General features: G+C 39.6%; 101 protein-coding genes and 1 tRNA gene (1 of these 102 running past the window's edge). 52 read left to right on the forward strand and 50 right to left on the reverse strand.

What is annotated here, in order from left to right:
* Positions 1–222 precede the first annotated feature (222 nt).
* From HWV58_RS14785 to HWV58_RS14810, 6 genes are all read right to left on the reverse strand, one after another.
* The gene (locus HWV58_RS14785) at positions 223–2,598 is read right to left on the reverse strand and encodes an outer membrane beta-barrel family protein (RefSeq protein WP_175634844.1); all 2,376 of its coding nucleotides are present in this window, start codon (positions 2,596–2,598) and stop codon (positions 223–225) included.
* On the reverse strand, positions 2,599–5,043 hold the full coding sequence (locus HWV58_RS14790; RefSeq protein ID WP_175634845.1) for an N-acetylmuramoyl-L-alanine amidase: 2,445 nt from the start codon (positions 5,041–5,043) through the stop codon (positions 2,599–2,601).
* 9 nt (positions 5,044–5,052) lie between these two features.
* On the reverse strand, positions 5,053–6,615 hold the full coding sequence (locus HWV58_RS14795; RefSeq protein WP_175634846.1) for a M56/M15 family metallopeptidase: 1,563 nt from the start codon (positions 6,613–6,615) through the stop codon (positions 5,053–5,055).
* Positions 6,612–6,980, reverse strand: a complete 369-nt coding sequence (locus tag HWV58_RS14800; RefSeq protein WP_175634847.1) for a BlaI/MecI/CopY family transcriptional regulator — start codon at positions 6,978–6,980, stop codon at positions 6,612–6,614. The genes HWV58_RS14795 and HWV58_RS14800 overlap by 4 nt, the downstream gene beginning before the upstream one ends.
* A gap of 261 nt (positions 6,981–7,241) precedes the next feature.
* Positions 7,242–7,916, reverse strand: coding sequence for a DUF1345 domain-containing protein (locus HWV58_RS14805; RefSeq protein WP_175634848.1), 675 nt, complete (start codon positions 7,914–7,916; stop codon positions 7,242–7,244).
* A gap of 4 nt (positions 7,917–7,920) precedes the next feature.
* A complete protein-coding gene (locus tag HWV58_RS14810; protein WP_175634849.1) occupies positions 7,921–8,703 on the reverse strand; it encodes an O-methyltransferase in 783 nt (260 codons plus the stop codon).
* Positions 8,704–8,747: 44 nt separating this feature from the next.
* Between HWV58_RS14810 and HWV58_RS14815 the strand changes: the two genes are divergently transcribed.
* Complete coding sequence (locus tag HWV58_RS14815; protein WP_175634850.1) at positions 8,748–9,611, forward strand: transglutaminase-like domain-containing protein; 864 nt, start codon at positions 8,748–8,750, stop codon at positions 9,609–9,611.
* A 61-nt stretch (positions 9,612–9,672) separates the two neighbouring features.
* Positions 9,673–10,743, forward strand: a complete 1,071-nt coding sequence (locus tag HWV58_RS14820) for a glycoside hydrolase family 18 protein (RefSeq protein ID WP_175634851.1) — start codon at positions 9,673–9,675, stop codon at positions 10,741–10,743.
* Positions 10,744–10,833: 90 nt separating this feature from the next.
* Here HWV58_RS14820 and HWV58_RS14825 read toward each other — a convergent pair whose 3' ends face one another.
* The 8 genes from HWV58_RS14825 to HWV58_RS14860 all read right to left on the reverse strand — a co-directional run bounded on the left by HWV58_RS14825 (position 10,834) and on the right by HWV58_RS14860 (position 18,982).
* The gene (locus HWV58_RS14825) at positions 10,834–11,316 is read right to left on the reverse strand and encodes a CAP domain-containing protein (RefSeq protein WP_175634852.1); all 483 of its coding nucleotides are present in this window, start codon (positions 11,314–11,316) and stop codon (positions 10,834–10,836) included.
* 185 nt (positions 11,317–11,501) lie between these two features.
* Positions 11,502–12,329, reverse strand: coding sequence for a glycoside hydrolase family 16 protein (locus HWV58_RS14830; RefSeq protein ID WP_175634853.1), 828 nt, complete (start codon positions 12,327–12,329; stop codon positions 11,502–11,504).
* Between the two features lie 386 nt (positions 12,330–12,715).
* Positions 12,716–13,519 carry a DUF4595 domain-containing protein gene (locus tag HWV58_RS14835; protein ID WP_175634854.1) on the reverse strand — a complete coding sequence of 268 codons (804 nt, stop codon included), beginning with the start codon at positions 13,517–13,519 and terminating at the stop codon, positions 12,716–12,718.
* A 39-nt stretch (positions 13,520–13,558) separates the two neighbouring features.
* Positions 13,559–14,473 (reverse strand): alpha/beta hydrolase, encoded by a 915-nt coding sequence (locus HWV58_RS14840; protein WP_175634855.1) that lies wholly within the window; start codon positions 14,471–14,473, stop codon positions 13,559–13,561.
* A 9-nt stretch (positions 14,474–14,482) separates the two neighbouring features.
* Positions 14,483–15,557 (reverse strand): peptide chain release factor 2 gene (gene prfB / locus HWV58_RS14845; RefSeq protein ID WP_124560552.1). Its coding sequence is split into 2 segments (ribosomal slippage): positions 14,483–15,496 and positions 15,498–15,557, totalling 1,074 coding nucleotides; the frame shifts between segments, so codons are not numbered across the junction.
* Between the two features lie 235 nt (positions 15,558–15,792).
* Entirely contained in the window at positions 15,793–17,097 is a 1,305-nt protein-coding gene (locus HWV58_RS14850) for an amidohydrolase (protein ID WP_175634856.1), read from the reverse strand.
* A gap of 123 nt (positions 17,098–17,220) precedes the next feature.
* Complete coding sequence (locus tag HWV58_RS14855; RefSeq protein WP_175634857.1) at positions 17,221–18,411, reverse strand: NHL repeat-containing protein; 1,191 nt, start codon at positions 18,409–18,411, stop codon at positions 17,221–17,223.
* 64 nt (positions 18,412–18,475) lie between these two features.
* The gene (locus HWV58_RS14860; RefSeq protein ID WP_175634858.1) at positions 18,476–18,982 is read right to left on the reverse strand and encodes a hypothetical protein; all 507 of its coding nucleotides are present in this window, start codon (positions 18,980–18,982) and stop codon (positions 18,476–18,478) included.
* Between the two features lie 161 nt (positions 18,983–19,143).
* Here HWV58_RS14860 and pgi point away from each other — a divergent pair, with 161 nt between their 5' ends.
* From pgi to HWV58_RS14885, 5 genes are all read left to right on the forward strand, one after another.
* On the forward strand, positions 19,144–20,790 hold the full coding sequence (pgi, locus tag HWV58_RS14865; protein WP_175634859.1) for a glucose-6-phosphate isomerase: 1,647 nt from the start codon (positions 19,144–19,146) through the stop codon (positions 20,788–20,790).
* A 255-nt stretch (positions 20,791–21,045) separates the two neighbouring features.
* A complete protein-coding gene (locus HWV58_RS14870) occupies positions 21,046–21,402 on the forward strand; it encodes a hypothetical protein (protein ID WP_175634860.1) in 357 nt (118 codons plus the stop codon).
* A gap of 11 nt (positions 21,403–21,413) precedes the next feature.
* Positions 21,414–21,956 (forward strand): YceI family protein, encoded by a 543-nt coding sequence (locus tag HWV58_RS14875; RefSeq protein ID WP_175634861.1) that lies wholly within the window; start codon positions 21,414–21,416, stop codon positions 21,954–21,956.
* 3 nt (positions 21,957–21,959) lie between these two features.
* Positions 21,960–22,910 carry a DUF5777 family beta-barrel protein gene (locus tag HWV58_RS14880; RefSeq protein ID WP_175634862.1) on the forward strand — a complete coding sequence of 317 codons (951 nt, stop codon included), beginning with the start codon at positions 21,960–21,962 and terminating at the stop codon, positions 22,908–22,910.
* A gap of 54 nt (positions 22,911–22,964) precedes the next feature.
* Positions 22,965–23,417, forward strand: a complete 453-nt coding sequence (locus HWV58_RS14885; RefSeq protein WP_175634863.1) for a QcrA and Rieske domain-containing protein — start codon at positions 22,965–22,967, stop codon at positions 23,415–23,417.
* A gap of 123 nt (positions 23,418–23,540) precedes the next feature.
* Here the strand turns inward: HWV58_RS14885 and HWV58_RS14890 are convergent, their stop codons facing one another.
* From HWV58_RS14890 to HWV58_RS14900, 3 genes are read right to left on the reverse strand one after another with little or no spacing between them, the layout of a single operon-like run.
* Positions 23,541–24,683, reverse strand: a complete 1,143-nt coding sequence (locus HWV58_RS14890) for an ABC transporter permease (protein WP_175634864.1) — start codon at positions 24,681–24,683, stop codon at positions 23,541–23,543.
* A complete protein-coding gene (locus tag HWV58_RS14895) occupies positions 24,683–25,819 on the reverse strand; it encodes a glycosyltransferase family 2 protein (protein ID WP_175634865.1) in 1,137 nt (378 codons plus the stop codon). The genes HWV58_RS14890 and HWV58_RS14895 overlap by 1 nt, the downstream gene beginning before the upstream one ends.
* Positions 25,797–26,774 carry a lysylphosphatidylglycerol synthase domain-containing protein gene (locus tag HWV58_RS14900; protein ID WP_175634866.1) on the reverse strand — a complete coding sequence of 326 codons (978 nt, stop codon included), beginning with the start codon at positions 26,772–26,774 and terminating at the stop codon, positions 25,797–25,799. The genes HWV58_RS14895 and HWV58_RS14900 overlap by 23 nt, the downstream gene beginning before the upstream one ends.
* A 41-nt stretch (positions 26,775–26,815) precedes the next feature.
* Here HWV58_RS14900 and ruvC point away from each other — a divergent pair, with 41 nt between their 5' ends.
* Entirely contained in the window at positions 26,816–27,412 is a 597-nt protein-coding gene (ruvC, locus tag HWV58_RS14905; protein ID WP_175634867.1) for a crossover junction endodeoxyribonuclease RuvC, read from the forward strand.
* A 107-nt stretch (positions 27,413–27,519) separates the two neighbouring features.
* Here the strand turns inward: ruvC and HWV58_RS14910 are convergent, their stop codons facing one another.
* The 3 genes from HWV58_RS14910 to HWV58_RS14920 form a co-directional block, all read right to left on the reverse strand.
* Positions 27,520–28,416, reverse strand: coding sequence for a DUF4349 domain-containing protein (locus HWV58_RS14910; RefSeq protein WP_235972736.1), 897 nt, complete (start codon positions 28,414–28,416; stop codon positions 27,520–27,522).
* A 297-nt stretch (positions 28,417–28,713) separates the two neighbouring features.
* Positions 28,714–28,932, reverse strand: a complete 219-nt coding sequence (locus HWV58_RS14915) for a hypothetical protein (RefSeq protein WP_124560565.1) — start codon at positions 28,930–28,932, stop codon at positions 28,714–28,716.
* Positions 28,933–28,990: 58 nt separating this feature from the next.
* Positions 28,991–29,755 carry a 5'-nucleotidase, lipoprotein e(P4) family gene (locus HWV58_RS14920; RefSeq protein WP_175634868.1) on the reverse strand — a complete coding sequence of 255 codons (765 nt, stop codon included), beginning with the start codon at positions 29,753–29,755 and terminating at the stop codon, positions 28,991–28,993.
* A gap of 226 nt (positions 29,756–29,981) precedes the next feature.
* On the opposite strand from HWV58_RS14920, the gene HWV58_RS14925 reads away from it, so the two are divergent.
* Positions 29,982–30,614: a PKD domain-containing protein gene (locus HWV58_RS14925; protein WP_175634869.1), complete on the forward strand. Its 633-nt coding sequence runs from the start codon at positions 29,982–29,984 to the stop codon at positions 30,612–30,614.
* A 334-nt stretch (positions 30,615–30,948) separates the two neighbouring features.
* Here the strand turns inward: HWV58_RS14925 and atpG are convergent, their stop codons facing one another.
* The 8 genes from atpG to HWV58_RS14965 all read right to left on the reverse strand — a co-directional run bounded on the left by atpG (position 30,949) and on the right by HWV58_RS14965 (position 37,118).
* Entirely contained in the window at positions 30,949–31,842 is an 894-nt protein-coding gene (atpG, locus tag HWV58_RS14930) for an ATP synthase F1 subunit gamma (RefSeq protein WP_175634870.1), read from the reverse strand.
* Between the two features lie 71 nt (positions 31,843–31,913).
* Positions 31,914–33,488 carry a F0F1 ATP synthase subunit alpha gene (gene atpA, locus HWV58_RS14935; protein WP_175634871.1) on the reverse strand — a complete coding sequence of 525 codons (1,575 nt, stop codon included), beginning with the start codon at positions 33,486–33,488 and terminating at the stop codon, positions 31,914–31,916.
* A gap of 149 nt (positions 33,489–33,637) precedes the next feature.
* Positions 33,638–34,177 carry an ATP synthase F1 subunit delta gene (gene atpH / locus HWV58_RS14940; protein WP_175634872.1) on the reverse strand — a complete coding sequence of 180 codons (540 nt, stop codon included), beginning with the start codon at positions 34,175–34,177 and terminating at the stop codon, positions 33,638–33,640.
* A gap of 92 nt (positions 34,178–34,269) precedes the next feature.
* The gene (locus tag HWV58_RS14945; protein ID WP_090983248.1) at positions 34,270–34,764 is read right to left on the reverse strand and encodes a F0F1 ATP synthase subunit B; all 495 of its coding nucleotides are present in this window, start codon (positions 34,762–34,764) and stop codon (positions 34,270–34,272) included.
* A gap of 90 nt (positions 34,765–34,854) precedes the next feature.
* Entirely contained in the window at positions 34,855–35,070 is a 216-nt protein-coding gene (gene atpE / locus HWV58_RS14950; RefSeq protein ID WP_056087863.1) for an ATP synthase F0 subunit C, read from the reverse strand.
* Between the two features lie 42 nt (positions 35,071–35,112).
* On the reverse strand, positions 35,113–36,240 hold the full coding sequence (gene atpB, locus HWV58_RS14955) for a F0F1 ATP synthase subunit A (RefSeq protein ID WP_175634873.1): 1,128 nt from the start codon (positions 36,238–36,240) through the stop codon (positions 35,113–35,115).
* Between the two features lie 14 nt (positions 36,241–36,254).
* Positions 36,255–36,644 carry a hypothetical protein gene (locus HWV58_RS14960; protein WP_235972737.1) on the reverse strand — a complete coding sequence of 130 codons (390 nt, stop codon included), beginning with the start codon at positions 36,642–36,644 and terminating at the stop codon, positions 36,255–36,257.
* A gap of 249 nt (positions 36,645–36,893) precedes the next feature.
* Positions 36,894–37,118: an AtpZ/AtpI family protein gene (locus HWV58_RS14965; RefSeq protein WP_175634874.1), complete on the reverse strand. Its 225-nt coding sequence runs from the start codon at positions 37,116–37,118 to the stop codon at positions 36,894–36,896.
* Positions 37,119–37,223: 105 nt separating this feature from the next.
* On the opposite strand from HWV58_RS14965, the gene porW reads away from it, so the two are divergent.
* The 5 genes from porW to HWV58_RS14990 all read left to right on the forward strand — a co-directional run bounded on the left by porW (position 37,224) and on the right by HWV58_RS14990 (position 46,427).
* A complete protein-coding gene (porW, locus tag HWV58_RS14970) occupies positions 37,224–39,986 on the forward strand; it encodes a type IX secretion system periplasmic lipoprotein PorW/SprE (protein ID WP_175634875.1) in 2,763 nt (920 codons plus the stop codon).
* A gap of 286 nt (positions 39,987–40,272) precedes the next feature.
* Positions 40,273–42,492, forward strand: coding sequence for a transglycosylase domain-containing protein (locus tag HWV58_RS14975; protein WP_175634876.1), 2,220 nt, complete (start codon positions 40,273–40,275; stop codon positions 42,490–42,492).
* 192 nt (positions 42,493–42,684) lie between these two features.
* Positions 42,685–44,487, forward strand: coding sequence for an excinuclease ABC subunit UvrC (gene uvrC, locus HWV58_RS14980; protein ID WP_175634877.1), 1,803 nt, complete (start codon positions 42,685–42,687; stop codon positions 44,485–44,487).
* 133 nt (positions 44,488–44,620) lie between these two features.
* Positions 44,621–45,019, forward strand: coding sequence for a nuclease A inhibitor family protein (locus HWV58_RS14985; protein WP_175634878.1), 399 nt, complete (start codon positions 44,621–44,623; stop codon positions 45,017–45,019).
* Between the two features lie 37 nt (positions 45,020–45,056).
* Entirely contained in the window at positions 45,057–46,427 is a 1,371-nt protein-coding gene (locus HWV58_RS14990) for a DNA/RNA non-specific endonuclease (protein ID WP_217707008.1), read from the forward strand.
* Positions 46,428–46,601: 174 nt separating this feature from the next.
* Here the strand turns inward: HWV58_RS14990 and porN are convergent, their stop codons facing one another.
* The 6 genes from porN to HWV58_RS15020 form a co-directional block, all read right to left on the reverse strand.
* Positions 46,602–47,513, reverse strand: coding sequence for a type IX secretion system ring subunit PorN/GldN (gene porN / locus HWV58_RS14995; RefSeq protein ID WP_175634879.1), 912 nt, complete (start codon positions 47,511–47,513; stop codon positions 46,602–46,604).
* A gap of 7 nt (positions 47,514–47,520) precedes the next feature.
* Positions 47,521–49,053 carry a type IX secretion system motor protein PorM/GldM gene (gene porM / locus HWV58_RS15000; RefSeq protein ID WP_175634880.1) on the reverse strand — a complete coding sequence of 511 codons (1,533 nt, stop codon included), beginning with the start codon at positions 49,051–49,053 and terminating at the stop codon, positions 47,521–47,523.
* Between the two features lie 41 nt (positions 49,054–49,094).
* Positions 49,095–49,901, reverse strand: coding sequence for a type IX secretion system motor protein PorL/GldL (gene porL / locus HWV58_RS15005; protein WP_175634881.1), 807 nt, complete (start codon positions 49,899–49,901; stop codon positions 49,095–49,097).
* Between the two features lie 38 nt (positions 49,902–49,939).
* A complete protein-coding gene (porK, locus tag HWV58_RS15010; RefSeq protein ID WP_175634882.1) occupies positions 49,940–51,265 on the reverse strand; it encodes a T9SS ring complex lipoprotein PorK/GldK in 1,326 nt (441 codons plus the stop codon).
* Between the two features lie 226 nt (positions 51,266–51,491).
* Positions 51,492–52,262, reverse strand: a complete 771-nt coding sequence (locus HWV58_RS15015; protein WP_039471348.1) for a uroporphyrinogen-III synthase — start codon at positions 52,260–52,262, stop codon at positions 51,492–51,494.
* Positions 52,263–52,276: 14 nt separating this feature from the next.
* On the reverse strand, positions 52,277–53,182 hold the full coding sequence (locus HWV58_RS15020; RefSeq protein ID WP_235972738.1) for a DUF4271 domain-containing protein: 906 nt from the start codon (positions 53,180–53,182) through the stop codon (positions 52,277–52,279).
* 169 nt (positions 53,183–53,351) lie between these two features.
* On the opposite strand from HWV58_RS15020, the gene hemW reads away from it, so the two are divergent.
* The 6 genes from hemW to HWV58_RS15050 all read left to right on the forward strand — a co-directional run bounded on the left by hemW (position 53,352) and on the right by HWV58_RS15050 (position 59,064).
* Positions 53,352–54,482: a radical SAM family heme chaperone HemW gene (hemW, locus tag HWV58_RS15025; protein ID WP_175634884.1), complete on the forward strand. Its 1,131-nt coding sequence runs from the start codon at positions 53,352–53,354 to the stop codon at positions 54,480–54,482.
* A 101-nt stretch (positions 54,483–54,583) separates the two neighbouring features.
* Positions 54,584–55,366: an SDR family oxidoreductase gene (locus HWV58_RS15030; RefSeq protein WP_175634885.1), complete on the forward strand. Its 783-nt coding sequence runs from the start codon at positions 54,584–54,586 to the stop codon at positions 55,364–55,366.
* A gap of 218 nt (positions 55,367–55,584) precedes the next feature.
* The gene (locus HWV58_RS15035; protein WP_175634886.1) at positions 55,585–56,136 is read left to right on the forward strand and encodes a fasciclin domain-containing protein; all 552 of its coding nucleotides are present in this window, start codon (positions 55,585–55,587) and stop codon (positions 56,134–56,136) included.
* A gap of 428 nt (positions 56,137–56,564) precedes the next feature.
* The gene (locus tag HWV58_RS15040) at positions 56,565–57,350 is read left to right on the forward strand and encodes a DUF3050 domain-containing protein (protein ID WP_175634887.1); all 786 of its coding nucleotides are present in this window, start codon (positions 56,565–56,567) and stop codon (positions 57,348–57,350) included.
* A gap of 127 nt (positions 57,351–57,477) precedes the next feature.
* Positions 57,478–58,356 (forward strand): cupin-like domain-containing protein, encoded by an 879-nt coding sequence (locus HWV58_RS15045; protein WP_039471330.1) that lies wholly within the window; start codon positions 57,478–57,480, stop codon positions 58,354–58,356.
* 93 nt (positions 58,357–58,449) lie between these two features.
* Positions 58,450–59,064 carry a sugar O-acetyltransferase gene (locus HWV58_RS15050; protein ID WP_175634888.1) on the forward strand — a complete coding sequence of 205 codons (615 nt, stop codon included), beginning with the start codon at positions 58,450–58,452 and terminating at the stop codon, positions 59,062–59,064.
* A 118-nt stretch (positions 59,065–59,182) separates the two neighbouring features.
* Here the strand turns inward: HWV58_RS15050 and HWV58_RS15055 are convergent, their stop codons facing one another.
* Positions 59,183–59,608, reverse strand: a complete 426-nt coding sequence (locus HWV58_RS15055; RefSeq protein WP_175634889.1) for a YybH family protein — start codon at positions 59,606–59,608, stop codon at positions 59,183–59,185.
* Between the two features lie 93 nt (positions 59,609–59,701).
* On the opposite strand from HWV58_RS15055, the gene HWV58_RS15060 reads away from it, so the two are divergent.
* The 4 genes from HWV58_RS15060 (at position 59,702) to HWV58_RS15075 (ending at position 64,912) form a co-directional block, all read left to right on the forward strand.
* Positions 59,702–60,580, forward strand: coding sequence for a carbohydrate kinase family protein (locus HWV58_RS15060; protein WP_175634890.1), 879 nt, complete (start codon positions 59,702–59,704; stop codon positions 60,578–60,580).
* A 249-nt stretch (positions 60,581–60,829) separates the two neighbouring features.
* On the forward strand, positions 60,830–61,927 hold the full coding sequence (locus HWV58_RS15065; RefSeq protein ID WP_090765315.1) for a vWA domain-containing protein: 1,098 nt from the start codon (positions 60,830–60,832) through the stop codon (positions 61,925–61,927).
* 162 nt (positions 61,928–62,089) lie between these two features.
* Positions 62,090–63,577, forward strand: coding sequence for a sigma 54-interacting transcriptional regulator (locus tag HWV58_RS15070; RefSeq protein ID WP_175634891.1), 1,488 nt, complete (start codon positions 62,090–62,092; stop codon positions 63,575–63,577).
* 78 nt (positions 63,578–63,655) lie between these two features.
* A complete protein-coding gene (locus HWV58_RS15075) occupies positions 63,656–64,912 on the forward strand; it encodes a metallophosphoesterase (RefSeq protein ID WP_175634892.1) in 1,257 nt (418 codons plus the stop codon).
* Positions 64,913–64,996: 84 nt separating this feature from the next.
* On the opposite strand, the gene HWV58_RS15080 is transcribed toward HWV58_RS15075, so the two are convergent.
* From HWV58_RS15080 to HWV58_RS15090, 3 genes are all read right to left on the reverse strand, one after another.
* Complete coding sequence (locus tag HWV58_RS15080; protein WP_124560592.1) at positions 64,997–65,686, reverse strand: response regulator transcription factor; 690 nt, start codon at positions 65,684–65,686, stop codon at positions 64,997–64,999.
* 331 nt (positions 65,687–66,017) lie between these two features.
* Positions 66,018–67,691: a sensor histidine kinase gene (locus HWV58_RS15085; protein WP_175634893.1), complete on the reverse strand. Its 1,674-nt coding sequence runs from the start codon at positions 67,689–67,691 to the stop codon at positions 66,018–66,020.
* Positions 67,692–67,694: 3 nt separating this feature from the next.
* Positions 67,695–69,551 (reverse strand): S9 family peptidase, encoded by a 1,857-nt coding sequence (locus HWV58_RS15090; RefSeq protein ID WP_235972739.1) that lies wholly within the window; start codon positions 69,549–69,551, stop codon positions 67,695–67,697.
* 255 nt (positions 69,552–69,806) lie between these two features.
* Here HWV58_RS15090 and HWV58_RS15095 point away from each other — a divergent pair, with 255 nt between their 5' ends.
* Positions 69,807–71,630, forward strand: a complete 1,824-nt coding sequence (locus HWV58_RS15095) for a tetratricopeptide repeat protein (RefSeq protein ID WP_175634895.1) — start codon at positions 69,807–69,809, stop codon at positions 71,628–71,630.
* A 246-nt stretch (positions 71,631–71,876) separates the two neighbouring features.
* Positions 71,877–72,179 (forward strand): DUF4286 family protein, encoded by a 303-nt coding sequence (locus tag HWV58_RS15100; protein ID WP_175634896.1) that lies wholly within the window; start codon positions 71,877–71,879, stop codon positions 72,177–72,179.
* Between the two features lie 81 nt (positions 72,180–72,260).
* On the opposite strand, the gene HWV58_RS15105 is transcribed toward HWV58_RS15100, so the two are convergent.
* The 3 genes from HWV58_RS15105 to dtd are packed head-to-tail and all read right to left on the reverse strand — an operon-like array spanning position 72,261 to position 74,618.
* Positions 72,261–72,587, reverse strand: a complete 327-nt coding sequence (locus HWV58_RS15105) for a nucleotide pyrophosphohydrolase (protein ID WP_175634897.1) — start codon at positions 72,585–72,587, stop codon at positions 72,261–72,263.
* Positions 72,577–74,139: a glycosyltransferase family 39 protein gene (locus HWV58_RS15110; RefSeq protein WP_175634898.1), complete on the reverse strand. Its 1,563-nt coding sequence runs from the start codon at positions 74,137–74,139 to the stop codon at positions 72,577–72,579. Before HWV58_RS15110 ends, HWV58_RS15105 begins: the two co-directional genes overlap by 11 nt.
* 26 nt (positions 74,140–74,165) lie before the next feature.
* The gene (dtd, locus tag HWV58_RS15115; RefSeq protein WP_175634899.1) at positions 74,166–74,618 is read right to left on the reverse strand and encodes a D-aminoacyl-tRNA deacylase; all 453 of its coding nucleotides are present in this window, start codon (positions 74,616–74,618) and stop codon (positions 74,166–74,168) included.
* A 30-nt stretch (positions 74,619–74,648) separates the two neighbouring features.
* Here dtd and HWV58_RS15120 point away from each other — a divergent pair, with 30 nt between their 5' ends.
* Together HWV58_RS15120 and HWV58_RS15125 are read left to right on the forward strand one after the other, a co-directional pair.
* Complete coding sequence (locus HWV58_RS15120; RefSeq protein WP_235972740.1) at positions 74,649–75,674, forward strand: hypothetical protein; 1,026 nt, start codon at positions 74,649–74,651, stop codon at positions 75,672–75,674.
* Positions 75,640–78,096 carry a hypothetical protein gene (locus HWV58_RS15125; RefSeq protein WP_175634901.1) on the forward strand — a complete coding sequence of 819 codons (2,457 nt, stop codon included), beginning with the start codon at positions 75,640–75,642 and terminating at the stop codon, positions 78,094–78,096. The genes HWV58_RS15120 and HWV58_RS15125 overlap by 35 nt, the downstream gene beginning before the upstream one ends.
* Positions 78,097–78,216: 120 nt before the next feature.
* On the opposite strand, the gene HWV58_RS15130 is transcribed toward HWV58_RS15125, so the two are convergent.
* A complete protein-coding gene (locus HWV58_RS15130) occupies positions 78,217–79,263 on the reverse strand; it encodes a 3-oxoacyl-ACP synthase III family protein (RefSeq protein ID WP_175634902.1) in 1,047 nt (348 codons plus the stop codon).
* Between the two features lie 168 nt (positions 79,264–79,431).
* Here HWV58_RS15130 and HWV58_RS15135 point away from each other — a divergent pair, with 168 nt between their 5' ends.
* Positions 79,432–79,713, forward strand: coding sequence for an ATP-dependent Clp protease adaptor ClpS (locus HWV58_RS15135; protein WP_039480490.1), 282 nt, complete (start codon positions 79,432–79,434; stop codon positions 79,711–79,713).
* A gap of 84 nt (positions 79,714–79,797) precedes the next feature.
* Here HWV58_RS15135 and HWV58_RS15140 read toward each other — a convergent pair whose 3' ends face one another.
* Both HWV58_RS15140 and rsmA read right to left on the reverse strand, forming a co-directional pair.
* Positions 79,798–80,400, reverse strand: a complete 603-nt coding sequence (locus HWV58_RS15140) for a thioredoxin family protein (protein ID WP_175634903.1) — start codon at positions 80,398–80,400, stop codon at positions 79,798–79,800.
* A 376-nt stretch (positions 80,401–80,776) separates the two neighbouring features.
* Positions 80,777–81,562, reverse strand: a complete 786-nt coding sequence (gene rsmA, locus HWV58_RS15145) for a 16S rRNA (adenine(1518)-N(6)/adenine(1519)-N(6))-dimethyltransferase RsmA (RefSeq protein WP_175634904.1) — start codon at positions 81,560–81,562, stop codon at positions 80,777–80,779.
* 183 nt (positions 81,563–81,745) lie between these two features.
* Here rsmA and pdxA point away from each other — a divergent pair, with 183 nt between their 5' ends.
* The 17 genes from pdxA (at position 81,746) to ade (ending at position 100,467) form a co-directional block, all read left to right on the forward strand.
* Positions 81,746–82,825 carry a 4-hydroxythreonine-4-phosphate dehydrogenase PdxA gene (gene pdxA, locus HWV58_RS15150; RefSeq protein ID WP_175634905.1) on the forward strand — a complete coding sequence of 360 codons (1,080 nt, stop codon included), beginning with the start codon at positions 81,746–81,748 and terminating at the stop codon, positions 82,823–82,825.
* Positions 82,826–82,958: 133 nt separating this feature from the next.
* Positions 82,959–84,125 (forward strand): MFS transporter, encoded by a 1,167-nt coding sequence (locus HWV58_RS15155; protein WP_175634906.1) that lies wholly within the window; start codon positions 82,959–82,961, stop codon positions 84,123–84,125.
* A 65-nt stretch (positions 84,126–84,190) separates the two neighbouring features.
* A complete protein-coding gene (locus HWV58_RS15160; RefSeq protein WP_175634907.1) occupies positions 84,191–84,766 on the forward strand; it encodes a hypothetical protein in 576 nt (191 codons plus the stop codon).
* A 13-nt stretch (positions 84,767–84,779) separates the two neighbouring features.
* On the forward strand, positions 84,780–85,622 hold the full coding sequence (locus HWV58_RS15165; RefSeq protein WP_175634908.1) for a sulfurtransferase: 843 nt from the start codon (positions 84,780–84,782) through the stop codon (positions 85,620–85,622).
* 178 nt (positions 85,623–85,800) lie between these two features.
* Complete coding sequence (locus HWV58_RS15170; protein WP_317174804.1) at positions 85,801–86,286, forward strand: YceD family protein; 486 nt, start codon at positions 85,801–85,803, stop codon at positions 86,284–86,286.
* A gap of 15 nt (positions 86,287–86,301) precedes the next feature.
* Positions 86,302–86,493, forward strand: coding sequence for a 50S ribosomal protein L32 (gene rpmF, locus HWV58_RS15175; RefSeq protein WP_025143959.1), 192 nt, complete (start codon positions 86,302–86,304; stop codon positions 86,491–86,493).
* Between the two features lie 101 nt (positions 86,494–86,594).
* Positions 86,595–87,533: a phosphate acyltransferase PlsX gene (gene plsX, locus HWV58_RS15180; protein WP_175634910.1), complete on the forward strand. Its 939-nt coding sequence runs from the start codon at positions 86,595–86,597 to the stop codon at positions 87,531–87,533.
* 9 nt (positions 87,534–87,542) lie between these two features.
* Complete coding sequence (locus HWV58_RS15185; RefSeq protein WP_124560611.1) at positions 87,543–88,541, forward strand: beta-ketoacyl-ACP synthase III; 999 nt, start codon at positions 87,543–87,545, stop codon at positions 88,539–88,541.
* Between the two features lie 193 nt (positions 88,542–88,734).
* A complete protein-coding gene (accB, locus tag HWV58_RS15190) occupies positions 88,735–89,211 on the forward strand; it encodes an acetyl-CoA carboxylase biotin carboxyl carrier protein (protein WP_124560612.1) in 477 nt (158 codons plus the stop codon).
* 116 nt (positions 89,212–89,327) lie between these two features.
* A complete protein-coding gene (accC, locus tag HWV58_RS15195; RefSeq protein ID WP_175634911.1) occupies positions 89,328–90,671 on the forward strand; it encodes an acetyl-CoA carboxylase biotin carboxylase subunit in 1,344 nt (447 codons plus the stop codon).
* A 169-nt stretch (positions 90,672–90,840) separates the two neighbouring features.
* On the forward strand, positions 90,841–92,040 hold the full coding sequence (locus HWV58_RS15200) for an LVIVD repeat-containing protein (protein ID WP_175634912.1): 1,200 nt from the start codon (positions 90,841–90,843) through the stop codon (positions 92,038–92,040).
* 118 nt (positions 92,041–92,158) lie between these two features.
* The gene (gene tatC / locus HWV58_RS15205; protein ID WP_175634913.1) at positions 92,159–93,040 is read left to right on the forward strand and encodes a twin-arginine translocase subunit TatC; all 882 of its coding nucleotides are present in this window, start codon (positions 92,159–92,161) and stop codon (positions 93,038–93,040) included.
* A 45-nt stretch (positions 93,041–93,085) separates the two neighbouring features.
* Positions 93,086–93,523, forward strand: coding sequence for a ribose 5-phosphate isomerase B (rpiB, locus tag HWV58_RS15210; protein ID WP_175634914.1), 438 nt, complete (start codon positions 93,086–93,088; stop codon positions 93,521–93,523).
* 27 nt (positions 93,524–93,550) lie between these two features.
* Positions 93,551–95,185 carry a M28 family peptidase gene (locus tag HWV58_RS15215; protein ID WP_175634915.1) on the forward strand — a complete coding sequence of 545 codons (1,635 nt, stop codon included), beginning with the start codon at positions 93,551–93,553 and terminating at the stop codon, positions 95,183–95,185.
* A gap of 151 nt (positions 95,186–95,336) precedes the next feature.
* Positions 95,337–96,725 carry a LutB/LldF family L-lactate oxidation iron-sulfur protein gene (locus tag HWV58_RS15220; RefSeq protein ID WP_175634916.1) on the forward strand — a complete coding sequence of 463 codons (1,389 nt, stop codon included), beginning with the start codon at positions 95,337–95,339 and terminating at the stop codon, positions 96,723–96,725.
* A gap of 29 nt (positions 96,726–96,754) precedes the next feature.
* On the forward strand, positions 96,755–98,731 hold the full coding sequence (locus HWV58_RS15225; protein ID WP_175634917.1) for an alpha-ketoacid dehydrogenase subunit alpha/beta: 1,977 nt from the start codon (positions 96,755–96,757) through the stop codon (positions 98,729–98,731).
* Positions 98,732–98,829: 98 nt separating this feature from the next.
* Positions 98,830–100,467, forward strand: coding sequence for an adenine deaminase (ade, locus tag HWV58_RS15230; RefSeq protein ID WP_175634918.1), 1,638 nt, complete (start codon positions 98,830–98,832; stop codon positions 100,465–100,467).
* 89 nt (positions 100,468–100,556) lie between these two features.
* Here ade and HWV58_RS15235 read toward each other — a convergent pair whose 3' ends face one another.
* Both HWV58_RS15235 and HWV58_RS15240 read right to left on the reverse strand, forming a co-directional pair.
* Entirely contained in the window at positions 100,557–101,165 is a 609-nt protein-coding gene (locus tag HWV58_RS15235) for a SprT-like domain-containing protein (RefSeq protein WP_175634919.1), read from the reverse strand.
* Positions 101,166–101,318: 153 nt separating this feature from the next.
* Positions 101,319–103,589, reverse strand: coding sequence for a helix-turn-helix domain-containing protein (locus tag HWV58_RS15240; protein ID WP_175634920.1), 2,271 nt, complete (start codon positions 103,587–103,589; stop codon positions 101,319–101,321).
* 264 nt (positions 103,590–103,853) lie between these two features.
* On the opposite strand from HWV58_RS15240, the gene HWV58_RS15245 reads away from it, so the two are divergent.
* Entirely contained in the window at positions 103,854–105,437 is a 1,584-nt protein-coding gene (locus HWV58_RS15245) for a peptide chain release factor 3 (protein ID WP_175634921.1), read from the forward strand.
* Positions 105,438–105,631: 194 nt separating this feature from the next.
* Here the strand turns inward: HWV58_RS15245 and HWV58_RS15250 are convergent, their stop codons facing one another.
* Both HWV58_RS15250 and HWV58_RS15255 read right to left on the reverse strand, forming a co-directional pair.
* Positions 105,632–107,149 carry a glycoside hydrolase family 32 protein gene (locus HWV58_RS15250; RefSeq protein ID WP_175634922.1) on the reverse strand — a complete coding sequence of 506 codons (1,518 nt, stop codon included), beginning with the start codon at positions 107,147–107,149 and terminating at the stop codon, positions 105,632–105,634.
* Between the two features lie 56 nt (positions 107,150–107,205).
* The gene (locus HWV58_RS15255; RefSeq protein ID WP_175634923.1) at positions 107,206–108,261 is read right to left on the reverse strand and encodes a helix-turn-helix transcriptional regulator; all 1,056 of its coding nucleotides are present in this window, start codon (positions 108,259–108,261) and stop codon (positions 107,206–107,208) included.
* Between the two features lie 611 nt (positions 108,262–108,872).
* Here HWV58_RS15255 and HWV58_RS15260 point away from each other — a divergent pair.
* The 5 genes from HWV58_RS15260 (at position 108,873) to HWV58_RS15280 (ending at position 113,701) form a co-directional block, all read left to right on the forward strand.
* A tRNA-OTHER gene (locus tag HWV58_RS15260) sits at positions 108,873–108,938 on the forward strand.
* 357 nt (positions 108,939–109,295) lie between these two features.
* Entirely contained in the window at positions 109,296–110,393 is a 1,098-nt protein-coding gene (locus tag HWV58_RS15265) for a slipin family protein (protein ID WP_175634924.1), read from the forward strand.
* Positions 110,394–110,454: 61 nt separating this feature from the next.
* Complete coding sequence (locus HWV58_RS15270; RefSeq protein ID WP_175634925.1) at positions 110,455–111,216, forward strand: nucleotidyltransferase domain-containing protein; 762 nt, start codon at positions 110,455–110,457, stop codon at positions 111,214–111,216.
* Entirely contained in the window at positions 111,206–112,267 is a 1,062-nt protein-coding gene (locus HWV58_RS15275; RefSeq protein ID WP_175634926.1) for a DNA polymerase beta superfamily protein, read from the forward strand. Before HWV58_RS15270 ends, HWV58_RS15275 begins: the two co-directional genes overlap by 11 nt.
* Before the next feature lie 9 nt (positions 112,268–112,276).
* Complete coding sequence (locus HWV58_RS15280) at positions 112,277–113,701, forward strand: RtcB family protein (RefSeq protein ID WP_175634927.1); 1,425 nt, start codon at positions 112,277–112,279, stop codon at positions 113,699–113,701.
* 214 nt (positions 113,702–113,915) lie between these two features.
* Here HWV58_RS15280 and HWV58_RS15285 read toward each other — a convergent pair whose 3' ends face one another.
* Both HWV58_RS15285 and argH read right to left on the reverse strand, forming a co-directional pair.
* The gene (locus tag HWV58_RS15285; protein ID WP_175634928.1) at positions 113,916–115,169 is read right to left on the reverse strand and encodes a pyridoxal phosphate-dependent aminotransferase; all 1,254 of its coding nucleotides are present in this window, start codon (positions 115,167–115,169) and stop codon (positions 113,916–113,918) included.
* 1 nt (position 115,170) lies between these two features.
* Positions 115,171–115,343 carry the final stretch of an argininosuccinate lyase gene (gene argH, locus HWV58_RS15290; RefSeq protein ID WP_175634929.1) on the reverse strand. 1,159 nt of this gene lie beyond the right edge of the window, so 173 of the gene's 1,332 nt are visible here — the last part of the coding sequence; its start codon lies off the right edge, out of view; it ends in the stop codon at positions 115,171–115,173.

Here is a 115,343-nt window from a genome sequence, read left to right on the forward strand (position 1 = left end):
AGATTCTAAAAGGCAAAAAAGAGTGAGGCAATATCTCCGTGAGAACATACTATAAGAAGTTGTTTGGGCACAAATCAACTCTCACTCTTTTTCACTTAAATATGTTAAATTTATTATTTTTAAATTTCACAACAAACATAGGAGGCACAGAAAACACTGAATTCACCTCCCCAATCTCACATCGTACATCTTCCATCTCACCTCTTACATGTTACATCTTCCTTAATTATTCCTTCTCCTTTCCTCCTCATTCCCCATTTTTCTATCCTGTTGCTTAATTTTTTCGTTACCAAAATTATAACGGAAAGTAATGCGCAACTGGCGGCTATCGTAATAGTTATTGTATTCCTGACTGATGTTGTTAACGAGGCTGCTAAAACGGTAACGGTTTGTTTTTAAAACATCGCTGGCGGTAATGCCCAACTGTATCTTTTTATTAAGCAATAAAGTTTTAATGCCCAGATCAAGATTATATTGGCTCTTATTTTTATTCAGCCCATCGATTGTTGGAAACTGGTACCAGAAACTTAGCTCACCCAAAATGGTTTTCGATTTGTTAAAAACAAACTGGTTAAGGGTTGAGAAATAAGCCCCAAATCCGTTCAGGTTATTTAAGGTTTGTACAATGCTGGAATGAGATGTATTGTAAAAAACATCTAACTGATTGATACTTTCCCAGCTCTTCACCACATTAAGGGTAACAGCATTACTCAATTGGTAATGATAGCCTGTTATAAAATTAACCGGTTTGGAAGCCTGGATGTTCGTGGAGGCATCAATAAAGTTAACATCATTAAACCCATTTGAGGTTTTGCTGAAAGACAACGAAGTGCTGTACCGATGATGCGTATAGGAAAGCTCGATGTTATCGTTATAAGATGGCTGCAGAAATGGATTACCTTGCGCATAAGCATACTGATTACTGTACCAGCGGAAAGGGTTTAATTTCCGGTAAGCAGGCCGGTTAATGCGGCGGCCGTAATTAATCGAAAACGTGTTTTTATCGTTTGCCCGGTAAGTAATATAAAGCGTTGGGAAAAGCCTGAAATAACTATTCTCGTTTTGCTCATTAACCGAAACCCCTTCAATATTGGTATACTCTCCCCTCAAACCAGCCTGAAAATCCCATGTGTTGATGCTTTTATTGAAATTAACATATATAGCCTGCGTGTTTTCGCGGTAGTTGAAGCGGTTGCTTTGAGCCTCATCAATTTGATAGGCTCCATTACGTATTTTATAGAAAGTCAGATCGCTCTGATTTTCTATAAAGCTGAGTTTTGCCCCTAGTGCTAATTTAAAGGTTTTATAAGGTAAATCTGCATCAGCAGTTAAGGTATATAAATTAATACCCTGCTTACTGCCCGACAAATATTCGGCAAATGAATTTGGAATAAGCTCACCATCCCGAAAAAAGCTGGTATTGTTAAAAAACCTGTCCTTATCATCACCGTACTTAAACCAATCGGCATTAATGATGAGCTGCTTCCCCGTCGAATCCAAAACCTGTTTGAAGTATAGGTTGGCCGAGTGGTAATGCGACCTGATTTGGGCATTGGCATCCGAGTTCAAAACCGAATCTAAATTGACTGTTTGGTTATAAATATTGGTCTTAATATTTTCTTCTGAATGGAAATTGGTCAAACCTCCGCTATAGGATGCGCCCAGCCAGGCTTTTTTAGCAAACTGATAATCCAGGGCAATTGATCCGCTGGGTACTGTTCTAAAATTCCGGTCTTTATTCACAATGTTCCAGGTTTGCGCCGGATAAAAAACATTGCTCTGCTCAAAGGGCACAATAGATCCTTTTCTGAGGTTAACGTTTGTATTTACCGCAATACGGTTTTTCCGAAAGCCGAGATTTCCCCCAACAGCTCCGGTGAAATAAGCAGCTTTGGTAAGCGATCCATTTAACGCGCCCTTAAAACCCTCAGCATTAACTTTTTTCAATACAATATTAATCAGTCCGTTATTTCCCTGTGCATCGTACTTAGCCGGCGGATTGGTAATAATTTCGATTTTGGCAATATTATCTGAAGAAATTGATTTTAAATAGTTTGATAAATCATCGCCTGATAGTTGTATCAGCTTATCATCGATCAGCACACTTACGCCCCCCTTTCCTACCAGCGAAACCTTATCATTTAGTACCCTTACTCCAGGAACTTTTGATAGCAGCTCGAGTGCATCGCTTCCAACAGCAGCAATGCTATGTTCGGCATTGAAAACTATCCTATCGGCCTTCCTTTCTAATAATACCTGCTTTGCTGCAACCCGAATTTCGGCAAGTGTTTCCTCAGCGGCAAAAAGCTGTATATTAATAGCGGTATCGGCCGATAAATTTAAATTCCTGTTGACAGTTTCAAAATTAATCGCCGAAAAACTAACCGAATACTGACCGCTATTCAGTTTTCTAAAATGGTAAATACCCAAACTATCTGTCTGCGTATAGTTTATCCGGTTTTGAGGTCCGAAAATTTTAACGGTAATAAAAGGCAAAGCTTTAAAATCCTGACCTGCCACTTTGCCTGAAATACTAAACTGAGCGCGGGAGGGTAAAACAGAACATAGTGCAAACAAAAAGAAAAGAAATCTCAACATCTAGTGTTTAGAACCAGCGCCATACAATCTGGTCTTTGCTGTTGTTAAATTGAAAAATAAACTATCAGCTTTAATAACCATATTTTCACCCGACATAGTTGCCTTATGCACCATTACCGAATTGTTATGCTTGTTGTAAACAATTTTATCCCCCGATAAAACAACGTCCTTATATATCATTTTAGCATTTCCGAATAAGGATACAACAGATTTATCGCGACTCATCTTAACAGAGTCTTGCGCACTATAATGTACTTTTACATCATCATTATAATCCTTCCCGGAAATCGAACTGATCAATTCATCAAGATCATTGAAAGTCTTCATTTCTCCATTACCACTATCGAAACTAAAGCCACCTTTTTTTAGATTAAAAGTAATGAGATTAGATTCCAACCGGTAATTATCCTTTGAATTTGTAAAAGAAGCATTTTTTGCTACCATTGTACCGTTTATTTCATCCAGTTCAACATATTTAGCTTTTAACTTGTTATTGTTGATATCAATTTCCGCATTCTCCATGATGGAAACTTTCTGCTTTGCATTGCCTGTAATTTTAGAAAAGGAAATAATTCTGGGGACTACTGCTTTATTCAGCGTTGCTCCGTCGGTTTTGATTTCTAAGGTCTTAACATCAGGCTGTAAAACAAGATAATCCGAATCAAACCAAACTTCAGCTTTATTTATTTTTGCAACAAAATCATCTCCTGCTTTATAAGCTGTTCTTTTCATAATTGCAGGGTTAATATATACCCGGTATTTGGTTCCCTTGGCATTAAGGATAAAACCATCAACCCGCGGGTTAACCATCCCAAAGCTGTGTAGGCTCTCTATCTTACCCGAGATGGTTCGTTTTCCTATTTTAGCTGCTTTTATTTTTAATGTGCTATACTTTTCTGACTTTAACCATGCCTCATATCTTCTCCCAAACGAATCGGCTTCTTTTTGTCGCACTGCACGTACCTCGTCTGAAGGTGTATATTTTTTATACTGCATAATGCCTTCAACAATCTTACCGGCAAGTAAAGTCTGTTTACCATTATCCGTAATAAAATTAAAATCAGATTTATTGGTTAAATACCCCAACACAATAACAATACCTGGTTTAACACTGCCGTCTATTAGTACATTTTTTGTCGATTGTGGCTTATTACTTACGTTTATTCCCTCAATGTTTTTAATACTTTTATAAATATAGTAGGTCATGGAATTAGCCTTGGGCAATTTAAAATCTCTTTCATAAGTACCGGAAGTGAGGAATTTCAATCCATTTTTAGCAGTATCCCTATCCGCACCTAATTGTAAGGAAATCAAAAAATCACCATTTACAGCAGCCCTTTCCTCTATATTTGGATTTTGATTGGCCGTATGGGTAAGTATTACTTTTAAGCCTTTGGCTTCTGCTGCTATTTTAATTTCCTTAGCAATGGCCAGCGTTAATTCTTTCTCTTTTTTGTCTCCAACTATTGCGCCCTGGTCTGCTCCGCCGTGAGTGGCATCAATAACCAAGGTGAATGTCTTTTCCTGCATCTTTTCTTCCAGGAAAACAGGGGTTACTTTAATGGTAAAACCCCAAATTAACAGCAGTCCAACTGGCAGTGCTAACAAATAGCTTAACTTCTTCATACTTGCGGTTTTTTGATTAAACAACATTTTAATCCGATCTTTAACCGGGCTTTTTACAAAATTGTGGATCAGCGGGATATCACTTTTGCTTACTGCCAGTTTCAGTAATAAACTGGCATAGGCCTGGTTTCCAAAATCGGCTGAGGTAATTTCATCGGCTTCATACTCGTGTACCTGCTCTAAAGCTTTATCATAGAGGTAAACAATAGGATTAAACCATAAAAGAGATTTGAAAACCATCAGGATAATTTTATCTACAGAATGGTATTGCCTGGCGTGCACCTGTTCGTGTTTAAGCAAAACCGCGAAATCAACATCACTCAATTGATCAGCATCGATAAAAACATAGCTAAAAAAAGAGCAATTGGTAAAGCCCTTTGTTTTGGGTACCAGCTTTAAGCCTTCCTTGTTTTTAACTGAACCTTTGGTATGCCTCAATAAGCTAAATAATCGCCATAAACAGCTTAACAATAAAAGCGAAGCTATGCCTGCATAAGCGTAAGATATCAGCATCGACCAATCCATATTAGCCTCCGCTTTTTGATCGTACTCCAGCATTACCGGCTGGATAAGCTGAGCAGGAGCAAGACTTACCGGTTTTAATTCGGGTACGTTGGCCGGGATTTCTGTTTCTACCACGGTTATTTCGCGCTTAACTTCAAATTGCAAAGCCGGAATAACAAAACTGAGCAATAAAGTAGCCAGCAGGTAAAAACGGTTAATTTTAAAGAAAGTGAGCTTTCTTAAAACAACCACATAAAACCCAAAGAATAATACCGTGCAGGCAGTAACTTTAAGCAGATAGGTTAACCATTCCATAACCCTGATTTAGCAGCCACGTTGTGAAAAATCTACAAATCCATCGAGGATCAGGTTACTCATCCTGCGGATATTATTTTCCTGACTGATATATTCGAGGCTTTTCGCATCGGCTATATTCCCCATTTCGATCACCACCGCAGGCGCTTTCGATTCGCGCAGCAAATAGAGATTGGCTTCTTTTAAAGCTCCCCTAACCGGCAAACCTTCCAGTTTATTCAGCTTACCTAAAATACCTGCGCCAAATTCTTCTGCAACCTTAATATTTTTGTTCAATTTAGAAACATACACCTCCACACCATTAAACGGAACCTGCCCGCCAGTTTTTACGCCAGCACTATGGTGAACAGATATAAACGCTGTTACAGGCTGTTGAGGCAAGCGATCGTGAAGAGCAAGATATTCATCCTTATCTCTGGTGAGCAATACTTTTATCCCCCTTCGTGAGGCTTCTTCTTTTAAGATTTTAACCACGCGTAAATTCAGGTCTTTTTCTCTTTGCCCGTTTAAAGCTGTGGCGGCAGCATCTTTACCACCATGCCCGGCATCAATTACCAATACAGGTTCTACTTCAATAAAAGCAGGACGTGCTTTCGGATTAACGACTATACTACTCTTTAAATAATTCAGCGCGTAAACATTGGGTTTTTTGGGCGCATCGGCAGAAGCCTGATTCGTAGCCAATGTTTTTTCGACAATAATTTCTTTGCGGTTGATAAATGCCATGCAGCAGATCAACAATACAGGCGCAACGGCTAAATAAGCCAGCCTTTTCAGCTTTGCATTTGGTTCTTTGTACAACATCATAATTCTATTTTTTAAGGGTAACTTACTGAAACTGTTAACAGCCAGGTTTTGACAAGGCATTGCCAGATTTAAAAGCAGCGAGGCATACACTTTTTTATCGGCTACACGCGATGTTTCCCTATCGGCCAGAAATTCGTGGTTATGGTCAATGGCATTGCGCCAGAAATAAACAACAGGGTTAAACCACAGGACAGCTGTTACCACATTAGCCAAAAGCTTATCTAAAATATGTAACTGCTTTACATGTACCGATTCGTGTTTAATAACCAATTCTTTTTCTTCAAATGGCAATGATGAATCGACAATAATCTGGTTAAAAAAAGAGCAGTTTTTAATGTCAGAATGGCGATCAACTAAAAGAATGGCTCCGTTTCTATTGGTAACATGTTTGCGCAACTGAAACCGGATCCGCACCATCATAAAAAACATCCTTAAAATAAAAAAGGCAAGAATGGAACAGTAAACATAAGTTAGCACCTCATTCCAGCTAATCGTTGTGCTGGTAATAGCCCCTTCAGCTTCGGTATCCTGCTCTGTAAAACCATCATTCGTATATCCGATTTTAGTTGGAACCTCCTGATTGTTCCTCAGCACTTCGCGCTGGCTTTCTATCGTTAGCACAGGAATGCTAAAACTCAATACGAGCATCAATAACAGATAAACCCGATTGAGGTTAAAAAACGTAAGCCTGGCCAGCAAGAAATGATAAACAGCAAAAAACAATGCTGTACATGCCGAAACTTTAAGGAGGTAAATTAAAATCATGACCGGTCGTTTTGGTTAATTAACTGTTTGATTTCTTCTATATCTTTTTCACTTAGCTTTTCTTCTTTTACCATGAATGATAAAAGGCTGGCCGGAGAGTTATCGAAATACCCTGAAAACAGTTTCGAGAAGGTAGTTTTGGTGTACTGATCTTTTGTTATAGCAGGAAAGTATTCGTAAGTTTTACCATAGGCCTTGTAGTTTACGTAGCCCTTCTTTTCCAGCAAACGCACAATCGACGAAATGGTATTGTATGGCGGCTTAGGCTCATCATCCAGCTCGTCAATAATATCTTTTACAAATGCTTTCTGCAGTTTCCATAAAACCTGCATAATACGCTCTTCTGCTTTGGTTAATTCTTCCATAACCAAATCTATAACTTATTTTTCAGTTTTACAACTTAAAAATAAGTTATACGACTGAAACATCAGTTTAAAATAAACAAACGATTGATTATCAAACAAATAAAATGTAATTACACAATTTAGAGATCCTTCACTACGTTCAGGATGACAGAAGAGAAAAATAACAACCTACTTAGATGCGCTAAGGTGTCTTAGGTGGTCGAAAAGAAATGATGGCTTAAGCCCTGCTTTGTTGCACTCCGGTTGAGATGAAGTTATTTCTTATTTGCTTAAACCGGCAACCGCATTAATGGTAAGTGCCACAATTACGGTATTGAAAATAAAGGCGATTAAACTGTGTAGCAGCGACAATCTTCTGATGGTACGGTTAGAAATCTCGACATCCGAAACCTGAAAAGTCATGCCCAAAACAAAAGAAAAATAGGCAAAATCGATAAAATCAGGCTCATCATCGCCCGGAAAATCGAGGCCAGAGCCAACTTTATCCGATTTTTGTTGCTTCTTTTTATCGACATAATACAAATGGGCATAGCGCATGGTAAAGGTAGTATGTACCAAAAACCACGATAAAAACATCCCCAGTATCGCAATTACTAAATCCAGGGGTTCAATATCTTTGTTAATGAGCAATAAAATTACCGCCAGCAAACCGGCAAAGGTAGAAACCACTACAATCGCAAAAATTTCGCCGCGGGTTTCATCCTGCATTTTTGCTTTTAAATGGGTTTCGGCAGCGGAAGTATGAAAAAACATGTACCAGTGGAGGACGATAAGAACCAGGCAAAAAATATCCCACCCGAACATAATGTGCGTGAGGGCATCCATTTTGCAGAGAAGCGAAAGCAGGTAAGCAGCGATTCCCGAAAAGAGGCTGAGCAGCAAAATAAATAATGCCGATCGTTTTTGAATACCTGCTAATTTCGGTTCTGCCTGCATAAATCTAAAACTTAAGTTTAAAATGTTCTTTAGCCTGCCCTTTCTTAAAATAAACCAATCCGATCCAAAACAAATCGATGGTTACGGTAACATCGGGGTGGTTTTTAATTTCTGTCCAGGCTTCTTTCATTCCTTCGCTCCAGTAAATATCGTCAAAAATCAGGAGCGAATCTTCATTAACTTTTGGCAGGCACCATTGGAAGTAGTTCAAGGTAGCATCTTTACGGTGGTTACCATCAATATAAACAAAATCCAGGCTGGGTTGGTGCGCAATAATATCGGGTAAAATTTCATCGAAATTCCCCACATGCAGTTCAATATTATTTAAATCGAGCGCATCAAAGTTCTTCCTGGCTACTTCGGCAGTTTGCGGACAGCCCTCAATGGTAATAATCTCAGCGTTGGCATTTGTTTTGGCCAGGTATGCTGTGGTAATGCCCAGACATGTACCCAGTTCTATCGCACTTTTAGGATTGGTATTTTTGGCCAGGCGATAAATAAGCTTGGCTAAACGCGGACTTTTTAATGCATTTCTGGCAATCTGGCTTACCTTTTTTGTACGGTTTTTATTCAGGTGAGAGCCCGCACCGAGGTCTGTAACCGTGATTATGGAATCGTCATTAAAAAGTTTTTTTCGCTGTTCTTCTATGTTTTTGTATTCAGATTTGTCGGTAAAATCGTAAATTACCTCATCAGCGAGCTTATACACAAATGGCGAATGCGTTCCGTGTCGGCTCTTTGCTGTTAAACGGTGTTTAAGGAAATCTGTAATAAATTGAAATAGCATAATATTGCAAAAGTAATTAAACGCCGCAAACGTATGTATGTTTTATGGAAAATATCGCAGAGATAAGTGCTTTAGTAAAATTGCTGGATGATCCTGACGAGGAAGTGTACCACCATGTAGAGAAAAAACTGCTGGAATATGGTGGTGAGGTAATCCATTTTTTAGAAAATGCCTGGGAACAATCGTTCGATGGCCTGATGCAGGAACGCATCGAAAATATTGTTCATCAAATTCAGTTTAAAACCGTTAAAGAAGATTTAAACCTTTGGTATTTAAGTGGTGCCTTCGATTTATTGCAGGGCGCGCTGATTATTAACCGCTACCAATACCCCGATTTGGATGAGCAAAAGGTAATTAACCAGATCGAAGACATAAAAAGGGATATTTGGCTGGGCCTGCAATATGAAATGAGCTCGGTTGAGAAAGTAAAACTGATTAACCACGTTTTATACCAGCAATACGGTTTTGGGGGTAACACCAAGAACCATCACGATCCACAAAACTCTTACCTCAATCAGGTACTGGAAAGCAAAAAAGGCAACCAGATTTCTTTGGCGATCATTTATTCGACCCTGGCCCAAAAGTTAGATTTGCCAGTGTACGGTATTAATTTGCCGCAGCATTTTATTTTAGGCTATATAGACGATAGCAAGCAGGAAGGTACCGAATATGGTGTGCTTTTCTATATCAATGCCTTTAACCGGGGCAATATTTTTGGCAAACACGATGTAGATCAGTTTTTACGTCAGCTTAACCTCGAAGCTTTGCCCGAGTATTACAAACCTTGCAGTAATACCGACATCATCCGTCGGGTAATCAGAAACCTGATTTCGGCTTACGAAAATGCAGGGGCAACAGAAAAGGTTGCCGAATTAAATGAATTACAAAATATCTTAGCAGAAAAATAGCCTTTAAATCCCTTAGCCTGTGTACAAAAAGATCTGTAACCTATCCAAAATTTGCCTGTTAATGGCATTATTTTTTTTCACCGGCAGCCTAAAAGCGCAAAAAACAGTTAAACCCAACGTTATTGCTTACTACACTGGTCAGGGAGGATCGGTTATTGACAGTTTTCCGATTGAGAAAATAAGTCACCTGATTTACAGCTTCGGGCATTTAAGAGGGGATAGTTTAAACATCAGATCGGCCAAAGATTCGGCTTTGATTGCGAAAATGGTCGAGCTGAAAAAACGTAATCCCGATTTAAAAATAATGATAGCCATGGGTGGCTGGAGTGCCTGCAAAGACTGTTCGGAAGTATTCAGCAGAAACGAAGGCCGGAAAACATTTGCCAAAACTACCAAAGCACTTTTAGATTTTTTTAAGGCCGACGGTATAGATATCGATTGGGAATACCCTGCAGTTTTAGGTTACCCCGGACACAGGTACACGCCTGAAGACAAACATAACTTTACTTTGTTGATTAAGGAATTAAGGAACAAGCTCGGCAAAAAAGCCGAAATTAGTTTTGCCGCCGGAGGTACTCAAAACTGTATCGATTCTTGTTTTGAATGGGATAAAGTAATGCCGCTGGTAAACCGGGTTAATGTAATGAGTTACGATCTGGTAAGCGGTTATGCTACGGTAAGCGGCCATCATACGCCTTTATACTCTACAGATAAACAACAGCTATCGGCCGACTATGCCGTAAAATCGTTAATTGGTTTGGGTGTACCTGCACATAAAATAGCGCTTGGTGCTGCATTTTATGCCCGTATTTTCGAAAATACCACCGATGCTAACCAGGGCCTTTACCAACCCACCAAATTTATCCGCGGTGTTTCTTTTAAGAACTTTAAAACCACCTTTACCGAAGCTGATGGCTATACTTATTATTGGGATGAGGTAGCCAAATCGCCATATTACTACAACCCCAAAAAACTACACCTGGTTACTTTCGATGATCCCAAATCAATTGATTTAAAAACCAGATATGTTATCGATAAAAAGTTGAACGGCATTATGTTCTGGGAGCTTACAGATGATGCTTATAGCAATGGTTTGCTGGATGTAATTGATAAAACGATAAAAGGGATTTAAATCTCAAATTTTGAATGGTTAAATGTTGAGTTCCGAATCAAAAGTCTAATTATTCAAAATTCAATCACTTATTCCTTCAACATTAATTCACTAGTGCGAAACACCAAAAGTTACCACCCAGTAATTTTGTGCTGTACCTGCACCCGCTTCCTTACTTTTAGCATCCATCATGGCTTTGCAATGGCTTACGCTGTTTTTCCATGCGGCTACCACTTCATCTGCCCTGCTATAACCTTTGGCCAGGTTTTCTGACCTAAATTCACCCGAATAACCGGCATTTACAACACGCTCTTCGGGAGTACCACCTTCAGGCGACAGGTGATCAAAATAGTTTTTCTGCGCCATATCTTTTGCATGTGCTACTGCAGCATTTTGCAATTGGTTATTGATAGCCAGTTTAGGAACAGGAGGCATGTATTCTACTCCACAATTACATCCACTTTGCCTCAATAAGTTAATTTTATCAACCAGCAAAACAACCCCATTTCCTGGCTGAACCACCTCATCCTTTTTACACTGTAGCAATAAAATACCAGACAGTAAAAACCAAAAAATAATTAATCCGTTTTTCATTTCGATTATATGCAACAAAGGAGGAAACTAAAAAGCTTCCTCCGTAAATAATTTTTGTTCAATATGTTAATAAACTGTTTAAAAATTCACTAGTCTATCAGGTGCGTGAGGACACTCACCTGTAGCGGCGCATTGGGCGGCATCTCCACGGCCCATTTGATATTTCGCAGAAATTTAAACAGTTTCTAAAAGGCACGTTCCCTACCCAGGTAAATATTTTTTCCGGTGTATAAGGTATTGCCACCCGGACCTGGTGAGCCACTATCGCCCTCCATTTGCATGTTGATAATTAACCACATGGGTTTATTTACCGAATTGCTCATGGTATGTTTGGCTACCCAAACATTATCAATATAATAATGGCAATCTACATCATTAGCGCTCACTTTGTTGTACCAACATTTGTAATTGTGGTACGAGCCAGCATTAGAAACCGCTGTAAGTTTGTTTTCCCAACCACCGTCGTAGGTATTTTGCCAGTTGGTGTTACTCCCTTTAAACTCCATAATATCGCTTTCAGGGGGCCATGAGTTTACGCCTGTAATCCAAAAAGCCGGCCAGGTACCTTTTACGGTTGGTACTGCAAAATCGCCTGATATGGTATAACTCGGAAACTGATCGTTAATTACGACCTGTTGTTTGGCGTGGCAGGCACCCGAATTGTACCAGATAGCTACATTGGTAAAGCCATTGGCCGTGCTGTTTCCAGGCGAAGTGGCTAAACGGGTAGCTTTTATGGTAAGTACTCCACCGCTTAACGAAATCTGATTATGGTTTGAAGTACTGCCCACCATACGCGCCGAACCGTTATGATCGGTACCCCATGGATAGTTATAATTCCATTTTGCCTCAAAATTAGCATAGCTGGCAAAAGAGTTGCCATCAATTAATGTTTCCCAGGCTTTTACCTGAGCTTTTTCTGATTGAACTTCTGCCTTCTCTTTTTTACAAGATAAAAGCGCGGTAAACAGGCATACCAATAGCAGGCACCATTTCATTGTTTCTTTTCTCATTTTTTTTGAATTAGGTAAATATTTGGTTAATTGTAAAGACTTCACTCCTGACCTTAACCAGATAAAAACCTGAAATACAGCAAGATTAATAGCCTAAAACTATAAATTCGCTTGTACTTTAATCCTGTAATTTGGTTAGATCATTGCAGCACATCAGGCCTAATACCGACGCGCTTGTAAGCAAATCTATACAGACTACTACTAAAAAATGAGGGACTAAATAGTAAAAATAGAGTGGTAAAATGAGCGTTTTTACCCGATTTCGCCAATAAAACCGGATAACCATGTTCTTTAAACCATTATCAGCTACGCCAGGTTGCATAGCTTGTATAAAACAAAAGCCTGAACATAAATGATGATCAGGGCTCTCAACAATTGTGTAAAATTTATTTACAGTTATAAGTTAAACTAAAGGATGCTGTAGACTCATCTGTTGTGCTTCCGCCCATTTTTGTTTGAGTTTTGATAACAATTGATGTTGCATTCCCCTTAGCATCAAAAGCATATGTATATTCCTGAACATCCACAAGAACAGAATTAGTTGAACTTGTAACCGATTTCTTAAGTACATTTTTGGATGCTTTCCCAAAGTAATTACCAGGTAAATAATCTACAATAGTCGAAAGCGGATCAGCCATCTCGTAAGCATTTACCGCAACTTCACCCGAATATTCATAAGTGCTTGTTTCCACACTTCCATCCTCGGCATAGGTTACTTTTGTTTGTGCCAAATTACCACCTGTGTAGCTAAGTTCGGCAGTAGAATTCAGGCTATTTCCTAAATAGCTTTTAACAACTGTTAAATAACCATCTGCATTATAAGTGTAGTTTCTCGTGGCGCTTACACCAGGAAAAAAATCGGACATATAGCTGGAAACAGCTTTCCCGTTTGCCAGAGTGAGTTCTGTTTTCTCGCCACTTTCGAGCGTGCCGGTAATTTTTGTAGTAGAATAGGTATAAACCATGGTTTCACCATCACTGGTTGCACTGATTAATTTACCTGAAGCATCATATTTATAGCTGATTGTAAACTCGCCCAATACACCAAGGTCGGTTTTTAAGCTGGCCAGTTTACAACCATTTCCTCCATTCGGATCGGGAAAGGCATTCCAGTCAATTTCTTTTTTACAACTTGCTATAGTAAGAATAGCAACAAGAGATACCATCAGGTATTTCACCGTTTTTTGCATGGTGTTTTAAATTAAGAGGTTAAAATATCAGCAAAGATATTAAAATTTCTCTTTCTTCATCCAGTTACTCAACAGGTTAAACCAATCTACATCCGAAGTTTTATTGATCAGGCCAAATCCATGTCCGCCGTTTTCGTACAAATAGATCTCGCTATCAACCTTATGTTGTTTTAATGCTTCGTTCATTAGAACACTATTGGCATAGGGTACTGCTTTATCATCTTTTGCATGCACAAAGAAAACCGGAGGTGTATTCTTATTTACATGCTTATTTGCCGAAAAATAATGTTTTAAACTATCAGCTGGATTAGCGCCTAACAGGTTTTTCATAGTCCCTGCATGTACTGATTCCTCAAAGCTGATAACCGGATAAATCAGGGCAGCAAAGCTAGGTCTTAAGTTTAATTTTTCAGGATTGGCAATTTTAAGATCGTTGTAATGGGCTACCAGCGTAGAAGCAAAATGTCCACCCGCCGAAAATCCCATTATCCCTAACCTATTGGCTTTAATTCCGTACTTTTTTGCATTTTTCTTGACCAGATAAATGGCCTGTTGTGCATCCTGTAGCGGCCCATAGGTTTTATCAATCATTATTTCATCGCTCGGCAAACGATATTTCAATACAAAAGCAGTTACACCAATGGCATTAAAACGTTTGGCAACATCGGTTCCTTCGTGACTAAAAGCCAAAGCACCATAACCACCACCTGGGCAAATAATTACAGCTGTTCCGGTTGCAATTTCTTTTGGTGCAACAAAAACCGTCATGGTAGGTACCGATACTTTGGTAATGCTCAGCGTACCGTTGCTGCGTACTTCGGTATGTTCGGCATAGGTTGACGGTGTAGTTTTTGCTCCCGGAATATCGCCTGCGTATAAAGGAATTACTTCTTGTGCTCCAGAATAGTTAACAGCCATGAACAGTGTGATGATTAAGGTGACGAACTTTGTCATTTTCTTGAATTAAAATTCCATTAAATATGCTTTCAAAAAGTCGTTGATATCGCCATTTAAAACAGCATCGGGATTGGAAGTCTGATAGTTGGTACGGTGATCTTTCACACGTCTGTCGTCTAAAACATAACTCCTGATCTGCGAACCCCACTCTATCTTTTTCTTCGATCCCTCTACCGCAGCAATGGCTTCGTTACGCTTGCGTTCTTCAATTTCGAATAACTGCGATTTAAGCAAACGAATGGCATTTTCTTTATTCTGCAACTGTGATCGCGACTCCTGATTTTTAATAATAATGCCCGATGGTTTGTGGTACAAACGTACTGCCGTTTCAACCTTGTTTACGTTTTGTCCGCCGGCACCACCAGCCCTAAAGGTTTCAAACTCAATATCGGCCGGGTTAATGTCAATCTGAATGGTATCATCAACCAGGGGATAAACATATACCGATGCAAACGAAGTATGTCTTCGCGCGTTCGAATCGAAAGGAGATATCCGCACCAAACGGTGAACCCCATTTTCGCCTTTTAGGTAGCCATAAGAGAAATCGCCGTCAAACTGAAGTGTTACGGATTTAATCCCCGCAATCTCCCCTTCCTGACTATCCTGTTCGGTAATTTTATAGCCGTTTTTCTCACCCCACATCAGGTACATCCGCATCAGCATGTAAGCCCAATCGCAACTTTCGGTACCACCGGCACCAGCAGTAATCTGCATTACAGCCGAAAGCTGATCTTCTTTACTGCGCAGCATATTTTTAAGTTCCAGATCTTCTACAGCCTGTTTACTGATTTCGAATTGATCTTTCATTTCGGCTTCCGAAGCATCTCCGGATTGGAAAAAATCGAACATCACAGCTCCATCCTCAACCGCATTATGGGTTTGGTTAAAGCCATCAGTCCACTTTTTCTTTGCACTTATTTCTGCAAGTATTTTTTCTGCTTTTTTAGGGTCGTCCCAGAAATCGGGCGCCATGGTTAATTTTTCTTCTTCGCGAATGGCGTAAAGTAGCTCATCAACGTCAAAGATACCTCCTTAGAGACGTTACTCTGTCCCTTAAATCCTGAATCTGTTCTTTGGTCATGAAACAAATATAGCAACTTTTTAATCTCTCTTTTGCAGTAAAAGATTGCTATATAGTTTCATTGTTGAATTGTTAGGTATATGCAGGTAACAATTGGGCAATTAACAATTCAACAATGACGAACGAATCAACAAGTTTAACGATTGAAACCAGTTAACCGATTAACCTCTATACAGTTTGCAATATGCAGTTTGCAGTCCCTAATGAACTAATGACTATTGAACGAATGAACGACTTACTTCTTCATTCCCATATAATCAAGCGTTAGATTAGCCAGCAACTTCACCCCTAAAATAAAGCCGCTTTCATCGAGATAAAAATCGGGGGTATGGTGCGAAGGTGCTTTTAAAGGATCGTTACCTTTAGGCATGCCTCCTAAAAACACAAACAAGCCCGGTATTTTTTCCTGAAAGAAAGAAAAATCTTCGGCACCTGTAACAGGTGGTTTCAGCTTTACATGCTCTTTACCTGCGGTTAACTGCATGCTTGGCAGCATTTTTTCGGTAAGTGCAATGTTGTTAAAGGTAACCGGATAATGGTTACTGTAAGGAATCTTTACCACAGCGGTTGCTCCGCCGGCCTCAGCAGTTTTAGTGGCAATGGTTTTAATCCGCTCAATAAACATCGCTTCATCCTCCTTACTGAAATTACGCACTGTACCCAGCATCTCTACTTTTTCGGGTATGATATTAGAACGTACACCACCATTAATTGCACCTATAGTTACTACACCTGGATTTTCGGTTACATTTAAATTGCGGCTTACAATGGTTTGCAGGTTGTTGATAATCTGCGCAGAAATTACCACCGGGTCGATACTGCTCCACGGATAAGCACCGTGTGCCTGCTTACCGGTAACCGTAATTTTCATATCGTTTACAGCGGCCATTGTTCCGCCGGGGCGGTAAGTTACATCGCCCACTTCAGTTTGAGAATTAATATGCAGACCAAAAATCACATCTACTTTAGGATTTTCCAATACACCTTCTTTGATCATTAGTGCTGCCCCGCCTTCATCTCCTTCGGGCACCCCCTCTTCGGCAGGCTGAAATATAAATTTCACCGTTCCCTGAATATCTTTTTGCATACCAGCCAAAACCTCGGCAACGCCCATTAAAATAGCCATATGACTATCGTGCCCACAGGCATGCATTACGCCTACCTCTTGCCCGTTATATTGAGTTTTTACTTTTGATGCAAAAGGCACATCTACCCGTTCGGTAACAGGAAGGCCATCCATATCGGCCCGTAGTGCTACAACCGGTCCGGGTTTGCCTCCTTTCAAAATACCCACCACGCCGGTTTTGGCTACGCCAGTTGTTACTTTAATGCCTAAGGACTCCAGATGTTTAGCAATTATACCTGCTGTTCGTACTTCGGTATTGCCCAGTTCAGGGTGTTCATGAAAGTCACGTCGCCAGTTAATCACCTTCTGTTCAAGCGCGTCGGCTTTTTTAGCGACAGCATGTCGCAAGGTTGAATTTTGAGCAGCAGCATTTAAGGCAAATAACGAAAGGCCGATCAGGTATAGTTTCTTCATGAAAATAAATGGTTTAAAGTTTAGCAGCCCTAAGCTAATCAATTTTAAGGAGAGAGGGAATGCAGTGAAACACAAAAGCCACTCCAGATGTGGAATGGCTTCTCATAATAATGTTGAATGCAATTAACCCTTTTTAAAGATAATGATCTTTCTAGCGTACACATCGCATGCTATAACATCGCCATTCGGAGCAACAGTTACATCAACTAAATTTTGAAATAAACCGGTTCCGATTTTTTCCTGGACATCGCCATTCTCATCTGATTTAATAATGAATCCTTCGGCATTAGCTAGAAATAAATTGTCACCAAATGCCCTTATGCCGTGTATGTAGCCCTTAGCACCATAGATCTTTAAGAATTTCCCTGATTTATCAAATACCTCAACGCGGTTGTTCCTTGTATCAGAAACATAAATTTTGTTTTTGAAATATGCAATTCCGAATGGAGCATCAAAATCACCATCCGCTTTGCCCTGTTTTCCAAATTTCAAAAGCAGATTCCCATTTTGATCGTACTTTTTTATTCTATGATTTACACCATCCACAATCCAGATGTTCTGTTCATCATCTATTGTTAAGCATTCAATATTCCCGAAATTAGTATCCCCCGAACCATAAGTCCCCCACTCTCTAATTAATTGCTTATTGGGGTTAAATATTTGAACATAGCTGCTACTCTGTGTTCTGGTGGCAATATAATTCCCATTATTAAAAAATGCTATTGCCCTGGCTGCAGAACCTGAATAAAACTGTTCAATAAAACTGCCTGTAGCGCTAAACTTTAAAACCCTGTTTGCTCCTTCATCACTAACATAAATATTACCAGTTTTATCTACTTCAACATGCATGGTAAAATTAAACTGGGTAGCCCCTGATCCTTCCGAACCAAATGAAAAGGCTTTATAATAATTGAATGCTGAAGTATACCCAAAATCTGCATCACTAAACCTGCTAAAAGATTTGGGATTATTATAAGTTCTAACCTTATAAAAGTTTTTAGTTAATGACTTACTAATTGCTATATCATCAAAAGTTGTATCATTTAATTCCTTTAATAAAGTATACTTTTGTATTGCATCATCAAACTTGTACAACTGATATTTCTGAGCCAGTGGCATTGGTGTCCAGGATACTGTAATTCGAGTACCATAAACACCTTTGGTGGCTTTTAAATTTATTGGCCTATCTACATCTAGGGTATCAATAATTCTTAAAGTATCGATTTTAGTCATTCCTTCTTTTTCACAGGAAGAAAAAAAGAAACAAGAAATAAATAAGCAACAGGCTGCCAGGAGTGAGAGCGTTCTAAACATATTTTATTTTTTTGGTAAAGATACTTATTTCGATGTGTTTCAAAATAAGTCTCTGAAATTCATTTTACCCAAACATTCCTTTCAGCTTATCCATAATACCACCTTCACCAGCCTGACCACCTTGTTGCGATTTCCCGCCGTTGAACATGCCAATTACATCGCTCACATCAAATTTGCCATCGTCGCCACCTAAACTACCCAAAACATCTTTAAGGTTAAAAGAACTATCGTTCGGATCGTTTGTTTTCTGGGTAAACTTAGCAATCAGGCCAGGGATAATACTCGCGGCTAAAGATTTTGCGGTATCGGCATTAATGCCCAAGCCACTTAATTTATCTATAAAACTACCTGATGCCTGTTCGGCTACCTGCGTTCCTTCGGCCTTATTTCCGTTAAAAATATCGGTAATTGCACCAATATTGCCTGATGATAGCTGATCTTTCAAGGAATCAAAAATGGAGCCCGAAGCAGCCTGAATAACCGCTTCATTTTTTTCATTGGGAATAGCGGCATTATTTACAACGCTTTCCTGTACGTTTTCACGTACCATTTCATTTAAGTTTTCTAACATAATGGTAGAGTTAATGGTAAAACAATAGATGGTTAGTTAACAGGGACGTTGATATTAAAGTTACACGCTTTATTTGAGATTTAAAATTCTTAATGATTTTTGAACACTAAAAAGACCATTTTAAATTTTTGCTTTATTACTTTTACAAAAAACCCAAGATTATGTTACCTAAAGTAAATTTCACAGAAACTGAGGCCTACAAATACTTAGCCGATCATTTTATAGATATTAATCAGAAAAGCATTAAAGATCTTTTTGCTGAAGATGCAGATCGTTTCAATAAATTTTCTGTTTTTTTTGAGGATATTTTACTCGATTACAGTAAAAACCGCATTAGCGACGAAACATTAGCGCTATTAATTCAATTAGCACGCGAATGTAAACTCGATGAAGCCATTAAATCGATGTACAGTGGCGATAAAATTAACGAAACGGAAGACCGTTCGGTGCTTCACATTGCTTTACGTAACCTAAGCAATACGCCAATTTTGGTTGACGGCAAAGATGTAATGCCCGATGTTAATGCAGTATTGGCTAAAATGGAAAAATTTAGCAATAGCATCATCAGCGGCGAATGGAAAGGTTATACCGGCAAAGCCATTACCGATATTGTGAACATTGGTATTGGTGGTTCAGATTTGGGCCCTGTAATGGTTACCGAAGCTTTAAAACACTATAAAAATCATTTAAACATTCATTTCGTTTCGAATATTGATGGCACACACATTGCCGAAACTTTAGCTGGATTAAATGCAGAAACCACTTTATTCCTGGTAGCTTCTAAAACATTTACCACACAAGAAACCATGACCAATGCACATTCTGCACGTACCTGGTTTTTAGAAAAAGGTGCTAAAGAAGGTGATATTGCCAAACACTTTGCGGCATTATCAACCAATGCGAAAGATGTGGCTGCTTTTGGCATCGATACCGCAAATATGTTCGAGTTTTGGGATTGGGTTGGTGGCCGTTACTCTTTATGGAGCGCTATTGGTTTATCTATCTCATTGAGCATCGGTTTCGATAATTTTAAACAATTGCTTGCTGGTGCACATGCAGCCGATAATCATTTTAAAAACGCCGAATTTGAAAGCAATTTGCCTGTAATATTAGGATTATTAGGTGTTTGGTACATTAATTTCTATAATGCCGAAACACAGGTTATTTTACCTTACGACCAGTACATGCATCGCTTTGCAGCTTATTTTCAGCAAGGCGATATGGAAAGTAACGGTAAACATGTAGATAGAAACGGTAATGAAGTGGATTACGAAACCGGTCCGATTATCTGGGGAGAGCCAGGTACAAATGGTCAGCATGCCTTTTACCAGTTGATACACCAGGGCACCCGGATTATCCCTGCCGATTTTATTGCACCGGCACAAAGTTTAAATCCGTTAGGTGATCATCACCCGATCCTTTTATCTAACTTCTTTGCGCAAACAGAAGCTTTAATGAACGGTAAAACCGAAGAAGAAGTTATTGCTGAGCTTAAAAAAGAAGGTAAATCGGAAGAGGAGATCCAAAAAATTGCACCTTTTAAAGTTTTCGAAGGTAACCGTCCAACCAACTCTATCTTGTTGAAAAAAGTAACCCCTTATACTTTAGGTAGCTTAGTTGCAATTTACGAACATAAAATATTTGTACAAGGCATTATCTGGAACATCTTTAGTTTCGATCAGTGGGGTGTTGAGCTGGGTAAACAATTGGCCAAGAAAATCCTTCCTGAACTAAACGGAAATGAAAAAGTTTCGAGCCATGACAGTTCTACCAACGGATTGATTAACCAGTATAAAGCCTGGAGATAGGCTAAACAAAAATCATTTTTGATGAAGTCCCCGACGTGTAAAAACGATCGGGGACTTTTTTTTGCAAAAAAATATGGGTTTAGGGCAACCTTTCCAAAATCCCTGCCGTAATACAATTAAGAAACTTAATTAACAAAACGTGCCATTAACCCTTTATCCGGTAATTGAAGCTTCCGCTAATAGCAGCTTTAATCAATAACCAATTGATTGAAGCATGACGAAGAAAACAGATTGATTATTCGCTAAATCACCACTATGAGAAAAATAACCCTTTACTTATGCATTACTGCGTTCAGTTTAACGCTTTTTGCCTGCTCGAAGAAACAAGCCGATGAGCTTACTGAAAGTAATCCGAATGGAGTAACTACCGATAATGTAAGCTATAACAATTACGTAGGAGCCCTTTTAACCACAAAATGCAATAACTGCCATGGCCCCGGCGGCGTCCAGCGGGGATCGTGGGCCTTTAACGGAATTCAATCGGTTATTGCCGACCCTCGGGTAAAAACCAACACCCTTGTAACCATGACCATGCCAGTGGGTGGCAACTTAACAGCAAGAGAGAAGCAATTATTAACTGCCTGGTACGATAGAGGAATGCCAGCAAACTAAATAGGAAAGCCATGAAAAAACTACTGATCACGCTTATTCTGGTTTCGGCGTTTGCAGCCGTTCACGCCCAAATGCTTATCAGCAAAGATGTAACCATCTCTTTCTTCTCTAAAGCACCAATGGAAGATATTGATGCAACCAGCAAAACAGCTGCTTCGGGCATCAATGTTAAAACCGGCGAAATAATCTTTAAAATCAATAACAACAGTTTCCAGTTTAAAAAGAAACTGATGCAAGAGCATTTTAATGAGAATTACATGGAGAGCGATACCTATCCCACTTCCGATTTTAAAGGTAAAATAATCGATCCAATTGACTTTTCTAAACCCGGAACATACAACGTAGCCGTAAAAGGTAATTTACAGATACATGGTGTAAGCAAAATCTATCAAACCCAGGCTAAAATTACCGTTACCGCCAGCGCTGTTACGGCAAGTGCAGCTTTCAGGGTTAAACTCGAAGATCACAAAATCAAAATACCAACCATTGTAATTGCAAAAATTGCCGAAGTAGTTGATGTTAAAATCAATGCCGTTTATTCTACAAAAAATTAAGTCATGATGAAAATTTACAGCACACTATTAATCATGGGCCTGGGCCTATCTTCAACAGTCTTTGCACAAGATTCGTTAGAAAAAGCATTGCAAATGCCAGCAACAAAAACCAGGGTGAGCGCAACTTTTAAATCACCAAAGTTGATTAACATCCAAACCAACGAAACCATTTTTAAAAACGAGCTCGATTTTAGGGTAGATCACCGCTTTGGTGACATTGCGGGGCAAAGCGGGGGCATTAAAAATTTCTTTGGACTGGATCAATCTACTGATATCCGTATTGGTTTTGAATACGGAATCAGCGATGATCTTTCTGTTGGCATTGCCAGGGCAAAAGGTGCAGGTCCGGCTACTCAGTTGTATGAGGGAAACCTTAAATACCGGTTGTTAAGACAAACCAGTGATGAAAAAATACCGGTAAGCGTTACCCTGTTTGGCAGCACCACGGTATCGGCAGTAAAAGCCAGTACCGATCCTACTTCAGCTATTGCATACAGCGATTTTCAAGATCGGCTTGTGTACGTAGTTCAGGCGGTAATTGCGCGTAAGTTCAGCCCAGGTTTTTCGATGTTAATCATGCCATCGTATGTACACCGGAATTTTACCGTTTTTGGCGATCAGAATGATCTTTTTGCCCTTTCGGTAGGTGGTCGTATTAAAATCACCAAACGCATGGCATTTGTAGCCGATTACACCTTACCTTTTAGAGACGATACCAAAAAGGCTTACCTCGAAAACCTTTGGGGCAATAAATATTACAATACACTAGGTGCAGGCTTGGAATTCGAAACCGGCGGGCATATTTTCCACCTCAATTTCACCAATGCAACGGCCATACAGGAATCGCAGTTTATAAGCGATACCAATACTTCATGGACTAAAGGCCAATATCGCTGGGGTTTTAGTATTGCCCGCAGGTTCTCTTTCGATAAGAAAAAAGAAAAAGCCCAGTAATTTAAGTACCGCTGATAAACATTGTTAATCTTAAATAAACTAACTAAAAAAATTATGGAACGTAACGAATTTATCAAATCTTTAGGCTTGGGTGTTGCCATGGTATGCACCGGAGCCTGTTTTTCTGCCTGTGGCAAAAAGAGCGATTCGCCCGAACCCAGCAAACCAAATGGTGGCGGTGTTCCCCCAGGTACAACAGCCAGTGTTGATCTGACTACGCAGTTACTCACCGTAGGTGCATCACTTGTAGTAAGCGGGATCCTGTTTATCAGAACGGCAACCGGAAATGCATCTACTTCATTTGTAGCTACGCAAGCGGCCTGTCCACACCAGGGCGGCGCATTAAGCTTTATTCAGGCCAGCAATTACATACAATGTGCTTTGCACAGTTCGAGATACACCACAACGGGCAGCATTTTAGCTCAACCAAACGATGGAGGGACTACCAGTGCATTAAAAGTTTATGCATTAACGGTTTCGGGCAATACCCTTAGCGCAACAGCTTAAAAGATTGTTAGGGTAACCGGAGATATAAGTTTGTCACGTTGAGCCTATCGAAATTCTTTAATACACCATTAAGCTCATCTTTCGACAGGCTCAACATGGCTTTTGATTATATATTTTTTAGGCTTAAACAGTTACATTCTGACCTTTAACGTCAAAAGCATCGCGCAGGCCTATAGCCAGCACATTAAAGGCATAAACTGTAAGCATAATGGCTAAACCAGGCAAAATGGCCAGATATGCTGCATCCATAATAATATAACCATAATGCTCTTTAATCATACTGCCCCAGCTTGGCATAGGTGGTTGCGCCCCAAAGCCCAGAAAGCTTAAACCGGTTTCTAATAATATTGCCGAGGCGAAATTAGAAGAAGCGACGACCAAAATAGGACCGGCTATATTGGGTAAGATATGTTTGATAATGATTTTGCTGGTACTAAAACCCAGCGCCCTTGCGGCCTCCACAAATTCAACTTCTTTAAGCGCCATAACCTGTCCGCGTACTAACCGGGCAACATCTACCCAGGTAGACAAACCTACAGCGATAAAAATTTGCCAAAAACCTTTTCCCAGAGCAAACGATATAGCAATAACCAGCAAAAGAGAAGGCAGAGACCATACTACGTTCATAAACCAGCTAATGGCAGCATCTATACGCCCACCAAAGTAGCCTGCTATTGCACCCAAACTCACCCCAATAAAGAGCGAGATGAGTACAGCCATTAAACCCACCGATAGCGAAACGCGGATACCTAAAATTATCCGGCTTAATAAATCGCGGCCATAAATATCTGTTCCTAAAAGGTAAGTCTGCCTGTAAATATTATTTTTTTCGAATAGAGATTGTGGTGTGCCCGCTTTAGATGGTATAACGCAATCCGGGCATAAATCGCTCAGTGCGTATTGGGTTGCCTTAGCCTTTTCATCATCGCCGATATACTCCTGAACAAAAACGGTTTCTCCTGCTATTTTATACCCCGTAATCGGAATGCTTTTAAAAGTTGGTGTTTGCCCAAACAACATCCTTTCGAAAAACCCAACCTTTTCTACCTTTGGGTTCCTGCCCGTAATGAGAAAAGTAAAGGTGCTTCCGGGTTTCTTTTTATTTAACTGTAAAGTTTGTACGTTCGCATCCGGAGAATCATCGGGCATAATCAAATAACCCGCAATGCCCATCACCATCAGCAGTAAGATGAAAACCAGTCCGGCAAAGGCAAACTTATTCCGCTTAAACTTTAACCATACTTTTTTTGACGGGCTGTTATCCATTATCTAACCATTCTGCCTTTCCAATTGTATTTTCCGCTATTTCCGGCAATGCCAATGTACACCATATATAAAATGTGCAGCACATTTAACACCGGGATTAAAATGAGTAAACTCCGCCTTTTTGCAAAGCCTGTTACATCCCATAAAAATAAGCTTTCTAAAGCCATTTTAACCAATAATTGATAAAATGTGATCGTTAAAAAACCAGGGATAAATAATCCGGTAATAAAGTTGGAGAGTATGCTGAGGTTGAAAATCCAGATGAGTACGCCCAGCACAATAATCCCTTTGTTTTTATAACGGGTACTTTTCGAAGCCCAACGCCTGCGTTGTTGAATAAAAGCACTTAAATTTTCTTTGGCGTGTGTGTATACGATAGCCTCCCTGTTTTTAAGGAAGCCAATGCGATCGGGATATTTCGCGGCAATTTTGTGCAACAGTAATTCATCATCGCCTGATGCCAGATCGTCAATCCCCTGAAAACCGCCAACCTCGTAAAAAGTTGTTTTCTCGTAAGCCAGGTTTGCACCATTACAGGTAGAAGGTTGTTTATTACCAATGGTCGATGCCCCTAAACCAATCAGATACAAAAATTCAAGTGATTGCAACCTTTCAAAAAAACTTTTTTCCTGAAAATAGGCTACCGGGGAGGAAATCATTTTATACTTTTTCTGCTCAAACAGTTGTACAATCGTTGCCAGCCAGTTTTCGCCCATTCTACAATCGGCATCAGTGGTTACAATTAAATCGCCGGTACAGGTACCTATTGCCGTTTGTATGGCTTTCTTTTTATATGAATTTAGGGCTCTATCCTCATTAAGTTTAATCAACCTTACATTTTTGCCTGCATAACTCAATACAATTTCTGCAGTACGGTCGGTAGAATGATCGTCGATGATGATGATTTCGGTCAACACCTTTGGATAGGTCTGGGCAATCAAATCATCGATCGTTTTATTAATGTTAGCTTCCTCATCCCGGGCAGCTACAATAATCGAAACCTTGGTTTGTGGATCTGACTTTTCGGGAGTAAAATAAGTTAAATTATGCCATCCTCTGATAAAATTAAGCACCAGAAAAGCATAAATGAGGGTTAATGCAGCGGATAATAGACTAATTAGATTTAAGATTTCCAAAAAAGTTGAGTTTAAAAACGAAATAAGCGCCTAATATAGCAGGAATTATAATATTTATGAGCCAAATACTTGCTGTACATGCAATAACGGCTACATGCTGATCGGTTACATGCTTAAACAATTCAACAGCGGTAACACTTCTAATGCCTACATCGAACAAATCTAACGAAGGTAAAGCCGATTGGACCAGGAACAACAAGCAAGTCATCATTACAATATCGGCATAGTGCAAACCGGGTATTAACCAGATAAACAAAATAAAGTATTGCGAACTGAAAACCAGATACCTCGCCATACAATAACCAATAATGCGTAACAGTTCTCTTCGGCGGTACCGGCCTAAAATACTGTAGAACTTTTTGTATTTACGGGTAAACTTAAAGGATAACAGAATACCATTTAACCATTTGATATTGAAATAGAAAACAATAAAAAACAGGCAGAAGAATACAGCTAGAAAAACTACAGCAATAAATAGTACACGATCGATTGGAATGACGCGGTAGATGAAAAAACAAGCCGCAATTGCCCCAAAAACATTGGTTAGTACCAGCTGACCGATACTGCCAACACTCATGGCTACCACACCTACAATCCGTCTTTTGGGAGAAAGGAAAAATACCCGGCCTCCATATTCACCCAAACGGTTTGGGGTAAAAATAGCCATTGTTAAACCACAAAAAACAGATTCAATGGCCCGGTAAAAACTTATGGCTTCGATGTGGCTCATTAAGTATTTCCACTTTGCCGCCTCCAGCAGCCAGTTTACAAACATTAGGAGCACTACCAGTCCGATTACTGCAGTAATTTCGAGCTGATCGATATCTTTTAGCAGCGTACCGAAATCGCTCAGGTTTTTATTGGCAACAAGCTTGTGGTAAATAAACCAAAAGGCGAACAGCACAATGGCCGCTTTAATAAGCAGTGATAATATTTTTTTGTTCTTGCCTGTCAAACTTGTCTTTTTAGAGTGCAAATATGCTTAATATTGCTGTAATGTTGAACGAAAAAAAGGAACGGGTTATTATGGGCATCGACCCGGGCACCGCGGTGATGGGTTATGGTGTTATTTTAGAAAAGGGAAATAAAACAGAGCTGATTAGTTTGGGGGTGGTAAAAATGACCCATCTCGACGATCCTTTTCTTAAACTTCAACGCATTTTCGAAAAAACAGTTGTTTTAATTGATCAGTATAAACCCGATGTGCTGGCAATTGAAGCTCCCTTTTATGGCAAAAACATTCAGGTATTACTAAAATTAGGCCGTGCGCAGGGAACAGCTATAGCTGCTGCCTTATCCAGAAATGTATCGGTAACAGAATATTCGCCCAGAAAGATCAAACAATCCATTACGGGCAGCGGAAACGCCACTAAAGAGCAGGTTGCAGCTATGTTGCAAAGGTTATTAAATTTTAAAGAAACACCCGAATTTTTAGATGCGACAGATGGGTTGGCAGTTGCCGTTTGCCATTCGTTTCAAAAAATTACCACTGGTGGCAAATCTAAAACTTACTCAGGCTGGGAATCTTTTGTGAGCGATAATAAAACTAAGGTTACAGGAATAAAGAAAACTACAGGTAAGCTTAAGGGTTAGTTTAAATGGTCAGTACAGACACAAACCATTAGGAAAGTTCGTCATTAATAAATTAAAAATGGTCCGTGCGTAACACGAACCATTAGAGAGCGACCTGTAAATAAAAGTTATTGTCTGGCCTGATCAATCAGATTCTTAGTAGCTAAATCAGTTGTCAGCTTATTCATTTTAATCAGATACCTGGCTACAAAAAATACTGCAACACCAACCAGTATTAACATCCATAAGTTAGAAAGGGCAAGGATAATTTCCTTAAAAATGGTCCAGCCGTTTACCAGGCCTAGCCAAAAACGATCTGCAAAACCCGGTTTATAATCGTACACATTATCATTGGCTACAATCATGGTTTTAACTGTGTTATCCTGATAAAAATTGAGTGTAATGGTACTGTATTTTACGCGGCTATCAATCAGCAGATTTTCGATTTTACGGTCAACATAATCATCTTTAATAAATAGCGATGTTTCCACATTCGGGCTCTTTTTAGTCGCCATTTTATTAATACGCTCAACAGCCTCTACCCTGTTATTGGCTTTGAGTTTATTGGCCAGATAAGCAATACTCTGGTCGTCCATCTTCATCGATTGGTTATCGACAAATACCGCCATTTTAGCAATGGCATTGGTAAAATCGTCGAGCTTTTCTGATGGCACTTTAGCTACCAGATAACCTTCGGTACGGTATGAAGTAATTTCTTTAAGCGAATCGATCGATTGTTTAACCTTCTGGCTTTCCTGGATAACGCTCTGAATGGAGAACTCCGCTACAGTGCCTCCCTGTGCTTTGATGGTTTGACTCAGTTTTTCTTTGGTATTCTGCACATCTTTAACGCGGAAGCGCATATCGGCAGTTTTAATGATTTTAGGAGCAACCGTACTGGTGCTGTCTGCACTTTCTCCGCTACTGATTTCCTCAGTTGAGGCTACTGATCCATATTTTTTTTCAGCATTCTGGCAGCCGAATAAACATGCGGCTACGGCCATAGCAATAATAATCCTTTTCATGATTTAGTGGTTCTAATGGGTTAATCATTTGTGTGAAATTATCTTCTCTGGCCAGTGAAGTTGCGGCATCTTTTATTTTTATACCGCGTTTTTCCCTTTATACCAAAATTGCTTTAAGGTAACCCGCGTTAGTTTTATGTGATGCGTTAAGCGTTAAGCGGGAAGGCGAGAAACAGGCCATTTGAATGCAAAAAGCCCTATTTAACTTAAAAAATATTTTTTTTTGGAAAAGGATAAAAGCAAAAAAGCCTGTCATGAATGAACAAGACAGGCTTTATTATTTAGAGAGAAAATATGTTATGCATCTAAAATTTTGAATACACCTTTAATGGCGATAATTGCACCGATAAACAAAACGATCCAAGAAGCCAAAGATACTTGCCATGAATCGTAAGCGAAACGCGCATAAGTACCCACCATGCAAACCAGTACACCAAAAATCATTAATTTATAAATTCCTGGCTGGTTAGCCGTTTGCATACTTTCTGTATTGTGCTTTAATTCGTTGTTCTCCATAATGTTTATTTTTATGATGCAGCAAAAGTAATACTTATTGCTGAATAATTATATAAACTTAGTAACTTTTTAATCGTTCTAAACGTTGTTTTGCTTTATCCTTGTCAGATAGGTTTTCGCCCTGATACAAAGGCTTTTCCCAATCGCCATACATCGGGTTGGGTAATACAATAAATTTCACACCAAAAAGCTGCTGGTTTAAGTTTACCTGCTCATTTGTATTTTTATTTTCGCGGTAAAAAACATTCGAAAAATCGCTCAGATTATCGCCGCAGAGCATTAAAATGTTATGCGTTTCTGCTATTTTTTGCCTGCGTGGCTCCTTGTTGGAAGTACCTTTCGAAACCAGCAAATGTGCATCATCGGCGTAAGGGAAACCAAATTTCTGCAGGTTTTTCAATGTTGCACCATAGTCCTTTTCATCACGGTTGCTTACATAAAAAGTTTCGATGTTTTTGCTTGCAGCAAACTTTAAAAAAGTCAACGCCCCCGGAACAGTATCAGCCTGTGCTAAATTAGTCCAGGTGGTCCAGTCTGCAGGATTATAACTTAAGCCTTTTTTTATTTCATGTCCCTGAAAAGCCGAATTATCTAAAACGGTTTCATCAATATCTACAATTACACAATTGGGTTTTCTACTTGTATCTGCCCATACAGCCTCTTTCAGTGATAAACGCGCAAAGTTGTAGGCCTGAAAGCATAAAGCCCGGTATTCGCCTGATGTTTGTTGCCAAAGTACCGCATTGGTGTAATCTCTTGCCGGGTTTTGGGCCTGAGCAAAGAATGGAATAAGCGATAGTACGATGAATATGTATTTTTTCATAACCAGATGTTAGGTTACAAAGATATTAAAAGCCACTAACTAAGTCGAAGACAAAAATCGCAATTAAGCTCTTGTGCGCAAACAAATCGCAAGGCAACACAAAATACATCTAAGTACATATCAACCTACAAATTCAACTAATTATCCGAATATTTATTTTATCAATTAAACCTTTAGTTATAAAATTTAATTAGCTTTGGCCACACACAAATAAAATCACTACATCATGAAATTTAAAAGCTTATTAGGGTTAACTATTGCCCTGTTTTTCTTAGCTGCGTGCAAGAAACAATCCATTCCAGAAATTAGTACAACCGATTTTAATATTAAAAAAAGATCATTGTATTTAACACAGTCAATTGAGCTGAATGCAAAAGATTCGATTGCAGGCAACAATTATGTCTGGAACTATGGAGATGGAACTACTGAAACCAAAGGAAGTAAAACTGAGCATCAGTACAAAACTTCAGGTATTTTTGAAGTAAGTCTAACTGTCTACAACAAGACAAGCAAGACTAAAATTAGAGTGCTTCCAGGAGACATTAGTTACCAAATCAAAAATAACAGTAAGTTCGATTTGGATCTGAATTCTTACGTAAACCTCCCTGTTAATACAGTTAGATCAGTATTAAAACCAAACGGACTCTCTGATACTATTTATGTTAAATTACAGGCTACGGGAAATTTATTGCAGCTTACAAACATTAGCGGTATTGCGAAAGGAAAAGCATTTCGTTTTGATGAAATGTTTTGGCAAAAAGACTCCATGCATAACATACTCTCAATAGATAACAACACTAAAATCCAACTTGGAGCCCATGGTGAATTAGGCATTAGTTCTACGCTCGAAAACTTATAGTAACCAGTAGAAAACAGTAAGCCCATTTCTTAACCGAAATGGGCTTCTTTTTTTAAGCGTGTTTAAGTACACATTTTGTTTGCCTTAACGCATAAGATAAGTTTTATCTGCATTGGGCAGAAAATAATAAATGCTTTTCCCTTAAAAAGTCTGGCCAAAGCATAATCCAGCTGCTTTCTGACAATCATAACAATTTATTAATCCTGAAAAAACATAATAATTATGGATTACGAAATTCATACTAATAACCAAGCCCATCTCAATTAAGAAATGGGCTTTGTATTTTTTGCTTGCTCAGACTCCAAACTAAGGACGCTGAACTCCAAACTTAGTGTTATCCTTCTAATGCTGCTGCACCACTTACAATCTCTGTTAACTCGGTTGTAATTGCTGCCTGACGCGCTTGGTTGTAAGAAAGTTTTAATGCTTTCAATAACTCACCGGCATTCTCAGTTGCTTTATCCATCGACGTCATACGCGCACCATGCTCAGAAGCGTGAGAATCTAACACGGCTTTGTACAACTGGATTTTAATTGATTTAGGGATTAACTGCTCAACAATTTCTTCTTGAGAAGGCTCCAGGATATAATCAACGTTAGTTGTTTTCTTCTCTTCTTTTTGTTCTGCCGCCTGTTCAGCTTTTGGTAAAGGCAATAACTGCTCTGTAGTGATAAACTGTACAGCTGCATTTCTGAAACGGTTATACACCACCTCAACTTTATCAAACTCACCTTTAACAAAACCAGCCATAATCGCGTCTGTAATTTTAGTTACATTTTCGAAAGTTAAGGCCGAAAATACTTCGTTATTGTTACCGATAACATTGTACTTGCGTTTCTCGTAAAAATCCTGAGTTTTTTTACCGATAGAAATAATGCTTACGTTACCGTTTTTCAACTGTTCGCTATATTTCTCAGCAATTAAATTATTGGCCGCTTTAATTACGTTCATGTTAAAAGCACCTGCCAAACCACGGTTTGATGATACTGTAACAATTAAAACCTTATTGGGCTCACGTTCCTGGATAAAAGGTGATGAAGAGCCTTCTAAACTTGCTGATAGATTACCTAAAATCTCTTTCAGTTTAGTTGCATAAGGACGTAAAGCGATAATTGCGTTGGTAGCACGTTTCAACTTAGCCGCCGAAACCATTTTCATAGCTTTGGTGATTTGCTGTGTTGATTGTACCGATGCAATCCGGTTTCTTACTTCTTTTAAATTAGCCATTCTTATTAAGGGGAAAGTATAAAGCTAAAAGCAAAAAGCTTTGAACTTTCTGCTTTTAGCTTTCAACTCTATTAGTATTTACTTGAAATCTCTTTTGCTACTGTATCTAAAACACCAGTAATGCTGTCATCAAATTTACCAGCTTTTAATGCCGCTAAAGTTTCAGGGTGACGCAATTCCAGTTGAGTTAAGAATTCAGTTTCAAATTCTTTTACTTTGTTAACCGGAACGCTACGCATTAAGTTTTTAGTACCAGCGTAAACAATTGCAACTTGTTTCTCTACAGTGAACGGAGAGAATTGCGCTTGTTTCAACATTTCCACGTTACGTGCACCTTTATCAAGTACTGATTTAGTTGCAGCATCTAAGTCAGATCCGAATTTAGAGAAAGCCTCTAACTCGCGGTATTGAGCCTGATCTAACTTTAAAGTACCTGCTACTTTTTTCATCGATTTGATTTGCGCGTTACCACCCACACGTGATACCGAAATACCTACGTTAATAGCCGGACGGATACCTGAGTTGAACAAGTTCGACTCTAAGAAGATCTGACCATCAGTAATCGAAATTACGTTGGTTGGGATATAAGCAGAAACGTCACCTGCCTGAGTTTCGATAATTGGAAGTGCTGTTAATGAACCACCACCTTTAACGATATGTCTGATCGACTCAGGTAAATCGTTCATGTTTTTAGCGATATCATCGTTAGCGTTGATCTTCGCAGCTCTTTCTAACAAACGACTGTGTAGGTAGAAAACGTCACCTGGATAAGCCTCACGGCCCGGTGGACGACGAAGTAATAAAGAAACCTCACGGTAAGCCACAGCTTGTTTAGATAAATCATCATAAACAATTAAAGCTGGTTTACCAGTATCGCGGAAAAACTCACCAATTGCAGCACCTGCAAACGGAGCATAGAACTGCATTGGAGCAGGATCTGCAGCCGAAGCAGCAACAACAACTGTATATGGTAAAGCACCGTTCTCTTCCAATGTACGTACGATGTTAGCTACAGTAGAGTTTTTCTGACCAATAGCTACATAGATACAGAACACAGGCTGACCTGCTTCATAAAATTCTTTTTGGTTGATAATGGTATCGATACAAACTGCAGTTTTACCAATCTGACGATCGCCAATAACCAACTCACGTTGACCACGACCGATTGGAATCATTGCATCGATTGCTTTAATACCAGTTTGTAAAGGCTCGTTTACCGGCTGACGGTAAATTACACCTGGTGCTTTACGCTCTAAAGGCATTTCGTAAGTTTCACCTAAAATCGGACCTTTACCATCTAAAGGCTCTCCTAAAGTGTTAACTACACGGCCAAGCATACCTTCACCAACTTTAATAGAGGCAATTTTTTTGGTACGTTTAATGGTATCACCTTCTTTGATCTCGTCAGAAGCACCTAAAAGTACCACACCAACGTTATCTTCCTCAAGGTTTAATACGATACCCTGAAGTCCGTTTGCAAATTCAACCAACTCTCCTGATTGAACTTTAGTTAAACCGTAAACGCGGGCAATACCGTCGCCTACTTGCAACACGGTACCAACTTCTTCCAGTTCGGTTTCTGATTTGAAGCCCGCCAATTGCTGTCTGATAATTGCCGATACTTCGTCTGGTCTTACCTCTACCATAATTTTACTTTATATCTTTTTATAAATGTTTAGTGCTTAGCGCATGGCGCCTGGCATTTATTCGCCATCCGCTTATCGCAATTTTTATTTTGTGCTTAGCGTTTGGCGCCTGGCGTTTACAGCCGTTTGCCTAACCCTTAGCGCTAGCGCTATTGCGCAAATTCTTTTTTAAGTTTACTTAAACCGCTGGCAATACTCGCATCAAATTGTTTGTCGCCAACTTTTAATATAAAACCACCAATTAGTTTCTCGTTAATTTTTTCGTTAACAATCACTTCATTAGCGCCTAATTCCTTTTTCACAATGGCAACAATCTCTTCTTTAGCTGCAGCGCTTAAAGCTGTAGCAGAAGTAACATCAGCAGTAACGATACCTTTAATCTGATTGTATTGTTGCACAAACTGTTTTGCAGTAGCAAATAAAATAGCCGAACGGCCTTTGTTAACCACTATTTTGAAAAAAGTAATGGTTAAGGCACCTACCTTATCAGCGAAAATACCGTTTAAAATTCCGGTCTTTTTATCTAAAGGTACAATCGGGTTATTTAATATCGCTTCCAGTTCAGGGGTCTCATCAACCACTTTTTCAAATAAAACCATATCGTTATAAGAGGCCTGTAAAGCGTTGTTTTCAACGGCTAGGTCTATTAATGATTTGGCGTATCTGCTTGCAACTTTAATTTCTGACATATTTTTAGGTGTGAGATGTGAGATGTGAGATGGAAGATGTGAGAACGAATCCCTTATCTAATATCTAATGTCTCAAATCTATTTTCTCAAAACTAGTTTAATTCAACGTCTTTTAACAAGTTAGCCACTAAAGCTTCCTGTTTAGTTTTATCATCTAATTGTGTACGTAAAACACGTTCTGCAATTTCTAATGATAAAGTAGAAACCTGGTCTTTAACTTCTGCTAAAGCTGCTTTCTTTTGGTTTTCGATTTCGATTTTAGCTTTCTCGATCAATTTAGCACCTTCTACCTGAGCTTGTTTTTTAGCCTCGTTTAAGATACTATCTTTTAATGTTTTAGCTTCCTTCAAAATTTCGTCGCGCTCGGCACGGGCTTGTTGCATTAAATCCTGGTTCTGGCTGGTTAAACGGGCCATTTCCTGTTTTGCCAATTCAGCTTTATTTAAAGCTTCATCAATGCTTTGCTCACGTTCGTGAATAGCACCTAAAATTGGTTTCCATGCAAATTTTCTAAGTAAGATCAATAAGCAGATGAATGCTAACGAAGTCCAAAAAACCAATCCTATGCTTGGGGTTACTAATTCCATTTTTTATCTAATTTTTAAAAACAATCTTTTTTAATAAGGTGGGGTAAATAACCAATCGTTAAATACCCTACCTAAATTTTTCAGTTTGAATTATTGAGGGTTGTTACCTAATAATGCAACTACTACACCGAATAAAGCAGCACCCTCGATAAGGGCAGCAGCGATAATCATTGCAGTCTGAATTTTTGATGCAGCTTCTGGTTGACGAGCAATACCTTCCATTGCTTTACCACCTACTTGACCGATACCGATACCTGCACCGATTACTGCTAAACCGGCACCGATTGCCGCGATTGAACCTACCATAACTAATTTAATTTATATTAATTTGTAAAAAATAGTTTTCTATTAATGATGTTCTTCTACTGCCATACCAATAAACAAGGCAGTTAATAATGTAAAAATAAAGGCCTGTAAAAATGCTACCAGCAACTCTAGCACATCCATAAACAATACGAATGCTACTGAAACCGGAGCAATAGCCAATGTTTCGAAAATAAAGATTAACGAGATTAAACTTAATACAATAATGTGACCAGCTGTAATGTTTGCGAACAAACGAATCATTAAAGCGAAAGGCTTAGAAATGATACCAATTAACTCTACAGGGATCATAATTGGGTATAACCACCAAGGCACGTCTGGTCTAAAAATGTGCTTCCAGTAATACTTGTTACCATTGATATTTACGATAATCATGGTGCCAAAAGCCATTACAAATGTCAAAGCAATATTACCGGTTACGTTAGCACCTCCTGGAAAAATCGGCACAAGACCCAACAAGTTGTTAAACCAGATAAAGAAAAATACTGTTAACAAATAAGGCATAAATTTAGCGTACTTGTGACCAATGTTTGGTTTAGCAATATCATCTCTAACAAAAACAATGATTGGTTCGATTAAAGACTGTAAACCTTTTGGTGCTTTACCAACACGTTTTTTATAAGCGCTAGCTACTGAAATAAAAACAACTAATATCACCAGGATCGCTACGAACATAGCAGCCACGTTTTTAGTGATCGAGAAATCTAAAACTGAAGCGGTTTCATCAACCTGACCATTTGCACCAACCACTTTAACATGATCTTCTACCAAACGGTATGTATTATAAGTTCCTTTATAATCTTCTTCGCCATGGTGAAAATGCGCAGAAGAGAAAAATTCTAAACCACCTGGTGTATACAAAATTACTGGAAGAGGCAACGAAGTATGTCCCCATAAGTGCCACATGTGCGAATCTGCAATGTGTTCCATGATTACTTTGGTAGGCTCAAATTTTTCTTTGCCATGCTCAGCTGTTGCTCCGTGCTCTCCAGAAGCTGCATGAGCAGATTCAGCAACAACACTATCAACAGGTACAACAGCGCTATCAACTTGAGCGAAAGTATCAATTTTGATAGATAAAAACGCGATTAAAAGCGTAAAAACAATAGTTAGCCTTTTAACTTTAGACACAAAAACTCGGTTACAATCCATTTATTGGCAGTTTTTTACTTTAAATTTTGGTGGCGCAAGTTACGTAACAAACAGTAAATTTCAAAGGCCGTAAACAATAAATATAAAGAAAAAAAATTAAGCAGAAATACTGGCCCAATTCCCTTTGCTTTTATACTGTAAATCAAGACAAAAGCCATACAAAAAATCATCTTCACTCCTATCGATCCCATAATAGCCATAATACCTACCTCAGGATCGCGTTTTATACCGATATCAACCAGCATATACGCGATGTAAGTAATACCAGCTAAAAAGCCGAACATCACCCAGAAGTTATCGATAAAAAGTTGGGTATTAGGAAATAGTAAGGGTAAAACGGCAACAACGCCTATTAATAAGCCTACGAAGATGAAATAGATACTTGTAAATTTGGCCAGAGTCAATGGAATAATTTGTTAGCAAATAAAAACTCCGGCAAAGATAAGGTTTTTAGTATCAAGTCACTAGTGTGATCGGTAATTATTATTTATTGGTTAATCGAGATGGGTACTATTGCTGGGTTTTGGTTAACTGTTTGAACTGGTTATTGGTTAACCGGGGCGAGTGCTTCCTGGATTGTTAGAAGGTTAACTGTTTAAATTGGTTAATCGGTTAAATGATGCGAACCGTCAACTGAAAACTACCAAACAAAACTAATCCCGGGTAGCCTGCTTGATAGCCTGATAAAGGGCAATTCCTACACCTGCCAGGGCAAAGGCCGCCGTTATTAAATTGGTTTTGCTTTGCCGGTGCTCATCAATCTTATAGCCAATAAAGGTTAAAAGGCCAATAGTAGCAATCATCTGGAAGCCGATGGCAGAATATTTTGCAGCCGCATTTACCTTTTTCTTTGTATCTTCCTCTTTCGGATTTTCCATTTTTTAATGCAATAATTAAATTAACTTTGAATAATTAAAATTGACTGCCAATAATAATTTGGTTTACAATTTGTTTATATGTTATACTAAAGATATCTATCATACTTGAAAAATTACGCTAGCAGAAACTTAAATTCTCTCCTCTTCATTTTCAGCCTGCTCTTTATATATGGCTGTGTAGCAAATAAGGATACAGCCGTTGACCGAAGATTTCAGAACCTAACGGCAAGATATAACTATATTTATAACTCAAATGTTTTATTAACCGAATATAACGAGAGTTTACTGCAAAGTTATACCGATAACTACGAAAAAATACTCCCGGTGTACCTCGATCCCGAACCGCAGGTAAATTTGGTTTTAACACCTGGTGTAGCCAATAAGCAATTAGATGAGGTAATTACCAAAAGCCAGACCATTATTAACGAGAAAAGCTTTAGTAACTATATTGATGATGCCTACATGCTTTTGGGTAAGGCCAATTATCTGAAAGGAAATTATTTTATAGCAACAGAGTATTTCGATTATATCGCAAAAACCTACAGCAGCGATTTAAAAACATTTATCATGGCCATGAACTGGAAAGCCCGTAGCCAGATGGAGTTGAACAACATGGTGCTTGCCGATAAGATAATTGATACGATGCTTCGTGCTGCCGATGAACTGAAAAAAGATATTGCAGAACCGTTAGCCACTGCGGCGCAAATGCGCATTTATCAGAAAAGGAACAAAGAAGCCATCCTTTTTCTCGAATCGGCCATTGAACGTGCGGAAGAAAAACAATTACGCATCCGCTGGCAATTTATTCTTGCCCAATTACAGGAGAAAGAAAAGAACATTACCGATGCCTACGCCAATTTTACAAGGGTAGAAAAAAGCAATGCACCTTTTGAAATGTATTTTCACGCTAATTTAAACCGCATTAAGTTAAAGGCACTGTTAAGCGGCGAAAAGCTGAACAAAGAACAACAGCTGTTGGTCTTGTTAAAAGATGATAAAAACACCGACTATACCGATCAGATTTATTACCAGGTTGGTGAGTTACTTTCGGCCGAAGGAAACTTTGTAAAAGCAGCTGATTATTATAACAAATCGGTACAAACCAGTACGCGAAACCAAAATCAAAAGGCCTTATCTTATTTAAGGATTGCCGATTTAAATTTTAAAGAATTCAACAATTATATCAAGGCGAAGCGCTATTACGATAGCACGGTAATGATTCTACCTAAAAACTTCCCTGATTATGATGCTATTGTTAAAAAAGCGAATAATCTTCAGTATTTAACGGATAGATATACCATTATCGCTAAAGAAGATACCGCTCAGGCTTTTGTCAAACTTCCGGCAAGTGAGCGCGAGGCAAAGGTTAAAGCCTATTTAACGCCCAAAGTTGAGGTTGCCAACACCGGTGGTGTAATCAATAACCAGTTTTTAAATGATCCAGATTTCCCGAATCAATCTTTAAATGCGCCTAAAAATGTTGGTGGCAATACTTTTTATTTTAGCAATAACGCAGCAATAAGTGCAGGTTTCGGCGATTTTAAAAAACGCTGGGGCAACAGACAGCTTGAAGATAACTGGAGACAGAGTGTCCGTTCATCAGCACAGGAAACCAATTCAGTACTTGCAGGTGGAAACGTAGCCACAGGTATAACACCTGCAAATGGCGGCGGCAATCAGGCAACCGCCGACCAAACTTCATTAGAGAAACAGTTTATGGACGGCTTACCTACTACGCCCGAATTGCTGGCTACCTCTAATCAAAAGGTTATTGATGCCTATTTTGAAATTGCCAGTTTTTACCAACAGGAACTGGGCGACAAAACTGAAGCAAATAAGATATATACAGAGCTACTGAAAAGATTTCCGGATAATAACCACCTGGTTGCAATTTACTACAGTTTATACCTGAATTATAAAGGTACCGACGAAGCCAAATCGGAAGAATATAAACAATTGGTACTGAAAAAATTCCCGGAATCTAATTTTGCGAAAACCATTTTAGATCCATCTTATTCAGCTAAGCAAAGTCAGCTCGAAAACACAGCCATAAACAATTACAATGTGGCTTTTGATACCTACGCTAAAAAGGATTATCCAAATCTGGTAAAACAGGTTAATGATAACATCATTGCATTTCCTGATAATGATTTTGCACCTCAATATGCTTATTTAAAAGCCATTGCCATTGGCCGTACTGCAAAAGTAGATTCTTTGCTCACCCAATTTAACCAGATTACCACGCTTTATCCAAATGATAAAATTATTACCCCTCTGGTGCGAGATCACCTGAAATATATTGAAGCCAACTTAGAAGAGTTTAAACAAAGACCAGTTGCACTGATTGATTTCGATCCAAATGCCCCGCGTTTTGTAAGTCAGGCTAACCCAACCCCGGTTGAAAACAAAGCTTTGGTAACCGGAAATGCACCTGCAAAAGTAGCAGAAGTTGCAGGAGCTAAACCGGTTGAGGTTAAACCTGCTGATGTAAACAAACCAGCCAGTATTTTCAGTGCAGCAAAATCGGAAGAATACTATTATGTAATTGATGTGGCCGATGCTACCTTAACACTAAGTTCATCGCGTTTTGGCCTAGGTCAATTTAACCGCGGCAACTATCCTGACAATGATTTGGTACATAAATTGGTAGAGCTTGATAACGATCAATTGATTTATGTAACCAGTTTTATCGATCTGGAAGATGCCAAACTTTACGAATCGAGCATTACAGGTCAGTTAAAGAACATTATGAAAGTACCGGCTAACCTCTATAAAGGCTTTATCATTAGTAAAGAAAACTTTGAAAAACTAACCGACAGACAGCGCATTAACGAATATCTGGAGTTTTTAAAAGACAATTATAAATAGAAGAGCAAAGCGGAAAAGAATAAAGGGGAAAGACTAAAGCTGAAAGCTATGATACCCTTAGGTGTCTTAGATGGTGAAAAAATAAAGCAGACAGACTAAAGCTTAAAGCTGAGATGGCCTTATTTGTCTTAAATGGTAAAAATAAAGCCGAAAGACTAAAGCTAAAAGCGATGATGCCCTGTGGTGGTAGAATGGCCAAAGTTCAAAGCTTAATTTGATTCTATAAAAAATTAATAAATTTGCATCCAAACCTCCTTTTGTGGTGGTTTTGGAAAACAACAATAAAATGAATAAATCCCTTTCTGCACAAGAAACAAAAAGATACAGTTTAATCATCTGGAAATTATTGGTTGGTGGAATAGCCCTCTTTGCTATTTTTATCTCCATGATCGGTTTTGGCCTTTTTGGTGCATTGCCTTCTTTCAGGGATATTGAACACCCGAAAAGCAACCAGGCTTCGGAAATTATTGCTGAGGATGGTCGTCCAATCGGCACATACTTTGTTCAGAACAGATCAAATGTTACCTATAAAGAAATTTCAGAAAATGTAATTAACGGTTTAATTGCCACTGAAGATACCCGTTTTAAAGATCACTCAGGTATCGATTTTAAACGTACTTTCAGCATTATCGGGTACAATTTAATTGGCAAAAAACAAGGTGCCAGTACCATTACCCAGCAATTAGCTAAAAATCTTTTCCCCCGCGAATCGAACCTGAATTTCTTTTCGCTGGTACTCACCAAATTTAAAGAGTGGATTGTTGCCGTAAAATTAGAGCGTAACTACACCAAAGAAGAAATTATAACCATGTATTTAAATACGGTTGATTTTGGTAACCAGGCTTACGGTATTAAATCGGCTGCACGGGTTTATTTTAACACCACACCCGATAAATTGACCTTAACCCAGGCAGCTACTTTAGTTGGGATGCAAAAAGGAATTACCATGTACTCGCCTACCCGACACCCTGAGCGCTCGCGCGACCGCAGGAATACGGTAATGGCCATGATGGTGAAGTCGGAGCTGTTGACCCGAGAAGAATTTGAAGCACAAAAAGACAAACCTTTAAACCTGCATTTTAACGCTGCGACGGTAAATGATGGTATTGCACCTTACTTCCGTACGGTGCTTAAAAATGATATCAAAACCATTTTTCAGGAACAATCGATTACCAAACCAGATGGTACTCCTTATGATTTAGACCGCGACGGGCTGAAAATTTATACCACATTGAATTATGATATGCAGGTATATGCAGAAGAAGCGCAAAAAGAATACATGAAGATTCTGCAGGCACAGTTTATTGCAAGCTGGAAAGGGCGTAATCCGTTTAAAGATAAAACCTTGCAGATTGAACAGGGAATTAAAAGATCAGACCGTTACAAATCTTTAAAACTGGAGGGAAAATCGGACGAAGAGATTACCGAAGATTTTAACACCAAAACGGAAATGACCATTTTTACCTGGAAAGGTAATATCGATACCGTAATGAAACCAATCGACTCGGTTCGCTATTACAAAATGCTTTTGCGTAACGCCATGATGACCATGGATCCAACTAACGGGCATGTAAAAGCCTGGGTTGGTGGTATTAACTACGAACATTTTAAATACGATCAGGTGAAAATGGGTACCCGTCAGGTAGGCTCAACTGCCAAGCCGTTTACTTATGCGGTAGCCATCGAAAACGGTTATTCTCCTTGTTATACGGTACCAAACGTTCCTGTTACCATAGAAGGTTACGGCGATCCGTGGACACCCCGAAACTCAGGAAAACCTTTAGAAGGCAGCATTACTTTACAAAAAGCCCTGGCCTATTCGCAAAACTATGTTACCGCGTATTTAATGAAACAGGTAGGTCCGGTTGCAGTATCTACGCTCGCCACTAAAATGGGTATTCCAAATGTTCCGGCATTCCCATCTATTTGTTTGGGTACTTTCGATTCGTCGATTTACAATATGGTGGGTGCTTATGGTGCCTTTGCCAATAAAGGTACTTACACCAAGCCTATTTACCTGTTAAGGATAGAGGATAAAAACGGTGTGGTGTTGTTTTCTCAAAAAGAAATACCAAAACCGATTATGAGCGAAGAAGTTGCTTATGTGATGACCAGGATGCTGAAAGGTGTTGTAGCCAACGGAACAGGTTCGAGATTAAGCTATAAATATGGAGTAAATGCTCCAATTGGTGCAAAAACCGGTACTACCCAAAATAACTCAGATGGTTGGTTTATGGCCATCACCCCACAACTGGTAACAGGTATATGGACTGGCTGCGAAGACAGGGCTTTCCACTTCATCAGCACCAATCAGGGCGAGGGTGCGAATACTGCTTTGCCTATTTTTGCCGGCTTTATTAAAAGAGTCTATGCTAATCCGGCACTAAAAATTGGACGGGCAGATTTTGAAGCACCAAAAAGCGGAGTATCTATCACTTACGATTGCAACCAATACCAGCAACAGGAAGAAGGCACAACTGAGCTTGATAAGAAGTTAGGATTTTAATACTCTGCGTTTTGCGTGAAGGATAGTAGTGAAAATCCTTTTACTGTACCTGGAGCGTAGCGGAAGGCAACAAAAGATTGTAACGAATAGCCTGTCCCCTTGCGCAGCTTAGGGCACGCCAAAATTCTTTTAAACATTAAATCATACCCGTTTACGTAAGGATTTTCCTTTTGAATCTTATTTTTGTAATTAATGAGCAGTTTCGACCATAAAACAGCATTAACCGCTATACCACATAAACCGGGTGTGTACCAATATTGGGATGCAGACGGCAAGTTAATGTACATTGGCAAGGCAAAAGATCTGCGTAACCGGGTAGGTTCTTATTTTAACAGCGACAGAAACCAGTTTAACGGTAAAACCAGGGTGCTGGTTTCGAAGATCCGCAAAATTACCTTTACCATTGTTGATACCGAGATTGATGCCTGGCTACTTGAAAACAGCTTAATTAAAAAACATCAGCCAAAATTCAATATTAATTTAAAGGATGATAAAACCTATCCATGGATTATTATTAAAAATGAAAATTACCCCCGCATTTACTGGACCCGGAAGGTAATTAAAGATGGATCGACCTATTTTGGCCCCTACGGCTCAATAGGCATGATGCATACCATATTAGACCTGATTAAGGAAACCTATGCCTTACGCACCTGCAGTTTGCCTTTAAACGATAAGAATATTGCAGAAGGGAAGTTTAAAGTTTGCCTCGAATATCAGATTGGCAATTGCAAAGGCCCTTGCCAGGCATATCAAACGGAAAGCGACTACGATAAAAATATTGCCGAAATAAAGGAAATCCTGAACGGGAAGATTGGCAACGTAATCCGCGAGGTAAAATCGACCATTAAATCGGCTGCCGAAGATTTAAACTTCGAGCTGGCGCATCAATATGCCCGTAGGTTAGAAGTTTTAGAGAAATACCAAAGCAAATCGACAGTAGTTAACAGTGCCATTACCAATGTGGATGTGGTGAGTATCGCATCAGACGAACGTTATGCTTTTGTGAACTACCTGAAGGTGATGAATGGAACCATTATCCAGACCCAAACCATCGAGGTTAAAAAGCAACTGGATGAAAGCGACGATGAAATTATGACGCTTGCGATGCTTGATTTCAGGAGCAAATTTAACAGTACTTCGAAAGAAATTATTGTTCCGTTTGAACCTTCGCTTGAAGATGAAAGCCTGCGCTTTACAGTGCCTAAACTGGGGGAAAAGAAAAAGCTTTTAGAACTTTCGCAAAAGAATGTGCTCTTCTTTAAAAAGGAGAAACTAAACCAATACGAAAAGCTAAACCCTGATTTACGCACCGACCGCATTTTAACTACCATGCAAAAGGATTTGCGTTTAACGCAGTTGCCTAAACATATCGAATGTTTCGATAACTCCAATTTTCAGGGAAAATACCCGGTTTCAGCAATTGTGGTTTTTAAGGATGCTAAACCATCCAAAAAAGACTACAGGCACTTTAATGTAAAAACAGTAGAAGGGCCAAATGATTTCGCTACCATGGAAGAGGCTGTTTTCCGTCGCTACAGGCGCATGTTAGATGAAAACCAAACATTGCCCCAGCTCATTATCATTGATGGTGGTAAAGGCCAGTTATCGTCGGCTATGAAGAGCTTAAAACTACTGGGTATAGAAAAGCGCGTAACCGTGATCGGTATTGCCAAACGTTTAGAAGAATTATTTTATCCGGGCGATTCATTCCCGCTTTACCTGGATAAAAAATCGGAAACTTTAAAAGTAATTCAGCAGCTGCGTGATGAGGCCCACCGTTTTGGGATTACCTTTCACCGCAAAAAGCGCGATCAGGGTACATTAAAAACCGAACTCGAGCAGATTGAAGGTATTGGTAAAACCACGGCCGATAAATTGCTTACTCATTTTAAATCGGTTAAAAAAATTAAAGAAGCTACCGAGAAACAACTGGCCGAAGTGCTGAACAAGAAGCAGGTGCAAACTTTATTGGCACACTTTAAAGAAGCGTAAATTCATCTTGTAAAACATAGAAGACAATTGCGTAAAAAGATTAACACTAAATTAATCTGAATTGCTTACAGCTTAAATATTTTCTCAATAAATTAGGGTTGTTAATACAAGTGAACATCTATCCCTATTTTACATGAATAACAGCATCCTGGCTACAATTACCAAACTTTTATTGGGCGTATTGTACTTTACCGAATCAGAAAGCCCTTTTAAAGCGGCCAACTGGGGTAAAATTACTCCTGCAGAACTATTGCAAAAAATTGCAGCAGAATACCACTCAGCCCCACAAAACTTAAAACAGGTGGAACACCCTGCATTTTTTAATCATCTTACTTCAAAGATAGATGCAGCTGATACGCCTATGGTAGAAAATGCTGGTAAAATTGAAGCGTTTTATTCGGCTTTAAAGCAAAGCCTTACCAACCTACAGGTGATCAGAGTAGAGGGAGCTAGCAGAATCCCTGTGCTTATAACCGGCTATTTAGCAGATGGCACCTGTATCGTTATCGAAACATTTGCAGTCGAAACCTGAGAAATTAATTCCAACCATTAAATAATCCAAACTAAACATGAAAGCATTAAAAAAATTAAGCTTAGTGGCCATGCTATGCCTTGGTCTGGCTGCCTGTAAAAAAGAAAACCAGCTACAACCCGAAACAAACCTTTTTGAACAGAAACTAAACAGCAAAGCAGCTACTGCCGGTACTCAGGCCATAGTGGCTGGTTTCCCTGAAAATTTTGAGACGGGTACAAAAGGCAGCTATGCAATAGCATCGGTAACTTTAAGCAGCGGCAGCTGGAGTCTTGATGATGCCTTAATCGGTAACCTTGCTGCTGACGCAAAAAATGGTAGTCAATCGGTACGCATCCGTAATACAGGTATCCTAAGCATGAACTTCGACGTAAACGGAGCTGATGTAGTAAGTATTGCACATGCCAAGTATGGTACCGATGCCAATAGTACCTGGCAGCTTTGGTATTCTACCAATGGTGGCTCGAGCTGGCAACAATCGGGTAGCACCATTACCAGTAGCGCTACAACATTATCAATCGCAACTTTTAATACTGCCATTTCCGGAAACGTCCGCTTCCAGATCCGTAAAATAAGTGGAGGTACTGCACGCATCAATATAGATGATTTCAGCATCTCAACCGGAGATGGAACAACCACCCCTCCAACTACCCCCGGAGATAATAGTCACCTTTTAATGGGTAACCCGAGCAATGCTGTTGCCAGCACTTCTTATCCTGAAAATTACCTGATGGAACGTACTTACTACTCTAGTTCCTACAGTAAAACCAGGGGTACTCCAAACTGGGTAAGCTGGCATATTGGTTCATCTGATTTTGGTTCAACGCCTCGTCAGGATGATTTCAGGGCAGACAACACTTTACCCTCAGGTTGGTACCAGGTATCGAACAGCAGCTACTCAGGGTCGGGTTTTGACCGTGGCCACAACTGTCCTTCGGCTGATAGAACTGCTTCAGTTGCAGCAAACTCTTCTACCTTTTTGATGAGCAATATGATGCCACAAGCGCCAAATAATAATCAGGGACCATGGGCTGATCTTGAAAACTATACCCGATCGCTGGTAACAGCAGGCAATGAAGTTTATGTAATCTGCGGGTCTTATGGCTCAGGTGGCACCGGAAGCAATGGAGGTATTACTTACACCATAGATAATGGACGTATTAATGTGCCTTCCAACACATGGAAAGTGATTGTAGTACTCCCCAATGGCAATAACGATTTAAGCCGCGTTACATCATCTACACGCGTAATTACGGTAAATATGCCTAACACTAACGGATTAAATACCAACTGGAAAACTTACCGTACCACGGTTAATGCAGTAGAATCTGCAACAGGTTACGACATTTTATCGAATGTACCTACAGCTGTGCAAAATGTAATAGAAGCCGCTATTGATAATCAGTAATAGTTTTAATTTAAAGAGAAGAGCGGTAATCGATATGGTTACCGCTCTTTCTATTATAGGCAAGGTTGTTAATTACAGATAACTGAAGATAGACCGTGAGATGCTGAAATAAATTCAGCATGACGACAGCAGAAAACAAAAAAGCTCCGATTTTCATCAGAGCCTTTTGTATTTTTAGTATTCCCAAAGTCCTTGTTCATAATCCAGAACCGATTTTTTAATCCGCTCAGATTCGTACAATCTTTCTCTTGGGTCTGTTATAATATCTCTGATTTTATTGTCACCAGGATTTGATTCTTTAACAATGTAGCTACTAAATAAACGACGGATAAAGAAATCGTCGAAACTTAAATTAGAAGCATCGTTATTGGTGTTAATTAAACGTTTCTTGGTTAAAAGCTCCCTTGCTTCTGTGTAATAAACCCAGAATACAGGTTGCCATTGTTTAGAAACCTCGTTGAATTTTAAAGGTGCTATACCTACAATACGCGGTTCGAAAATAGAACGTTTGGTATCAAAAATCCAATCTTCCTTGATCCTGAATTTCAAGAACAAATCTGGATTAAAATCGTTCACTACAGTAGTAACCGTACCTGTTTTATTGTTCGATACCTCTGCCGTTCCTAAAGCTGATTTTGCAGCCGAATCAGGAGTCATAGGGTTGTTAAACGCATCATCCTCATTCAAAGCACTGTCAATTGGCGAATAAGCAGTTAATTCTCCGGTTTTAATGGCCGATACCAACACATCGATTAATCTCGATTTAGGTGATCTTAATGGCGAATTAACGGTATCGCGTAAATCAATTTCTCTCCAGATACGTTTTGCATAAAACACATCTTCTTCCCTTACATCAGCCAAAGGCACCATTTCGGTACTATCAATGTCTTTACGGGCATAGAAACCATCTTTTGGTGGTACCTTAAGTTTCTTTTTAACTGTTTTAACAGGAGCTTTCACCGTATCTACTACAGGAGCAGCCGCAACGGGCGCAGGCTTTTTCGGTGCTAACTTGGTTGGCTTTTTTTGTGCAAAAGCAAACGTGGTTAACAACACTAAAATAGCAATACTTAAAATCCTTTTCATCTTCTTCTTATTTAACACTAAATGCTAATGAAGGTAAAATTTTCTGACGGCCATCAGGACCTATAGAAACAATATCTTCAAAAAATACCCTTGTACCAGGAGTAACCGAGTTAATAGCACCTTTTACGGCACCTGCAAAACTGCCACCGCTTCCGGCAATAGTAACTGCATCTGAACGTGGTTTGATAATTGTTACTTTATAACGTTGTATTTTAAACTTAACGTCGAAAGGGAAATCATCCAAATCGGCTTCAATTTCGGTTTCACTTTTTAACTGCACAGAAGCAACATCTCCACCTGCACGGCCGCCTACTTTAGCTACCGGAGTTGGAATACCTTTAACCCTGAATTTTTGTGAGCCTAAACTCACTGTTTTGCCAGCATTATTGGCCGATACATTGATAGATACTTCCGAACCAACCAGGCTTCCAGGTACGTTAACATTAAAGTTTCCGTTGCTACCAGACATCGATCCGCCCGAAATAGAAGCTTTGATGCTCTCTAACGGGAAACCTGCTGCGGAAACGGTAAACGGATTGGCAATACCTGCATAAATTACGTTCAATTTGGTAGAAGTAACAGATGCCGATGGTTTTGCAACCTGATAAGTTTGTGGCTGGGTTTTGTATTCTTTTACCTGTCCATCTGTTTGACGAACGCGGATTGTACCTACCCAGGTAAACTGGCCAACACTGCTTGTTCCGCCGGTGTAAGTTCCTTTACCCTCTTTAACTGATAATTTACTACCGTTAACCGTAATATCCGGAGTTGATCTCGAATCGCTCGCTGTTAAAAATACTTCGGCCGTGTAAGGCTGACCTTGAATTACGTAAGAGGTAGGTGCTACTGCAACTGCCGCAAACTGATCCAGGTTTACCTGTGCCTTATCCATATTTCCGAACAATTTTTTCACTACTTCTGCTTCAGCATTTTTAGTATCTGTTTGCAGTTTGGTTAAAATTGTCATTGCAGCAGTTAATGGAGTTCCCTCACCAAAGTAAGTTTCCTGCCAGTTTCCTTTTCTTTTTCTTACAGGATCTTTAGCTTCAAGAGAAAAAGCAACACCAGCTCTGTCTGCCGGATCTAATAAAGAGATTAATTTCTCGCGTGTAGCATTAATCTTCGCCTTTAATTTATCTGCTTCTTTTTTATTGATCATGATATTTTGAGCAATATCCTGATTCGATCTATTTACCAGGTCGCCGGTTTCCGGATCAATTCCATCGCCAGCCTCTGTAAACTGTTTTTTAATACCTTCAATGTAGTTGTTTAACTCATCAGCAGCTGCCTTAGCTTGTTGAGCCTTTTCGTAAATTGGCTGCGCACGGGCTGGCTCTTCTTTCAGTTTCGAATTTTCGAAAGCAGAAAACAACTGGTTAATGCTGGTATTTACGTTATTTTTAGAAGTATCCAAACTATCATTGATATTTTTGAATGCATCTAAAATGGTATCTGATACGTTTAAGGCAAGCATGGCCAACAATACCAAATACATGATATTGATCATCCGCTGCCTTGTTGTTTCTTTTCCGCCTGCCATGTTTGATGTAGCTTTTCTTTAAAAATTAAAAACTAAACAAATTATACACGTGGGCTGTTCATAGCCGATAACATATTGCCATAAATTGCATTAAGCGACGATAAGTTTTTAGCTAACTTGTTCACCTCTTCTTTAAACTGTTTCGAATCTTCCATCGATTCGTTAAAGTTTTGCATGGTTAATGATAAGTTCGAATAGAATTTATTCATCGATTTCAAATGCGCGCTCGAATCTTGTAATTCCAGTTCGTACACCGCGTTCAATGCCGATAAGTTTTTGGCTAAGTTATTTACCTGATCGTGATAAGCTTGTGAATCTACATTGCTCTCGCCCATGGCTTTTAAGTTAGCAGTAGCTTTTTCGAAAGAAGCACTTAAGTTATCGAATCCGGCTGATGCCGTTTTAATTTTAGCTGTAAATTCGTTGGTGGCTGTAGAAGCATCGGCAACATTAGAAATGGTAGCCACTTTATCGCCAAATGTACGCAAACCGGTACCTAAGCTTTCAATTAATTCCGGACCGATTTTAGCATCAGATAACATTTTATCTAAAGCAGCTGTGTTTGACGAACCAACTGCAGCAACAGGTCTGGCTGATGCTTTTGGTAGTTCTCCATCAAAATCAGCTCTCAACTCCGGGTAAACTCTATCCCATGCTGGTTCTGGCTCTGGTGGAAAGAAACCTGTTAAGAAGAATAGAATGGATTCAACCCCAAGACCAATACCGATCATATAGTTACCAAATATTCCACCAATGTGTAATATCTTAAATAACGCTCCGATAATTACAATACTTGCTCCCCATGAAATCGCTACGTGTAACCAGCCTGGTTGTTTTTTTGCTGCCATAAATCTGATGTTTTTCTTTAGTTTTTAGTTTGTTTGGTTTAATGTCTTAAGTCGGTACCTGGGTAAGATGAAACGCATCTGAAACCAATATACGATCTTTGGGTATCCTGATATTCGTATGTTGCTACAGCATTCTGTAAAAAGTAACCTGTATCTTTCCACGAACCACCTTTTACTACCTTACGTTTTTTGTATTTGCTGTCGGTAGCACCTGCATCGTAAGTAAAGTTGGGGTTCAAATCGTGCAATAACGGACTAGCGCCTTTATTGTATGCAGTAATGGTCCACTCTGATACGTTCCCGGCCATGTTATAAAGACCGTAATCGTTAGGGAAATAAGATCTTACACCTACAGTATAAATACCACCATCGCTCGAGTAATCGCCACGACCTGGTTTAAAGTTGGCTTGTAAACATCCTTTTGTATTTCTGATATATGGACCTCCCCAAGGGTATTTGGTTTTGGTGTTACCGCCTCTGGCCGCATATTCAAATTCTGTTTCTGCTGGTAATCTGTAATCAGAGCGCGATCCTACAGGCAATTTACGGGCTGTAGCTACGCCATCATACAATTTGGTTCTCCAGTGAGAGAAAGCTTTTGCCTGCTCCCAGCTTACGCCAACTACCGGATAATCATCGTAGGAAGGGTGATTGTAATAACCGCGAACCATTGGGTCGTTCTGTGAATAAGAATAGTCGGTTTTCCAAACCATGGTATCAGGGTAAATAGCAACGGTAAAACGGTCTATATAATCCTGACGTTTGCTGTTTGGATCTTTATGCCCTAAAGCAGCTTTTTCCATATTTAACTCTGCGTAGGTGTACTCAAACTTACGCACATCAAATTCTTTCTTACCAGGAAGTGCATCCAAGCCCGAATAGTACATACCATCTAACTGGCTCGCCTGTGCTCCTGCTCCACCTCTTCCCCGGTTTTTCCAGATATTGGCACCATTTGGTCCAACCTTTCTCCAGTCGATAAATCTATCGCCACCAACGGCTGCAGCTGCATTTCCCCTTGGTGTCATCATAAACTGTTGTGGGTTGCCCATCATGGCAATGGCAATCGAATCGCGTACCCAGTTGGTAAACTGACGATATTCTGCGTTCGAAATTTCGGTCTGATCCATGAAGAATGCACTGATGGTTACCATCCTGCTCGGGCCATTCTGAGAGAACGTAATATCCTCATCAGACCCTCCCAGTGGCGTATGCCCTGGCGGTATATATACCATTCCTAACGGGATTCTATCGTTTTTAAATTTCCGGTTATAAGCACCAACAAGCTCGCCCTGGCCACCGTGACCGCAACTCGCTAACATTAATGATATACCTACAATAGTTAGAAGGTAAATTTTCTTCATATTTTTTATAGTGTGCTAAGCACGATAAGGGAGCAATTTTATCAAAAATCACTGAAATTATCAACAAAAGCAAATATTTTACATTAAATCATTGCGCAAAGGCAATTAAAGTTAGACTAACAGTTTACCCGCACCTAATCTTTATTGCACAAAAAATGCGTAACTCTCTTAATAACAGCAAAGTTACGCATTTATTGTACTGACTTAAAATAAATTATTAAACGTATTATTTATTAGATATTTTGATATAGTTCTCAATAGCCATAGTCATAGATGGAACACCTGGAGTTGGTGCAGCAATATCTACAATAAGATCCATATCGGTACAGGCCTTACTGGTGTTGGTACCAAAGGCTGCAATCCGGGTATTATTCTGCTTAAAATCGGGGAAATTTTTAAACAACGACTGAATACTTGACGGGCTGAAAAAGGCGATAACGTCGTAAAACACCTCTGCAAGGTCAGACAAATCACTTACCACTGTTCTAAACAAAACAGCAGGGGTAAAGTTATAGCCGCTTTTCTCCAAAAACTTCATGGTATCCTCAGTAGCCACATCAGAACAAGGGTATAAAAACTTCTCGTTTGCGTGTTTCTTAAGCACTTCAGCCAAATCAGCTGCAGTTTGCTTGCCAAAAAAGATCTTACGTTTTCTGTACTGGATATACTTTTGAAGATAGAGTGCAATGGTTTCAGACAGACAGAAATATTTCAATTCTGCCGGTACTTCGTAACGCATTTCTTCACATATCCTGAAAAAATGATCTGCTGCATTGCGGCTGGTAAAAATTACCGCGGTGAAATCGGCCAGGTTAACTTTATCCTTCCTAAAGTCTCTGGCAGGTACGCCTTCAACATGGATGAATGACCTAAAATCGACTTTTAGGTTGTGCTTTTTAGCCAAATCGTAATAAGGAGATTTTTCAGTTTCAGGTTTTGGTAAAGTAACCAAAATACTTTTTACTTTGCGGATTCTAGAGTCGTTCTTTTCTTGCATTTTCCTTTTTCCTGCTACAGCCCTATCGTTTTAATTAGTATTAGGATAGGACATATTTCGAGGGCGCAAAAGTACAAAATTAAATGCATTCTAGAAAACTTATTGTTAGAAAGTATCGTTATGCCCGCCCTTAACAGTTGAAATGCAAAAATGATGCCTAACAGTAAGAATGCCAACCCAATATACACTTCGCCGTATTTAAGCGGAGTGAGTGCAAATGCAATTACAAGGGGGATAAATAGCAGCGAAGCATTGAAATAACTGAGGTATAAAATAGAGATATATTCGCCCACAGGTTTTTGTACGTTAAACAGATAGCCTAAAAAACGCAGAATAACCAGTTTCAATGCATAAAAAACAATAATCGTTATGGATATGCTAAAGAAAAATTTAAAGCCATCTTTAGCCTGGTACATATCGTTCCACTGGGCTACCAGAAAAAAGAACATACCAAATACAAAGCCAAACTGCACAAAAAGCAGCAAAAAAGGCCAGGAACTAAACAGGTTATCTTCCTTGTTGATATTATTTAAAATCCTGTTGCTAAAAAACGATTGTACAATAGCCGATAACTGCTTATAAAATGCATTTTTTAAAATGGCAAAAATAATGAGCATGCCAAAAATAAAGCCCAACAAGCCCAGGTTTCCTTTAGGTATTTTGGTACCCAGCTGGTATGGGTTTGCCTTTTTCTTAAGGTGCTGGTATTTTTTTTGCCAGGCCAGTAAATCCAGCTTTGGAAAAAGATATTCCTTTTCGATGGTATCTGTCAGCGCGTTTTTATTAATCTGACTATCAGCCAATACCCAGGTATGACGCATAACAGAATCGGTTACAAAGCGCTGCCTGGCCAATGTAGCCGAATCGGGCCGGTATCGCTTGTACTGAACCGGAATTACAGCGGTGCTATCTGTTTGCACAGGAATTTGCTGCGCTGCAAGAAAATTTGCAGAACATAAAAACACGAACAAAATGAAAATGAATCTCGGCATGCTGTAAATCAAAACTTAAAAATGCAAAAGTAGTCGAATAATCATTGTTTACCTAAAGAAAATAAATGGATTTAGAATATGCTGTATCTTTGCAGCAATGTCTGGTATTTATATTCATATTCCCTTTTGTAAAAAGGCCTGTCACTATTGCGACTTTCATTTTAGCACTTCATTAAAGTATGCCGATGAAATGGTTGAAGCGATTTGTAAGGAAATTAAAATGAAAAAGGATCGGATTAGCGGACAGGTAGGCAGCATTTATCTGGGTGGTGGAACGCCTTCCATCCTATCACAACAGGCACTGCAAAAGATTTTTGACACCATTAACCATACCTTTTCGGTTGATGCTGGTGCAGAAATCACCATCGAAACCAACCCTGATGATTTAACCAGCCAGAAGCTGAAAGAACTAAAACAGCTGCCTGTTAACCGCTTTAGCGTAGGCATACAATCATTTTTTGATGAAGACCTGATTTGGATGAACCGTGCACACAAAGCCATGGAAGCTGAAGATTGTATCAGGAGAAGCCAGGATGCAGGATTCGAAAACCTAACGCTCGATCTGATTTATGGATATCCTTTACTGACCGATCAAAAGTGGTTGAGTAACATCCAAAAAGCCATCGAATTGGAAGTGCCTCATATTTCAGCCTATGCTTTAACCGTTGAGCCGAGAACAGCTTTGGCACACGCCATTAAAAACAAAAAGCAGGCTCCCGTTAGCGATAACCAAAGTGCCTCCCAATTTGTGATTTTAATGGAAAAACTGGTTAAAGCCGGATTTGAACATTACGAAATTTCTAATTTTGCCAAACCCGGCCACTATGCGGTGCACAACACCAATTATTGGAGAGGTGTTGATTATATTGGCATTGGGCCTTCGGCACATGGTTTTGACGGACAGAACCGCTACATGAACCCTGCAAACAACGCTTTGTTTATAGCAACCCTGGCCGATAACAAACTACCGGAAATTATAGAAGAGCTGAGCCTGAACGATAGGTTTAATGAGTACATGATGACCTCGTTACGAACCATGTGGGGAACAGACCTCGAAAAAATAAGCACCGATTTTGGGAAAGATTTTTTAGAAGAAACCCAATACAACCTTAAAAATTTCGACGACAAGGACTGGCTGGTAAGAGATGGCGCAAAAATTCGTTTAACCGAAACAGGAAAGCTCTTTGCCGACCATATTGCTTCGGAGTTATTTATAGTAGAAAATTAAGGATAGAATGACCAGATTTCGAATGATTGAATGCTAAACATTACCCTATCAACCAGTAAATCAATCTCTAATCCAATAACTTGATCATTAATTAAAAATATATGTCGAAAATTGTATGGATCACAGGCGCATCATCCGGTATTGGCGAAGCCCTGGTTTACGAATATTTTAAAGCTGGCAATAAACTGATTATTTCAGGAAGAAACCGCGATGAACTTTTCCGCGTTAAAGGAAACTGCCAAAACTCGTTTAACATGCATGTTTTACCATTCGATTTAAGCGAAACCGAAACTTTGGAAAGTAAAGCTGCCGATGCCATTCGCATTTTTGGAAAGATTGATTTACTGATTAATAGTGGTGGCGTGAGTCAGCGGAGTTTAGCGCTGGAAACCAACCTGCAAACTGAACAGCAGATTATGAATACCAATTTTTGGGGAACTGTTGTACTAAGCAAGGCGGTTTTACCATTGATGATCGCCAACGGCGGCGGACAAATTGTAGTAATAAGCAGTTTGGTTGGCAAATTTGGCACAAAATTCCGTTCTACATACGCCGCTTCCAAACACGCACTTCATGGCTATTTCGATTCGCTCCGGTCGGAAGTTTATGATCAGAACATCGATATTACGATTATCTGCCCTGGCTTTATAAAAACGCAGGTTACTTACAATGCGCTTACTGCTGATGGACAACCCTTAAATAAAATGGGCGATGCGCACGAAAATGCGATGAGCCCTGTTGATTGTGCCAAACAAATTACAGAAGCCGTACGCAATAAAAAAGAAGAAGTTTATATAGGTGGTAAAGAAACCAAAGCCGTGCTGTTAAAACGTTTTTTTCCTAAGTTTTTTTCAAAAAAAATAAGGACAGCCAAAGTAAATTAAGGATAAGCTTTTAGGTTAGTTTCTGATTTAAAAAAGATACCATAAGCTCTGTAAGTTTTAAACGTCCGGAGTTTTCCCAACAGCATTCCAATCCTAAAAACAATAAATTAAATAACTAAAAATCAATCAATTAAACTTTTATTTTCATTTCTAAAAACCAAGTATCTGTAAACCATCGTACATGGAATCAAACAACAGAAACTTAAAAAATAGAAATAATGAAAAACTTAATCTTATCCGTATTTGCTGTTATCATGATAGCTTTTACAACACAAGTTTACGCTCAAAAAAATCCGATGGTTGGCGGAGCAGCAATGTACCCTACTAAAGATATCGTAGATAATGCAGTGAATTCTAAAGACCACACCACTTTGGTTGCGGCGGTTAAAGCGGCTGGCCTGGTAGAGACTTTAAAAAGCGCTGGCCCTTTTACTGTTTTTGCACCAACAAATGAAGCTTTTGAAAAACTTCCTGCCGGCACGGTAGAAACTTTGGTAAAACCAGAAAACAAAGCAACACTTACCGGCATCTTAACTTACCATGTTGTTGCAGGTAAAATGGATAGCAAAGCCATTGCAAAAGCAATTAAAGCAGGTGGTGGCAAAGCAGAGCTAACAACAGTTCAGGGTGGCAAACTTTGGGCCTGGATGGATGGTAAAAAACTGGTTCTAAAAGACGAAAAAGGCGGTATGAGCACAGTAACCATTGCCGATGTTTATCAAAAAAATGGCGTTATACACGTAGTTGATACCGTTTTAATGCCTAAATAGTATTTATAAATCCTTATGACCTACATTAAACGATCTGGCTACGTTCAGATCGTTTTTGTTATAAAAAACCATTACACACTGTTTAACGTATATCGTTTAAATCGAAAGATATCCTTATTAACATGCTCACGTTCCGTGTGATTTCAAAATTAACGTTCTTGCCCAATAGTAAGAGCGTTTTTTTATTCAAATCTGGTTTCGAGAATAAGCAAGGCATGTTTAATTAGCATACCACTAATGCTTGAAAATTATGGCTTATAAATGACTGGGTACAGTCAAAAAATGCCAGCTGACTACAGCAAAAGCTTGTATAACTTAACCTTACAGCGTAAATTTGCGGGCTTTAAACAGAGTAAAAAGAATAACAATAAACGATTAAAACAGGATGATGGAGTTTATACTCAAAACTCCGGAGCCCCCATTCAGATATGCATCCAAATATTATAAAAATACAAGAAAAAATTGAGCCTTTAAGACAGGAAATAATTAACCATAAAGTGTACACCGCCATAAGCGAGCTCGAAGAGCTGCAGATTTTTATGGAGCACCATATTTTTGCAGTGTGGGATTTTATGTCGCTGCTTAAAGCTTTACAGATTAATTTAACTTGTACAACCTTACCCTGGTTTCCCGTTGGCGATCCGGTTACGAGGCAGTTGATTAATGAAATTGTAGCCGGCGAAGAATCGGATGTAGATGCAGATGGCAAGATCAAAAGTCATTTCGAGCTTTATTTAGATGCCATGGAACAATGTGGTGCCGATACTAAACCTATAAACACATTTATAAGTGCATTGCAAAACGGTAAAAGTTTTGACGAAGCTTTCGAAATTGCCGAAGTACCTTTGGCAGCACGAGATTTCGTTAATGCAACATTCGAAACCATAAACAGTGGTCAAACACATTTGCAGGCTGCAAGTTTTACCTTCGGTCGCGAAGACCTGATTCCGAACATGTTTTTTAGCATGGTTAACGATTTGAACAGCTCCCAGCCCGACCAGGTTTCCATTTTTAAATACTATCTGGAACGTCATATCGAAGTAGATGGCGACCACCACAGCCATTTAGCCCTATCTATGACCGAGAAGTTATGCGAAAAAGACGAAGCTTTTTGGGAACAGGCAGAAACTACAACCAAACAAGCCCTGCAGAAAAGAATCGATCTCTGGAATGCAGCCTATACCGAAATAGTTAAACAGAAAGTGGAAGCTTAGTTATTAAATTGTTAACTATTTACTAATTTAGATTACGTGATTTTAGTCACATTTACTTGCGGACATCAATTTTCTAAAATAAAATTTACACATTTGTTGTTCGGCACAAATAACCGATTTTAAGCGCATGAGTTTCATTTTAAAACCTGTTGACATCGTTGAGAGCATTACTCCCGAAGATTTTAAGAAAAATTACCTGAAAACTAAACGTCCGTTAGTAATCAGGGGCCTTACTAAAGACTGGCCTGCTAGAGAAAAATGGACAACTGAATATTTAAAAGAAATTGGCGGCGACCTGGAAGTTCCGCTTTACGATAACTCTAAAGCTGACCCATCGAAACCGATTAACGCAGCTACTGCACACATGAAATTTGGCGATTACCTTGATCTAATTAAGCGTGAGCCAACCGAGTTGAGAATTTTCTTTTTCAACCTGTTTAAAAAAGTGCCAAGCCTGATTAACGATATTAAAATCCCTAAAGATTTAATGGGTGGCTTTATTGAAAGCATGCCTGCTATGTTTTTTGGGGGTTCAAATTCGGTAACATTCCTGCACTACGATATCGATTTACCACATATTTTCCATACGCATTTTGGAGGCAGAAAGCACATTATCCTATTCGATTACAAGTGGAAAGACAGGTTATATTGCCTGCCAAACGCCACTTATGCACTCGAAGATTATGATGTTGCCAACCCTGATTTCAAAAAATTCCCTGCTTTAAATGGCGTTGAAGGATACGAAGTTTTCTTAGAACATGGCGATACTTTGTTTATGCCAACGGGCATGTGGCACTGGATGAAATATGTTGACGGATCGTTCTCTTTAAGTTTACGCGCCTGGGACCAATCGATTAGCCGTAAAGTGGCCAGCGTTTGGAGCTTGTTTACCCACGGAGCAATAGATAGCTTAATTAAAATGACTTTCAAAGAAAAATACGCTCATTGGAGAGAGAAAAAGGCAGTTAAAATTGCCGAAAGGGCTTTAGCCAAAGGCAGACCATAAAGTACTGATAATTAAAATACAGCGGGGCATCGTTTACGACAGCCCCGTTTTTGTTATTATTGCGTTCAAAACTTCATTATCATTCAGAATCAGATGGAAAACAATATACTTACCGAAAAACAAAAAATGCTGGCTGGAAAGGCCTATCAGGCAGGCGATGCGGAACTGGCAAAAGAAAGATTAAAAGCCAGGGAAATTGTTTTCGAATTTAACAACCTTGCTCCTAAATTCATCAAACAGCGCAAAGAGCTGCTAAAAAGGTTATTCGGCAAAACCGAAAAGATGTTTTATGTAGAACCTCCTTTCCGTTGCGATTATGGTTACAACATCGAAATTGGCGATAACTTTTACGCCAACTTTAACCTGGTAATTTTAGATTGTGCAAAAGTTAGTATTGGCAACAATGTGTTTATAGCACCAAACGTAGCCATTTATACTGCCGGTCACCCCATACACGCACACCTGCGTGATCAGGAGTACGAATGGGCGCAGGAAATTGCCATTGGCAACAGCGTTTGGATTGGTGGCAATGTGGTAATTAATCCGGGAGTAAAAATTGGTTCGAATGTGGTAATTGGCTCAGGCAGTATTGTTACCAGAGATATCCCCGATAATGTTTTTGCAGCAGGCAATCCCTGCAGGGTTATCCGCCAGTTAACAGATGCCGACAATGATTTCTATTATAAAGATTTTAAATTGGGGGAATAAACAACCATCGTCCCCGTTTGCAACGGGAAAAGGCGGGAAGGGCGATTTTATCGCCCTCAATTAAATCACATCAATTCCCTCTTCCATTTTCCATCATCCATCTCCCATCATCCATCCTTTAACTGCTATGATCTGCAACAACCTTCCACTCCCCTTTTATCTTTTTAATAAGTAGTGTAAAATAGCCTTTCAGCTCATCTTTTTCACGTTTCACATTCCAGCTGCCCAATACAAAAGCCAAATCAGATTTTAAAAAATCAACTTTTTTAATGCCGAACACCAAATACCCCATGGCTGATTTATCTGGATAGCCCTTTTTGTAATTATCGAGCGTTTTTTGCCAGCCGTATGTTGGTCCGCTTTTACCTACAAATAGCAAGCTGTCAGACTTTTCGTAGCCTTCCATAAAGGCTTCTACATCGCCTTTATTCCAATCGGTACGTTGTTTCTCCAGTAAATTAAGTATAGCCTGCTTATCTTTTGCATTTTGGGCAAAGCTTCCGAACGAAATTAACAGCAGTAAAGCAAGAAGTATTTTTTTCATGTTTTAGGATAATTGGGTAAAACTTAAAGATAGGAAACAAATTATTTTGTTCCACCGCTAAAAATTGTTTCTTTACATTTTATAAAATCACCTATGCAAAATAAAGTAATTACAATTGGCGAAATACTTTGGGATGTTTTTCCAGAGGGGAAGAAAGCCGGCGGTTCGAGTATGAATGTTGCGCTTAACCTGCATAAACAAAATATAACGAGCAGTTTTATCAGCGCAGTTGGTAACGACGATAATGGCCGCGAATTACTGGATTTTTTAAACAGCAATCATTTTGCAACAAACCTGATTCAGGTAAATACCGAATTACCTACCAGTACCGTTGTGGTACAGCTCGATGCCAACCACCAAGCCACCTACACCATCAAACAACCTGTTGCCTGGGATGATATCCAGCTAACCGACGAAAATATTGCAGCAGTAAAACAGGCCGATGCGCTGGTATATTGCAGTTTAACCTGTCGCGATGAACGCTCTAAAAAAGCCATTATAGGCTTACTGGAAAATGCTAAAACAAAAATTTTCGATATCAACCTGAGAAGCCCCTTTTACGAAAAAGCTTTAATTGGCGATCTTTTAAACCATGCCAATATTTTAAAAATAAACGAGGATGAAATTGTTTGGGTAAAAAATACTTTCGGCTTAACCGGTAATACCGACGAACAACTGCTGAAACAACTTGCACGCCAATTTAATATCGATATCATCTGCCTAACGCTGGGCAACAATGGAGCCTGTATTTTAAAAGACGGAAAGCTGTTTAAACACCCGGGATACAAAGTACAGGTTGCCGATACCGTTGGTGCAGGCGATGCTTTTCTGGCTACCTTTATTGCCTGTTACCTGCAAGGCTACCCCATGGAAACTACCCTGGATAATGCCTGTAAAGTTGGGGCTTTCGTTGCTTCGCAGGTTGGAGCCAACCCCGATTACAATAAAAAGATTTACCACATGGCGCTTTAATTTTTTTAAGACCTTATAGGTTTCAAAACCTATAAGGTCTGCCTATACCATCGTTCTCGTTTGTAACGAGGATGAATGAGAAAAGCGATTTTATAGCTGTATGTTATTTCCGTTATGTGCATTACAAATGCAACTGCTTTCTGCTTTGGTCTTTCCGCTTTGGTCTTTCAGCTCCACTCAAATATGACACCCCGCTTAAATTAATACAAAGCGAAACTTTTATCTTCGATAATCCGTTTATAAAAGCACATGAGAGGTTTTCGTTTTTCTGATTACAAGCCCGGCGATACGCCCAAAGGTGGCTTTGATGAATTGCTAAAATTATTTAGCGAACTGCTGAATTATACAGCAGGTGATGCAGCCGAGGCCCTAAGCTGGTTAAATGAACTTGATAAGCAATATAAGCTTACCAATAACGATTATGGTATCGGTAATTTTATAGATGATTTAAAAGATAAAGGCTATCTCACCGAAGACAACCAATCGGGAGAATTTAAAATTACCGCCAAAACCGAACAAACTATTCGCAAATCGGCCCTTGATGAAATTTTCGGGAAACTGAAAAAAAGTGGCCGGGGCAACCACAACAGTAACCAATCGGGCATTGGCGAAGAAAAAAATGCCGACAGACGAGAATATAATTTTGGCGACAGCTTAGATCAGATCGATATGACTGCTTCTATTCAAAATGCACAAATTAACCATGGCATTAATGATTTTACCCTCACCGACCGCGATCTGGAGGTAGAAGAAAAAGATTTCAAAACCTTAACTTCTACTGTACTGATGATTGATATTTCGCACTCGATGATTTTGTACGGCGAAGACCGGATTACCCCTGCAAAAAAAGTAGCCATGGCCCTGGCCGAACTTATTAAAACGAAATATCCTAAAGATACTTTGGACATTGTGGTTTTTGGTAATGATGCCTGGCCCATAACCGTAAAAGATTTACCTTATTTACAAGTTGGTCCCTACCATACCAATACCTATGCCGGATTAGAACTTGCGGCAGATTTGCTCCGCAGAAGGAAAACACACAACAAACAGATTTTCATGATTACCGATGGTAAACCTACCTGTTTGAAAGAAAATGGCAAGTATTACAAAAATAGCATGGGACTGGACCGCAAAGTAATTAACAAAACGTTAAACATGGCCGCGCAGTGCAAGCGCTTAAGGATCCCGATTACGACTTTTATGATTGCCAAAGATCCTTACCTGCAGCAGTTTGTACGCCAATTTACCGAAATAAACGGCGGCCGGGCTTTTTACAGCTCATTAAATGGCTTAGGCGAATACATTTTTGAAGATTACATTAAAAACAGAAGAAAAACAGTTAAATAAGGTAGAAGGTATTAAGGCAGAGGGTTTAAAATAAAACCCATCGCCAATGCTACCTAATCAACCATAAAAACATTAAAAAGGGATAGATTTATGGAAGTTGTTTGTTCACTTTACAAACCTTATACCTTAAACACTGAACCTTAGACCCATTTAAACCAAAAAATGCAAAATACTACATTAGGCCAGTTAAAGGCTACCACTTATAAATCAAGAAGCGTTAAGGAAGAATTAAGGGAAAACCTGATTAAAGTTCTCCGTGATAAGAAAACCGAATTTGAAGGTATTATTGGTTATGATGAAACGGTAATCCCCGAGTTACAGACGGCCATTCTATCGCGCCACAATATTTTACTTCTGGGCTTACGTGGGCAAGCCAAAACACGCATTGCCCGTTTAATGGTTAATTTATTGGATGAGTATGTACCCTACGTAGCCGGAAGCGAAATTTTCGACGATCCGCTGAACCCGATTTCATGGTATGCAAAAAATGAAATTGCCACCAAAGGTGATGCCACAGAAATTGCCTGGTTACACCGCAGCGAACGTTATACCGAAAAGCTGGCTACACCTGATGTTACCGTAGCCGATTTAATTGGCGATATTGACCCTATAAAAGCAGCCACGCTGAAACTAACCTACAATGATGAAAGAGTTATCCACTTTGGCTTAATTCCGCGCGCACACCGCAGCATTTTCGTAATCAACGAACTGCCCGATTTACAGGCACGTATCCAGGTAGCCTTATTTAACATGCTGCAGGAAAAAGATATTCAGATTCGCGGTTTTAAATTGCGTTTGCCTTTAGATATCCAGTTTGTATTTACTGCAAACCCTGAAGATTACACCAACCGTGGAAGCATTGTTACCCCATTGAAAGACAGGATAGAAAGTCAGATTTTAACCCACTACCCAAAAAGCATCGAAATTTCGCGCAAAATTACTTTCCAGGAAGCCAAATTAACTACAGAACAAAAAGCCAGTATCGAAGCCGATGGTTTGCTAAAAGATTTAATTGAGCAAATTGCTTTCGAGGCTCGTAAAAGTGAGTACATCGACCAGAAATCGGGCGTATCGGCCAGGTTAACCATTTCGGCTTATGAAAATTTAATCAGTACCGCCGAAAGAAGGATGCTGATCTCGGGCGAAAAAAATGCTTTTGTGCGTTTATCAGATTTAGCGGGTATTATCCCGGCCATAACCGGTAAAATAGAGCTGGTGTACGAAGGCGAACTGGAAGGACCGGCACATGTAGCCACTACCTTAATCGGCAAAGCAGTTAAAACTTTATTTGCACGTTATTTCCCTGACCCTGAAAAAGCTAAAAAAAGCAAAACAGCCAATCCTTATACCGAAATAACCGAATGGTTTACTGAAGGCAATAATGTAGATTTAACAGATCTTTTAACCAGTGTTCAATACAAAAAAGCATTGATGCTGGTGCCCGGCTTATACGATACGGTTAAAAAATTCCATCCCAAGTTAAGCGAAAACCAAACCTTGTTGTTAATGGAGTTTGTATTGCATGGCTTAGCCGAATACTCTCAGCTGAGTAAAAATTACTTAACCGGTGGCTTTGGCTTTAGCGATATGTTTGGCAGTTTATTTAATGCCGAATTTGATGAGGAAGAAGATGAAGACGATTTCAGATAATAAAACATTATAATTTCTTTAATTTAGGCAGGCGAAATACCTGCCTTTTTGTTTAATAAATTACTCAACTCACCAGAAATGGGAAGATTACCTTTTATCATTGCCGCCTGCATTTTTATTATCGCTTTTGATATTTATTGTTTCAAAGCCATTACATCTGTTTTTAACAAATGGAAACCCAACACTAAAAAAGTATTTGCCATTGCATACTGGGGCTATAGCGCCTTATTGATTTTTGGCGTTTTTTGTGGCATTTACCTCAATTTGTTTCTAACCCTACGTGCAATCATTCTGGTTTCTTTCTTTTTAACAGTAGCCTGCAAACTGGCCATGCTGCCCTTCCTCGTGCTCGATGATTTGCGCAGGTTATGGATTAAGCTAAGCAGAAAAAAAACAACCACAGCTGCACCTGTAACAGCTACAAGCACTCACGAAGACGATAAAATTTCGCGTTCGGCGTTTTTGGTTAAAGCCGGACTGGTTACCGCCGCAGTTCCCTTAACTTCTTTAAGCTGGGGCATTATTTCCGGTGCATACGATTATCAGGTAAGAAGGGTGAATTTAGTATTGCCTAACCTGCCAAAAGCTTTCGACGGCATTACCCTGGGGCAGATTTCAGATATCCACTCGGGAAGTTTCTATAATAAAACTGCTGTAAAAGGCGGTGTAGAAATGCTGCTGGGCGAGAAACCCGATTTCATCTTTTTCACAGGCGATTTGGTAAACAACCTCACCAACGAAGTACGCGATTACCAGGATATTTTCTCGAAAGTAAAAGCACCACTGGGCGTTTATTCATCGCTCGGGAACCACGATTATGGCGACTATTTTTTTGGCAAGGAATCATCGCCAGCTAAGGTAAAAAACCTGAAAGATATGGTTGATGTGCACAAAATTATGGGTTACGACCTGCTGATGAACGATAACCGCAGGTTAAAGGTTGATGGCGAAGAAATCGGAATTTTAGGGGTCGAAAACTGGGGCATGGGTCGTTTCCCGAAATATGGTAAAATGGAACTCGCAGTTAAAAACACCGACGACTTACCTGTAAAACTATTACTGAGCCACGATCCTTCTCACTGGCGCGGCGAGGTGTTGCAAAAATATCCGCAAATTGATGCCATGTTTAGTGGTCATACGCACGGCATGCAGTTTGGCTTAAGGTTTAAAGAAATTCAATGGAGCCCTATACAATACATTTATAAAGAATGGGCAGGCTTATACCAGGAACAACACCAGCAACTTTACGTTAACGTAGGTTATGGCTTTTTAGGGTATCCGGGCAGAGTTGGAATACTACCTGAGATTACAATTTTTACGTTGAAACGAGCGTAGTTAAAAATGATTGAATGATTGAATGAATGTTTTGAGCAAAAGCCAATCCATTCATTCAATCATTCTCTCATTCAATAATTACTCCTATCCCGCGTTAAACCGGTAACCTACTCCCCTTACGGTTTGTAATAACTGCGGATTATCGGGATTTAATTCTATTTTCTTACGCAGGCGCACAATGTGCATATCAAGCGTTCTGGTATTAACATCAGAGTTATAACCCCAAACTACCAGCATCAGCTCATCGCGGTTAATTACCTTACCCGGATTACGCAAGAAGTACAATAAAATACGGTTCTCCAATATGGTTAACTCAATTTTCTTTCCATCCCTAAACAAGGTGTGGATATTCGGGTGATGTTCCATATTACCAAAACGGTGAATTTCGGCGGTATCTTTATTCACAATAAATTTCACCTTACTCTCCAGCATGGCTACCAAAACATCCATGTTAAAAGGTTTGGTAATGTAATCAGATGCACCAAAATTATAGGCATCAATCTTGTCTACATCCTGCGCTTTGGCAGTCATCATAATGATCAGGTTTTCGAAACCCTGTTTACGGACATGCTCGCAAACTTCGGCTCCTTGTTTACCCGGCATCATCCAGTCCAATAAAACAATATCAGGCTGATCAGCCAAAATCATCCTTTCACCTGCATCGCCATCATTTGCCTCTAGCACAGTATATCCCTCGGCCTTTAAGCGGTGGGCTACAAGAAAGCGAAGATTTTCATCATCTTCTACGATTAATATTTTTACTTCTTTAGACATTTATATATGTGTTTACATTGTATGTTGAAAGGCTACCACGTTGAAATGTTTCGGCGCTACTACCTTTAACTTTATTTATTGTTTTATCTGTTGTTTTAATGTTGAAACGCTGTAATGTCTGAAGGTTAAACCCAAAGTTCCAACATTCCAACCTTTAAACTTTCCAACCGCTTTCTTTAATGTTGAAACGCTGTAATGTTTGAAGGTTAAACCCAACGTTTTAACATTCCAACCTTTAAACTTTTCAACCTCGTTTTAATGTTGCAACGCTGTAATGTTTGATGGTTAAATCAACGTTCTAACATTCCAACCTTTAAACTTCCAACCTTCTCTAACTATTAAAAGGCAGCACGATTTTAAATTCTGTACCACTGCCTACTTTACTTTTAACAGAGATTTCTCCCTCCATAAAGTTAACCAGTTCTTTGCAAAATGCCAAACCCAGGCCTACACTACCCATTTGGTTATATTCGTTCTGGATGCGGAAAAATTTCTTAAATATATTGTTTAATTCTGATGCTGCTATTCCAATCCCTTTATCCGCAAACCTGAAAACCAGCACGCCTTTAATCAACTTGGCACTAATATGGAGTTTCTTCTGATCGGGCTTAGAATATTTATAGGCATTCTCGGCCAGGTTATCGAACAAACTCCCTAACAACACCGGATCGGTTATAAAGGTTTTAAAGCCTACCACTTCGTAGGTGATCTTAAAATCGGGATGTTTAAGTGTGTGCGACTCTATGGTGCTTTCAATAAAATCGACAATATTAACTTCCTCCTGGTTTAATTTTATTGCCTTATTCTCAATCTGGGTAAAAGCCAGCAGCTTGTTCATTAAACCGTTAAGCTTGTCTGCTTCTTCATCCAGTATTTTACCATACAACTGTTGTTCCCGCTGGCTCAATGCCTGAGCGCTTTTAATGTTGTTACCCGCAATCTTAATCACACTAACCGGTGTTTTAAATTCGTGTGTAAGGTTATTCACAAAATCGTACTGCAACTTAAACATTTTGCTGTTGATGTTCAGGTTACGGTAAATTAAAAAAGCAACCAGCAACAGTACGCCATACACCAGTAAAAGCACCAGGGCAATTGGCATAAAATAAATAAAAATCTCCTTTTTGATGTAAGATTTAGACGAAACAAAGTACAGTTTAAAATCAGAAAATGCACCAGGTAGTGCAATCTCAGTATTCATATTTTCTTCCGAATTGTCAATTGGATCGTAAGTAAGCGGCACAATGCTGATGTGCTGATAAAGCAAAGGCCGTGTATTTACAATTTTGATATGATGTGCATCGAGCTTAAAAACCAATACATCCTGCTGGTAAACCGGAGAAGGATTTAACTTACGCTTCATCATCTCCTTGTATACTTTCAGGTCCTCGCGACGCGGAATATTCAGGTAGGTAATTTTATTCTCACTCGAATTAACCACCGAAAAATTGGTAAAAAGTTCTTCCTGTGTAGGTACGGCAGCGGTATCTAACCGATCTACAAAAGTAGCCAGTTTATAAGCCATGGCATTAAAATCATCGCCAACGTTAAAAGAGGTGGGATCTTCTTCCGAGTAAACTTTTACCGAATCGGGGCTGATTCCTTTTCCAAACTGATAAATGGATTTCGGACCAATACCCAGATAGTTGGCGTTGATACCATCTCTTACCGGCGCTACTTTTACCTCGGTATCGTAAAAAGTAACGCGCGAAATAAACGGGTACTTTAACACTACCGTATCTACAAACTTCGAAGCAGTAGAAGAATCTAAATAGCCGCTATAATAAGATATTTCGGGCATTTTGTTCTGAAAGAAATCGTTATAGGGCTTAATGCTCTGCTCCAGTACGTTTACTTTCTCAGAAACAAAATCATTTTCTATCGATTTTTTACTGTAGTTAAAAGCCAGGAAAAGTGATAAGATAAAGAGGATTGAAATGAGTACAATAAAGGTTACCCCCAGTGAAAAGTTTTTACGGTAACCGCTTTTTTTATCTAAAGCCATGCCCTATTTCTTACCCAGGTTTTCTTGTAAAAATTCTTCCAAAGCCTTGTACAAAGCGGTTCTTCCCTGCTGGCGTATTACCGGGTTAGGGCCTTCTTCCTTTTCGATATAAGTAACCTGAACATTGCGTTTTTTAAGTTCTTTAATAAACTGCACCCCTTCGGCTACGTTTACACTTGGATCCTTGGGGTTTTGCGCAATAAAAATAGGCGATTTAAACCGGTCGGCATGGAAAACAGGCGATGCAAAACGCATGTAATCTGTTTCAGTAACCGGATTGCCTACAATTTCGTAATACATCTGTAATTTAGCTTTTAAAAACGGCGGGAAGGTTTTCAGGTAACTAAACAGGTTAATTACACCAGAGTTCGATCCTCCGCATTTATAAAGATCGGGATTTTTATACAAACAATTTAAGGCAATATAGCCCCCAAAACCATTACCATAAATAGCAATGCGTTGTGGGTTGGCAATTTTCTGTGCAATGAGCCATCTGGCCCCGTCGTTTACATCGTTTTGTATTTTATCGCCCCATTCTTTAAAACCAGCCGCATAAAATGATTTGCCATAGCCGGTAGATCCGCGGTAGTTTACCTGTAAAACGGCATAACCACAATTGGCCAAAAACTGCACCTCGGCATTATAGCCCCAGCTGTTGCGGGCTTTTGGTCCGTTATGCGGAAAAACTACAACAGGCAAATTAACTGCTTTTTTACCTTTCGGCAGGGTTAAATAACCGTTAATGGTTAAACCATCGCTGCTTTTAAAACTGATGGGCTTCATGGCACTCATGTCCTCCGGTTTAATAGCAGGACTTACGTCAGTCAGTTTTTTTAAGTTATTATCTGCAGCGGTGTACAAATAATAGGAACCTGGGTTTTTATCGGTAAAAGTGCGGATTACAAATACTTTATCTGTTCTATCCTTATCGGCTATAATCCACTCGGTACCTGGTAAAAGCTGGTCTATTTTTGAATAAGCCAGTTTTGTACTATCATCAAGATAATATTTCTCTCTCTTCCAGTTTTCGTAAGTAGCAAAAAGCATTTTTTTCCTGAAACGCGAGTAAGTAGCATCTACAACGTTTAAAGTATCGTCGGCAAAAAGTACCCGTTTTTCTTTTCCGGTAAGTAAATCAAGTTCTACCAGTGCATTTTTATCGCGGTTAACACTAGAAATGGCAAATAAGCCATGCGATTTGGTTTCTGAAAAGGCAACCGGCTGTAAAGTAGTTTCGAAGTTATTGGTAATTACCGGCTTGAAAGACTTACCGGCATTTTCGCGGTACATTAAGGTTTCATTTACCCCATCACTGGCAATGGCAAGCATCAGCTCACCTCGGCAATCGGTCATCCAGCGACTAAAATTACCTGGATTCTCAGCCAGCATATCCATTTCACCATTACGCACATTTAAGCGGTAAACATCAAAAAGGGTCGAATCGCGCTTATTTGAAGAAACGATAATGTATTTATCATCAATCAACTGATCTTCAATTACCCTTAGCCTGCTTTTTTCGTTAGTGTACAACTGTACCTGCTTGCTGCCATCTTTGTTAATGACAAACAAATCAGACCTGCGTTCTTTCGATTCGTCTTCGGTATAGTAAATCAGTTCGTTATTGCTGGTCCAAAAGTGAAAACTTATGCTCTTATCGTTCAGGTGGGTAAGCTGCACACTGTTTCCAGTAGTCAGATCTTCGGCAAAAAGCTCCAGTTTTTTGTTCTGCAATTTTAAGTACGACAGGCTCTTCCCATCAGGCGAAATGCGGTAGTAGGCTTTATCCTGTGTTTTAAAAAAATCATCCACAGGTATAGTACTGTCATTCTTCCCTTTGCAGGCAAAAATAAACGCAACCATTAACAATAGAAAAACCCTCTTTAACATAAATAAATCCTCAACGGGACAACAAAAATAAGTATCACAACCACTTAACCACGATTTACACCAACAATGTTACCTCCGCCAGCAATAATAAGTCGTGGTTCAATTTAGTATTTATAACATATACACAAAATAAAATACAGGTAACATTTAAAATACGTTTTATATAAGTTAGTGCTTTAGCTTATCAGGTATTAAAATGTTACATTTAAAACTTATAATTTAGGGTTTATGAACCGTTTGCTTTTCATCATATTCTTATCGTTTACGCTTGGGGCCAGTGCGCAGATTTTCCGCCCGAACCAGCCTTTAACACCCGATGAAAGCACATTGGCGATTCAGTATTATCAGGATGGCGATTATGAAAAAGCCCTGGTTTTGCTCGAAAAACTTTATGCCATACCCAATAATGAAGCCTATTTCGATATCTATTTCAATACCCTGGTTAAGCTGAAACGTTACGATGCAGCCGAGAAAGCAGTTAAGCGCGAAATCAAAAAAAATCCGCAAAGTGATATCTATCCCATTGCTTTAGGTAAACTGTACCAGGAAAAGGGAGATGTGCAGGCGGCCAATAAAATTTTTACCGATGTGGTTAGTAAACTGCCTAAAGATGAATTTAAAATCAGGAATATAGCCAACAACTTTTACCGTTTCGAAAATTACGATTTTGCGGTGCAAACCTTTAAACAGGGCCGGAAAGTATTGGGCAATGAACAGCTATTTACTTTCGAACTGCTGAATGTTTACAGGTTTAAAAAGGATAAGCCGATGCTGATGCAGGAGTACCTGGATGCACTTGGTACCATGCCACAGCTTTTACCACAGGCAGAGGCCGTACTTTCGAATGTTTTTGAAGATAAAAATGATTACCAGCTTTTTCAGGGAGCAATTTTAAAAAAAGTACAGAAAGAACCTGATGCCGAAATTTATATCCAGTTGCTAACCTGGAACTATATACAACAGCAGGAATTTGATATGGCTTTACGCCAGCTCATTGCTTTTGATAAACGGACTAAAGCAGATGGCGGAACCCTATTTAACGCCATTTATACATTTGTAGATAACAGTGCCTACGAAACAGCCATTAAAGCATACGAATACCTTTTAACCAAAGGGAAGGATAACCAGTATTATCTGCCATCGAAAATCGAAATGCTGAACACCCGTTACAACCTGCGCACCAGCGGAAAATATACGGTTGCTGATCTCGATTTACTGGCCAAAGATTATGAGGCTTTACTGGCCGAAAACGGTAAAAACCGGAATACCCTTTTTGCCATTAAAAAACTGGCTAACCTACAGGCTTACTACCTCAATAAACCCACATTGGCCGAAAAAGAGCTGGAAGAAGCCATAAAAATGCCAGGCGTAAACGAGCAGGAAGTAGGCCAGCTAAAGCTGGATTTAGGCGATATTTACATCTTAACCAACGAACCCTGGGAAGCATTTTTGGTATACGAACAGGTAAGCAAACAATTTGAAGGACAGCCCATTGGTAACGAAGCACGTTTCCGCAGTGCGACACTTTCTTTTTATCAGGGCAATTTTGAATACAGCAACGGCCAGTGCCTGGTTTTAAAAGCCGCCACCTCGCAACTAATAGCAAACGATGCCTTGAACTTAAGTTTATTAATTAACGACAACATTCAAACACCTGCCGATAGCAATGCGTTAAAGATGTACGCCGATGCCGAGATGCTTTTATTCAGGAACCTGCCCGAGCGCGCTATTAAAAAAATGGACAGTATTGCCATTGCTTTCCCACAAAACAGCCTTACCGATGCCATTATGATGAGTAAAGCGAGGATTTTGATTAAAGCAAACGATTTCCAAAAAGCTGCCGATATCCTTAAAAAAGTAACCGACGATTTTAAAGATGGTATTTGGACGGATGATGCCCTTTTTACCCTTGGCGATTTGTATGAGAAAAAACTAAACGATATTGCTCAGGCAAAAATTTATTTCCAAAAACTGATTACCGATTATCCCGGCAGTATGTTTAGCGCCGAAGCCAGGAAAAGGTTTAGGAATTTACGCGGGGACGGGGTTTAGCGGATTGGCGCATTGGTTAGTAGTTCATTAGTTTAATCGGTTAACCGACTCCAAGCTCCAAACGCCCAACTCCAAACTAGTTGGTTCATTGAGTTAATCGACTTTGAAACCTTCCTGCCGTGCGCAGCGACAAATCAAAGTTACTTTGAAACCTTCCTGCCATGCGCAGTGGCAAATCAAAATAAAAACAGAGGTGAAAGGCTTGTTACAATTTTTTAGCCATGATATATTATTTATCTTTGCAGTATGTACTTATACAATGTTACGCTCATTTTAGAAGATGCGGCTGCCCAGGAATGGTTGCAGTGGATGCAGGAAACCCACATTCCACAGGTAATGGCTACTGGCATGTTTGTATCTAACCGTTTGTTAAAGGTGGTAGATTCGCCAAATGAAGGCCTAACCTATTGCGCACAATACGTGGTAGATAGTTTAGAAAACTACAACCAATATCAGGAAGTTTTCGCACCAGCTTTACAGGCCGAATTAAACGAAAGGTATAAAAACCGTTTTGTGGCTTACCGCAGTTTGATGGAGTTTATAGCTTAAATTAAAAGGATTGAATTTTGAATGAGTGAATTGAATGCAAGCAATATCATTCAATCACTCAACCATTCATCTATTCAATAATTACTTCAGCTTCTCATTATTTTTATGCCGGTCGGCATCGCGGATACTTTTCTTTTCCAGGTTTTTCTCTAAAGCTTCAGTTAAGTTAATACCGGTTTGGTTGGCCAGGCAAATTAGCACAAACATTACATCAGCCATTTCATCAGCCAGATTTACCTCTTCGTCGCTTTTTTTAAACGATTGCTCGCCATATTTACGGGCCATAATGCGGGCTACCTCACCTACCTCTTCCATTAAAATGGCGGTATTGGTTAACTCGTTAAAATAACGGATACCTGTTGTTTTAATCCAATGGTCTACTGTTTCCTGTGCTTCGTTAATGGTCATGTTTTTCTTCTTCTATTTCCGATTGTATCCTGCTGTTAATATCAATGGTAGCATCCTCCAGTAAAAAAACTGCTGCGCCCTTTTCTCTGGCATATGGCGTAGTTACTTCTCCTATTTTGGTTATTTTCTTAAAAAATGGCTGCTCTTTTTTACGCTGCGGATCTTCTTCGTTCGGTTCCCTGATCAGGATTAAATGTTTAATTGGTTTATCCATTTTAAACCAGTACAAATAATCGGCATTGTAAGTTACCGCATTTATATTTTTAAATTTCGAGTAATAGTTTATTGCGCCGGCCTCACCATAATTATCGGCACGTACCAACAAAGCCGATTTATCTTTAACCCGTGCATAAGCTGAATCCGTTAACCTGGCCATTTCTTTCCAACCCTGCATATCGGCAAAATCCTGTGGCAAATCATGCTGTAGTCCATCTTCCCACCGCAAAGCGCCCACTCTGGCAAATTTATGGTGTTTAGCAATAATTTGTTGCGGACTTAAAACCGGGTAGGCATATTTTACCGTTATACTAAATAAGGCAAGAGGTAAAATCACCATTAAAACCCTTAAGTATTTTTTCCGTCCCTGATTGAACAATAAAGCTAAATAAGTACATCCTGCAGCAATAACAACAGGATATAAACCTGTCGCATAATACGCTTTAGCCCTAAACCAGGTAAACAAGCCAAGTGAAATCACAAATCCAAATACAATCCACCGGTAAGGCGCAAAGGTTTTACTAAAAAGCAATGCCCATAAACCGGCGAAAACAATAAAAATGATATTGAAATAGTACAAAAGCTGGTCTTTTAAAAAATCGGTTCTTTTAATTTTATCGAGCTGCGTTCTGGCCAGTTCTTTCATGTGGCCAACAACCGGAAAATGATGGTGGTATTGCCAAAGTAAATTGGGTAGCATAATGAGCAAAGCAACCAGGCCAGCTAAATACAGGTGGTTATTTTTATAAATTTTGCGCTGATTAGAAATGAGCAAGGCAGGAAATAAACCCGCAGCTAAAAAGCAAATACTGTATTTGTTTAAAAAACCAATGCCAAGGGCTAAGGCCATAAAATACAGATACCGGTTTTCTTTCGTATTGATATACCTGATCAGGAAAAAGTAAATGGCTGTCCAGCTTAAAAGATCGAAAGCATTGGGCTGGAAAAGTAAATCCAGGCGGCCAACCGCACAGCAGATTAGCGCAATCGCACAAAGCACTTTTGCATACAGGCCTCCTTTAAACTCGGCTACAATTTTCCAGGTAAAAATTAAAGTTGCAGCACCAATGCTTGCCGTAACCAACCGAACAGCCGCCTCACTTTTACCAAAAAACTGAATTAAAACAGCAAAAAGCGAAGTAACCGGTGGTACCGATTGAAAACCCCAGGCCAGGTGGTTAGCCTGATCCAAATGTAAAAACTCATCGCGATGTAAGCTATAGGCGGCATTAACCAAAAAGAAGGGCAAAATGAGTTTTACAATAACAAATCCGCAAAGCACGGCTAAATCTACCTGTGGTGATTTCGACGTTCTAAAGTTGATATCATTTTGCATATATACCTGTTTGGAGAGATTGGGATTTATTCCTTATCCTTCGTATCGATTAATATGGTAACCGGGCCATCGTTAAGTAAAGCTATTTTCATATCTGCACCAAAAATCCCCGTTTTTACTTCTTTACCCAGCAAAGCTGATAATTTTGCAATCATCTTCTCGTAAAGTGGAATGGCTACATCAGGTTTAGCCGCGCGGGTAAATCCCGGCCGGTTACCCTTTTTAGTAGAAGCAAATAAAGTAAACTGACTAATTAAAAGGATATTTCCGTCTACATCGGCAAGGGCTTTGTTCATCAGGCCGTTTTCATCGCCAAAAACCCGCATTCCCACAATTTTCTGCGCCAGCCAATCTAAATCTTCGTTCGTATCAGCATCTTCAATCCCCAGCAGCACCAAAAAACCGCTTTCAATCTGTCCGGTAATTTCCCCATCAACTGTGCAACTTGCCTGTGTAACTCTTTGTAAAACTGCCCGCATTTTATATTACTTTTGATCGATAAAATTGATATGCGCAAGATAAGTATTTTAGTGATTTTTGCCTTTTTCTTATTCGGCTGTAAGCAAAAATCGGTTACACATCCTACTTTTTATTATTGGAAAACCGATTACCGCAATAAACCCGCAGAAACTGCTTACATCAATCAGTTTAAATCGAAATCGCTCTACGTGCGGATAATGGATGTTGATTTTAATCCGGATGTACAACAGCCAGCACCTGTTTCGCCCATTAAATTTTCTGACCCTTTACCTGAGCACGTGAACATTATTCCGGTTGTGTTTATTGTGAACAATGTTTTTAGCAAAATAGATTCGCCGCAAACAGCCGTTTTAGCCAGCCGCATAGCCAAATTTGTAGATGATAAGGTTAAACAATCCGGGAAGCGAAATTATGCCGAATTGCAGATCGATTGCGACTGGACCAAAACCACCAAAGTTGCCTACTTTAAATTTCTCGAACAATTAAAGGCAAATCCACTTTTGAAGGGCAAAACCATTTCGGTAACCTTGCGCCTACACCAGGTTAAAAACATTGTATCGAGCGGAATACCGCCGGTAGAAAAGGCCATTTTAATGTGCTACAACATGGGTAACCTGCGTAAATACGGCGAACAGAACTCGATTTTAAATCAACACGAAATGGATCTTTACCTCAAAGATTATCTGGCGCAATACCCACTGGCACTTGATGTGGCTTTACCCATTTTCGAATGGTCGGTGGTGTTCAGAAATCAGGAGTATGCAGGTATTTCCAAGCACATCAGTAAAGTACAATTACAGGACACAAAACTTTTTAAACAGCGCGAAAATTCCATTTTATATGATTTACTTGTTGATTACCCCGATGCAGGCTTAATGAAAGGCGACGTAGTACGCTGGGAAGAAGTTTCGGCACGAGATTTATCATCCACTGCTAAATTTTTATCCCGATATTTAAAGCCTGAAGAAAGAAACCTTGTTTTCTACCATTTAGATACCGACCTATTAAAACATTTTACCCATGATGACTTTCAAAAAATTATCGCTGATCTCTAGTGTATTTCTCCTCACCTTTTTCGGTGAAATAGCCGTAAACATTGCCTGTGGCGGCGAGATAGACCCCTACGATTATTACATTTCCTATTTCCACAACAACATCGAGGGTGATGAATATGCTCCTTTCGCCTATAACGAAATGGTGTATTTAAACAGTGAAGATGATGTGGAAAGTGAGCCTGATATCAACAGCCGCGAATGGGCTAAATACCTCAACGTTAAAAAAGAAGATGTACTGAAAGTAATGTATAAAACCGACAGTGCAACCAGTGCTAAACTCACTAATTTTGACGGGAACCTATCGCAATTGCCCGATAGCCTGCAACAAAATACTTTTATCCAGGCATTGAGTAAACGCAAAGCACCATTAAAATATTATTTATTTGCCAAAAGCTGTGAACCTTTGGCCAATGTAGAATTTAGCCTTTGGGATGCGAAACCACGAGATACCACGGCCATGGCTGAAAAAGCAAACGAAGGTTTAAAACTTACCGCTGATGAAAAGGATGACTTCCTGAAATTGCGGTATGCCTACCAATCGGCTCGTATGTTTCATTTTGGTGGCTTCCATACCGAAAGTAAATCAACCTACGAGAAATACATTAAAACAAGCAAGCTAAACAGTGCTGTTAAAGGCTGGGGACTGGCGCTTTATGCCGGATCGACCCGCAGGTTGGGAAATCCGGAAGAATCAGCATTTTTATTCTCAAAGGTTTTTGCCAGCAATCCAGAACGCCGGGTACAAGCCTATAAAAACTATTATTATAACAGTACACCTGTAAATGGTGCACTAAAATATGCCAAGACCGATAATGAAAAAGCCAACATCTGGGCCATTAACGGCTTTGGAAATGCTGATTCGGGCATAGAAAGTTTGCAGAAAGTTTATCAGTACGAGCCCAAAAGCCAGCTTAACGGAACTTTATTGGTACGTGAGGTAAACAAATTAGAACAAGACCTGATCGAAGCCAACGATATTGCCAAAATAGCTTACAATTATTACTTTTCGGATAATGGTGGTTCGAAATATAAAGACAGTTTAAAAGCCGTTAACCTTAAACACCTGAACGAAATCAGGAATTTTGCAGTAAAACTGGCTACTGAAAAAAAATACCCTCAGCCAGAACTGGGTACTTTAACTGCTGCCTATTTATCGTGGATGGAAAACAAAGATTTTATGGCCACCAATTACCTGGCCATCTTAAAACCTGATAAACTACCTGAAAGATTACGCGATCAATACCGGATTGTAGATTTATTGATCAAAGCGAAAAACATTAAAAAAGGAAGTCCTTTTAATGAAAACGACTTATTACCTACTTTAAAGTGGTTGGATGAAAAACGCTTTGCAGAAAATAAAACCCAGCCAGACGAGCGATATTATTACGACACTGATCGTGCCGAAAAGCGCTTTAGCAGAACCACGCGAAACTTTTACCAGCAAATACTGGCTCCAGCCTATTTGAGCCTGGGTGATACAGCAAAGGCAGCCCTGGCCATGGTTAAAGGCGACTTGCAATATAAAACATTAAAAGAAAATTCACTGTTCCAGAATATGAGTTACCAGAGTATAGCTTTCTGGCAGAAAAACCTAAGTCCAAAAAGTATGCAGGGTTTAGCCGTTTATAAAACCAAGGCGACCGGGAACGATGTTACGGGCTTACTGGCTTCGGCACTTAACCAGCTTAAAAACGATGATTTTTACGAGCTTTATGGTACCACTTATCTGCGTACCCACCAGTACGATAAGGCCGTTCAGATGTTTGCAAAGGTTTCGGCTGATTATAAATATTTTGCCCCCGAAAACTGGTATGGCGAAGAATCTAACTCGAAACTTTATGCCAATCCATTTATCGAAACCACCAACGATTATCCTAAAAAATATGTAACGGCTAAAGCATCGGTTACTAAAAAGGCTTTTGCGGCCGAAATGCTCCGGTTACAGAAATTACTGGTTAGCGATAAAAAAAATGCAGCCACCTATTATTACAAAATGGCCAATGCAGTTTACCAAACGGGTTATTATGGTAATAGCTGGTTTTTAATCAGCTACGACTGGTCATCGTACGATAATAGTGCGCCTGCCAAGTTTGTTTACGATGGAGATTATAAAAAGGCGCAAACGGCCAAAGCCTGGTATTTAAAAGCGAGGTCGTTAAGTACCAATCCCGATTTTAAAGCCAAGTGTACTTTTATGCTCGCCAAATGCCTGCAGAAACAAATCATCATGAATGCACATCCGTTATCTTTCTCGTATTACGATAAAACTGATGTGAAATGGAAAAACTTTATCAAAGCCAATTACAACAATCCTTATTTTATAGAATTAAGGCTTAATTATAACAAAACGCCTTTTTATCAGGTTGCTGCAGGCGATTGCAGCTATTTAAGAGATTTTATTGCAGCTAAAAGTAAAAAATAACACTGCGCTACTAAAGATTGTCATCCTGAGCTTGTCGAAGGAACTGCCTTAACACTGTATGAGGCGTTTTGACAGGCTCAACGTGACAATCTTCTAGTGAAACTATTTAATCTTTAAAAACTACCACCTGATTAAGGCACTGGCCCAGGTAAAGCCCGAGCCGAAAGCGGCAAGGCAAACCAAATCGCCATCTTTAATTTTTCCAGCTTCCCAGGCTTCACATAAAGCAATCGGTACAGATGCGGCAGTGGTATTGCCATATTTTTGGATATTGTTAAACACCTGATCGTCGTTTAAGCCCAGCAACTGCTGTACATACTGGCTGATACGCAAATTAGCCTGATGCGGAACCAGCATATCAATATCTTTTTCGGTTAAATTATTGGCGGCTAAAGCCTCTTTTATTACTTCAGGAAATTTTACAACCGCTTTTTTAAAAACTGCCGGCCCATCCATGTAAGGTAGCGACGCACCGCTTTCTAAAATCTCAGGAGTCATGAACAAACCTCCTAACTCTTGTTCAGGGTATGCCGGTTTATCTTTTAACCATTTATTGGCATGCGATCCCGGATAATACATGGCCAGAATTTCGGCATCGGCACCATCACTGTGTAAGTGCGTACTCAAAATCCCCTTGCCAGGCCCGTCTGTTGGCTGTAAAACCACTGCACCTGCACCATCGCCAAAAATTACCGATACATTGCGGCTACGGGTTTCGAAATCCATAGCAAAAGAATGTTTTTCACTACCAACTACCAGCACGTTCTTATACATGCCTGTTTTTACAAACTGATCGGCAACCGAAAGTGCATACACAAAACCCGAACATTGGTTGCGGATATCTAAAGCACCGATTTCGCCCATGCCCATTTCGCGCTGCAGCAAAACACCGCAACCCGGAAAATAGTAATCGGGGCTTAGTGTAGCAAAGACAATAAAGTCTACATCTTTTGCAGTAATACCAGCTCGTTCGATGGCAATTTTAGCTGCCTCAATGCCCATTGTAGTGGTCGTTTCCTCGTTACGATCGGCAAAGCGGCGTTCCTTAATACCGGTACGTTCCTGTATCCACTCATCGCTGGTTTCCATGAAACGGCTTAAATCGGTATTGGTATAAATATTTTTCGGAACATAGTAGCCAATTCCGGCAATTTTAGATTGATGCATGCTCGTATATTATTTGGTTAACAAATGTATTAAAAGAGATGAAAGAATATGTAAAATGTATGATGTAAGATGTTTTACGGCCCTATCCTATTGCCCCTCATCCATTTTACCTGTTCCATCTTACATTAAAACTATTATATCTTCCATAAAAATAGTTATTTTTGCGCCATGTCTACAGAAACCAAAGAAGAGACCTTTACGCTCGAGGAAATTTTAACTTCCCTTAAAACTGTACATCGCCTTATTTTGTGGAATGACGATGTTAATACTTTCGATCATGTGATTTTTTGCATGATGAAATATTTAGACTACAGCGAATCGCAGGCCGAGAAAATTGCCTGGAAAGTGCACAACGAAGGCAAATGCCCCGTGCTTGAAGGTTCTTTTACTGAAATGGAAGTTTACCGTAAAATTTTACAGCAGGAAGGTTTAACGGTTTCGGTTGACTAGTTATTGACTAACTTCTTTTGTAATGAAGAGACCCTGAAACAAGTCCAGGGTGACGTTAAATCCAACCTAAGGGTAATGGATTGGTTATTCCAACCCACTCAATAACTCCGCTAATTCAGCCTGCGTAGTTTGCGTTTTATCTTTTGCATACCAGCTATGTAATTTTTCAGCAGTAGCCATCGGATCGGTATTTTCCTGTTTCCACCCTTTTAATAAAGCTTGTAAAACCTGTGGTCGTGGTGCCCAGCTTTTTAATACTTCTTCTCCTTTTTCATTTAATACCAGCAAAACCGGTATGGCTCTTCCGCCGTTGGTTAAATGTGCATCGATAAGTGGCAGATTTTTATCGCGCAATACAAATTTAAGATCAAACTTATTGGGAGCAGCCTCGGCTATTTTATTAAAAACGGGAACAATCTGTGCAGCATCTCCACACCAGCCTTCGGTTATCACCCATAATTTATAGCTTCCTTTTAAATTGTTAATGGCAGCTGTTAATGCTTCATTTAAACTAACCGTTTTATCAACCCTGTTCATGCGTTGCACATTCATTTTACTATAGTGCAGCATGGCTTCAGAGTTATCCGGTCCGGTAGTTTGTCCTGCAGCTAAAAGCTTGTCAACCAATTGACGGTAAGTGGTATAATCCATTCCCTGTTCGTCAAAAATTTCGCGATAATTAACCATGATGTTTATAATTATGAGGCAAAGGAAAGGAGAAATTAGCTGAAAATAATCATGGCTTTGCAAGAATGCGCAGGGCGGTTGATTGCACAGATTACAGGATTACACCGATTTAGTTCCTCTCTATCTTATTGTCATTCTGACCGCAGTCAAGAATCTCTTAATTGCGGTCAATAGACAACGAGAACATTACCCTGATTTTTTGCAGTACCGGAGGTTGAATAAACCCGGTTGGAGTGAGCACGACTCCCGGTTTATGCACGAATTTATTGTTTTAAAGGGTTTCACCGGGAGGAGTAAAACGGAAAACGGGGCTACCGGAATCGAAATGCACCAGAGCCTGCTTTTCAAAAAATAAGCTTAACAAAATTGTTGCCGATTAAACCGCCATTAATTGACTTACATGCTGTGTTAGGGCCACAAAATCGGCTACTGTTAACTGCTCGGCACGTTTCTCAAAGTAAATGTGATTGTCCATTTTATCCTTTGGCATTACTGCAGAAACCGCATTACGCAAGGTTTTTCTACGCTGATTGAAGCCAGCCTTAACCACGCGCCAGAATAATTTTTCATCGCAATCTAAAGTCTCTACTTCGTTGCGGGTTAAGCGGATTACTGCCGAGTGTACCTTTGGAGGTGGATTAAAAGTGCCTGGCTTAACGGTAATCAGATATTCAATTTTATAGTAAGCCTGCAGAAACACACTTAAAATACCATACTCTTTGCTACCTGCCGGAGCCGCACAACGTTGGGCAACTTCTTTTTGGAACATGCCCACCATTTCTACAACTTTATGGCGGTTATCTAAAATCTTAAATAATATTTGTGAAGAGATATTGTAAGGAAAATTACCAATAATGGCAAATTGACCCGGAAAAATAGCATCGAAATCGAGTTTAAGAAAGTCGCCATTAATTAAACGATCACCCAGTTGCGGGTACTTTTCGTTCAAAAAGTGAAAAGACTCGGTATCGATATCAATCAGGTAGGTTTCTAAATCCTGGCGCTGCAACAAAAAATCAGACAAAATTCCCATCCCGGGCCCCACCTCTAAAACCTGGCGGTACTTATCGGTATTTACCAACGCTTCTACAATGCGGTTGGCAATGCCTTTATCGGTTAAAAAATGTTGACCTAAATGTTTTTTTGCTTTTACTAAACTCATCTTTGCGCATTATTTTGCCACGGAGGCACTGAACCCACAGAAAATTGTGCACTTACCTGCCTATCATCCGTATAGATCGCATCTTCGCGTTCACTATATTTAATTACAAAATAACTAATTTTTATCGGGTAAGCACCTCTTTAATCGAAAATCAGTAATTTGCGCTAAAATTTTCCAGTAATTATGAGCAATAAACTTAAAATAGGTATCAGTATAGGCGATGTGAACGGCATAGGTTTAGAGGTAATTATTAAAACATTATCCAACCCTGCTATTTTAAATTACTGCACACCAATAGTTTATGGCCACACCAAGGTTTCATCTTTCCATAGAAAAGCCAACAGCCTTGGCGATTTCAGTTTTAACGTGATTAACCATGCCAACCAGGCACAGGCAAAAAGGGCAAACATGATTAATTGCTGGGAAGAAGATGTAAAAATAGAACTTGGCCAGGTTACCCCAACAGGTGGTAAGTATGCGCTTTTATCATTAGAACGTGCCACTGCCGATCTGGTAAATGGCGATATCGATGCCCTGGTTACTGCTCCGATTAACAAACACAATATCCAGTCGGAAACATTCGCCTTTCCGGGCCACACCGAATACCTGCAGGAAAAAAGCGGCAGCAAAGATGTGCTGATGTTCCTGATTAGCGAAGGCCTGCGCGTAGGTGTAGTTACAGGCCATATTCCGGTAAAAGATGTGCCGGCAGCAATTACTAAAGAAAAAATTACCAGCAAATTAAAGCTGATTAACGATAGCTTGAAGAAAGATTTCTGGATCGAAAAACCAAAAATTGCTGTGTTGGGCTTAAATCCGCATGCCAGCGATAACGGTTTATTGGGCTCAGAAGAGGCAGAAATTATAAGTCCGGCCATTCAGGAAGCGTATGATAAAGGCATGATGGTTTTCGGACCATACCCTGCCGACGGTTTCTTTGGCAATGGCAGCTACAAGCAGTTTGATGCCGTACTGGCCATGTACCACGATCAAGGCCTTATTCCTTTTAAAACCCTGGCTTTCCATAATGGCGTAAATTACACAGCAGGTTTAAACTTTGTGCGTACCTCTCCCGATCACGGAACGGGTTATGATATTGCGGGTAAAGATCTGGCCGATCCTACTTCGTTTACCGAAGCCTTGTTTTCGGCCATCCACATTGTAAAAAAACGCAGGGAACAGGAAGAAATGCTGGGCAACCAGTTACGTACCGGCGGTAAAGTGGGAGAAACACAGGTCGATATTAAGGATGATGCTTCTTAAGGGAAGGCTAAAGTTTAAAGACTAAAGCCGAAAGCTTAGATGCCCTTAAATGTCTTATTGGTACAAAGCTGAAGTCGGAAATCGGAGGTCCGAAGATTAAAACCAAAAAGACCGAAGTTGAAAGTTTTAACAAATGAAAGCCACTAAACCTGCTGGCATCTTGCCCATTATTGTTATCTCACAATTTTTGTGCACTTCTTTGTGGTTTGCCGGTAATGCTGTGCTACCCGATATTGTAAAAAATTTCCCGCTTGAGCATAACCTTTTAGCCAACCTTACCAGCATGGTGCAGTTCGGCTTTATCACCGGAACACTGCTATTTGCTTTCTTTGCCATTTCCGATCTGTTCTCCCCATCAAAAGTTTTCTTTGTTTGTGGTATTGCAGCAGCACTATTTAATCTGGCCATCTGTCTCGAAATAACCGATGTAAGACTATTGCTTTTATTCCGGTTCTTAACCGGCTTCATGCTGGCGGGTATTTATCCTGTGGGCATGAAAATAGCCTCCGATTATTTTAAGGATGGCCTGGGCAAATCTCTTGGCTTTTTGGTAGGCGCTTTGGTTTTAGGTACTGCCTTTCCGCACCTTTTGAAAACATTTACCACAAACTTCCCCTGGAAATACGTAATTTATGCCACCTCAACTTTGTCGGTAATTGGTGCCTGCTGCATCTTTTTCTTTGTTGCCGATGGACCGTTTAGAAAACCCGGACAAAAATTTAATTTCGATTCCTGTTTAAGCGGATTTAAAAACCCAGGGTTCCGCTCGGCTGCTTTTGGCTACTTTGGCCACATGTGGGAGCTATACACATTTTGGGCATTTTTACCGGCAATGCTGCTCCATTACAACAGTACGCACCCAACCGCTGAATTAAATATTCCCTTATTTTCGTTTTTAGTAATCGGATCTGGCGGCCTATCCTGCATGATCGGTGGAATGCTATCTCAAAAATTTGGCGCTAAACGCATTGCGATGATTGCCCTGGCTATATCTGGCTTATGCTGTTTGCTCTCCCCTGTTTTTCTCTTTGCAGATTCAGTGTACGCCTTGCTATTGTTTTTATTCATCTGGGGATTATCAGGTACTGCAGATTCTCCGTTATTCTCTTCATTAATTGCTAAAAACGCACCCGAAGCACTAAGGGGAACTTCGCTTACATTGGTAAATTGTATTGGCTTTGCACTTACGATTGTCAGTATACAGGTGATTAATATGTTATCAAAAGAGATGAATTCGCACCATCTTTATATGGTCTTAGCCATTGGGCCTGTTTTGGGACTGTTGGCTTTGAGAAAATAAAACATAGCCTAACCAAACTCCCGAAATCTCCTATATTGCAAAAAAATGAACAATAAAATTACGCTATGGGGCTTGACATTCATCTAATCACAGATAATTCGGAAGAAATATCCCGTTCACAAAATGCAAATAATTACGTGGATTATTTCAATCAGCACAGCCTAAGCAGAACCTTCTGTAACCTGATGTCCCGGAGAAACGTTATTGAAGAAGAACCCGAACTTGATCAGATAGGTAGGCTGACCGATACAGACATTTCGGTTTTGTATGATATGGAGCAAATTTGGAGTGTGGAATATATAGATTACAGGCTGTCCATTGCAGAAACAGAAAATGATAAACAAACCGTTTTTGAGCAGATTGCTGCAAGTAAAGAAAAACTAGAAGGCAATATAAAGCTTATATTAGAAACAGTAGAAGCACTAATTAAAAAACTTTCACAATTTTCAAATCTGGTAGATAAGCTGAATAGTCATGAACTAGATACTTTGGGTTACGATTACTATTTTACTGACTTTGATCTGGATAAAGGGGAGGGATATATTGGCAATAATTTTGGCCAGGATCTTAGAAACTTCAGGAAATTTTTAGAATACGCAAAAACCAATGGTGCTCAAACTATATGGTTTAATTATGGATAAACAAAATTAGAATATGAAAAACAATATATCACCTATCATAAAACCAGCAGAATTAACCTGGTTAAACCAAGACGACGAAATCGTAATTATCGATGCCAGCGCTGGCTCGAAAGCCAGATATGATGAGCAGCATTTAGCGGGCGCACTTTTCGCAGATGTAAACGATGATTTAGCGAATATTGTCGATTTTGCTGTAGGTGGCAGACATCCTTTACCTACTTTCGATCAATTTACACTGGTTTTGCAAAGGTTTGGAATCACAAAAGACACCCATGTAATTGTTTACGATGATAAAAACGGCGGCAATGCAGCTGCGAGGCTTTGGTGGATGTTAAAAGCAATTGGCCATGAAAAAGTACAGGTAATAGACGGAGGTTTTCAGGCGGCCGTTAAAGCGGGTTTCCCGACAACAAATAAAGTTGAAATTCCAAAGGCTGTTGAAAAATACGAAATCACAGCATGGAATCTACCGCTATCCGATATAAACGAAATAGAAAAAGTAGCAAAAACAGACGATTACATTGTGATAGATGTGCGGGATGCCAACCGGTTTGCTGGTTTAACAGAGCCTATTGATTTAATTGCAGGCCATATCCCCGGAGCAACCAATATTCCTTTCACCGAAAATTTAGATGCAACAGGCGCTTTCCTTGCACCCGAAATATTGAAAGAAAAATATGCAGAAGCCTTATCGCACGTTCTTCCTCAAAATGTAATTGTGCATTGTGGTTCAGGCATTACGGCTTGCCATACCCTTTTGGCTATGGATTATGCAGGTTTACCTATCCCTAAGTTGTATGTGGGCTCCTGGAGCGAATGGAGCAGAAACAATAAGGAAATGATACTAGCCGGCTAACCTCGGATATACCTTAATGGGTTTGAAAACCTGTAAGGTCTAAAAATCAAGAGTTAACATCAACAATTTTTAAAAAACATTTTTAATCTAATTATTTTATCCCTACATTTGCAGGCTAAAATTTTACAGTACTTTGAACCCACTAAAACAATTTTCATTACCGTTTACCGGATTAAAATTGGGAACTCATCAGTTTGATTATGAGCTTGATGACCGCTTTTTTAATGCTTTTGAGTATTCGTTAATTAAAAGTGGGAATTTAAAGGTTGACCTGGAACTTGACAAACAAGAAACCATGTTGATACTAAAATTTAAAGTTATTGGTACTGTAAATTTAGATTGCGATAAATGTTTGTCGGAATTTGCTTACCCGGTTAATCTTTACGAAAGGCAGATTGTAAAATTTGCTGAGGATGAACTGGAGAGCGACGACGAAGAAATTATTACACTAAGCCGTAAAGATTCTGAAATTGATATATCAGGTCCTTTATACGAAATGATTAACGTAGCGGTACCCTATATCAAAAACTGCGAGCAGGCAAACCAAGATTGTGATCAGGAGATGATTGATCGCTTAGAGCAATTAACAATTGCCAAACAAGCAGAAGAAAATGAACAAACAAGCGACCCACGTTGGGAAGCCCTTAATAAGTTAAAAAAATAATTAGATTATACACCAATGGCACATCCAAAACGGAAAATCTCGAAACAGAGAAAAAATAAAAGAAGAACACACTACAAAGCAGTTACTCCTTCTTTAGCAACATGCTCGGCAACAGGTGCTATCCACGTACCTCACCGTGCTTACAACGTTGATGGTAACTTATACTACAACGGTAAACTGGTTATCGAAAATACTCAGATTGGGTAATTTTCTTAAAAAATTGTTTGTGTTTTCAGCGGCTTTAGTCATACCTTAGTCAACTGAAAAATTCAGGATTACACCTGACTTAACACAAACAGATTTTTTCTATGAAAATAGGCCTCGACATAATGGGCGGAGACTATGCTCCCAAAGCAATTGTTTTGGGAGCAATAGCTGCTCATCAATCGCTTAACGCCGGAGAACACCTGGTTCTTATTGGCGATACCGAACAGATTAAACCGATTCTTGCAGAAGAAGGCTTTAATCCAGATCATTTTGAATACGTTCATACTGATGAAGTTATTGGTATGGGCGAACATCCTACCAAAGCAATTGTTCAGAAACCTAACTCAAGCATCGCAGTTGGTTTTAACCTTTTAAAAGAAGGTAAAATCGATTCATTTGCAAGTGCAGGTAATTCAGGAGCGATGTTGGTTGGCGCTGTATTTAGCGTTAAAACCATTCCGGGCATCATTCGCCCTTGTTTATGTACAATCCTTCCTAAAATTAAAGGCGGCACTGGTCTCCTTTTAGACGTTGGCGCAAATGCCGATTGCAAACCCGATATTTTACTACAATTTGGCGTACTGGGCAGTTTATATGCAGAAAATCTTTTGCAGATAGCAGATCCTAAAGTAGCGCTCATGAACATTGGTGAAGAAGATGAAAAAGGAAACATGCTAAGCATGGCCACTTTTCCGTTGATGAAAGATACCAACTTGTTTAACTTTGTGGGCAATGTTGAAGGCAGGGATTTATTTAATGATAAGGCTGACGTAATCGTTTGCGATGGTTTTACCGGGAATGTAATGCTAAAACTGGCAGAATCGTTCTATGTATTGACCATTAAGAAAGGATTAAAAGATGAGTTTTTCGATCGTTTCAATTACGAACAGTACGGAGGAAGCCCGGTACTAGGTGTTAACGCTCCCGTAGTTATCGGACATGGAATTTCCAGTCCTTTAGCCGTTAAAAATATGGTGCTCCAATCCAGGGAAATGATTACTACCGGATTGGTAGAAAAAATTAGAATGGCATTTAAATAATTTATTAAAATGAGTAAAATTCACGCTGCTATTACAGCAGTAAATGGTTACGTCCCCGACTATGTGCTTACAAACGCAGAGTTAGAAACCATTGTTGACACTTCGGATGAATGGATTACCAGCAGAACGGGAATTAAAGAACGTAGAATTTTAAAGGGAGAAGGTTTAGGTACTTCCGATATGGCTGTTCATGCTGTAAACGGTTTACTTAAAAAGAGAGGAATTGATGCAAAGGAAATTGAACTGATTATCTTTTGCACCACTACTCCTGATTTTACCTTCCCTGCAACTGCAAACGTTTTAGCAGATAAAGTTGGAGCTACCAATGCATGGGGTTACGATTTACAGGCCGCTTGTTCGGGCTTTATTTTCGGTCTTTCTACAGGTGCATCATTTATCGAATCGGGCAGGCACAAAAAAGTATTGGTGGTTGGTGGCGATAAAATGTCATCGATTATTAACTACGAAGACCGTACTACCTGTATTATTTTTGGCGATGGTTGCGGTTGTGCATTGTTAGAGCCAAACGAAGAAGGTTTAGGAATTCAGGATTCGATTTTAAGAACCGACGGTGCCGGAAGAGATTTCTTAGGCATGAAAGCTGGTGGTTCTGTTAAACCGGCCACCCACGAAACTATTGATGCAAGAGAGCATTTTGCACACCAGGAAGGCCCTACAGTATTTAAATTTGCTGTAACCAATATGGCTGATGTTGCTGCCGAAATTATGGAACGAAACAGCTTAACTGCTGACGATGTAGCCTGGTTAGTACCTCACCAAGCCAACAAACGCATTATCGATGCTACTGCAAACCGCATGGGTGTAACAACCGATAAGGTGATGATTAACATCGAACGTTACGGAAATACAACCAACGGTACCATTCCATTGTGTTTATGGGAATGGGAAAGCCGTTTAAAAAAAGGCGATAACATTGTGTTAGCGGCCTTTGGAGGTGGTTTTACCTGGGGTTCTGTTTACCTGAAATGGGCATACGACTCTAACTAGGTTAAAGTCTACAGTAAAATGGCTCCTTAGTTAATGGACAATGGTTGATCGTATTTAGCTATTAACCATCAACCAAAAAACCATTAACGCAAAGAGTAGCCGTAGCACCCGCAATAATTAAAATTTAAAACAAAAAAAGTATAACTTAGTTAATTCATTTATACACTTTTTTTCACATAACAAGGATTAAAAAATGGATATCAAACAAATACAGGAACTGATCAAATTTGTTTCTCGTTCTGGAGTAAACGAAGTTGCTATTGAGCAAGAGGACTTCAAAATCACGATCAAAACAAACCAAGCACCTACAGTTGTGCACGCAACCATCCCGCAAGCTCCGCTTGTACAGGCTGCTGCCCCAGTTGCTACAGCTCCTACTGCCCCAGTTGCAGCAACACCTGCTGTACCCGCTGCAGAAGACACTTCGAAATACTTAACCATTAAATCTCCAATGATCGGTACTTTCTACCGTTCAGCTAGTCCGGAAAAACCAATGTTTGTAAACGTTGGCGATGAAATCGGTGCAGGTAAAGTAGTTTGTATTATTGAGGCAATGAAACTTTTCAACGAGATTGAAAGCGAAATTTCAGGCCGTATCGTTAAAATCCTGGTTGATAATGCATCACCGGTTGAGTACGACCAACCATTATTTTTGGTAGAACCTATTTAGTTATTGATTACACAGATTAATTAGATAACACCGATTACAATTGATTAAGGTGGTGATTATTTACCGGATAAATCGGTGTAATCATTAAAATCGGTGTAATCAGAAAAGGTAAAATTATGTTTAAAAAAATACTAATTGCCAACAGGGGAGAAATCGCTTTGCGTATTATCCGTACCTGTAAGGAAATGGGCATCAAAACGGTTGCTGTTTATTCTACCGCCGATCGCGAAAGTTTACACGTACGTTTTGCTGATGAGGCCGTTTGTATTGGTCCCCCACCTAGTAAAGATTCTTATTTAAATATCCCAAATATCATCTCAGCTGCAGAATTAACGAATGCCGATGCCATTCACCCGGGTTATGGGTTCTTATCGGAAAACGCTAAGTTTTCTAACATTTGCCGCGAGTACAACATCAAATTTATTGGTGCTACACCAGAGCAGATTAACGGTATGGGCGATAAAGCTTCTGCCAAAGAAACTATGAAAAAAGCTGGCGTTCCTACCATTCCAGGATCAGACGGTTTGCTTACCAGCGTTAAAGAAGGTATTGCAATTGCCAACGATATGGGCTATCCGGTTATCCTGAAAGCTACTGCCGGTGGCGGTGGCCGTGGTATGCGTGTGGTTTGGAAAGATGAAGATTTTGAAAATGCATGGGATAGTGCACGTCAGGAATCTGGCGCAGCATTCGGTAACGATGGTTTATATTTAGAAAAATACATCGAAGATCCACGTCACATTGAAATCCAGATTATTGGCGATCAGTTTGGCAAAGCCTGTCACTTATCAGAGCGCGATTGTTCAATTCAACGTCGTCACCAAAAATTAGTTGAAGAATCTCCTTCGCCATTTATGACGGAAGAACTTCGCTTAAGAATGGGTGAAGCTGCGATTAAAGGTGCCATGGCTGTGAATTACGAAGGTGCAGGTACTATTGAGTTCCTGGTTGATAAACACCGTAATTTCTATTTCATGGAAATGAATACCCGTATCCAGGTAGAGCATCCGGTTACAGAAGAGGTAATCAATTTCGACTTAATTAAAGAACAAATTAAAGTTGCAGCGGGAATTCCGATTTCAGGTAAAAACTATACCCCTGAGATGCATGCGATCGAATGCCGTATCAATGCCGAAGATCCGGCAAACAACTTCCGTCCGTCACCAGGAAAAATTACGAATTTTCATTCGCCAGGTGGTCACGGTGTTCGTGTTGATACCCACGTTTATGCTGGTTATTCAATTCCTTCGAACTACGATTCGATGATTGCAAAATTAATCTGCGTGGCCCAAACCCGCGAAGAAGCCATTTGCACCATGGAACGTGCCTTGAGCGAATTTGTAATTGAAGGCATTAAAACAACCATTCCATTCCATTTACAGTTGATGAAAGATCCTAACTTCAGGGCAGGTAATTTCACTACGAAATTTATGGAAACGTTTGAATTCTCAGAAGGATAAAACGATTACAACGTTTAAGCATATAAAGGCTGTTCAAAATATTTGGACAGCCTTTTTTTATTCCATTTGATTTCTTATTCCCACTCGATAAATAGCTGACTATTAATATTTAACTTCAACTGTAGCATTTAGTTATCTAATTACGTTTATATTCAAAAACACTCTGGTAATGAAAAAAAATCTAATTAACGTCGTTCTTTTCATGCTTGCATTTGCTGTATTTACTTCTTGCAAAAAAGATGAGTATGAGACCATTCAAATTGTAAAAATGATTTCTGTTAAGGAAATGAGGGCTTTACCTACGGGAATTACTAAAGCAACTCCGGCCAAAAAAACAGGGAAAATCTACATTTACAACGATTTTCTTTTCATCAATGAACCCAACGAGGGCATTCACATCTACAATAACGCTAATCCAAGTGCGCCAGTAAATGTGGCTTTTCTGAAAATTCCGGGAAACGTAGATTTAGCAATCCAAAACAATATCCTTTACGCCGATAATTTTATTGACTTACTGGCTTTTGATCTATCTGACATGAACAATATCAAGCAGGTTAAAAGGGTAACAGATGTTTTCAATCAACTGTATAATCCAGGTGCCGGAAAATATCTTTACACTTATAAAGATACGGTAGTAAAAAAACGAACGAGTAAGGAGAAAATATATTACGATGCTGCTTATAGTAGTTCTTCATCGCAAGGTGGTTCGGGGCAAGGAGGTTCAATGGCCAGATTTACTTTAATGAACGACTATTTATACACGGTGGGATTAAATAACCTGAGTTTATTTGATGTTAAAACAGCGTCGAACCCAACCTTTTTAAAGGCCATTAATTTAGGTTGGGGCGTAGAAACCATCTTCCCTTATGAAAACAAATTATTTATAGGTACCAATAGGGGCATGCACATTTTTAGCGCTAACGACCCCGCCAACCCGGTGCAACTCTCTACTTACAGCCACATTTTTGCTTGTGATCCGGTGGTTGTGCAAGGAAAATATGCTTATGTTACTTTGCGTACCGGTAATATGTGCATGCAAGCCACTAATCAATTGGAGGTTGTAGATATAGAAGATCCGGCTAAACCGAAACAGATTGCGGTTTACAACATGCAAAACCCGCATGGCCTAAGCACCAGCGGCGATAATCTGTTTTTATGCGAAGGTAACTATGGAATAAAGAGTTTTAACATCGCCAATAAAACAAAAATAGGCGACAATATGTTGCAGCATTTAAGTAATATCAAAAGTTTTGATGTTATCGCCGGACCTAAATCGTTGATCGTAACGGGGGAAAATGGTGTATATCAATTCAATTACACCAATGCAGCAAATTTAAAGCAATTGAGTATAATTAAGGCGCAGCTTTAAAATTACAGATGGGCTGGAATCGATTTTTTCAGTCATTTCTCAGAATAATATAAACTATCTCTATATTTAACACGTAAATACCATTCTATTCAAATAGAATGGTATTTTTGTTTTCAACATGAGCGACAATAAAAAAACATCACTTACAAAAGCAATCGGGCAAAAAAGTACAACCCTAGAGGCAGAAATGTCTTTTTTCGATCACCTCGATGTACTTCGTAAACATTTAATCAGAGCAGTAATTGCAGTTGCCGTATTTACGGGTATCGCGTTTTATTTCAATGAAGAAATTTTAGATAAAATTATTTTCGGACCTAAAAAGCCAGATTTTTGGACCTACCGTATGATGTGTAAGATGGTTGAGCATTTCCCATCGCTTGGTAAGGATATGTGTATTACCAAAATCAATGGCGAAATTATCAATACCGAAATGGCTGGTCAGTTTAACCTGCAGTTAAATGTTTGCGTAATGTGCGGTATTGTGGTGGGCTTCCCTTATCTGTTATGGGAAGTTTGGCGTTTCGTAAAACCTGCCCTGCATGAGAATGAACGCAAATCTGCCAGTGGTTTTGTATTTTTTGCTTCTGTATTATTCGTTATCGGTATCCTTTTCGGCTACTTTGTAGTTTGCCCTTTATCGGTTAACTTTTTAACAGGTTATACCGTTAGTGCTGAGATTAAAAACACCTTCACGGTCGATTCATATCTTTCATCAGTTGCAACCCTTACTTTAGGAACAGGGATTATTTTTGAGCTTCCGGTTATCATTTTCATTTTATCGAAACTGGGCTTAATGACCCCTAAGCTGATGCGCGCAAGCAGAAGATATGCCGCTGTAATTATTTTAATTATTGCTGCTATCGTAACACCTACTCCAGATATCATGACGATGTTGATTGTAGCTACTCCGCTATTCTTATTGTACGAGCTGAGTATTTTTGTTTCGGCTTATATCGAAAGAAAGAAGAAAAAGGCCGAAGCTGCATTCTACGCTAACTAACAAAAACATTACGAACAGAATTCATAATTCTCTATAAATTTGACAATGTCTGATACAAAAATTAAAATTGCTATTGGAGCGGATCATGCCGGATTCGAATACAAAGAAATATTAAAAGATTTTTTACAGGATTACGATGTAAAAGATTTTGGCCCTTATGCCGCAGATTCAGTTGATTATCCTGATTTTGCACATCCTGTTGCTTCGGCTGTTGAAAGCGGGGAATTTACCTACGGTATTTTACTTTGCGGTTCGGCCAATGGTGTGGCGATAACAGCAAATAAACATCAGGGCATTAGGGCAGGCCTATGCTGGGAAAACGAAGTGGCATCTTTGGTACGTCAGCACAATAACGCTAATGTACTTTGTATCCCGGCCCGTTTTGTTTCAGAAGATGAAGCAAAAAAAATTACCGAAACCTTTTTAACTACGGCATTTGAAGGCGGTCGCCACCAAAACCGGGTCGAAAAAATTTCGTGCTAACAAGAAACTCAACTAACTATTATCATAATGAACAAAAAGTTTTTAACCATTGGTTTGGCTACGCTTGTTACGGCAAGTTGCTTTGGCCAGATTAAACCGCTCCCGGCCAATAAAGACGCGATTAAATTTAGCAAGGCCATTAACCCGGATAATGCCTATAAACACCTGTCTGTTTTGGCATCTGATGAGTATGAAGGTCGCGAAACAGGAACCAAAGGTGCCTGGATGGCTGCAGATTATATCCGCGATTATTTTAAATCTATCGGCTTAAAAGGCCCTGTTGATGGCAGCTATTTCCAGAAAATTAATCTGGTAAACGTTACATTAAAAGAAAGCCATGTAACCGTTAATGGTCAGCCGAAAGAATATCAGAAAGATTACATCGTTTCACCAAGCTTAATCAGCGATAACGGTTTCACTTTCTCTACCGATCAGATTGTATTTATCGGTTACGGAATTAAGAAAGATAACTACAACGACTTTAACGGAACCGACATTAAAGGAAAAGTGGTAATGATGTTCAGTGCCGGTGATCCAACTGTAAAGCCAGGTACCAGAATTGACAGGGCAGCTTACCGTGCCATGCTTGAAACACGTGCGAAATATTTTGCAGAGAACAACGTAAAGGCCATCATTCTGATTGATCCTATGGTAGACAGGATTACCGAGAATACCAAGCAAGCCCAAAACAAAGGCAGGGTAATGGTGAAAACCAATGCAGCGATCGAGGCTCAAAAACAAAATGATATCCCGCGCATTTCGATTTCAACAGCAGTTGCAAACGATTTGTTAAAAGGTGCGAATACAACGGCCGCTGATTTACAGAAAAAAATAGTAGAAAGCCAGGCACCTGCTTCACAGGTATTAAACGTTCCTTTTTCTGCAAGTGCAGCCAAAAACGAAGCATCAGTTAGGTGCGAAAATGTTTTGGGTTACTTAGAAGGTTCTGATCCGGTACTAAAAAAAGAAGTTTTGATCTTAACAGGTCACTACGATCACATTGGTTTAGAAACTGATCCAAATGCGAAAGATAAAGTAAACAACGGTGCTGATGACGATGGATCGGGCACTACTGGTGTTTTATTGATGGCAAAAGCTTTTACCGATGCCAAAAAAGCGGGCAAAGGTCCTAAACGCAGCATTTTGTTTATGACAGTGGTTGGGGAGGAAAAAGGTCTTTGGGGTTCTGAATGGTACTCTGAGCACCCTGTTTTCCCGGTTGCCAACACCATTGCCGATTTAAATACCGATATGATTGGCCGTACAGGCGAAGAGTATCTGGGCAAACCAGATTCTGCCAATTACATTTACTCAGTAGGTTCGAGAATGTTAAGCAGCGATTTGGCTAATCTAAGCGAGCAGGTAAATGCTACTTATACCAAAATGAAACTGGATTACAAATACGATGATCCGAAAGACCCTGAGCAAATTTATTACCGTTCAGACCACTACAACTTTGCTAAATTAGGTATTCCGATTATTTTCTATTATGATGGAATGTTACAACAGGATTACCACAAACCAGGCGATGAAGTAAGTAAAATTAACTTCCCGCTCCTTGCAAAAAGAGCCAAATTAACCTATTATACTGCATGGGAACTGGCTAACAGAGCTAAACGTCCGGTAGTAGATATGGATGGAAAAGGCAATCCGAAGAAATAATAATTCAAAATACTAAGCCTCAACGAAATGTTGGGGCTTTTTTTGTGCACATTACTTTTGGTGCCTGCATAAATTCATATCTTTGGTTTTTAACGGAGTAGCTAAAAACTAAAAGTAGTTATTCTTCGTTACCCCTATAATAAAATTGCCATTGATGAAAACTGCCGAGGAATTTTTAGAGAAGTCTGATGAGAAAGCTTTCGATTTACCGCATCGTAAAACCATAAATTACAATATTGGTAAATACAATGCAGCAGTTGAGCGCGGCTTGTCAAAGTTCGAAAACCTCGAGGCATCTAAAAAAAAGGCACACGTTGTCAAATGGCGGGTAATGGAAAACCTCGATAAGTTCCTACCTGAGTTCGAATCGAATTTCCAACGCCGCGGAGGTAAAGTGATATGGGCAAATGATGCAGCAGAAGCCCAGCAGGAAATCCTCAATATCATTAAAAGAAACAATGGCAAAACCGTCATCAAATCCAAATCGATGACGACGGAGGAAATCCACCTGAACGACTTTCTGGAGCAAAACAATATCGAATCGCTGGAAAGTGATCTGGGCGAGTATATCGTTCAGTTATTGGGACAGGCACCTTACCACATTGTTACCCCGGCCATGCACTTAAGCGCAACCGATATTGCGCAATTATTCCACGATAAATTTGGCACCCCTATTGATGCTACGCCACCACAACTGGTGCAAAAAGCCAGGGAGCTGCTCAGAGAAAAATATTTAAATGCCGATATTGGTATCAGCGGGGGGAATTTCCTGATTGCCGATACCGGAAGTATTGCCATCACCGAAAACGAAGGTAATGCGCGTTTAAGTACCACATTTCCTAAAATCCACATTGCCATTGTAGGTATCGAAAAGGTAATCCCTTCTATGGCCGATCTGGATTTGTTCTGGCCTTTATTGGCTTCGCACGGAACCGGTCAAAATTTAACGGTTTACAACAGCATTCTGAGCGGTCCCCGTCAGCCAAATGAAACGGATGGCCCCGAAGAAATGTATGTCATCCTGTTGGATAACGGCCGTACCAATTTACTGGCACAAAAAGATCAGCGGCAAGGCTTATACTGCATCCGTTGCGGGGCATGCTTAAATGCCTGCCCGGTGTATAAAAATATTGGTGGGCACACTTACAATACCACCTATAGCGGACCAATTGGTTCGGTTATTACCCCACATTTAAAAGGCATGGAGGAGTTTAAGCATTTAAGCTATGCTTCCAGTCTCTGCGGAAAATGCTCGGAGGTTTGTCCGGTAAAAATCGATATCCATAAGATGCTGTTGTTAAACCGAAGAGATGCAGCGGCTGGTCACGAAAACGGCAAAAAAGAAGAAATGGGTTGGAGCATGTTCAACAGGATGATGCAAAAACGCAAGTGGATGGATTTCTTTGGTGGAAAGTTTAAAAATTTTATGCTCAAAACCTTCTTTAAAAAGAGTTGGGGCAAATACCGCGAAATGCCAAAAGTTGCCGATAAATCGTTTGCAAAACAGTTTGAGGAGATGAAAAAGAACCGGGAATCCTAGTCAGAAACCATTAGCCAAAACAACCAAATATGCATTTTAACCGAAGAGATAAAGACGACGAATTCTTATTGAATTTATACAAAAAGCTCCTTTATCCCCGGATGGTGGAGGATAAAATGCTCAAATTATTGCGTCAGGGACGCATAGGTAAATGGTTTTCGGGTATTGGCCAGGAAGCCATTGCGGTTGGCAGTACCTTAGCCATGCAAAGCGAAGAATACATTTTGCCCATGCACCGCAATTTAGGGGTTTTTACTTCCCGTAATATTCCTTTAAAAAAGTTAATGGCCCAATGGCAGGGCAAGTTAACAGGCTTTACCAAAGGCCGCGACCGCTCCTTTCATTTCGGTACACAAGACTATAAAATTGTAGGGATGATTTCCCATTTAGGTCCACAAATGGCCCTGGCTGATGGCATTGCATTGGCCGACCTGCTGGCGAATAAACAGCATGCCACTTTAGTTTATACCGGCGAGGGTGCAACCAGTGAAGGCGATTTCCACGAAGCTGTTAATGTTGCAGCTGTTTGGGGCCTTCCTGTTATCTTTTTGATTGAGAATAATGGCTATGGCCTTTCTACCCCAAAATCAGAACAGTTTAGGTGTAAAAACCTGGTTGATAAAGCCATTGGTTACGGCATTGAAGGCCGGCAAATTGACGGAAATAACATCCTTGAAGTGTACGATACTATTAATCAGCTGGCTATGGAGATTAGAAAAGATCCAAGACCTGTTTTGGTAGAATGCATGACCTTCAGGATGCGTGGCCACGAAGAAGCATCAGGCACCAAATATGTTCCGCAGGAGTTATTTGATGAATGGGAAAAGAAAGATCCACTCAGCAATTATGAGGCTTATTTAATTGAGCAGGGCGTATTAACATCCTCTTCGGTTGTAGATATCAAAATTGAAATAAAAAAGAATATTGAATTAGAAGTTGAAGAAGCTTTTAATGAGCCCGAACCTATTGCTAATGCTTTTCAGGAGGAACAAGACATGTATTTCCCTTTCGAACAGGAAATCGTTCAACCGGGCCATTCTTCGACCGAAAAAAGATATTTAGATGCCATTAGCGATGCGCTCGACCTGGCTATGGAAAAATATCCCAACCTGGTTTTAATGGGGCAGGATATTGCCGAATATGGTGGGGCTTTTAAAATTACGGATGGTTTTACTGCCAAATATGGTAAAGGCAGGGTTCGCAACACCCCTATTTGCGAATCGGCCATTGTTGGAGCAGGTTTAGGTCTATCCATTAATGGCTATAAAGCTGTTGTAGAAATGCAGTTTGCCGATTTTGTAAGCGTTGGTTTTAATCAGATTGTGAATAATTTGGCGAAAACGCATTACCGCTGGGGAGAAAAAGCCGATGTTGTGGTACGTATGCCTACCGGCGCAGGAACAGGAGCCGGTCCTTTCCATTCTCAAAGCAATGAAGCCTGGTTTACCAAAACACCGGGATTAAAAATTGTTTATCCTGCATTTCCTGAAGATGCGAAGGGTTTGCTTTTGGCAGCAATTGCCGACCCTAATCCTGTTATCTATTTTGAACATAAATACCTGTACAGAAATTTAACCACTCCGGTACCCGATGGCTACTACACCAACGAAATTGGCAAGGCAGTAACCTTAAAAACCGGTAAGCAGTTCTCCATTATCACCTATGGCCTGGGTGTGCATTGGGCTTTAGCATATTTAAATGATCATCCTGAGTTAGAAGCAACGCTGGTTGATTTGCGTACACTTCAGCCCTGGGACCAGGCAACTGTTAAAGAGGCTGTAAAAGTTACTGGAAGGGTATTGATTTTACACGAAGACACACTAACCAATGGTTTCGGTGCTGAAATTTCGGCCTGGATTGGAGAACATCTATTTAACCACCTCGATGCACCTGTAATGCGTTGTGCAAGTTTAGACACGGCCATTCCAATGAATAAGGTGCTCGAAGATGATTTTTTAGCTAAAGCCAGATTAGCCGAAACGATTGATAAATTATTAAAATATTAAAGAGGGTTAATCGTACAAACTGTTTAAATTGGTTAATTGTAGGTTTATCTAAACAGTTAGCCGGTTGATACAATTAACCAATTAAACATCAAAAACAAATGAGCACTTTCAAAGTCAGCGGAAACATAGTTAATATCACCAAGCGAAATATTTTTTTTGGCGAAATAGGGGTTGAAGCTGGAAAGATAAAATCGATTACCAAATTTTCGGAAGAACGACCAGGCAGTCCGTTTATCACGCCGGGCTTTATCGATAGCCATGTGCACATCGAAAGCAGCATGTTAATCCCAAGCGAATTTGCCCGACTGGCTGTTGTACATGGTACCGTAGCTACGATTAGCGATCCGCACGAAATTGCCAATGTATGCGGTATGGAAGGCGTAGAGTTTATGATCCAAAACGGGAATACCGTGCCTTTTAAATTCAATTTCGGTGCGCCGAGTTGTGTTCCTGCCACCACTTTCGAAACGGCTGGGGCCGAGCTAAACCACGATGATGTTAAAGCACTTTTAGAACGCCCGGAGATTAAATACCTCAGCGAGATGATGAATTTTCCGGGGGTTTTATACAGAGATGAGGAAGTTTTAAAAAAGATTGCAGCCGCCCACCAGTTGGGTAAACCCGTTGACGGACATGCACCAGGTTTGCGTGGCGATGCAGCCCAAAAATATATCGATGCAGGTATTTCTACCGACCACGAATGTTTTACCGCCGAAGAAGCACTGGATAAACTACAGCGTGGTATGAAAATTTTGATTCGCGAAGGCAGTGCCGCTAAAAACTTCGAGGCGTTAATCCATTTGCTTCACGATTGGCCGGAAATGATGATGTTTTGCAGCGATGATAAGCACCCGGATAGTTTAGTCGACAACCACATCAACGAAATTTGTGCGAGGGCAGTAGCTAAAGGCATTGATGTTTTTAAAGTGCTTCGTGCAGCCTGTATTAACCCGATATTGCATTATAAACTGGATGTTGGTGCTTTACAGGTAAATGATAATGCCGATTTTATTGTGATAGAAGATCTAATTAACTTTAAGGTTAAACAAACCTATATAAATGGTTCTTTACTTGCCGAAAATGGCAAAATGGTGGGTAATTGGATCAACCATGTTGCGAGCAAAGAATCGATTAATCATTTTGAGTGCAGTCCAAAAAAGGAAGAAGATTTTGTTCTACCATACAAAAATCAGCCCCAAATTCCGGTTATAGAGGCTTTAGACGGTCAGTTGATTACCAATAAATTACTGGCTACGCCAAAGGTAGAAAACGGGAACATAGGGAGTGATTTAGCCAACGATATTTTGAAAATGGTAGTGGTTAACCGCTATCACGATGCGCCCATTGCCATTTCCTTTGTCAAAAATTTTGGATTAAAACAGGGTGCAATTGCATCAAGCGTTGCGCACGACAGCCATAATATTATTGCCGTGGGTGTTGATGATAAAAGTATATGTGAGGCGGTAAATCTGGTAATTAAGGAAACCGGTGGCGTTGTAGCTCTAGGTAATGGAAAAGAAGAGGTGCTGCCCCTACCAGTTGCTGGTTTAATGAGCAACCATAATGGCTACGAGGTTGCCACTTGTTACACCGCTATCGATCAATATGCTAAAGATTTGGGCTCACCCCTCCTTGCTCCTTTTATGACGCTTTCTTTTATGGCCCTTTTGGTTATACCACACCTGAAACTAAGCGATAAAGGTTTATTTGATGGGGATGAGTTTAGGTTGGTTTAACGCGATCTGCAAAAGAAAAGCTAAACAATAAACTTATTTCAAGCCTAAGAAAGAGATGCTGAACAAGTTCAGCAAGACGATAAAATACGTTAATCTAACAAAAACACCTCAGCAAGCGGATTAAACAGGTAAACGCGTTTATCATCTAAACACACACAGCGGTAACGTTTTCTGATACGCTCACCTTTGGTGAAACGACGCCCATCTTTAATTTTGAAATTTGCATTAGCAGGTAATTGCTCTACATGCAAGATATCTGTTGTATCAGCATCGTATTTTTTTAATGCACGTGATAAATGTAAATCAGAACAGCTCGAAGCTGCAGGGTTCGACATGTAATTATCTATCGCTTTATGGATATCATCCGGAAAAATGTTCATGTCAAAAAAGGGAACCATCATGCGCTGGAAGTTTTTCTTCCATTCGGTACCATGTGGCTTTACCTTATTCTTAAAGTCATTCCAGGTTAACAGGTGGGCAAACTCATGTACGGTGGTTACCAGGAAAGCATAGTGGTTTAGGTTAAAATTAACCGAAATGCGGTGGCCTTTATCACGGAAAGGATGGCGGTAATCGCCCAGTTTGGTAGACCGGGTTTTGGAGATCTTAAATTCGCACTGAAAATAATCAATCCACTTGGCAATTAGCGGTGCTGCCTCGGCAGGCATGTATTGCGCTAAAACGTTAACTTTCTCCACAAATGCTAAGATAAGACTTATTAAAATATTTAACCATATAAGGCAAGTAAGAGCATTTAAATTTAATTCAATAATATTTAATGCAAAAACATGTTTTTAAAACCGCTTTATTCATCCTATCTTCTTAAATCACTCATATGGTTACAACATCCACTATTCCTCAGTTGGAAACAACGATGCCAGCACCATTTTTATCTCGCCGAAAGAATAATCCTTACCGAGAAACTCCCTGATAGTAGCCATCGATTTCGTTTTCTGACTTTCAACTGCATCGGTAATATTTCTGATTTTATTGGGTTTCACCAGCTTTGCTACATCCAGTTGCTGGGTAGAAACATAGTAAGCCAAATGCCCCTCTACGGTGCCCAGCGATAAGCCCCGTTCCTTCGCAATTTCAGCTAAGGTTTTGCCTTCATTGTACAATTCAAAGCTTAATAATTTAGTGTCGGGTTTAGGCTCTTTCTTTTTCTTCTCAGCAGCAGTTCTCACTTTTAGTGCCGTTCCTTTAAGCGTAATTGCCTTTTTTAACTGCGCCTCTCTTTCAACTGTATTTAAAAGGGCATCGGTATCAGCCTTGCTGAATTCTTTTCCATCAATAATGGCTTCAAGCAGGGCTTTACTTTTGTGGATTTTTTTCAATTGTTCGTAAATCACAATTTCCAGTTCAAGCAATTCGGTTAAATAAGTTTTAATCTGTTTTTCTTCCTTTATGGCTTCAATCTGGATTAAAAATTTATCTGACACCTCTTTAATTAAAGGACTAAAATACTTTACCGCAGCCTGAACCCTTTTCGACACATTAAATAAAGTGTGCTCGGTTTGCTGGGCAAAAAGGTTTTTAAGCTGGTTAATAAATGTATCGGCTGTTACCGTAATTTTCTGGAAATCCTTATATAAATCCATCGTCCAGTCATCGTAGCGCTGCTTGGTCGATTTGGCTTCACTCTTATCAAAAGTTTGCATGTGCTCTTTAAAATAATAGCGCACCATATTCAGATCGAAAGCCGATAATAAATAAGTTCTGATAAAATCGTAACTCTCGGCACTAATCTGCTGATCAAGCACCTCTGCAGGTTGCTTGGTTTTAGAAAAATAATGGATGTTTTGATCTTGCTGTAAACCACTATCTCGTAAATGCGACGTTAACACCAATCCTTTGAGCGAACGCAGACGCGAAAGGGCAACATAAGCTTGTCCGGGGGCAAATGCATCGCCGATATCAATAATCGCTTTATCAAATGTTAAACCCTGACTTTTATGCACCGTAATAGCCCAGGCTAGTTTTATTGGATATTGAACAAAAGAACCCGCCACATTTTCCTCAATTTCGTTAGTGGCCTCGTTAAGTTTGTATTTTACATTCTCCCAGGTGTAAGGCGAAATCTGGATCACCGTTTTATCCTCTGGTAGTTCTATTTCTACCACACCTTTTTCGATATGGTGCACAACCCCTATTTTACCATTGTAATAGCGTTTCTCGGCAGTCATATCATTTTTAATAAACATAATCTGTGCACCAACTTTAAGCTCCAGGCTTTTATCATTCGGATAAGCATGTTCATTAAACTCACCGCTAACCTTCGCATCAAAGAAGTATGATTTGCTCGTCAGCTGTGTTAAGCGATCACGGTTTATGGCATCGGCTTTATTGTTGTGTGTGGTTAAGGTAATGTAATTCTCCGTTGCAGCAGGTTTAAAATCACGGATAAAATGTTGCTGTAATAAAGCCGTATCCTGTGCGGTAATCTGATTGTTGCGCAGGTTATTCAGCAGATCGATAAAAACCGAATCATCCTGGCGGTAAATCTTATCCAGTTCAATATACACCGGAGGGTTATTTTGCAGCGCCAGTGCATCAAAAAAATAAATACTCTTATAAAAGCCGGCCATTACCCGCCATTCATCGTTTTTAACTACAGGCGGCAACTGGTGCAAATCGCCAATAAATAACAACTGTACACCACCAAAAGGCACATTTTTATTCCTACGGATATAGCGTAACGAAAAATCAATTGCATCCAGCATATCGGCCCGCAACATACTCACCTCATCAATCACCAACAGCTCGAGTTCCTGAATCATCCGCCTTTTATTTCCCTGCATATTTAAATGCTTAACCATAGTACGTGGCGTATTAAAGTTAAAGGTGATGTTCTGATTGATAACACTCCCAGCAGCATCGGGGAAAAAAGCACCAAAAGGCAGCTGAAAAAGCGAATGAATGGTAACACCAGCGGCATTAATGGCCGCAATACCTGTAGGTGCGCAAATCATCGCTTTTTTATGCGTAAGCTGAATTAATTTCCGCAAAAAAGTAGTTTTACCTGTTCCTGCTTTCCCTGTTAAGAAAACATGCTTTGAGGTGTAATTCACAAATTTAGCCGCAATTTCAGCGGGCATAGAAGTTTCTTCTAATGTAGGCATCGGCAATAAAATTTTAGTTTGCTAAACAGGGAGGATAAATAAAGCTAAACATTTTAGCACAAAAATAAGTATGATTTATAGAATTTCAGGATTATTTTGTTTTTATTAAACAGCTCTCAAAATCGCCCAGGGTTTAAACCCTGGGCGATAGTACAATTAGCTAGTTTTTCGTATCTTTGCAGCCTCATGGAGCAAAAATCTAAAATTCTTCTTTTAGCAAGATTTCTTTAACGCTTCCACCTATCTTATAATTTCCTTTTTATTATGCTTAACCCTGAAATAGAAAAACGTAAAACCTTTGCCATTATTAGTCACCCCGATGCGGGTAAAACTACCCTTACAGAAAAATTTCTGCTATTTGGTGGTGCCATCAACACGGCTGGTGCGGTAAAAAGAAATAAGGCCAACCAAAGCAATACCTCCGATTTTATGGAGATTGAAAAGCAGCGTGGTATTTCTGTTGCTACCTCGGTAATGGGTTTCGAATATAGCGGTAAACGCATTAATATTCTGGATACACCTGGTCACAAAGATTTCGCTGAAGATACTTACCGTACACTATCGGCAGTAGATAGCGTAATTTTAGTGGTCGACTGTGTAAAGGGTGTGGAGGAACAAACCGAAAAACTCATGTCGGTTTGCCGCATGCGGAATACTCCGGTAATTATCTTCATCAACAAAATGGATAGAGAAGGTAAGGAAGCTTACGATTTACTGGATGAGATTGAAGAAAAACTAAACATCAGTTTATGCCCGCTTTCGTGGCCAATTGGTCAAGGGCATACTTTTAAAGGCGTTTACAGCATTTATAACAAGCACTTAAATTTATTCAATTCTGATAAAACCAAGGTTACCGACTCGGTAGTTGCCGCAAACGATTTAAACGATGCTTCACTTCTGGATTACCTGAAAGATACAGAAATCAAATCTTTAAAAGACGATGTAGAGTTGGTTGACGGAATTTATGGCAAGGTTGATAAAGATTTATATACAGAAGGATTACTGGCTCCGGTGTTTTTTGGTAGTGCCATTAATAACTTTGGTATTAAAGAACTGTTGGATACTTTTATCGAAATTGCACCAAGCCCGAAACACCGCGAGGCCGAAGAGCGCGATGTGTTGGTGGAAGAGAAAAATTTTAGTGGTTTTGTATTTAAAATCCACGCCAACTTAGACCCTAAACACCGCGACAGGATTGCCTTTTTAAGGATCTGTTCTGGCAAATTTGAACGCAACAAATTTTATTACCATACCCGCCAGGATAAAAAGCTGAAATTTTCCAACCCGATGGATTTCATGGCCAACGAGAAAAGTATTGTTGAAGAAGCCTGGCCAGGTGATGTGGTTGGTTTGTACGATAGTGGTAACTTCAAAATTGGTGATACGCTAACCGAAGGTGAAAAACTACAGTTTAAAGGAATTCCAAGTTTCTCGCCTTCTATTTTTAAAGAGGTAGAAAACATGGACCCAATGCGTACCAAGCAATTGGAAAAAGGAATTGAACAGTTAACCGACGAGGGTGTGGCGCAGTTATTTGTAATGCAGCCCGGAAACCGCAAAGTAATCGGTGCGGTGGGTGAACTTCAGTTTGAAGTAATTAATTTCCGTTTAGAGCACGAGTATGGTGCCAAATGTCGTTTCCGCACGCTAAGTTATACACGTTCGAGCTGGGTAACTTCAGAAGATAAGAAGAAACTGGATGAGTTTGTAAAACGCAAGCAACAACACATCGGTTTTGATAAAGAGGCCAACCCGGTTTACCTGGCTGATAGTGAGTACATGATTAATTTAACGAAACAGGATTACCCTGATATCGATTTCCATAAAACAAGTGAATTTAAAAGTTAGTCCGGAGTCGGAAGTCTATACAAAAAAAACCTTTTCGAAGCACTTCGAAAAGGTTTTTTTTGTATAATATACTACCGTCATTGCGAAGCCGGGCGGTGTGAGCTGAAGCAATCCCATTATTAGCGATCTCATTAAGATTGCTTCCCCGAAAAAACGGGGCTGGCTGTCGTTCCTCCTCGCAATGACGATTTCAACTATTTATTGCTCAAATCCCAAATCCTTAAACTACTTACAGTGCTTTTACCATCTTTTGAAAAAGCAGTAATACCAGTTGCTTTCTCATCCGGAAAAATCATGGTCGAGATTACCTTTTCACCACCATTGCCAAAGACTTCCAGCGATGATTTATCAATCAGGATCTGAATTTTCACTTTAGCTCCCACAGCATTCAGCTTAGCAGTTTGAATAATATTCTTATCATTTTTAATACCTCTTTCTGAGCGCGAGCAATCTACATACAGCTCATTTTTATCGGCCAGGTAGCCCACTTCAATTTCTTTGATCACTTTTCCTCCCGCGTCTTTCAATTGCGCCAGTTTGATCCCTGCACTTTTCGAATTACTTAAATCAAATTCAGCTTCAATCCAATTTGCATTGCTAATGTCATCCAGTTTCAGTTCACCATCAACAAGGAGGTTTTGTTTGGAAACCATCCGGTTTTGGGCAAGCTTTTTAAGGTTACCTGCAATAACTGAACTTGGCTGTTGAAACAACCTTACCCCATCAGGCGTAGTTTTTAAAGCTAAATCTCTGGGGATAGACATCTGCCCTTTCCATGGGAAGGTTTCTTTGCCACCCGGCTGCAACCAGCCTAAAAGAATGCGTTTATCATTAGGTGCATTATTCCATGGAATGGCCGCATAAAACGAATCGCCATCATCTACCAGCAAAGTTAACTGGCCATCGTTGTCATTTTTAAAAGTTTTGCCATCAAAATCGCCGACAAAATATTGCATGGTTGGCCCCTTTGGCCCAAATAGCGAAATCATTAATACCCATTTCGTGTTATTCTTATTTCCATCTACTGCCAGTGGGATAATAAAAGGGCATTCCCAGCCACTGCCCTGATTGCCTTGCTTTCCAAAATCGCTGAGCATGGTCCAGTCTTTCAGGTTCTTTGATCCGTAAAACCGCGCCTGATGCTCATCAACCATCGCAACCGTCATAATCCATTGTTTAGAGGCCTCATGCCACCACACATTCGGATCACGAAAATCTTTTTTATTTAAATCGATGATGGGGTTTTTCGCGTAATTGGTAAAAGTTAACCCTCCATCATTACTATATGCCATATACTGCGATTCGTTACGTTGCTTAGGCAAATCGGCCGTATAAAAAGCCAAAATTGGTGCTTTACCTCTTCCCAATCCGCTTACATTCTGCTTATCCAAAACAGCCGAGCCCGAAAAAATCATGGTAGTAGTGTCTTTGGTAATCTTCTCGGGAATGGCAACCGGTAGATTTTCCCAATGCACCAGGTCTTTACTTTTGGCATGCCCCCAGCTCATGTGCCCCCATTTATTTTCGAATGGGTTATACTGATAATACAAATGGTATTCGCCATTCAGGTAAATCAATCCGTTCGGATCGTTAAGCCAGTTTGCCGGCGCGGTAAAGTGGTAGCTGGGACGCCATTGCGGGGTTGCCTGCTGGGCAAATGTGTTCATCGCACAGGCGATAACAAGTAATAGGATATATTTGGTTCTGCTCATAATTTGGGTTTAAGCCTTCAAATTACAAATAAGAATTCAATTACTAAAACGTTTAACTAAACCAATGTATTTTCAGCAGCAACTTTTTCTGGTTTTTGAACAGGTACATATTGCTCATAAGTTTGCTGCAAACGCTTCTTAATTTTCCAGATCAACAATTTTGGTGAACGCACTTTAACACATTCTCCAAAACCCAAAATCTCGCGTTCCAGTTCGTAGTTCAGTACAACATCTATTCTAATAATTGTGGCGCGTGCATTCTTGTCAAGCACTACCTGCGAAGCATGCAAAGGTTTGGTTATCACGTAAGGCGCATGTTCGTTGGTAAACTCTAGGATTACCTTGTGCGCCCGATCTCTTTCATTTTTTGTTACCCCAATCAAATCCTCATAATAACGGTCAAAATCTACCCCTTCATAAGCCAAAAATTCTTCGTTGGGCAGTTCCTGAAATTCGACAATCCGATCTAAAGCCAGATTTAAGATCCCGGGACGTTTTTTCGCTTTGCAGATCAAAAACCAGCGGTTTCTGTATTCTTTTAACAGGTATGGATAATAAATCCCCTGTTGCGCCTGCTGTGCTTTGAACGATTTATATTCAATCAGCAACGAACGTTTGTTTAAAACGGCCTGATAAAGTGGGGGGATACACTCCAGTCCTTTAACCAGCTTATTGCTTTCTAACTGGATGTTATTGCCACTCTGTTTGGTCGATTTGTATAGATTATTCTCTAAACGGGCAATCATATCACTCATTTCGTCGAAATAATTAAAAGCGTTAAACTGCTTCAGCACGCCAACAATTTCTTTCATTTTATCTACATCGGCATGGTTAATCGGCGCTTTTGTAATGCTAAACCCAGGATCATCATAAGCATAAAACCGTTTATCTTTTACCACAATCGGCGCATTGTAGCCAAGCTTATCACTCCGCATCAATTGGATATCTGCTTGTATGGTGCGTTTGCTTACGCCACTGGTTATGCCTTCTAGCTCGTAAAGGGTTTCGGCAACCTTTTCAATAATATCGTCGAGTGTCCATTTACGGAAACGGTTTTTCAAACAATCGTCGATGGTTTTGTAACGGATGAGGGCTAATTTATTAATGGCCATTTTAAGTGTTTTTGTGATGAAGGTTAAAAATCTGGCGCTTAAGCTTCTGTTAAAGATAACTAAGTTTCGCACAACTACGCAATACAATTGCGCAATGGATCTCAAAAAACACAAATTCGATTAAAATATAAATTTTATCAAACTTAAAATCAATTAGTTAAATAAAAATAATTAAAATATTTTCAACTACGCAATTCCTCCGCGCAGTGGTGGTGGCATCTTTGTAATGTCGCCAGTCGATAATGAAGTTCTTTGAAAAATATCAATAATAAATAGCTGATTTACAACAAATAGTAAACTGTTTCAATAATACGCGCTCTCAGCCATGTTGCTCATTTTTGAACAGCATCTTACAAGCACGAAGCCCCTGTTCCGAATATGCGGAACAGGGTTATCAGCAACAAAATAAACAGTTTAAGTAAATCAGTACCATATAAAGAAATTCCGGTGAATAACCGGAATGGCAATACTACATAAAACTGATCCCGGTTGTGGGTTTCGGTATAGCCCCAAAGTATTCGTGCAATTGCATGGAATATACTGATCAGGATTATGATAGTTTGTCTGAACACGTTGTGTGAGTGGGTTCGATTCCCACTTCCGGAGCAATCCGGAATAGCTCAGCTGGTTAGAGCAACAACCCACCAAAATGCAGGTTCGAATCCTGCTTCCAACCATCACTTGGAATCGCATAAGGGTAATGCAATGGACTTAGGGATCCATCTTTAAAAGAAGAGATACTTCAAATTTCTCATTGATAAGCCTGTAAAACCACATTCTGCTCAAGGGTCCTTTTCTGTTCCTGACAAGCAAATTTGCTTTTGCTTAGAAAATAAAAAATGATGAACGCACTGATTTAAAAATCAGATTTACTTTAAGAACCTGTTAAATCTACGGCTTTAACTATCAGAGAGGAGATTTCATTTTAAAAACTGCAGGATCCAGTTTATTTCCGCAAAAACCAGATGAATGTGCTTTTACAAGGCTTTGTAACGAAAACAATTAAATAATTATAAATCTTAACATCAAAAAACATGAAAAGAGTAACCATTAACACCAATTATGTTGGATTGGTGTTTAAAAGAGGAAAATTAAAAAACGTATTAACTGAAGGAACTTACTGGTTAGGTTTTGGCGAAGATATTACGTTATACGACATGGGAAAAGAATATTTTTTTACCCTTGCCGAATTAGAAGTATTGTTAACCAGCACTGATTTTACCGATCTGGTACACGTAGTAGATGTAGCCGATAACGAATTGGCCCTGGTTTACCGTAACCAAAATTTTAAAAGTGTTTTAACAGCCGGTAAGCATGCCATTTGGAAAGGTTTATCGAGCTATACTTTCGAAAAGGTAAATATCAGCAACATCGAAATTGAAGGCAATATTGATCGCAACTTGCTGGAAAAAGCGCCATTGGTAAATTACATCAGGGCCTTTAAAGTAGAGTCGTTTGAGCAAGCTTTATTGTTTATCAATGGAAAGTTTGATAAAATACTGGAAGCCGGAAATTACATGTACTGGAAAAACGCGACTACCATTAATGTTGTTAAAACCGATATGAGACAATTGAACATGGAAGTAGTGGGACAAGAAATCTTGACGAAAGATAAAGCCCAATTGCGAATTAACTTCAGCGTGCAATATAAAGTGGCCGATATCATTAAAGCTTTGCTGGAGAACAAAGATTTTGAAAAGCAATTGTACGTTACCATGCAATTGGCACTAAGAGAATCAATCGGCTTAATGACTTTTGATGAGTTGATGGAAAGCAAAGAGAAAATTGCCACACAAGTAATGGATTTAACCCTTGCCAAAGCAGCAGATTTAGGTATAAAACTAACAAACTGTGGCGTTAAGGATATTATTTTGCCAGGCGATGTGAAAGAGATTATGAATCAGGTTTTAATTGCCGAGAAAAGGGCGCAAGCCAATATCATTACCCGGAGAGAGGAAACGGCCTCGACCAGAAGTTTATTAAATACTGCCAAATTAATGGAAGAAAATGCCATGTTGTATAAGTTGAAAGAGATGGAGTATGTAGAGAAAATCGCAGAAAAAATCAACAACATCAGCTTATCGGGTAGTGGGCAAATTGTCGATCAATTGAAGCAAATCTTTGTAAAATAAATTAAATTTAGAAGCCCCCGGCCAGGAGAATGTTGCCTGCCGGGGATTAACAAAAAGTGAAATGAAAACCACCATCATAAACAGACTTACAGAAATAGAAAAGGCGAATGAGATCAAAATATTATTTGCCTGCGAATCGGGAAGCCGTGGATGGGAATTCCCTTCTCCAGACAGCGATTTTGACGTTCGTTTTATCTATTTGCGTCCACTTAATTATTATCTTTCCGTTTCGGATAAAGATGATCAATTGGGATTTCCGATAAACGATGAACTTGATATTTACGGTTGGGATATAAAAAAGGTACTTAAGCTGATTAGAAAATCAAATACCACTCCATTTGAATGGCTACAATCGCCAATTATTTATGGAGAACAGCCTCATTTCAGGAATGAATTATGGGCACTGTGTCAATCTTATTTCTATCGAAAAATAAATATAAACCATTATTTGGGAATCGCACATGGCGCATTGGAAACCGTAATAAATGGCGACGAAATCAAGATTAAAAAGCTTTTTTATGTGCTCCGCCCTTTGCTTTCTGCAAAATGGTGCTTAGAAAAAAATACGATTGCTCCGATGACTATTGGGCCGCTTTTAACCCTGATGCCAGCACAGCTTCAAGCATTCGTAAAAGATTTAATCACGTTGAAGTCAAGCTCGGCTGAGGGTTTCATCATTAAAATAGACACAGAACTACGTAATTACATTGATGAAGAGTTTAAAAACTGTGCAGAAGAAGCTAAAGATCTGCCCAAAGAGAGTTTTGATACAGAAATGCTGGATGCCTTTTTTAGAAATACAATAAACCGTTATGACAATTAAAGATTTAAAGGATCAAAACCTGCTTTTATTTGAATGCATAAGCGGCAGCAAGGCTTACGGATTGGATACTCCGCAATCAGATACCGACATTAAAGGGATATATTATATGCCAAAAGAAATGTTTTTTGGGCTGAAGTATATTCCACAGATTAGCAATGAAAGTAACGATGAGGTGTATTATGAAATTGGCCGCTTTGTTGAACTACTGATCAAAAATAATCCGAACATTGTTGAAATTTTAGCAACACCGGATGAATGTATCCTGTACAGGGATCCGATAATGAATAAATTAAATATCAATATCATTTTATCCAAGCTATGCAAAGATACTTTTGGCGGGTATGCATTAACACAGATCAGAAAAGCAAAAGGTTTAAATAAGAAGATTTTAAACCCAATGCCAAAGAGAAGAAAAACAGTTTTGGATTTTTGTTTCATCACAATCAACTATTCATCTGTAAAAGCCAAGAGCTGGTTAATAAAAAATGGTATATCTCAAGCAGATTGTGGATTGGCAAAAATCCCGAATACGGAAAATCTTTATGCTCTATTTTATGATGCAGAAAAGAAATTGAATTATAAAGGGATTTCCAATAAAGAAACCGCAAACGAAGTTTCTGTTTCTTCTATATCTGCCGGGGAAAAAGAAATCGCCTATCTCTTTTTTAATAAGGATAGCTATTCATCTTATTGTAAAGTGCATAACGAATATTGGGAATGGGTAGAAAAAAGGAATGAAGTACGGCATACAACAAATAAAAGTCACGGTAAAGATTATGATGCCAAAAACATGATGCATACCATTAGGCTGCTTCAGGTAGCGCTCGAAATTGTTCGTGATGGAAAATTAAACGTAAAAAGAGAAAATCGGGATGAGTTACTCATGATCAAAAGAGGAGAATTCGACTACGATGAAGTATTAAAAACAGCAGAAGTGCTGATGGAAAAAATTGAACAAGAAACGATCAACAGTAAGCTTATGGATAAACCTGATGCAAATCTGGTAGAATCATTACTTGTTGAGATGAGAGCAGAACTTTATGCAGATTAAAAAACAACAATGAAAAACAACATAACAGGAAAAGACCTAATTGAAACAGGTTATACCGAAGGAAAAATACTGGGTCTGGCTTTGGATATCGCGAAAACAAGCTTTGCTGATGCCGAAGAAAAAGAATTGCTAGCCCTATTTAAAAAAGTAAAAGAATACCCGGAAAGCTTTTTGGATGATCCGGTTTTAAATACGCTGGCTACAGCCATGATTGAAGAAATCAATGCACCGAGAGATGAAGCTATTGAGTTGGTAAGTGATGCGAAACCCTATGCGGTATTTGGCCCCGATTACATTGAAGAAGGTGCGCGAAACCAAATGGATACTGCCATGAAACTCCCGGTATCGGTAGCGGGTGCTTTAATGCCCGATGCGCACCAAGGTTATGGCTTGCCTATTGGTGGAGTCCTGGCCACCAGAAATGCCATTATTCCTTACGGAGTAGGTGTCGATATTGGCTGCCGAATGGCCCTAAGCATTTTTAATATCCCCGAGAAACATTATTTCGGTAAAGATGATATGTACAAACGCGAATTAATTGCCTTTACCAAATTTGGTGCAGGACAAAACTTCCATGGGACAGAAAAAGCTGATCACGAGGTTTTAGAAAATGAAGCTTTTAACAGCACCCCTTTCTTAAAAAAACTGCACGGGAAAGCCTGGGCACAGTTAGGTACATCGGGTGGTGGCAACCACTTTGTAGAATGGGGAATTATAGATTTCGCAGAACGCGATGAGGTTTTAAATATCGATAAAGGCCGTTATGTAGCTTTGCTAACCCACTCCGGTTCGCGTGGCTTGGGCGCAACCATTGCTGATCACTATACCAAACTGGCGAAAGGTATTTGTAAATTACCGAAAGAGGCGGCAAACCTGGCCTATTTAGATCTTAATACTGCCGAAGGGCAAGAATATTGGATTGCCATGAATTTAGCCGGCGATTATGCTTCGGCTTGCCACGAGGTGATCCATAAGAGGTTAACAAGGGCCATTGGTGCCAAGGTTTTAGCCAAAGTAGAAAATCACCATAATTTTGCCTGGAAAGAACTTATTAATGGTGAGGAAGTGATTGTTCACCGTAAAGGTGCCACACCCGCTGGCAAAGGTGTAATGGGAATTATCCCGGGAAGTATGACTGCTCCAGGATTTTTGGTAAGAGGAAAAGGCGAACTCAGTTCGATCAATTCAGCTTCGCATGGCGCGGGTAGACAAATGAGTAGAACGAAAGCAATCCAATCGATCACCAAATCGGATATGAAAGCCATTTTGAAAGACCATAACGTTACTTTAATTGGTGCTGGTTTAGACGAAGCCCCAATGGCTTATAAAGATATCCACAAGGTAATGGCCGCACAAACCGAACTGGTTGATGTGGTGGCCAAATTTGAACCTAAAATGGTAAGAATGGCTGATGATGGAAGCCGGGAGGATTAGTTTTTTAGTCTTAAATCTATAGCAAATCCAATAAAAAAAGTCGTCATCTCGACCGGAACGCAGTGAAGCGGAGAGATCTATTTCGAAGCAGATTTAGCTTCGCTGAGCACTTACGTGGTTCCCGACTGCGTTGCACTCCGCTCGAAATGACGGCCAAATAAACAAAAAGCCTCTTCAAAACTGATTGAAGAGGCTTTCCTATCTATTTATAATCTTATTTCAACTTACTTAAAGCAGTTTTAATCCTTGGCAACATATCTTTAATATCCTGTAAAGTACAAGCCCCTACCGATGCCCTGAACCATGGCATGCTGTGCTCGTTTCCAAATGCTGAGAATGGTACCAAAGCAGCGCCGGCTTCCTTAATTAGGTAGAAGTTTACATCGGCACTATCTTTTAAAAGCTGACCATCTTCGGTTGTTTTACCAATGTAATCAATCTTAATCGTCAGGTAAATGGCACCCATTGGCTCAACTGCATCTACGTTAAAGCCTTCTGCTTTTAAAGCACTAAAACCATTATAAAGTGCATTTAAGCTGTCTTGTATCTGACCTTTAAAGCTGGTTAAAAAAGTATCAACCTGTGGTTTGTTGTTAAAGTAATCAGACATGGCTACCTGCTCTGCTTTTGGAGCCCAGGCACCCATGTGCCCAACCAACGCTTTCATTCTGTTTACGATATCTTCGGGGCCAAAGCCCCAGCCCACACGCACACCGGTAGCTGCCAGACATTTAGAACTACCATCTACAAAAATGGTAAACTCGCGCATTGCAGGGCGCAACGAAACCGGGTTTACATGCTCTTTATCAAAAGTTAAAAGCGAGTAAATCTGATCGTACATTAAATAAAGTGGTTTTTCATCTGCTCCACGGCTTGCATTTTCTTCCAAAACAGCATCACAAATCTCAGCCAAAGCGTCGGCATCGAACATGGTACCTGTAGGATTCAGTGGCGAGCATAAAGCCAATAAAGTTGCGCCTTTTAAATGCGGCTTTAATTGTGCTGCAGTAGGCATAAAATTATGAGCAGCATCGGTTTCTACCGCAATCGCATTTGCCGAAGTTAAATGACAATAATGGTTATTATTCCATGATGGTGCCGGAAACACTACCGTATCGCCCGGGTCAATTAACGCCAGAAAAGTAGCATAAATTAAAGGACGTGAACCTCCTGAAACCAGAATACTGTTGGTATTATAGTCTAAACCAAATCTGTCTTTTAGCAATTCAGAAACCGTTTCGCGCAATTGTAAAACACCGTCGGCTGGTGGGTAGTTGGTTTGATTGGTATTGTAAGCCGCTACAATTCCTTCTTTTAATTCGGCTGGAATCGGGTAAATGTTCGAATCGAAATCGCCAATGGTTAAATTAGCAATTGATGCGCCTTTACGCTTCATTTCGTTAACCTCGTTACCAATTTTTATAATTTCTGAGCCAATTAATGAGTTGGCTATTACTGAAACTTTCATATTATGCTATTAAATCTTCTATTGCTTTATTCACTTTTTCGAAACCAAATTGTGCTAAAACTGCATTCATCGAAGCAGAAATCTGCTCGTTACAAAGGTTGCCTATACTGCCTTCGTGGGTATGGTGTATTTGGCTCGATGGTGCAAAAGTACCACTTTCAATCTGTTCGCCAA

Source organism: Pedobacter ghigonis (assembly GCF_903166585.1).
Taxonomy (GTDB): Bacteria; Bacteroidota; Bacteroidia; order Sphingobacteriales; family Sphingobacteriaceae; genus Pedobacter; species Pedobacter ghigonis.

Bases quoted from the DNA above. Each gene is read 5' to 3' on its own strand.
- atpG (WP_175634870.1), bottom strand. From the start codon at position 31,842: ATGGCTAATTTAAAAGAAGTAAGAAACCGGATTGCATCGGTACAATCA.
- HWV58_RS15255 (WP_175634923.1), bottom strand. From the start codon at position 108,261: ATGGCCATTAATAAATTAGCCCTCATCCGTTACAAAACCATCGACGAT.
- HWV58_RS14880 (WP_175634862.1), top strand. From the start codon at position 21,960: ATGATGAAAATTTACAGCACACTATTAATCATGGGCCTGGGCCTATCT.
- HWV58_RS14965 (WP_175634874.1), bottom strand. From the start codon at position 37,118: ATGGAAAATCCGAAAGAGGAAGATACAAAGAAAAAGGTAAATGCGGCT.
- HWV58_RS15045 (WP_039471330.1), top strand. From the start codon at position 57,478: ATGAGTTTCATTTTAAAACCTGTTGACATCGTTGAGAGCATTACTCCC.
- HWV58_RS14915 (WP_124560565.1), bottom strand. From the start codon at position 28,932: ATGGAGAACAACGAATTAAAGCACAATACAGAAAGTATGCAAACGGCT.
- porM (WP_175634880.1), bottom strand. From the start codon at position 49,053: ATGGCAGGCGGAAAAGAAACAACAAGGCAGCGGATGATCAATATCATG.
- HWV58_RS15185 (WP_124560611.1), top strand. From the start codon at position 87,543: ATGAGTAAAATTCACGCTGCTATTACAGCAGTAAATGGTTACGTCCCC.
- HWV58_RS15055 (WP_175634889.1), bottom strand. From the start codon at position 59,608: ATGAAAAAAATACTTCTTGCTTTACTGCTGTTAATTTCGTTCGGAAGC.
- rpiB (WP_175634914.1), top strand. From the start codon at position 93,086: ATGTCTGATACAAAAATTAAAATTGCTATTGGAGCGGATCATGCCGGA.
- rsmA (WP_175634904.1), bottom strand. From the start codon at position 81,562: ATGAGTTTAGTAAAAGCAAAAAAACATTTAGGTCAACATTTTTTAACC.
- ruvC (WP_175634867.1), top strand. From the start codon at position 26,816: ATGTTGAACGAAAAAAAGGAACGGGTTATTATGGGCATCGACCCGGGC.
- atpE (WP_056087863.1), bottom strand. From the start codon at position 35,070: ATGGTAGGTTCAATCGCGGCAATCGGTGCCGGTTTAGCAGTAATCGGT.
- HWV58_RS14885 (WP_175634863.1), top strand. From the start codon at position 22,965: ATGGAACGTAACGAATTTATCAAATCTTTAGGCTTGGGTGTTGCCATG.
- accC (WP_175634911.1), top strand. From the start codon at position 89,328: ATGTTTAAAAAAATACTAATTGCCAACAGGGGAGAAATCGCTTTGCGT.
- HWV58_RS14795 (WP_175634846.1), bottom strand. From the start codon at position 6,615: ATGATTTTAATTTACCTCCTTAAAGTTTCGGCATGTACAGCATTGTTT.
- HWV58_RS14815 (WP_175634850.1), top strand. From the start codon at position 8,748: ATGGAAAATATCGCAGAGATAAGTGCTTTAGTAAAATTGCTGGATGAT.
- HWV58_RS15275 (WP_175634926.1), top strand. From the start codon at position 111,206: ATGACAATTAAAGATTTAAAGGATCAAAACCTGCTTTTATTTGAATGC.
- HWV58_RS14790 (WP_175634845.1), bottom strand. From the start codon at position 5,043: ATGGAATGGTTAACCTATCTGCTTAAAGTTACTGCCTGCACGGTATTA.
- HWV58_RS15060 (WP_175634890.1), top strand. From the start codon at position 59,702: ATGCAAAATAAAGTAATTACAATTGGCGAAATACTTTGGGATGTTTTT.
- HWV58_RS14945 (WP_090983248.1), bottom strand. From the start codon at position 34,764: ATGGAATTAGTAACCCCAAGCATAGGATTGGTTTTTTGGACTTCGTTA.
- HWV58_RS14835 (WP_175634854.1), bottom strand. From the start codon at position 13,519: ATGCAAAAAACGGTGAAATACCTGATGGTATCTCTTGTTGCTATTCTT.
- HWV58_RS14785 (WP_175634844.1), bottom strand. From the start codon at position 2,598: ATGTTGAGATTTCTTTTCTTTTTGTTTGCACTATGTTCTGTTTTACCC.
- uvrC (WP_175634877.1), top strand. From the start codon at position 42,685: ATGAGCAGTTTCGACCATAAAACAGCATTAACCGCTATACCACATAAA.
- HWV58_RS15200 (WP_175634912.1), top strand. From the start codon at position 90,841: ATGAAAAAAAATCTAATTAACGTCGTTCTTTTCATGCTTGCATTTGCT.
- HWV58_RS15040 (WP_175634887.1), top strand. From the start codon at position 56,565: ATGCATCCAAATATTATAAAAATACAAGAAAAAATTGAGCCTTTAAGA.
- atpH (WP_175634872.1), bottom strand. From the start codon at position 34,177: ATGTCAGAAATTAAAGTTGCAAGCAGATACGCCAAATCATTAATAGAC.
- HWV58_RS14910 (WP_235972736.1), bottom strand. From the start codon at position 28,416: ATGAAAAGGATTATTATTGCTATGGCCGTAGCCGCATGTTTATTCGGC.
- HWV58_RS15065 (WP_090765315.1), top strand. From the start codon at position 60,830: ATGAGAGGTTTTCGTTTTTCTGATTACAAGCCCGGCGATACGCCCAAA.
- accB (WP_124560612.1), top strand. From the start codon at position 88,735: ATGGATATCAAACAAATACAGGAACTGATCAAATTTGTTTCTCGTTCT.
- HWV58_RS15165 (WP_175634908.1), top strand. From the start codon at position 84,780: ATGAAAAACAATATATCACCTATCATAAAACCAGCAGAATTAACCTGG.
- HWV58_RS14805 (WP_175634848.1), bottom strand. From the start codon at position 7,916: ATGCAGGCAGAACCGAAATTAGCAGGTATTCAAAAACGATCGGCATTA.
- HWV58_RS15095 (WP_175634895.1), top strand. From the start codon at position 69,807: ATGAACCGTTTGCTTTTCATCATATTCTTATCGTTTACGCTTGGGGCC.
- HWV58_RS14830 (WP_175634853.1), bottom strand. From the start codon at position 12,329: ATGAGAAAAGAAACAATGAAATGGTGCCTGCTATTGGTATGCCTGTTT.
- HWV58_RS15155 (WP_175634906.1), top strand. From the start codon at position 82,959: ATGAAAGCCACTAAACCTGCTGGCATCTTGCCCATTATTGTTATCTCA.
- HWV58_RS15035 (WP_175634886.1), top strand. From the start codon at position 55,585: ATGAAAAACTTAATCTTATCCGTATTTGCTGTTATCATGATAGCTTTT.
- tatC (WP_175634913.1), top strand. From the start codon at position 92,159: ATGAGCGACAATAAAAAAACATCACTTACAAAAGCAATCGGGCAAAAA.
- HWV58_RS15085 (WP_175634893.1), bottom strand. From the start codon at position 67,691: ATGGCTTTAGATAAAAAAAGCGGTTACCGTAAAAACTTTTCACTGGGG.
- HWV58_RS15245 (WP_175634921.1), top strand. From the start codon at position 103,854: ATGCTTAACCCTGAAATAGAAAAACGTAAAACCTTTGCCATTATTAGT.
- HWV58_RS14985 (WP_175634878.1), top strand. From the start codon at position 44,621: ATGAATAACAGCATCCTGGCTACAATTACCAAACTTTTATTGGGCGTA.
- dtd (WP_175634899.1), bottom strand. From the start codon at position 74,618: ATGCGGGCAGTTTTACAAAGAGTTACACAGGCAAGTTGCACAGTTGAT.
- HWV58_RS15250 (WP_175634922.1), bottom strand. From the start codon at position 107,149: ATGAGCAGAACCAAATATATCCTATTACTTGTTATCGCCTGTGCGATG.
- HWV58_RS15080 (WP_124560592.1), bottom strand. From the start codon at position 65,686: ATGTCTAAAGAAGTAAAAATATTAATCGTAGAAGATGATGAAAATCTT.
- HWV58_RS15240 (WP_175634920.1), bottom strand. From the start codon at position 103,589: ATGCCTACATTAGAAGAAACTTCTATGCCCGCTGAAATTGCGGCTAAA.
- pgi (WP_175634859.1), top strand. From the start codon at position 19,144: ATGTTACCTAAAGTAAATTTCACAGAAACTGAGGCCTACAAATACTTA.
- HWV58_RS15265 (WP_175634924.1), top strand. From the start codon at position 109,296: ATGAAAAGAGTAACCATTAACACCAATTATGTTGGATTGGTGTTTAAA.
- HWV58_RS14920 (WP_175634868.1), bottom strand. From the start codon at position 29,755: ATGAAAAAATACATATTCATCGTACTATCGCTTATTCCATTCTTTGCT.
- HWV58_RS15100 (WP_175634896.1), top strand. From the start codon at position 71,877: ATGTACTTATACAATGTTACGCTCATTTTAGAAGATGCGGCTGCCCAG.
- HWV58_RS15105 (WP_175634897.1), bottom strand. From the start codon at position 72,587: ATGACCATTAACGAAGCACAGGAAACAGTAGACCATTGGATTAAAACA.
- hemW (WP_175634884.1), top strand. From the start codon at position 53,352: ATGTCTGGTATTTATATTCATATTCCCTTTTGTAAAAAGGCCTGTCAC.
- HWV58_RS15125 (WP_175634901.1), top strand. From the start codon at position 75,640: ATGATGACTTTCAAAAAATTATCGCTGATCTCTAGTGTATTTCTCCTC.
- HWV58_RS14855 (WP_175634857.1), bottom strand. From the start codon at position 18,411: ATGTTTAGAACGCTCTCACTCCTGGCAGCCTGTTGCTTATTTATTTCT.
- HWV58_RS15070 (WP_175634891.1), top strand. From the start codon at position 62,090: ATGCAAAATACTACATTAGGCCAGTTAAAGGCTACCACTTATAAATCA.
- HWV58_RS15030 (WP_175634885.1), top strand. From the start codon at position 54,584: ATGTCGAAAATTGTATGGATCACAGGCGCATCATCCGGTATTGGCGAA.
- atpB (WP_175634873.1), bottom strand. From the start codon at position 36,240: ATGGATTGTAACCGAGTTTTTGTGTCTAAAGTTAAAAGGCTAACTATT.
- ade (WP_175634918.1), top strand. From the start codon at position 98,830: ATGAGCACTTTCAAAGTCAGCGGAAACATAGTTAATATCACCAAGCGA.
- HWV58_RS15110 (WP_175634898.1), bottom strand. From the start codon at position 74,139: ATGCAAAATGATATCAACTTTAGAACGTCGAAATCACCACAGGTAGAT.
- HWV58_RS15225 (WP_175634917.1), top strand. From the start codon at position 96,755: ATGCATTTTAACCGAAGAGATAAAGACGACGAATTCTTATTGAATTTA.
- HWV58_RS15015 (WP_039471348.1), bottom strand. From the start codon at position 52,262: ATGCAAGAAAAGAACGACTCTAGAATCCGCAAAGTAAAAAGTATTTTG.
- pdxA (WP_175634905.1), top strand. From the start codon at position 81,746: ATGAGCAATAAACTTAAAATAGGTATCAGTATAGGCGATGTGAACGGC.
- HWV58_RS15270 (WP_175634925.1), top strand. From the start codon at position 110,455: ATGAAAACCACCATCATAAACAGACTTACAGAAATAGAAAAGGCGAAT.
- HWV58_RS14975 (WP_175634876.1), top strand. From the start codon at position 40,273: ATGAATAAATCCCTTTCTGCACAAGAAACAAAAAGATACAGTTTAATC.
- HWV58_RS15090 (WP_235972739.1), bottom strand. From the start codon at position 69,551: ATGGTTGCGTTTATTTTTGCCTGCAAAGGGAAGAATGACAGTACTATA.
- porK (WP_175634882.1), bottom strand. From the start codon at position 51,265: ATGAAGAAAATTTACCTTCTAACTATTGTAGGTATATCATTAATGTTA.
- porN (WP_175634879.1), bottom strand. From the start codon at position 47,513: ATGAAAAGGATTTTAAGTATTGCTATTTTAGTGTTGTTAACCACGTTT.
- HWV58_RS14825 (WP_175634852.1), bottom strand. From the start codon at position 11,316: ATGAAAAACGGATTAATTATTTTTTGGTTTTTACTGTCTGGTATTTTA.
- HWV58_RS15135 (WP_039480490.1), top strand. From the start codon at position 79,432: ATGTCTACAGAAACCAAAGAAGAGACCTTTACGCTCGAGGAAATTTTA.
- HWV58_RS15120 (WP_235972740.1), top strand. From the start codon at position 74,649: ATGCGCAAGATAAGTATTTTAGTGATTTTTGCCTTTTTCTTATTCGGC.
- HWV58_RS14990 (WP_217707008.1), top strand. From the start codon at position 45,057: ATGAAAGCATTAAAAAAATTAAGCTTAGTGGCCATGCTATGCCTTGGT.
- HWV58_RS15075 (WP_175634892.1), top strand. From the start codon at position 63,656: ATGGGAAGATTACCTTTTATCATTGCCGCCTGCATTTTTATTATCGCT.
- HWV58_RS14925 (WP_175634869.1), top strand. From the start codon at position 29,982: ATGAAATTTAAAAGCTTATTAGGGTTAACTATTGCCCTGTTTTTCTTA.
- HWV58_RS15215 (WP_175634915.1), top strand. From the start codon at position 93,551: ATGAACAAAAAGTTTTTAACCATTGGTTTGGCTACGCTTGTTACGGCA.
- porL (WP_175634881.1), bottom strand. From the start codon at position 49,901: ATGGCAGCAAAAAAACAACCAGGCTGGTTACACGTAGCGATTTCATGG.
- HWV58_RS14840 (WP_175634855.1), bottom strand. From the start codon at position 14,473: ATGACAAAGTTCGTCACCTTAATCATCACACTGTTCATGGCTGTTAAC.
- HWV58_RS14810 (WP_175634849.1), bottom strand. From the start codon at position 8,703: ATGCTATTTCAATTTATTACAGATTTCCTTAAACACCGTTTAACAGCA.
- HWV58_RS15130 (WP_175634902.1), bottom strand. From the start codon at position 79,263: ATGCATCAATCTAAAATTGCCGGAATTGGCTACTATGTTCCGAAAAAT.
- HWV58_RS15050 (WP_175634888.1), top strand. From the start codon at position 58,450: ATGGAAAACAATATACTTACCGAAAAACAAAAAATGCTGGCTGGAAAG.
- HWV58_RS14850 (WP_175634856.1), bottom strand. From the start codon at position 17,097: ATGAAGAAACTATACCTGATCGGCCTTTCGTTATTTGCCTTAAATGCT.
- HWV58_RS15140 (WP_175634903.1), bottom strand. From the start codon at position 80,400: ATGGTTAATTATCGCGAAATTTTTGACGAACAGGGAATGGATTATACC.
- HWV58_RS15285 (WP_175634928.1), bottom strand. From the start codon at position 115,169: ATGAAAGTTTCAGTAATAGCCAACTCATTAATTGGCTCAGAAATTATA.
- atpA (WP_175634871.1), bottom strand. From the start codon at position 33,488: ATGGTAGAGGTAAGACCAGACGAAGTATCGGCAATTATCAGACAGCAA.
- HWV58_RS14890 (WP_175634864.1), bottom strand. From the start codon at position 24,683: ATGGATAACAGCCCGTCAAAAAAAGTATGGTTAAAGTTTAAGCGGAAT.
- HWV58_RS14800 (WP_175634847.1), bottom strand. From the start codon at position 6,980: ATGGAAGAATTAACCAAAGCAGAAGAGCGTATTATGCAGGTTTTATGG.
- HWV58_RS15280 (WP_175634927.1), top strand. From the start codon at position 112,277: ATGAAAAACAACATAACAGGAAAAGACCTAATTGAAACAGGTTATACC.
- HWV58_RS14870 (WP_175634860.1), top strand. From the start codon at position 21,046: ATGAGAAAAATAACCCTTTACTTATGCATTACTGCGTTCAGTTTAACG.
- HWV58_RS14820 (WP_175634851.1), top strand. From the start codon at position 9,673: ATGGCATTATTTTTTTTCACCGGCAGCCTAAAAGCGCAAAAAACAGTT.
- HWV58_RS14875 (WP_175634861.1), top strand. From the start codon at position 21,414: ATGAAAAAACTACTGATCACGCTTATTCTGGTTTCGGCGTTTGCAGCC.
- HWV58_RS15160 (WP_175634907.1), top strand. From the start codon at position 84,191: ATGGGGCTTGACATTCATCTAATCACAGATAATTCGGAAGAAATATCC.
- plsX (WP_175634910.1), top strand. From the start codon at position 86,595: ATGAAAATAGGCCTCGACATAATGGGCGGAGACTATGCTCCCAAAGCA.
- HWV58_RS14860 (WP_175634858.1), bottom strand. From the start codon at position 18,982: ATGTTAGAAAACTTAAATGAAATGGTACGTGAAAACGTACAGGAAAGC.
- rpmF (WP_025143959.1), top strand. From the start codon at position 86,302: ATGGCACATCCAAAACGGAAAATCTCGAAACAGAGAAAAAATAAAAGA.